The organism is Halomicrobium zhouii (assembly GCF_900114435.1).
Taxonomy (GTDB): domain Archaea; phylum Halobacteriota; class Halobacteria; order Halobacteriales; family Haloarculaceae; genus Halomicrobium; species Halomicrobium zhouii.
Genome location: NZ_FOZK01000002.1, coordinates 1,130,561 through 1,242,453 on the forward strand (window position 1 = coordinate 1,130,561; position 111,893 = coordinate 1,242,453).

At 67.5% G+C, this 111,893-nt stretch carries 111 protein-coding genes, 1 tRNA gene and 1 pseudogene (1 of these 113 cut by a window edge); 56 read left to right on the plus strand and 57 right to left on the minus strand.

Going from position 1 to position 111,893, the window contains the following annotated elements:
• Positions 1-57: 57 nt before the first annotated feature.
• The 6 genes from BM337_RS12750 to BM337_RS12780 all read left to right on the plus strand — a co-directional run bounded on the left by BM337_RS12750 (position 58) and on the right by BM337_RS12780 (position 7,151).
• Positions 58-612 (plus strand): hypothetical protein, encoded by a 555-nt coding sequence (locus BM337_RS12750; protein WP_089816973.1) that lies wholly within the window; start codon positions 58-60, stop codon positions 610-612.
• A 69-nt stretch (positions 613-681) separates the two neighbouring features.
• Positions 682-1,512, plus strand: coding sequence for a pantoate kinase (locus BM337_RS12755; RefSeq protein WP_089816974.1), 831 nt, complete (start codon positions 682-684; stop codon positions 1,510-1,512).
• Between the two features lie 241 nt (positions 1,513-1,753).
• Complete coding sequence (locus BM337_RS12765; RefSeq protein WP_089816976.1) at positions 1,754-2,500, plus strand: 4-phosphopantoate--beta-alanine ligase; 747 nt, start codon at positions 1,754-1,756, stop codon at positions 2,498-2,500.
• Complete coding sequence (locus tag BM337_RS12770; protein WP_089816977.1) at positions 2,497-5,085, plus strand: AAA family ATPase; 2,589 nt, start codon at positions 2,497-2,499, stop codon at positions 5,083-5,085. The genes BM337_RS12765 and BM337_RS12770 overlap by 4 nt, the downstream gene beginning before the upstream one ends.
• 305 nt (positions 5,086-5,390) lie before the next feature.
• Complete coding sequence (locus BM337_RS12775; protein ID WP_089816978.1) at positions 5,391-6,323, plus strand: sulfide-dependent adenosine diphosphate thiazole synthase; 933 nt, start codon at positions 5,391-5,393, stop codon at positions 6,321-6,323.
• Positions 6,324-6,449: 126 nt separating this feature from the next.
• Complete coding sequence (locus BM337_RS12780; protein ID WP_089816979.1) at positions 6,450-7,151, plus strand: hypothetical protein; 702 nt, start codon at positions 6,450-6,452, stop codon at positions 7,149-7,151.
• 51 nt (positions 7,152-7,202) lie between these two features.
• On the opposite strand, the gene BM337_RS12785 is transcribed toward BM337_RS12780, so the two are convergent.
• The gene (locus tag BM337_RS12785; protein WP_089816980.1) at positions 7,203-7,670 is read right to left on the minus strand and encodes a bifunctional nuclease family protein; all 468 of its coding nucleotides are present in this window, start codon (positions 7,668-7,670) and stop codon (positions 7,203-7,205) included.
• Positions 7,671-8,019: 349 nt separating this feature from the next.
• Between BM337_RS12785 and BM337_RS12790 the strand changes: the two genes are divergently transcribed.
• Both BM337_RS12790 and BM337_RS12795 read left to right on the plus strand, forming a co-directional pair.
• Positions 8,020-8,346 (plus strand): DUF8081 domain-containing protein, encoded by a 327-nt coding sequence (locus BM337_RS12790; protein ID WP_089816981.1) that lies wholly within the window; start codon positions 8,020-8,022, stop codon positions 8,344-8,346.
• Between the two features lie 85 nt (positions 8,347-8,431).
• Positions 8,432-9,529 (plus strand): ArsA family ATPase, encoded by a 1,098-nt coding sequence (locus tag BM337_RS12795; RefSeq protein ID WP_089816982.1) that lies wholly within the window; start codon positions 8,432-8,434, stop codon positions 9,527-9,529.
• 4 nt (positions 9,530-9,533) lie between these two features.
• On the opposite strand, the gene BM337_RS12800 is transcribed toward BM337_RS12795, so the two are convergent.
• The 5 genes from BM337_RS12800 to BM337_RS12820 form a co-directional block, all read right to left on the minus strand.
• Positions 9,534-10,151: a DJ-1/PfpI family protein gene (locus BM337_RS12800; RefSeq protein WP_089816983.1), complete on the minus strand. Its 618-nt coding sequence runs from the start codon at positions 10,149-10,151 to the stop codon at positions 9,534-9,536.
• A gap of 44 nt (positions 10,152-10,195) precedes the next feature.
• The gene (locus BM337_RS12805; protein WP_089816984.1) at positions 10,196-11,536 is read right to left on the minus strand and encodes a glycerate kinase type-2 family protein; all 1,341 of its coding nucleotides are present in this window, start codon (positions 11,534-11,536) and stop codon (positions 10,196-10,198) included.
• On the minus strand, positions 11,533-12,354 hold the full coding sequence (locus tag BM337_RS12810; RefSeq protein ID WP_089816985.1) for an SDR family oxidoreductase: 822 nt from the start codon (positions 12,352-12,354) through the stop codon (positions 11,533-11,535). The genes BM337_RS12805 and BM337_RS12810 overlap by 4 nt, the downstream gene beginning before the upstream one ends.
• Positions 12,355-12,462: 108 nt before the next feature.
• On the minus strand, positions 12,463-13,272 hold the full coding sequence (locus BM337_RS12815; RefSeq protein ID WP_089816986.1) for an endonuclease V: 810 nt from the start codon (positions 13,270-13,272) through the stop codon (positions 12,463-12,465).
• A 3-nt stretch (positions 13,273-13,275) separates the two neighbouring features.
• Positions 13,276-14,205: a rhomboid family intramembrane serine protease gene (locus tag BM337_RS12820; protein ID WP_089816987.1), complete on the minus strand. Its 930-nt coding sequence runs from the start codon at positions 14,203-14,205 to the stop codon at positions 13,276-13,278.
• A 531-nt stretch (positions 14,206-14,736) separates the two neighbouring features.
• Here BM337_RS12820 and BM337_RS12825 point away from each other — a divergent pair.
• From BM337_RS12825 to BM337_RS12835, 3 genes are read left to right on the plus strand one after another with little or no spacing between them, the layout of a single operon-like run.
• Entirely contained in the window at positions 14,737-15,189 is a 453-nt protein-coding gene (locus BM337_RS12825) for a DUF5788 family protein (RefSeq protein ID WP_089816988.1), read from the plus strand.
• Between the two features lie 40 nt (positions 15,190-15,229).
• Positions 15,230-16,978, plus strand: a complete 1,749-nt coding sequence (gene polX, locus BM337_RS12830; RefSeq protein WP_089816989.1) for a DNA polymerase/3'-5' exonuclease PolX — start codon at positions 15,230-15,232, stop codon at positions 16,976-16,978.
• Positions 16,979-16,996: 18 nt separating this feature from the next.
• Positions 16,997-17,473, plus strand: coding sequence for a Mut7-C RNAse domain-containing protein (locus BM337_RS12835; RefSeq protein ID WP_089816990.1), 477 nt, complete (start codon positions 16,997-16,999; stop codon positions 17,471-17,473).
• 102 nt (positions 17,474-17,575) lie between these two features.
• Here BM337_RS12835 and BM337_RS12840 read toward each other — a convergent pair whose 3' ends face one another.
• Entirely contained in the window at positions 17,576-18,646 is a 1,071-nt protein-coding gene (locus BM337_RS12840; protein WP_089816991.1) for a hypothetical protein, read from the minus strand.
• Between the two features lie 99 nt (positions 18,647-18,745).
• Here BM337_RS12840 and BM337_RS12845 point away from each other — a divergent pair, with 99 nt between their 5' ends.
• The 3 genes from BM337_RS12845 to BM337_RS12855 are packed head-to-tail and all read left to right on the plus strand — an operon-like array spanning position 18,746 to position 21,209.
• The gene (locus BM337_RS12845; RefSeq protein WP_089816992.1) at positions 18,746-19,450 is read left to right on the plus strand and encodes an ABC transporter ATP-binding protein; all 705 of its coding nucleotides are present in this window, start codon (positions 18,746-18,748) and stop codon (positions 19,448-19,450) included.
• A complete protein-coding gene (locus BM337_RS12850) occupies positions 19,447-20,682 on the plus strand; it encodes an ABC transporter permease (protein WP_089816993.1) in 1,236 nt (411 codons plus the stop codon). The genes BM337_RS12845 and BM337_RS12850 overlap by 4 nt, the downstream gene beginning before the upstream one ends.
• Positions 20,683-20,732: 50 nt before the next feature.
• On the plus strand, positions 20,733-21,209 hold the full coding sequence (locus BM337_RS12855) for a DUF5797 family protein (protein WP_089816994.1): 477 nt from the start codon (positions 20,733-20,735) through the stop codon (positions 21,207-21,209).
• Here BM337_RS12855 and BM337_RS12860 read toward each other — a convergent pair whose 3' ends face one another.
• On the minus strand, positions 21,210-22,253 hold the full coding sequence (locus BM337_RS12860; protein ID WP_089817198.1) for a DUF5787 family protein: 1,044 nt from the start codon (positions 22,251-22,253) through the stop codon (positions 21,210-21,212).
• Positions 22,254-22,302: 49 nt separating this feature from the next.
• Positions 22,303-22,905 (minus strand): DUF4013 domain-containing protein, encoded by a 603-nt coding sequence (locus BM337_RS12865; protein WP_089816995.1) that lies wholly within the window; start codon positions 22,903-22,905, stop codon positions 22,303-22,305.
• 136 nt (positions 22,906-23,041) lie between these two features.
• Here BM337_RS12865 and BM337_RS12870 point away from each other — a divergent pair, with 136 nt between their 5' ends.
• Positions 23,042-24,292, plus strand: a complete 1,251-nt coding sequence (locus BM337_RS12870) for an RNA-guided endonuclease InsQ/TnpB family protein (protein WP_089816996.1) — start codon at positions 23,042-23,044, stop codon at positions 24,290-24,292.
• Between the two features lie 59 nt (positions 24,293-24,351).
• On the opposite strand, the pseudogene BM337_RS21970 reads toward BM337_RS12870, so the two are convergent.
• Positions 24,352-24,444, minus strand: a pseudogene (locus BM337_RS21970) (DUF4013 domain-containing protein); the annotation flags it as partial.
• A 213-nt stretch (positions 24,445-24,657) separates the two neighbouring features.
• Complete coding sequence (locus BM337_RS12875; RefSeq protein ID WP_089816997.1) at positions 24,658-25,092, minus strand: bis(5'-nucleosyl)-tetraphosphatase; 435 nt, start codon at positions 25,090-25,092, stop codon at positions 24,658-24,660.
• Positions 25,093-25,247: 155 nt separating this feature from the next.
• On the opposite strand from BM337_RS12875, the gene BM337_RS12880 reads away from it, so the two are divergent.
• Both BM337_RS12880 and BM337_RS12885 read left to right on the plus strand, forming a co-directional pair.
• Complete coding sequence (locus tag BM337_RS12880; RefSeq protein ID WP_089816998.1) at positions 25,248-25,574, plus strand: uS10/mL48 family ribosomal protein; 327 nt, start codon at positions 25,248-25,250, stop codon at positions 25,572-25,574.
• Positions 25,575-25,732: 158 nt separating this feature from the next.
• Positions 25,733-27,022 carry an amidohydrolase gene (locus tag BM337_RS12885; RefSeq protein ID WP_089816999.1) on the plus strand — a complete coding sequence of 430 codons (1,290 nt, stop codon included), beginning with the start codon at positions 25,733-25,735 and terminating at the stop codon, positions 27,020-27,022.
• A gap of 372 nt (positions 27,023-27,394) precedes the next feature.
• On the opposite strand, the gene BM337_RS12890 is transcribed toward BM337_RS12885, so the two are convergent.
• A complete protein-coding gene (locus BM337_RS12890; RefSeq protein ID WP_089817000.1) occupies positions 27,395-28,813 on the minus strand; it encodes a geranylgeranyl reductase family protein in 1,419 nt (472 codons plus the stop codon).
• 126 nt (positions 28,814-28,939) lie between these two features.
• On the opposite strand from BM337_RS12890, the gene BM337_RS12895 reads away from it, so the two are divergent.
• From BM337_RS12895 to BM337_RS12945, 11 genes are all read left to right on the plus strand, one after another.
• Positions 28,940-29,275, plus strand: a complete 336-nt coding sequence (locus BM337_RS12895) for a 2Fe-2S iron-sulfur cluster-binding protein (protein WP_089817001.1) — start codon at positions 28,940-28,942, stop codon at positions 29,273-29,275.
• 205 nt (positions 29,276-29,480) lie between these two features.
• Complete coding sequence (locus BM337_RS12900) at positions 29,481-30,077, plus strand: DUF7110 family protein (protein WP_089817002.1); 597 nt, start codon at positions 29,481-29,483, stop codon at positions 30,075-30,077.
• A 113-nt stretch (positions 30,078-30,190) separates the two neighbouring features.
• Positions 30,191-30,463 (plus strand): GntR family transcriptional regulator, encoded by a 273-nt coding sequence (locus BM337_RS12905; protein WP_089817003.1) that lies wholly within the window; start codon positions 30,191-30,193, stop codon positions 30,461-30,463.
• Positions 30,464-30,653: 190 nt separating this feature from the next.
• Entirely contained in the window at positions 30,654-31,631 is a 978-nt protein-coding gene (locus tag BM337_RS12910) for a phosphoadenosine phosphosulfate reductase family protein (RefSeq protein ID WP_089817004.1), read from the plus strand.
• Positions 31,632-31,721: 90 nt separating this feature from the next.
• Entirely contained in the window at positions 31,722-32,300 is a 579-nt protein-coding gene (locus BM337_RS12915) for a PH domain-containing protein (RefSeq protein ID WP_089817005.1), read from the plus strand.
• Complete coding sequence (locus BM337_RS12920) at positions 32,297-32,881, plus strand: PH domain-containing protein (protein WP_089817006.1); 585 nt, start codon at positions 32,297-32,299, stop codon at positions 32,879-32,881. The genes BM337_RS12915 and BM337_RS12920 overlap by 4 nt, the downstream gene beginning before the upstream one ends.
• Positions 32,882-32,968: 87 nt before the next feature.
• Positions 32,969-34,150 carry a vWA domain-containing protein gene (locus tag BM337_RS12925; protein ID WP_089817007.1) on the plus strand — a complete coding sequence of 394 codons (1,182 nt, stop codon included), beginning with the start codon at positions 32,969-32,971 and terminating at the stop codon, positions 34,148-34,150.
• 34 nt (positions 34,151-34,184) lie between these two features.
• On the plus strand, positions 34,185-35,417 hold the full coding sequence (locus BM337_RS12930; protein ID WP_089817008.1) for a serine/threonine protein kinase: 1,233 nt from the start codon (positions 34,185-34,187) through the stop codon (positions 35,415-35,417).
• A 3-nt stretch (positions 35,418-35,420) separates the two neighbouring features.
• Positions 35,421-36,533, plus strand: coding sequence for a PP2C family protein-serine/threonine phosphatase (locus BM337_RS12935; RefSeq protein WP_089817009.1), 1,113 nt, complete (start codon positions 35,421-35,423; stop codon positions 36,531-36,533).
• Between the two features lie 133 nt (positions 36,534-36,666).
• Positions 36,667-37,782, plus strand: a complete 1,116-nt coding sequence (locus BM337_RS12940; protein WP_089817010.1) for a double zinc ribbon domain-containing protein — start codon at positions 36,667-36,669, stop codon at positions 37,780-37,782.
• A gap of 98 nt (positions 37,783-37,880) precedes the next feature.
• Positions 37,881-39,083, plus strand: coding sequence for a hypothetical protein (locus tag BM337_RS12945; RefSeq protein ID WP_089817011.1), 1,203 nt, complete (start codon positions 37,881-37,883; stop codon positions 39,081-39,083).
• Between the two features lie 30 nt (positions 39,084-39,113).
• Here BM337_RS12945 and BM337_RS12950 read toward each other — a convergent pair whose 3' ends face one another.
• The 5 genes from BM337_RS12950 to BM337_RS21200 form a co-directional block, all read right to left on the minus strand.
• The gene (locus tag BM337_RS12950; RefSeq protein WP_089817012.1) at positions 39,114-39,968 is read right to left on the minus strand and encodes a UbiA family prenyltransferase; all 855 of its coding nucleotides are present in this window, start codon (positions 39,966-39,968) and stop codon (positions 39,114-39,116) included.
• A 64-nt stretch (positions 39,969-40,032) separates the two neighbouring features.
• Positions 40,033-40,404: a hypothetical protein gene (locus tag BM337_RS12955; RefSeq protein WP_089817013.1), complete on the minus strand. Its 372-nt coding sequence runs from the start codon at positions 40,402-40,404 to the stop codon at positions 40,033-40,035.
• Between the two features lie 174 nt (positions 40,405-40,578).
• Positions 40,579-41,703 carry a pyridoxal phosphate-dependent aminotransferase gene (locus BM337_RS12960; protein WP_089817014.1) on the minus strand — a complete coding sequence of 375 codons (1,125 nt, stop codon included), beginning with the start codon at positions 41,701-41,703 and terminating at the stop codon, positions 40,579-40,581.
• Between the two features lie 97 nt (positions 41,704-41,800).
• Positions 41,801-44,527 (minus strand): integrin alpha, encoded by a 2,727-nt coding sequence (locus BM337_RS12965; protein ID WP_177227473.1) that lies wholly within the window; start codon positions 44,525-44,527, stop codon positions 41,801-41,803.
• A 477-nt stretch (positions 44,528-45,004) separates the two neighbouring features.
• Positions 45,005-45,154, minus strand: a complete 150-nt coding sequence (locus BM337_RS21200; protein WP_177227475.1) for a hypothetical protein — start codon at positions 45,152-45,154, stop codon at positions 45,005-45,007.
• 125 nt (positions 45,155-45,279) lie between these two features.
• On the opposite strand from BM337_RS21200, the gene BM337_RS12970 reads away from it, so the two are divergent.
• Positions 45,280-45,960 (plus strand): metallophosphoesterase, encoded by a 681-nt coding sequence (locus BM337_RS12970; protein WP_089817016.1) that lies wholly within the window; start codon positions 45,280-45,282, stop codon positions 45,958-45,960.
• 87 nt (positions 45,961-46,047) lie between these two features.
• Positions 46,048-46,200: a hypothetical protein gene (locus BM337_RS21205; RefSeq protein ID WP_177227478.1), complete on the plus strand. Its 153-nt coding sequence runs from the start codon at positions 46,048-46,050 to the stop codon at positions 46,198-46,200.
• Between the two features lie 55 nt (positions 46,201-46,255).
• On the opposite strand, the gene BM337_RS12975 is transcribed toward BM337_RS21205, so the two are convergent.
• Entirely contained in the window at positions 46,256-47,524 is a 1,269-nt protein-coding gene (locus tag BM337_RS12975; protein ID WP_089817017.1) for an NAD(P)/FAD-dependent oxidoreductase, read from the minus strand.
• Positions 47,525-47,658: 134 nt separating this feature from the next.
• On the opposite strand from BM337_RS12975, the gene BM337_RS12980 reads away from it, so the two are divergent.
• Positions 47,659-48,846 carry a threonine synthase gene (locus tag BM337_RS12980; RefSeq protein WP_089817018.1) on the plus strand — a complete coding sequence of 396 codons (1,188 nt, stop codon included), beginning with the start codon at positions 47,659-47,661 and terminating at the stop codon, positions 48,844-48,846.
• 36 nt (positions 48,847-48,882) lie between these two features.
• Here the strand turns inward: BM337_RS12980 and BM337_RS12985 are convergent, their stop codons facing one another.
• The 7 genes from BM337_RS12985 to BM337_RS13015 all read right to left on the minus strand — a co-directional run bounded on the left by BM337_RS12985 (position 48,883) and on the right by BM337_RS13015 (position 52,101).
• Positions 48,883-49,488: a J domain-containing protein gene (locus BM337_RS12985; protein WP_089817019.1), complete on the minus strand. Its 606-nt coding sequence runs from the start codon at positions 49,486-49,488 to the stop codon at positions 48,883-48,885.
• A 66-nt stretch (positions 49,489-49,554) separates the two neighbouring features.
• Entirely contained in the window at positions 49,555-50,310 is a 756-nt protein-coding gene (locus BM337_RS12990) for a proteasome assembly chaperone family protein (RefSeq protein ID WP_089817020.1), read from the minus strand.
• Between the two features lie 4 nt (positions 50,311-50,314).
• Positions 50,315-50,497, minus strand: coding sequence for an RNA-protein complex protein Nop10 (locus BM337_RS12995; RefSeq protein ID WP_089817021.1), 183 nt, complete (start codon positions 50,495-50,497; stop codon positions 50,315-50,317).
• A 20-nt stretch (positions 50,498-50,517) separates the two neighbouring features.
• On the minus strand, positions 50,518-51,321 hold the full coding sequence (locus BM337_RS13000; RefSeq protein ID WP_089817022.1) for a translation initiation factor IF-2 subunit alpha: 804 nt from the start codon (positions 51,319-51,321) through the stop codon (positions 50,518-50,520).
• Entirely contained in the window at positions 51,318-51,491 is a 174-nt protein-coding gene (locus tag BM337_RS13005) for a 30S ribosomal protein S27e (RefSeq protein WP_089817023.1), read from the minus strand. The genes BM337_RS13000 and BM337_RS13005 overlap by 4 nt, the downstream gene beginning before the upstream one ends.
• A 3-nt stretch (positions 51,492-51,494) precedes the next feature.
• Positions 51,495-51,773 (minus strand): 50S ribosomal protein L44e, encoded by a 279-nt coding sequence (locus tag BM337_RS13010; RefSeq protein WP_089817024.1) that lies wholly within the window; start codon positions 51,771-51,773, stop codon positions 51,495-51,497.
• Between the two features lie 100 nt (positions 51,774-51,873).
• Positions 51,874-52,101, minus strand: a complete 228-nt coding sequence (locus tag BM337_RS13015; RefSeq protein WP_089817025.1) for a hypothetical protein — start codon at positions 52,099-52,101, stop codon at positions 51,874-51,876.
• 128 nt (positions 52,102-52,229) lie between these two features.
• On the opposite strand from BM337_RS13015, the gene BM337_RS13020 reads away from it, so the two are divergent.
• A complete protein-coding gene (locus BM337_RS13020; RefSeq protein WP_089817026.1) occupies positions 52,230-52,490 on the plus strand; it encodes an HAH_0734 family protein in 261 nt (86 codons plus the stop codon).
• A 23-nt stretch (positions 52,491-52,513) separates the two neighbouring features.
• Here BM337_RS13020 and BM337_RS13025 read toward each other — a convergent pair whose 3' ends face one another.
• A complete protein-coding gene (locus tag BM337_RS13025; protein ID WP_089817027.1) occupies positions 52,514-54,922 on the minus strand; it encodes a DUF2298 domain-containing protein in 2,409 nt (802 codons plus the stop codon).
• A gap of 150 nt (positions 54,923-55,072) precedes the next feature.
• Here BM337_RS13025 and BM337_RS13030 point away from each other — a divergent pair, with 150 nt between their 5' ends.
• From BM337_RS13030 to BM337_RS13045, 4 genes are all read left to right on the plus strand, one after another.
• A complete protein-coding gene (locus BM337_RS13030) occupies positions 55,073-55,840 on the plus strand; it encodes a glycosyltransferase (RefSeq protein WP_089817028.1) in 768 nt (255 codons plus the stop codon).
• Entirely contained in the window at positions 55,833-56,291 is a 459-nt protein-coding gene (locus BM337_RS13035; RefSeq protein WP_089817029.1) for a GtrA family protein, read from the plus strand. The genes BM337_RS13030 and BM337_RS13035 overlap by 8 nt, the downstream gene beginning before the upstream one ends.
• Before the next feature lie 72 nt (positions 56,292-56,363).
• Positions 56,364-56,438: transfer RNA gene (locus BM337_RS13040), tRNA-Met, on the plus strand.
• A 426-nt stretch (positions 56,439-56,864) separates the two neighbouring features.
• A complete protein-coding gene (locus tag BM337_RS13045; protein WP_089817030.1) occupies positions 56,865-57,464 on the plus strand; it encodes a hypothetical protein in 600 nt (199 codons plus the stop codon).
• A gap of 102 nt (positions 57,465-57,566) precedes the next feature.
• Here the strand turns inward: BM337_RS13045 and hpt are convergent, their stop codons facing one another.
• The 16 genes from hpt to coaBC all read right to left on the minus strand — a co-directional run bounded on the left by hpt (position 57,567) and on the right by coaBC (position 72,135).
• A complete protein-coding gene (gene hpt / locus BM337_RS13050; RefSeq protein ID WP_089817031.1) occupies positions 57,567-58,136 on the minus strand; it encodes a hypoxanthine/guanine phosphoribosyltransferase in 570 nt (189 codons plus the stop codon).
• A gap of 145 nt (positions 58,137-58,281) precedes the next feature.
• On the minus strand, positions 58,282-60,261 hold the full coding sequence (locus tag BM337_RS13055; RefSeq protein ID WP_177227480.1) for a hypothetical protein: 1,980 nt from the start codon (positions 60,259-60,261) through the stop codon (positions 58,282-58,284).
• On the minus strand, positions 60,258-60,746 hold the full coding sequence (locus tag BM337_RS13060) for a hypothetical protein (RefSeq protein WP_089817032.1): 489 nt from the start codon (positions 60,744-60,746) through the stop codon (positions 60,258-60,260). Before BM337_RS13060 ends, BM337_RS13055 begins: the two co-directional genes overlap by 4 nt.
• Before the next feature lie 162 nt (positions 60,747-60,908).
• Positions 60,909-61,484: a DUF7344 domain-containing protein gene (locus BM337_RS13065; protein WP_089817199.1), complete on the minus strand. Its 576-nt coding sequence runs from the start codon at positions 61,482-61,484 to the stop codon at positions 60,909-60,911.
• A gap of 159 nt (positions 61,485-61,643) precedes the next feature.
• On the minus strand, positions 61,644-62,087 hold the full coding sequence (locus BM337_RS13070) for a type IV pilin domain-containing protein (RefSeq protein ID WP_089817033.1): 444 nt from the start codon (positions 62,085-62,087) through the stop codon (positions 61,644-61,646).
• 7 nt (positions 62,088-62,094) lie between these two features.
• Positions 62,095-62,532 (minus strand): type IV pilin domain-containing protein, encoded by a 438-nt coding sequence (locus tag BM337_RS13075; RefSeq protein WP_089817034.1) that lies wholly within the window; start codon positions 62,530-62,532, stop codon positions 62,095-62,097.
• A 282-nt stretch (positions 62,533-62,814) separates the two neighbouring features.
• Entirely contained in the window at positions 62,815-64,623 is a 1,809-nt protein-coding gene (locus BM337_RS13080; protein WP_089817035.1) for a Na(+)/H(+) antiporter subunit D, read from the minus strand.
• A complete protein-coding gene (locus BM337_RS13085) occupies positions 64,623-66,356 on the minus strand; it encodes a proton-conducting transporter transmembrane domain-containing protein (RefSeq protein ID WP_089817036.1) in 1,734 nt (577 codons plus the stop codon). The genes BM337_RS13080 and BM337_RS13085 overlap by 1 nt, the downstream gene beginning before the upstream one ends.
• Complete coding sequence (locus BM337_RS13090) at positions 66,353-67,867, minus strand: monovalent cation/H+ antiporter subunit D family protein (protein ID WP_089817037.1); 1,515 nt, start codon at positions 67,865-67,867, stop codon at positions 66,353-66,355. Before BM337_RS13090 ends, BM337_RS13085 begins: the two co-directional genes overlap by 4 nt.
• Complete coding sequence (locus BM337_RS13095; RefSeq protein WP_089817200.1) at positions 67,860-68,216, minus strand: cation:proton antiporter subunit C; 357 nt, start codon at positions 68,214-68,216, stop codon at positions 67,860-67,862. Before BM337_RS13095 ends, BM337_RS13090 begins: the two co-directional genes overlap by 8 nt.
• 2 nt (positions 68,217-68,218) lie before the next feature.
• Complete coding sequence (locus BM337_RS13100; protein ID WP_089817038.1) at positions 68,219-68,686, minus strand: MnhB domain-containing protein; 468 nt, start codon at positions 68,684-68,686, stop codon at positions 68,219-68,221.
• Positions 68,683-69,222, minus strand: a complete 540-nt coding sequence (locus tag BM337_RS13105) for a DUF4040 domain-containing protein (protein ID WP_089817039.1) — start codon at positions 69,220-69,222, stop codon at positions 68,683-68,685. The genes BM337_RS13100 and BM337_RS13105 overlap by 4 nt, the downstream gene beginning before the upstream one ends.
• Positions 69,219-69,551, minus strand: a complete 333-nt coding sequence (mnhG, locus tag BM337_RS13110) for a monovalent cation/H(+) antiporter subunit G (protein WP_089817040.1) — start codon at positions 69,549-69,551, stop codon at positions 69,219-69,221. Before mnhG ends, BM337_RS13105 begins: the two co-directional genes overlap by 4 nt.
• A complete protein-coding gene (locus BM337_RS13115) occupies positions 69,551-69,826 on the minus strand; it encodes a cation:proton antiporter (RefSeq protein WP_089817041.1) in 276 nt (91 codons plus the stop codon). The genes mnhG and BM337_RS13115 overlap by 1 nt, the downstream gene beginning before the upstream one ends.
• Positions 69,819-70,856 carry a monovalent cation/H+ antiporter subunit E gene (locus BM337_RS13120; protein WP_089817042.1) on the minus strand — a complete coding sequence of 346 codons (1,038 nt, stop codon included), beginning with the start codon at positions 70,854-70,856 and terminating at the stop codon, positions 69,819-69,821. The genes BM337_RS13115 and BM337_RS13120 overlap by 8 nt, the downstream gene beginning before the upstream one ends.
• 121 nt (positions 70,857-70,977) lie before the next feature.
• Positions 70,978-72,135: a bifunctional phosphopantothenoylcysteine decarboxylase/phosphopantothenate--cysteine ligase CoaBC gene (coaBC, locus tag BM337_RS13125; protein WP_089817043.1), complete on the minus strand. Its 1,158-nt coding sequence runs from the start codon at positions 72,133-72,135 to the stop codon at positions 70,978-70,980.
• Between the two features lie 207 nt (positions 72,136-72,342).
• Here coaBC and BM337_RS13130 point away from each other — a divergent pair, with 207 nt between their 5' ends.
• Both BM337_RS13130 and BM337_RS13135 read left to right on the plus strand, forming a co-directional pair.
• Positions 72,343-73,443 carry a GNAT family N-acetyltransferase gene (locus BM337_RS13130; RefSeq protein WP_218155556.1) on the plus strand — a complete coding sequence of 367 codons (1,101 nt, stop codon included), beginning with the start codon at positions 72,343-72,345 and terminating at the stop codon, positions 73,441-73,443.
• A gap of 63 nt (positions 73,444-73,506) precedes the next feature.
• Positions 73,507-74,604, plus strand: coding sequence for a GNAT family N-acetyltransferase (locus BM337_RS13135; RefSeq protein WP_089817045.1), 1,098 nt, complete (start codon positions 73,507-73,509; stop codon positions 74,602-74,604).
• A gap of 33 nt (positions 74,605-74,637) precedes the next feature.
• On the opposite strand, the gene BM337_RS13140 is transcribed toward BM337_RS13135, so the two are convergent.
• The 3 genes from BM337_RS13140 to trpB form a co-directional block, all read right to left on the minus strand.
• Positions 74,638-75,444, minus strand: a complete 807-nt coding sequence (locus BM337_RS13140) for an FAD-dependent oxidoreductase (RefSeq protein WP_089817046.1) — start codon at positions 75,442-75,444, stop codon at positions 74,638-74,640.
• 60 nt (positions 75,445-75,504) lie between these two features.
• On the minus strand, positions 75,505-75,978 hold the full coding sequence (locus BM337_RS13145; RefSeq protein WP_089817047.1) for a hypothetical protein: 474 nt from the start codon (positions 75,976-75,978) through the stop codon (positions 75,505-75,507).
• Between the two features lie 93 nt (positions 75,979-76,071).
• Positions 76,072-77,244: a tryptophan synthase subunit beta gene (gene trpB, locus BM337_RS13150; protein ID WP_089817048.1), complete on the minus strand. Its 1,173-nt coding sequence runs from the start codon at positions 77,242-77,244 to the stop codon at positions 76,072-76,074.
• A 122-nt stretch (positions 77,245-77,366) separates the two neighbouring features.
• Between trpB and BM337_RS13155 the strand changes: the two genes are divergently transcribed.
• A complete protein-coding gene (locus BM337_RS13155; RefSeq protein ID WP_089817049.1) occupies positions 77,367-77,897 on the plus strand; it encodes a type II toxin-antitoxin system RatA family toxin in 531 nt (176 codons plus the stop codon).
• A gap of 37 nt (positions 77,898-77,934) precedes the next feature.
• Here BM337_RS13155 and BM337_RS13160 read toward each other — a convergent pair whose 3' ends face one another.
• Positions 77,935-78,603, minus strand: a complete 669-nt coding sequence (locus BM337_RS13160; protein WP_089817050.1) for a halocyanin domain-containing protein — start codon at positions 78,601-78,603, stop codon at positions 77,935-77,937.
• A 322-nt stretch (positions 78,604-78,925) separates the two neighbouring features.
• Between BM337_RS13160 and BM337_RS13165 the strand changes: the two genes are divergently transcribed.
• From BM337_RS13165 to BM337_RS13175, 3 genes are all read left to right on the plus strand, one after another.
• Positions 78,926-79,762 carry an aldo/keto reductase gene (locus BM337_RS13165; RefSeq protein WP_394327767.1) on the plus strand — a complete coding sequence of 279 codons (837 nt, stop codon included), beginning with the start codon at positions 78,926-78,928 and terminating at the stop codon, positions 79,760-79,762.
• Positions 79,763-79,883: 121 nt separating this feature from the next.
• Positions 79,884-80,627: a hypothetical protein gene (locus tag BM337_RS13170; protein ID WP_089817051.1), complete on the plus strand. Its 744-nt coding sequence runs from the start codon at positions 79,884-79,886 to the stop codon at positions 80,625-80,627.
• Positions 80,628-80,665: 38 nt separating this feature from the next.
• The gene (locus BM337_RS13175; RefSeq protein ID WP_089817052.1) at positions 80,666-80,857 is read left to right on the plus strand and encodes a DUF7333 family protein; all 192 of its coding nucleotides are present in this window, start codon (positions 80,666-80,668) and stop codon (positions 80,855-80,857) included.
• An 83-nt stretch (positions 80,858-80,940) separates the two neighbouring features.
• Here BM337_RS13175 and BM337_RS13180 read toward each other — a convergent pair whose 3' ends face one another.
• Positions 80,941-81,693: a class I adenylate-forming enzyme family protein gene (locus BM337_RS13180; protein ID WP_089817053.1), complete on the minus strand. Its 753-nt coding sequence runs from the start codon at positions 81,691-81,693 to the stop codon at positions 80,941-80,943.
• A 168-nt stretch (positions 81,694-81,861) separates the two neighbouring features.
• On the opposite strand from BM337_RS13180, the gene BM337_RS13185 reads away from it, so the two are divergent.
• Positions 81,862-82,914 carry an NAD(P)-dependent alcohol dehydrogenase gene (locus BM337_RS13185; protein ID WP_089817054.1) on the plus strand — a complete coding sequence of 351 codons (1,053 nt, stop codon included), beginning with the start codon at positions 81,862-81,864 and terminating at the stop codon, positions 82,912-82,914.
• A 96-nt stretch (positions 82,915-83,010) separates the two neighbouring features.
• The gene (locus BM337_RS13190) at positions 83,011-83,316 is read left to right on the plus strand and encodes a MazG nucleotide pyrophosphohydrolase domain-containing protein (protein ID WP_089817055.1); all 306 of its coding nucleotides are present in this window, start codon (positions 83,011-83,013) and stop codon (positions 83,314-83,316) included.
• On the opposite strand, the gene dnaJ is transcribed toward BM337_RS13190, so the two are convergent.
• The gene (gene dnaJ / locus BM337_RS13195) at positions 83,317-84,456 is read right to left on the minus strand and encodes a molecular chaperone DnaJ (RefSeq protein ID WP_089817056.1); all 1,140 of its coding nucleotides are present in this window, start codon (positions 84,454-84,456) and stop codon (positions 83,317-83,319) included. It lies immediately after the preceding gene.
• A gap of 286 nt (positions 84,457-84,742) precedes the next feature.
• Here dnaJ and BM337_RS13200 point away from each other — a divergent pair, with 286 nt between their 5' ends.
• The 3 genes from BM337_RS13200 to BM337_RS13210 all read left to right on the plus strand — a co-directional run bounded on the left by BM337_RS13200 (position 84,743) and on the right by BM337_RS13210 (position 89,173).
• Entirely contained in the window at positions 84,743-86,626 is a 1,884-nt protein-coding gene (locus BM337_RS13200) for an outer membrane protein assembly factor BamB family protein (RefSeq protein WP_177227482.1), read from the plus strand.
• A gap of 166 nt (positions 86,627-86,792) precedes the next feature.
• Positions 86,793-87,347 (plus strand): hypothetical protein, encoded by a 555-nt coding sequence (locus BM337_RS13205; RefSeq protein WP_245778663.1) that lies wholly within the window; start codon positions 86,793-86,795, stop codon positions 87,345-87,347.
• Positions 87,348-87,433: 86 nt separating this feature from the next.
• Positions 87,434-89,173, plus strand: coding sequence for a Rieske (2Fe-2S) protein (locus BM337_RS13210; RefSeq protein WP_089817202.1), 1,740 nt, complete (start codon positions 87,434-87,436; stop codon positions 89,171-89,173).
• Positions 89,174-89,183: 10 nt separating this feature from the next.
• Here the strand turns inward: BM337_RS13210 and BM337_RS13215 are convergent, their stop codons facing one another.
• Positions 89,184-89,990 (minus strand): aldo/keto reductase, encoded by an 807-nt coding sequence (locus BM337_RS13215; protein WP_089817059.1) that lies wholly within the window; start codon positions 89,988-89,990, stop codon positions 89,184-89,186.
• 154 nt (positions 89,991-90,144) lie between these two features.
• Here BM337_RS13215 and BM337_RS13220 point away from each other — a divergent pair, with 154 nt between their 5' ends.
• On the plus strand, positions 90,145-91,167 hold the full coding sequence (locus BM337_RS13220; protein WP_089817060.1) for an AI-2E family transporter: 1,023 nt from the start codon (positions 90,145-90,147) through the stop codon (positions 91,165-91,167).
• An 81-nt stretch (positions 91,168-91,248) separates the two neighbouring features.
• Here BM337_RS13220 and BM337_RS13225 read toward each other — a convergent pair whose 3' ends face one another.
• From BM337_RS13225 to BM337_RS13235, 3 genes are all read right to left on the minus strand, one after another.
• Entirely contained in the window at positions 91,249-91,902 is a 654-nt protein-coding gene (locus tag BM337_RS13225; protein WP_143117723.1) for a twin-arginine translocation signal domain-containing protein, read from the minus strand.
• A gap of 723 nt (positions 91,903-92,625) precedes the next feature.
• Positions 92,626-94,542, minus strand: coding sequence for a molecular chaperone DnaK (gene dnaK / locus BM337_RS13230; protein ID WP_089817061.1), 1,917 nt, complete (start codon positions 94,540-94,542; stop codon positions 92,626-92,628).
• A gap of 153 nt (positions 94,543-94,695) precedes the next feature.
• The gene (locus BM337_RS13235; RefSeq protein WP_177227485.1) at positions 94,696-95,448 is read right to left on the minus strand and encodes an endonuclease/exonuclease/phosphatase family protein; all 753 of its coding nucleotides are present in this window, start codon (positions 95,446-95,448) and stop codon (positions 94,696-94,698) included.
• A gap of 153 nt (positions 95,449-95,601) precedes the next feature.
• On the opposite strand from BM337_RS13235, the gene BM337_RS13240 reads away from it, so the two are divergent.
• Positions 95,602-96,285, plus strand: a complete 684-nt coding sequence (locus tag BM337_RS13240; RefSeq protein WP_089817062.1) for an RraA family protein — start codon at positions 95,602-95,604, stop codon at positions 96,283-96,285.
• 442 nt (positions 96,286-96,727) lie between these two features.
• Here BM337_RS13240 and BM337_RS13250 read toward each other — a convergent pair whose 3' ends face one another.
• The gene (locus BM337_RS13250) at positions 96,728-97,441 is read right to left on the minus strand and encodes a nucleotide exchange factor GrpE (RefSeq protein ID WP_089817064.1); all 714 of its coding nucleotides are present in this window, start codon (positions 97,439-97,441) and stop codon (positions 96,728-96,730) included.
• Between the two features lie 197 nt (positions 97,442-97,638).
• Between BM337_RS13250 and BM337_RS13255 the strand changes: the two genes are divergently transcribed.
• Both BM337_RS13255 and BM337_RS13260 read left to right on the plus strand, forming a co-directional pair.
• The gene (locus BM337_RS13255) at positions 97,639-99,381 is read left to right on the plus strand and encodes a YndJ family protein (protein WP_218155557.1); all 1,743 of its coding nucleotides are present in this window, start codon (positions 97,639-97,641) and stop codon (positions 99,379-99,381) included.
• Positions 99,382-99,406: 25 nt separating this feature from the next.
• Positions 99,407-100,798 carry a DEAD/DEAH box helicase family protein gene (locus BM337_RS13260; protein ID WP_089817065.1) on the plus strand — a complete coding sequence of 464 codons (1,392 nt, stop codon included), beginning with the start codon at positions 99,407-99,409 and terminating at the stop codon, positions 100,796-100,798.
• 68 nt (positions 100,799-100,866) lie between these two features.
• On the opposite strand, the gene BM337_RS13265 is transcribed toward BM337_RS13260, so the two are convergent.
• Positions 100,867-102,570, minus strand: a complete 1,704-nt coding sequence (locus BM337_RS13265; protein ID WP_089817066.1) for a sensor histidine kinase — start codon at positions 102,568-102,570, stop codon at positions 100,867-100,869.
• A 79-nt stretch (positions 102,571-102,649) separates the two neighbouring features.
• The gene (locus BM337_RS13270) at positions 102,650-103,306 is read right to left on the minus strand and encodes a polysaccharide deacetylase family protein (RefSeq protein ID WP_089817067.1); all 657 of its coding nucleotides are present in this window, start codon (positions 103,304-103,306) and stop codon (positions 102,650-102,652) included.
• Positions 103,307-103,497: 191 nt separating this feature from the next.
• On the opposite strand from BM337_RS13270, the gene BM337_RS13275 reads away from it, so the two are divergent.
• Complete coding sequence (locus BM337_RS13275; RefSeq protein WP_089817068.1) at positions 103,498-103,887, plus strand: pyridoxamine 5'-phosphate oxidase family protein; 390 nt, start codon at positions 103,498-103,500, stop codon at positions 103,885-103,887.
• An 82-nt stretch (positions 103,888-103,969) separates the two neighbouring features.
• A complete protein-coding gene (locus tag BM337_RS13280; protein WP_089817069.1) occupies positions 103,970-105,481 on the plus strand; it encodes a DUF790 family protein in 1,512 nt (503 codons plus the stop codon).
• Between the two features lie 240 nt (positions 105,482-105,721).
• Here BM337_RS13280 and BM337_RS13285 read toward each other — a convergent pair whose 3' ends face one another.
• Positions 105,722-107,749, minus strand: coding sequence for an ATP-binding protein (locus tag BM337_RS13285; protein WP_089817070.1), 2,028 nt, complete (start codon positions 107,747-107,749; stop codon positions 105,722-105,724).
• Between the two features lie 183 nt (positions 107,750-107,932).
• Here BM337_RS13285 and BM337_RS13290 point away from each other — a divergent pair, with 183 nt between their 5' ends.
• Positions 107,933-108,550, plus strand: coding sequence for a class I SAM-dependent methyltransferase (locus BM337_RS13290; protein ID WP_089817071.1), 618 nt, complete (start codon positions 107,933-107,935; stop codon positions 108,548-108,550).
• Positions 108,551-108,590: 40 nt separating this feature from the next.
• On the opposite strand, the gene BM337_RS13295 is transcribed toward BM337_RS13290, so the two are convergent.
• Positions 108,591-109,934, minus strand: a complete 1,344-nt coding sequence (locus BM337_RS13295; RefSeq protein ID WP_089817072.1) for an RNase J family beta-CASP ribonuclease — start codon at positions 109,932-109,934, stop codon at positions 108,591-108,593.
• 307 nt (positions 109,935-110,241) lie between these two features.
• On the opposite strand from BM337_RS13295, the gene BM337_RS13300 reads away from it, so the two are divergent.
• Positions 110,242-111,012, plus strand: coding sequence for an SDR family NAD(P)-dependent oxidoreductase (locus BM337_RS13300; RefSeq protein WP_089817073.1), 771 nt, complete (start codon positions 110,242-110,244; stop codon positions 111,010-111,012).
• 318 nt (positions 111,013-111,330) lie between these two features.
• Positions 111,331-111,893, plus strand: the 5' end (the start) of a protein-coding gene (locus tag BM337_RS13305) for a beta-CASP ribonuclease aCPSF1 (RefSeq protein ID WP_089817074.1). It continues 1,360 nt past the right edge of the window; 563 of the gene's 1,923 nt are visible here — the first part of the coding sequence; it begins with the start codon at positions 111,331-111,333; its stop codon lies beyond the right edge, outside the window.

A 111,893-nucleotide genomic window follows, 5' to 3' on the forward strand; every position in this document is an offset into this window, starting at 1 on the left:
GTGACCTGGACGCCCGGTAGAGGGTTTATCTGGTCGGCGAACCAACAGGAACCACCGATGGAACTCGACCCCGAGGCACTCGACACGGCGGAGGAGCGCGGCCAGTACTTGCTCGCGAAGGAGTTGCTGACGTTCATCGAGGAGTACGACGACGAGGTCGAGCGGGGCGTTCACGTCGAACGGCTGGAGGCCTACGCGGACGCGCTCGACGAACGGGGCGTCCAGTCGGTCGACGCCGAGCAGATGGACGAACTCCTCGAGGCCGACCGAACGGACGCGGAGACCTGGGTCGATTCGGACGCCATCTACGACGTCGGCGACGGGTTCAGCGCGTTCCCGGCGCGGTGGCACGACGAGCTACGGGGGGAGGAGGACGTCCTGCGGTTCGTCGACGCGATCGACGCCGACCTGGCGGGCGGCGAGAAGGAGACAGCGACGGGGGCCACCGGCGACGGCGTCCCCCAGGACCTCCTGCTGGACGCGGTGAGCGCGCTCGGGCCCTATAGCCGCGACGGCGCGAAGTCGGAAGTCGAACGAATCCGCGAGGAGGGGTACGTCGAAGAACTCGCCGACCAGCACCCGCAGGCGCGGATCCGTCCGACCCACGAGTGACGACCGGGCCTCGCTTCCTGGCGGCGTAACTGCCAAGGATTTTACCGCGGCCACACCGACTGGTGGCCAATGACCGACGTTGCGACGGCGTTCGTGCCCGGCCACGTCACCGGCTTCTTCACCACCGAGCGGGACGACGACCCGACGAAGGCGGGCTCCCGCGGCGGTGGCATCGCTCTGGACGACGGCGTCGAAGTGACGGTCCGGCCCGCCGACGAGACCGCGATTTCGCTCGACGGCGTCGACCTGGAGATGGGCGCGGTCGAGCGAGTGCTCGACGCGCTGGAGGCGACGGCGACCGTCAGCGGGGAGACCGACCTCCCGCTGGGGGCCGGATTCGGCGTCTCCGGCGCGATGGCGCTCGGCACCGCCCTCGCCACGAGCGAGGCCTTCGACCGACCACTCTCCGAGAACGAACTCGTCACGATCGCCCACGGTGCCGAGGTTCAGGCCGGGACCGGGCTCGGCGACGTGGTAGGACAGGCTCGGGGTGGGATGCCCCTCCGCCTGGAACCCGGCGGGCCACAGCACAACTACATCGACGCTATCCCCGAACGCACGCGCGTGGAGTACTACGTCATCGACGAACTCTCGACGGAAGACGTCCTCTCCGGCGACACCCACACGCTCTCGACCGCCGGGCAGCGTGCCCTCTCCCGGGTCGTCGGCGAACCCACCCTGTCGAGTTTCATGCGCGCCTCGCGCCAGTTCGCCCGCGAGGCCGAACTGCTCACGCCCGACGTCCGCGAGGTCGTGATGGACGTGGCCGACGCCGGCGGCGAGGCGTCGATGGCGATGCTCGGCGAGACGGTGTTCGCCCCCGGCAGGGGGCTGACCGACGCCGGCTACGACGCCCAGGTGACGAGCGTCCATCCGGGTGGGGCGACGCTGCTGGAGTGAATTGACGGGATGGTAGACGAGCGGAGTGCTCTCCGCCCCATCCGTGGACTCGTGCTTGCGAGCAGGCGACGCTTCCCGACCGCGAAGCGGGGCGTCGCGCTCCCGCGGACCGCTTCGCGGCGACTCGTCAGGGCATCGGCGGGCCTGGCCCTCCGATCCGGTATAAAGCTGTGTACCGACCAGGACCTCCGGTCCTCGTCCGAGGCGATGCCTTTTCTACAGTCGACGGTGAGCTAATTCTATGACCGACGTCGACGTCCCCGAGAGCCACCCCCGGTACGAGTCCCTCCTCACACGCCATCGCATCGAGGCGGGCGTGGAGAAGGGGATCACCTCGAAGCAGGGTCTCATCGCGCAAGGGCGTGGCGAGGCCTACGACTACCTGCTCGGCGAGCGGACCATCCCGACCGCCGACGCCGCTGCCCGGGCCGCAGCCGCGCATCTCCTCCGGGCCGACCACGCCGTCCTCTCGATCAACGGCAACGTCGCCGCGCTCGTCCCGGGCGAGATGGTCGAACTGGCCGAGGCGACCGGCGCGGACCTCGAAGTGAACCTGTTCAACCGGACTGAAGCGCGGATGGAAGCCATCGCCGACCACCTCCGCGAGCACGGCGCCGAGGACGTCAAAGGACTCACCGCTGACGGACGCATCTCCGGCCTCGACCACGAGCGGGCGAAGGTCGACGCCGACGGCATCGGCGACGCCGACGTCGTCCTCGTCCCGCTGGAGGACGGCGACCGCGCCGAGGCGCTCGCCGAGATGGGCAAGACCGAACTCGTCGTCGACCTGAACCCCCTCTCCCGGTCGGCCCAGACGGCGACGGTCCCCATCGTGGACAACATCATCCGGGCGATTCCGAACGTGACCGAGCACGCCCGCGACCTGGAAGGCGACCCCGAAGCCCAGCAGCAAGCCATCGACGAGTTCGACGCCGAGGCGGCGCTCGACGCCGCCGAGCGGGCCATCCGCGGAGGTGACATCGAATGAGCCTCCCGACGTACGTCTACGCGGACCGGCGGGTGCCCGACGAGGACCGCGTCCGGGAGAGCCTCGAGTCGGAGACCCTCACGAAGTTCGGCGACGACGAACGGCTCGAACGGCTCCACCGCGTGTTCTACCCGGCGTTCCGCGTCGAGTACCAGTACGAAACCGGGAAGGGGAAGCTGTTCGGGACGGAGACGAAGCGGGCCGTCGCCCTGCTCGACGGCCTTTGGGACGACAACGACCGCGCGCTCTCCCAGTACGCCGACGGGACCGACGATCTCGTCCGTCGCGCGACGAACGACTACGACTTCGGCGCCGACGTCCCCGGCCTCGGCCGGTCCGTCCTCCTCCAGTTCCAGGTGACCAACGACCGGGCGGAGTCGCTACTGCACAGCCGCGTCACGGAGTATCGCGAACACGACCGCGACGGCCGTGCGGAGACGGCGAACGTCTTCCTGCGGAAGCTCCGGGAGGCCTACGGGCTACCGGGCGACTTCGACCCCGACGGGTTCGAGGAAGTCCTCGGTATCGATCGGATCTACCTCCCGTTCTGGCTCGCCGAGTTCCACTCGCCCCACAGCGACGACGTCGTGATGGTGAGCTTCCGGGACCCAGCAGAGTCGGTCGACGAGATGCGCCGCGACGCCTGGCTCTCGGAGTACGTCAGCGAGGACCCTCGCCGGCTCGCGACCTACGGCTACGAAGTCGACAGGGACCGGCTCGAACGGAACATCCGTGAGCGAACGAACCAGGACGGGCAGGACGGGCAGGACGGCGAACGGACCGGTTCGCCGGGCGAGGAACGGCGGACGGAAGCGACGAACCGGCGGGAGGACGACGGCGCCCCGACGATCAACCGGGAGTCGCCCGACCCCGTCGAGGAGCGCGAGGTGGTCCAGCCCGACGGCGTCGAGCTGCAGGCCGACCAGCTGGTCGAGCTCGACCCGGACCGGAGCTTCGCCGACGTCGGCGGGATGGCAGGGCTGAAGCAGACGCTCAACCACAAGGTCGTCCGGCCGCTCGAGGACCCCGAGGCGTTCGAGGAGTACGGCATCGGCGTCGTCAACGGCGTCCTCCTGCACGGCCCGCCGGGCTGCGGGAAGACCTACGTCGCGGGCGCGCTAGCCGGCGAGGTCGACCACGCGTTCGTCGAGGTGTCGCCCGCCGACGTGACGAGCAAGTACATGGGCGAGCCCGCACAGAAAGTCCAGGAGCTGTTCGCCGTCGCCCGCGCGAACGCGCCCTGTATCCTCTTCATCGACGAGATCGACGGCATCGCCGGCTCTCGCGACGGGGACAGCAACATGAACTCCAGCGAGCAACAGCTCGTCAATCAGCTGCTGACCGAGCTAGAGGGCATCGCCGACGAGGACGTCGTGGTCGTCGGCGCCACGAACCTCGTCGAGGACGTCGACGGCGCCATCCGCCGGTCCGGTCGCTTCGACGAGCGCGTCGAGGTGCCCCATCCCGGCGCCGCGGCCCGCCGCGAGATACTCAAGATCCACCTCGCCGGCCGCCCGACCGCCGCGGACCTGGACCTCGAACCGACCGTCGAGGAGACGGCCGGCTTCGCCGCGAGCGACCTGGAACTGCTCGCCGAGGACGCCGCCCGGCAGGCGCTCCGCGAGGACGCGCCTATCGGCACCGACCACCTCCGCTCGGCCGCCGAGGAGGCAGAGACGAGCATCGCCGAGTGGGTCGACCCCGCGGCGGTCGCCGAGGACGGCGTCGTCCAGCCCGACGGCGTCGACCTGCAGGCAAGTTCCCTCGTCGACGCCGACCCCGACCGGACGTTCGCGGACGTCGGCGGAATGGGCGAGCTAAAGGACCGCCTCGAAGAGACCGTCCTCGACCCGCTGGAAAACGCCGACGAGTACGAGGAGTACGGCATCGACGTACTCTCGGGGCTGCTCCTCTACGGCCCGCCGGGCTGCGGGAAGACGTACCTCGCAGGCGCACTCGCCGGCGAACTCGACCACAGCTTCGTCGAGGTGTCGCCCGCAGACGTGACGAGCAAGTGGATGGGCGAACCCGCCCAGAACGTCGCCGACCTGTTCGAGGTCGCGCGGGCGAACGCCCCCTGTGTGCTGTTCATCGACGAGATCGACGGCATCGCCGGCTCGCGCCGCGGCGGGATGAACACGAGCGAACAGCAACTGGTCAATCAGTTGCTGACCGAACTCGAGGGCGCGGCCGCGGACGACGTCGTCGTCGTGGGCGCGACGAACTTCGTCGACGACGTCGACACCGCGCTGCGGCGCTCGGGACGGTTCGACGAACGCGTCGAGGTGCCACCGCCGGACGCCGACGCCCGCCGCGAGATACTCCGGATCCACCTCCGGGACCGCCCGGTCGCCGAGGACGTCGACTGGGACCCGGTAATCGAACCGACCGAGGGGTACGCGGCGAGCGACCTCGAACTGCTCGCGGAGGACGCCGCCCGCCACGCGCTCAGAGACGACTCGCCCGTCGCGCAGGAACACCTCGAGATCGCCGTCTGGGAGACCCACTCCAGCATCGCCGACTGGGGCGGCCGCGACCGGTACCAGGACGCAGAGGGAACGACCGATCTGGGTTTCTCGGGGTAACTCTCTTCGTATCACTGCTGCCAGCGTCGATTGCGCGTGGTGAGCTGACTGGTTGCTCGTACGTACGCTGTTCTCCTGACTGGTGCTGACAGGCCCGTCGTCCGCTGGTTAGCAGCCGAGCGACCGGCACCTGGTTCTTCCCCGACATCGGGTGTATCACCGCTCTCGTGGTTCGAACGCCTGTTTCTTTCCGACGCCTGGCCAGAATCCAGCATCGCTCCGTCGCCCGGACAGAACACAGACATCACTCCGGCGCCCGGCCAAACGGAAGGACTATGGTTTCGGCGGTGGTACCACTGGGTGGTATGACTGAGTTCGATCAGTTTAGCGACGTCGGCGAAGCGGAGGTAACGCGCGCCATCGGGCAGGAGTGGACCGAGGAGTTCATGGACTTCTCGGACTCGGACGTCATCATCGTCGGTGGCGGCCCCTCCGGGCTGATGGCGGCCAAGGAACTCTCGGAACGGGGCGTCCAGACGATGGTCGTCGAGAAGAACAACTACCTCGGCGGCGGGTTCTGGCTCGGCGGGTTCCTGATGAACAAGGTGACCGTCCGCTCGCCCGCCCAGGAAGTCCTCGAGGACCTGGACGTCGACTACAAGCAGTCCCAGGACAGCGAGGGCCTGTTCGTGGCCAACGGCCCGGAGGCCTGTTCCGGCCTCATCAAGGCCGCGTGCGACGCCGGGGCCAAGATGCAGAACATGACGGAGTTCACCGACATCGTCATCCGCGAGGACCACCGCGTCGGCGGCATCGTCATGAACTGGACGCCGGTCCACGCGCTGCCCCGGGAGATCACCTGCGTCGACCCCATCGCCGTCGAGGCGGACCTGGTCATCGACGCCACCGGCCACGACGCGATGGCCGTCAAGAAACTCGACGAGCGCGGCGTCCTGAACGCGCCCGGCATCGAGGACTCGAAGACCAACGCCGGCATGGACCAGACCGGCGACGACTCCTACGGCGCCCCCGGTCACGACTCGCCCGGCCACGACTCGATGTGGGTCGGCGAGTCCGAGGACGCCGTCGTCGAACACACCGGCCTCGCCCACGACGGCCTCGTCGTCACCGGCATGGCCACCGCGACGACCTACGGCCTTCCCCGGATGGGCCCCACCTTCGGCGCCATGCTCGTCTCCGGCAAGCGCGCCGCCCAGGTCGCCCTCGACGAACTCGACGTCGACGCTCCCGACGTCGAACTGACCTCTCGCGACGTCGCGACGCCCGCCGACGACTAGCTTCCAGACCGACGGAAGTCGCCTCTGACATCTTCTTCCGTTTCTGCCCGTCCCGAGCGGCGGCGCCGTTTCGTTCCCGCCGGCCCGGATAGAATGTATTACGGGGCTGCACGGAGAGAACCGTCTATGCTTCGGGAGGCAGGGTGGTACTCGTCCGCGATCGAATCGGGTGATCCCGCGTTGGTGGGGGCGGCGCTCCGGGCCGTCCGCATGACCTGGCCGAGCGACCGGGCCCGTCTCGTCGAGGAGAACGTCGACTGGTGCCGGGAACGCTACGGCGACGGCGACCCGTGCCAGCGTCGGGCTGTCGTCCGGTTCCTGCGGGAACTCGCCCGGGCGACGGCGGGTCTCGACAGGGCGGACCGGCCGCGGCCGCGGTCGGCCGCCGACACGTGGTGGGTCGTCGAAGAGATCCTCCTGGCGGCAGTTCGGGACGACGACCCGTCGGTCCGGCGGACGGCCGTCCGCGCGGCGGCGGCCCTGGCGGCGGCCTACGAGCGTTCGCTCGACGACCGGTCGATCGAGCGTCTCACCGGCCGCCTCAACACGCTGGCGACGGCCGATAGCGACGGCGACACCGCAGTTGCGGTCCTCGCGGCATTGCGGACTATCCGCGAGGAAACCGGCCGCGACGTCGCGACCGACGGACTCGCCTGTCCCCGGTGTGGCGACCACGTCGAGCGATACGAACTTCAGGGGAGCCAGTCGCTGTCCTGTGTCGGCTGTGGCTACATGGGCGTCCCCGTCGCGAGCCCGGACGAGCCGACGACGCGGGAGACCTGGCCCGAGGCCGTCCAGCGATTCCGTGAGCGAGCGGCGGCGGACTAGCGTCGGCACCGGACGACAGGCGATCCGGACCGCCAGTGCGGTGCCTGCGACTCAGAGTTTGAAGTCGTTCTCGTCGTCCTGCTCCTCCTCCGTCTGGAACTCCTCGGGTGACCGGCCGGCCGCGTCGACGACTTCGTCGGAGACGATGAGCGGGCAGTCTACCCGCAACGAGATGGCGATGCCGTCGGAGGGTCGGGCGTCGAACACCATCTCCTTGCGTCGGTCGTCGAGGTACTGTTCGGTGTCTATCTTCGCGTAGAAGGTGCCGTCGGCGAGGTCGTCGATCCGGACGCGGTCGATGGCCGCGCCGAACTCGGCGACCATCTCCACCATGAGGTCGTGGGTGAGCGGCCGCTCGAAGGGCTCGCCGTCGATCGCCAGTTGCATCGACTGGGCCTGGTCGGTGCTGACGAAGATGGGGACGACCTCGTCGCGCGCACGCAGGAGGACGACCGGTGCGCCCGACCCCTCGTCGCCCACCCCGATGCCGACGCCCTCGACGGTGGCCTCGTGTTCCATGTCAGTTGATTGGGAGTCGGGGTATGAAAAGCCTCGGCGTTTCGGAGGATCACGAACTGGGAACTGTCGAGATACCTCGGACAGCAACGGCTTGAAAGCCCCGAGCGTCTGAACTCGGGGAACTCGCTGTCGTTCGAAAGACGCGGAGCGTCTTTCGTGATGACGAGAGAGCGAAGCTCTCTCGAACCACGCTTCTCGGCTTCGCCCGCGGTGCTTACTTCGTTCGCCGTCGTTCAGACGCTCGCCCCTTTCAGTCCTACCCGGCGTCAGTTGGTCGGCGTGGCGACTACCCTGGAACGCTGAATGGTGGCCGACCCGTTTACGGTCCCCCGCACGAAACGGGAAGTCAGTGAGCGAGGCGAACGAGAAGAGCGATGCGGAGGACGACGACGCGGCCCACGACGGCTACGTGGTCGCGGTCAAGCCCTCGGCGCGGAAGTCCAACGCCGCGGTCGGACGGTGGGTCAACCGGAACGGCTCGACGCGGCGGTTCCCGTCGAAGGGCCACGCTCGCGAGTGGGCGCGCGACTGCGCCGGTCCGGGCGCCTTCGTCTGGATACAGGACGCCGTGCCGTGGGACGACGGCGAGACCGACGGCTATCTGGTCGGGGGATCCCGGTGGCCCACTCCGACGGAGACGCCACCCGGCGACCAGGCCACGCTGGAGGACCAGTAGGACCGAACCGGGCCGGCGGTCGGCGACGGTCCAGCGACGTGGTCGTTTCTAAAGGTACACAAGGCCGGGCGCAGAAGGAATCGCCATGAGCGACATCGACGTGGAGGCGGTCGAGGACATCGACGCGCCGGAGGGTGTCGAGGCGCCGGACTACGTGCTCTACGGGGGGAAAGGCGGCGTGGGCAAGACGACGATGGCCGCGGCGACGGCGCTGGCCAGCGCCCGCGACGGGACGGCGACGCTGGTCGTCTCGACAGACCCGGCCCACTCGCTGTCGGACACGCTGGAGACCGACGTGCCCGGCGAACCGACGCGGGTCCGCGATGACGTTCCCCTGTACGCCGCCGAAATCGACCCCGAGGCCGCGATGGACGAGGGCCCGTTCGGGATGGGCGGCGACATGGGTGGACTCGAACAGCTACTCGGTGGCGGTGGCCCGATGGGCGGTGAGGCCGGTCCGTTCGGCGGCGGCGACGACTCCGCCGCTGACGACGGGCCCCTCGGCGAGGACGCCAACCCGCTCAGTTCGATGCCGGGGTCCGACGAGGCCGCGGCCATCCGCCTCCTGCTGGAGTACATGGACGACCCCCGATTCGACCGCGTCGTGATCGACACCGCGCCGACGGGCCACACCCTCCGCCTGCTCGAACTTCCAGAGGCGATGGACTCCATGCTCGGGAAGATCCTGACCCTGCGCGAGCGCCTCTCGGGGATGCTCGACGGCCTCGGCGGGCTGTTCGGCGGCGGCGACGGGCCAGATACGGAGGAACAGATGCAGGACCTGGAGGAAGTACGCGAACAGATAGAGAAGCTCCGGGCCGTCCTCCGGGACCCGAACAAGACCGACTTCCGCATCGTACTGGTCCCCGAGGAACTCTCCGTCGTGGAGTCCGAGCGCCTCCTCTCCCGGCTGGAGGGGTTCGGCGTCCCCGTCGGCACCATCGTGGTGAATCGCGTGATGCAGGACCTCTCGGACGTCGTCGACGCCGACGTCGCCGATGCCTACGTGGGCCCGAACCTCGACGACTGTGAGTTCTGCGCCCGGCGGTGGCAGGTCCAGCAAGGGGCGCTCCAGCGCTCCCAGGACCTGTTCCGCGGCCACGACGTCAAGCGCGTGCCGCTACTGGCCGAGGAGGTCCGCGGTGAGAAACTGCTGCGCGTGGTCGCGGCCTGTCTGGACTGACCGCTCAGGCGCGTTGATACACGTCCCGTGTCCGCTCGTACTCGAGTTCGGTCGAGACGGCTGCGGCGACGTCTTCTCCCCACTCGCGCTCAACGAGCCACAGCGCCAGGTCGATGCCGGCGGTGACGCCGCCGCACGTCAACACGTCGCCGTCGTCGACGACGCGGGCGTCCACGACGGTCGCCTCTCCCTCACGGAGCTCGGCGAGTGCGCCGCCGTGGGTGACTGCTGGTCGACCGTCGAGCAGCCCCGCCCTGTCTAGGAGCATCCCGCCGGTACAGACCGACGTGACGGTCGTCCCCCGTTCGTGGCACGCGGCGATGCGGTCCGGCAGGACGCCACGCTCCGCCTCGGCCCAGGCGCCGGTCTCCGCACGGCTGTTCCACCCGCCGCCGGGGACGACGAGGTAGTCTGGTGCGTCCGCCACGGCGAGCACGCCGTCCGGTTCCACGCGGAGCCCCTTGCTCGCCGTGACCAGGTCGGCATCGTCGACGGCGAGCAGTTCGACGGCTATCGGGGCCCCTTCGCGGGCGGCGGTCTGGAGCACGTCGTAGGGGCCGACGGCGTCGAGTTCCTCGAACCCCGCGAAGACGACGACGCCGACGGTCGATTCTGCACGCATAGCCACACAGACGAAAGGCGCCGGCAAAGGGCTGCTGAATCGGGCTATTCCAGCACGAGCACGCGCAGGTCGTTGACGTTCGTCCCGGTCGGCCCGGTCCGAATCGTCGCGTCGCGCTCGTCGAGATAGCCCCCGGCGTCGTTGCGCGCCAGCGCGCCGCGGGCAGCGGCCCGGTCGTCGACCGTCGACGCGTCCACGATCGCGCCGGCCACCTCGGAGAACCCGTCGACGCCGTCGGTGTCGACGCAGGCCAGCACGGCCTCGGCTGGGAGTTCGAGGGCGGCGGCGAGCGCGAACTCCTGGTTGGGTCCGCCGGAGCCGTCGCCCTCGACGGTGACCGTGCACTCGCCGCCGGAGAGGACAACGGCGGGCGGTTCGACCGGATCGCCCCTCGACAGCGCTTCCTCCGCTATCGCGACGTGGGTGAGCGCGGCGTCGCTGGCCTCGCCGCGGACCGTCGAGGAGAGCACGAGCGGTCGGTAGTCGGCCTCGCGAGCGACTTCGCGGGCGGCGTCGATAGCGGTCCGCCCGCTTGCCAGGACGTAGTTCTCGACACGGTCGAACGCGGGGTCGTCGACGGCGGCGGTCTCGGGGAAGTCGCCGGCGTCGCCGTGTTCGAGGTGGAGCCGGACGTCCGGCGCCTCGACGTCGTACCGGTCGAGGACGGCCAGGGCGTCGGCGTAGGTCGACGCGTCCGGCGCCGTCGGGCCGCTGGCGACGACCGACAGGTCGTTCCCGACGACGTCGCTGAAGACGAGGCCGGCCACCGTCGCGGGGGCGGCCGTCGTCGCCAGCTGGCCACCCTTGATGCGCGAGCAGTGCTTGCGAACGGCGTTTATCTCGTCGATGGTGGCGCCGCATTCGAGCAGAAGTTCGGTGACCGTCCGGAGCGACGAGAGCCCGACGCCGGAGACGGGCGCGGGCAGGAGCGCGCTGGCGCCGCCGGTGATGACGGCGAGGACGAGGGTTCCCTCGTCGGCCGCGGCAGCGGCATCGAGAACCTGGCGAGCGCCTTCCAGGCCCCGTTCGCTGGGAACCGGGTGGTCGCCGACGACGACGTCGACGCCACCGGTCCTGGCGTCGGTGTCGGTCGCGCCTGCCGGCAGTTCGTCGGTGACGACGACGCCACCGCTGAGCCGGTCCCCGAGGACGGCTTCGAGCGCGGCGGCCACGCCGGTCCCGGCCTTGCCGCCACCGAGGACGACGACGTCGTCGAACCTCGTCAGGTCGTACTCGCCGTCGGCGACCCGCAGGACGTCGCCGTCGAGGGAGACGTGGTCTCGGAGCACCCGTTCGGGCGTCGCCGCCTCGATGCCGGCCTCCACGCACTCCAGCGCGAGGTCGTGGGCCGGCGTTCGCGCGAGGGAGGACCGCTCCTCTATCATACCAGCTTCTGCAGGAGCCGGAAGGCGAAGTCGCGGTACGTGCCGGGCAGGAACCTGGTCATGAGCGCGATCTTCGCGAACTCGCCGACGGGGTACCGGGGCTCGGGATCCGAGGCGTAGGCCGCGTCGCGGATCGTGAGGGCGACCGCCCGGGGCGGAATCGACAGCGTCCCGCCGCCGCCCACCAGCGACGCGTCGTCGTACATCTCGTAGAGCCAGTCGTACTCGGGCGTGTGGTCGACGTCTTCGAGTTCAGTCTCGAACCGGTCGTCGAAGCCGGTGTCGACCGGGCCGGGCTCGACCACCACGACGTCGACGCCGAAGCCGTCCACTTCCGCCCGGAGTGAATCGCTCATCGCCTCGAGGGCGAACTTCGACCCGCTGTAGGCGCCGTTGCCTGGCGTCGCGATGCGTCCGGAGACGCTGGAGACGTTGACGATGGTCCCGTCGCCGCGCTCGCGCATGTGCGGGAGCGCCTCGCGGACCAGCCGGTGGGGGCCGTAGACGTTGACGTCGAACTGGGCGTGGAGCTCCTCGACGGAGACGTCCTCCAGCGGGCCGAACTGGCCGTAGCCGGCGTTGTTGACCAGGCAGTCGATGCGGCCGTCGGTGTCGAGGACTCGATCGACGACGCGCTCGCAGTCGCGCGCGTTCGTCACGTCGAGTTCGGCCGTCTGGCACCCCTTGTCGGCCAGGTTGGCGACGTCGTCTTCGTCGCGCGCCGTCGCCCAGACGGACCACTCTTCGTCCAGGAACGCCAGCGCCGTCGCGCGACCGATCCCCGAGGAACAACCCGTAATCAGCACGGTCTTCGCCATACGCGGTGTGACGAAGCCCTGTCAGTTAAGGCTAGTAGATGCGCCGACTGATAGATCCGGATCGGGTTCGTTCTCCGGGATCCGTGGGCGTTACCCAGTCGCTCGCACTTACTCCCGGAGCTCGGCCTTCGCCTCGTCGGCATAGGAGTCTGCCAGCCGGGTCGGCTCGGGAAGCTTGTACCCCGCACAGCACCCCTCGACGACGTCGGCGGCCGTCGCTGCGCTGAAGCGGTGGCCCGGGCTGACGTACAGCGGGTTGACGTAGCGGTCTGCGTTCGCGTACTGGCGCGTCTGGAGCGCGTAGCCGATGACCGTCCCCGGGTCGGCCGTCTCGACCTTCGCGTCGGCCTCGATGGGGATACGCGTCCCCACCGCGAACTTCTCGTCCAGCGACCGCGCCGGCGTGCCACAGAGCAGGCTCTTGGCGACGCCGACCGCCGGCAGGTCGAACAGGAGGCCGACGTGGGTCGCCAGCCCGGCCTCGCGGAAGTGGATCCGGCCGCTGCCGTCGACCAGCGCGAGGTCGGGCTCGGATTCGAGGGCCTCGAATGCCGCGACGATGGCACCGCCTTCCCGGAAACTGAGCAGGCCCGGAATGTAGGGAATCTCCGTGTCGACGACCGCCGACACTCGCTCGACCACCTCGTCGCCGCACGAGACGACGACGGCCGACACGGCCCGGTCGTCGACGAACGCCTGGTCGACGCCGGCGACGAGCGGCGGTTCGGCTGAAGCGTCCGCGGACTCGGTCGACTCACCGAGTCGCTGCTGGTCGGCGTCGTCCTCGCAGACGAGTGCGGCGTCGAACGAGAAGTCGTCGAGAAAGGTCGCCTGGTCGGCGATGTCGCGCTGGAGGGCCTCCATCTCCTCGCGAGAGAGCGCGGGGTCGGGGAGGAACTCGGGGCGGACGACCTCCATCGCTCAGAACCGACCGCGGCCGGGCCCCCCAGGACCACCCGGTCCGCCGGGGCCGCGACCGCCGCCGCCGAACTGGAGTTGCTGTGGGACCCGTTGTTGGCCCTTCATCTTGACTCCGTAGAGCAGACCGATGATCAGGCCGGCGAGATGGCCCATGTTGGCGACGTTCCCGGTCAGGATGCTCGGTCCCGTTCCGAAGATGCCGCCGACGCTCAGCGCGAAGTAGCCGATGGTGATGACCCAGATCGGGACCGGGATCAGGAACCAGATGTAGACGCGGAGACTCGGGTTCAGGACGCTGAGGAAGGCCATGATAGCCAGGCCGGCACCGCTGGCCCCGAGAACTCCGTAGGGGGACCCCTGGAGCAGATTCAGCGCTATCTGCGAGAGTCCGGCGAGTGCACCTGAGACGATGAAGAGGGCAGTGAAGCGCTTCGAACCGAGGTACCGTTCGACGATCCGGCCGAAGAAGAAGATGATGATGCTGTTACCACCGATGTGCCAGAAGCCGCCCAGCGAGTGCGAGAAGATCGACGTGAACCAGGTCCAGACGTACTCGGGATGTTGTGGTGTCAGGACGAAAAGGGCCCTGTAAACGTCGGCTCCGGCGGTGAACGCGACAATATGCTGTAGCAGGAACGTGACCCACATCAGCCCGAGGAACACGTAGGTCATGTTCCCGCGGAAGTATCCGAACAGTCCACCGGGGCCGGTGTTCAGCGACAGCCGGTCGGCGAGCCCGCCCGACCCGCCGCGGTCCTCGACGCTGTCGTCGAACCCGCTGTCGAACACCCCGCCAGGATCGTTCCACTGGTCCAGCCCGGGACAGTCGTGCGCCTCGGGAAGCCGGTGTTCGGCGCAGAAGGTCCCGCCGCAGTGGTGACACTGGTACGGCATGTTCTCACTCTGGCCGCACACGTCGCAACTCGACATTGATGGGGGTTTAGCGAGGCCGGTGCAAAGGGATTGTGCTTCGACGGATCCAGCGGCGCCAACCTGGAGTGTGTAGGTCTCCGTGGAAGGGGATTCCCGTTCAGGTCCTGCGGTTTTCTGGTCCGGCTCCTGTTTTCGGCTGGTGGTCTTGTTCTCGGTCGTGTCCGCTTAGCTGGTGGTTAGCAAAGTGTCTGTAGTGAGCGACCAGGCGGATTCAAGACAGTGACGGAGTAGGAGACGACAACAACTCGGAAGCCCTCGGTACGCTCGACTCGCGCAGCAAGCCCCGGGATCCTCGTGAGCGAAGCGAACGAGGGCTCGAAAGACGAGCAAAGCGAGTCTTTCGGTGCCGGAGCACGCCGAGGGCTTTCGACGTCTTGCTGTTAGTGTTCGTTTCGACAGCTCGATCGTGAACCAACAGAGCGAATCACACCCCTCATGTACGACCGGACCGCCAAACCGAAAGATCATACAATCACGATTTCGAGGCGAGCGAAGCGAGTAAGGCCCCCCGAACCCAAGGAATCGCCAATGAAGGACTTCGAGCGCAAGCAGCTGCTCGAACGCCTGGACCGGGAGGGCGCGACCGTAGGGGCGTCAATCCCCGAGGAGATCGAGGTCCAGGGCGAGGACCTCGACCTGCAGTCGTTCGTCTTCGAGATCAAGCGACGGGACACGATTCCCAAGGGCGAACGGGACCGCGTGGAGACGGCGAAGAAGAACCTCCGACGGGAACGGTTGCAGCGGCGCCAGCTGATCGAGGACGGCGAGATCAGCTTCGAGGAGGGCGAACAGCTGGTCGAGGACGTCGTCGGGATCGACCGGGCGCTGAACGCGCTCGAACAGCTCGGACCGGCCAACATCGAGGGCGAGGCGCAGGCTCAGGAGATGGCCGACCGAAAGCGCTGGATGAAGTTCCTGAAGCAGGCGCTGGGTCACGAGGCGGCCGATTCGGGCACCGGACGAGCGAGCAGGGGCCGATGAGCCGGAGCGAGGAACGAACGATGACGGAGAGAGACAGACAATGAGCAGAAACGCCGAAATCGCCAGTCGACTCGAAGAGTTCGCCGACCTGCTGGAGGCGAAGGGCGTCGAGTACAAGCCGCGGGCCTACCGCCGGGCGGCAGAGAACGTCCGGGAGTACCCCGGCGCCATCGAGACCCTCGCGGCGGAGGGAGAGGACGCGCTCGACGACATCGAGGGCGTAGGCGACGCCATCGCGTCGAAGGTCGTCGAGTACTTCGAAACCGGAGAGATCGAGGAGCTGAACGACCTCCGGGACGAGTACCCGATGGACATCGCCGCCATCACGAGCGTCGAGGGCGTCGGGCCAAAGACCGCGGGCACGCTGTACGAGGAACTCGACGTCCGGACGCTGGACGACCTGGAGACGGTCGCCGAGGCCGGGGAGATCCAGGAGGTCTCGGGCTTCGGCGCCAAGACCGAGCAGAACATCCTCGACAACATCGAGTTCGCCCGCCAGACCCAGGAGCGCCAGTTGCTGGGGACGGCGCGTCCCTACGGCGAGAGCGTCGTGCACTTCCTCGAAGACGTCCCCGCCGTGGACGACGTCGCCCTCGGCGGGTCGCTCCGGCGCTGGAAGGCGACCATCGGCGACGTCGACGTGCTCGTCGGGAGCGAGGACGGCGAAGCAGTCGTCGAGGCCTTCACCGACTGGCCGGAGGCAGATTCGCTCATCGAGGCCGGCGAGACCAAGGCGAGCGTCCGCGCGGGCGGCGTCCGCGTCGACCTGCGCGTCGTCGTCCCCGTGGAGTTCGGTAGCGCACTGCAGTATTTCACCGGGAGCAAGGAGCACAACGTCGCCGTCCGGAACATCGCCATCGACGCCGGCCTGAAGATGAACGAGTACGGGATGTTCGACGTGAGCGACCTCGACCGCGACGAGGCAGAGGCCGACCAGCGGGCCGGTGAACGCGTCGCGGGCGACACCGAGGAGTCGATGTACGACGCGCTGGACATGCCCTTGATCCCACCGGAGATGCGGGAGAACCGCGGCGAAATCCAGGCGGCCGTCGACGGCGACCTCCCGGACCTGATCGAAGAGGGCGACGTCCGCGGGGACCTGCACACCCACACGGAGTGGTCCGACGGCGCGAACACTATCGCCGACCACGTCCAGGCCGCCGCGGACTTCGGCCACGACTACGTGGGAATCACCGACCACGCAACCGGTCCGGGGATGGTCGGCGGCGTCGGTCTCGACGACGAGGAACTCCGGGAGCAACTGAGCGAGATCAGGGCCGTCGCCGACGACGCCGCAATCGACGTGTTTGCGGGCGTCGAGGCGAACATCGACGCCGACGGGAACGTCTCCGTCGGCGACGACCTGCTCGCGGACCTGGACTGCGTCGTCGCCTCGCCCCACTCCGGGCTGGACGGCGACGGCACCGAGCGGCTCGTCGCCGCGGCCGAACACCCCGCCGTCGATATCATCGGCCACCCGTCGGGGCGGATGTTGAACCAGCGCGCTGGCCTCGACGTCGACGTCGAACGACTGGCGACGGCCGCCGCCGACCACGGCACAGCGCTCGAAATCAACGCCAATCCCTCGCGCCTTGACCTCTGGGGCGGGGCGGTCAAGACCGCCATCGAGGCGGGCGCGACCATCGCCATCGATACCGACGCCCACTCGCCGCCGGAGTTCGCCAACGTCCGCTACGGCGTCCACACCGCTCGCCGCGGCTGGGCCGAGGCCGCCGACGTGCTCAACGCCCGCGACGCCGACGGCGTCCGCGAGTTCCTCCACGACTGACCCGGGGCCGCTTCTTCCATGCCGGACCGCCTGCTCCTCGATACGATGTGCGGCAAGCTCGCAACCTACCTGCGAATGTGCGGGTACGACGCCGCGTACGCGCTGGACGCGGGCGAGGGGGAATCGATCGATAGTCGCGACGCCCCCGACGACGACGAGTTACTCGCCCGGGCCGACGCCGAGGACAGGACTATCCTCACGCGTGACCGTCGGCTCGCCGACCGGGCCGCCGACGCGGTACTGCTGACTGAGAGAGACGTCGCGGACCAGCTTCGGGAACTCGCCGACGTCGGGTTCAATCTCGACCTGCCGGACGAACCGTCGCGTTGTGGCAACTGCAACAGCACCCTCGAACCGGTGGACGCCACCGAGTCGACGCCGGAACACGCCCCCGACCCGGCCGAGACAGACGTCTGGCGCTGCGTCGACTGTGGTCAGTGCTTCTGGCAGGGCAGCCACTGGGATGACGTGGCCGAGACGTTGGCGGGCTTGTGAATTGGCCTCTGGAAATCACCACGGCGAGCCGTTTCTCGCTGAACTGTCGGTAAGAGTCCTCCCCGCCGTCCGAGGCGCGGCTGTGAGGAACGACCGACTCCGCTACGTCGACACCCGCTCTGCGATCTCGACGGCGCGCTCCGTCGACCCATCGACGATCACCACGGTTGTGACGTCGTCCTCGGTCCAGAAGACGGCGGAGCGGTCGCCGAAGTCCGTCACGGACGCGTTCTGCCCGGCGACCTGGACGGTCGAGGCGTTCGCCGCCTCCCCGCGGAAGCGGTCACTCGTGGTGGAGACGACGGTCACGTTCTCACCGTCGAGGTCGTAGCGCTGGGAGACGACGGTCTCGCCCTGCTGGACGGTGACCGTCGCCTCGGAGAAGGTACCTCCATCGAGGCTCGGGAGGTCGATGTCCGTGGCATTCTGGGCCGCTCCGAAATCGTCGTAGCGGTCGAACGACCACGCAGTCAGCCGGTCCTCGGGCGGCTGGAAGGTGCTCTCGTCGATGCTGACGTCGAAGAACGTCTCCGTGACGTCGACGGTCGTCGTGTTCGTCCCGTCGGTGGTTTCGGCCCTCAGGACGCGGTAGTCTTCCTGGGCGACCCAGAGCGTCGTGGCGGCGTCGGTGTCGTCATCGCTGGTAGGCCGGAGTTCGAGTTCGTATGCGGGGACGCCGTCGACCTCGGTGGTGCCGGCCAGGGTCGCGGAGACGTTGTCCAGCCCGTTCCCATCAGTCGGGACCGTCCACGCCAGCGCGTCGTCGTCACCGGGACCCAGACGCTGGTCGGACGGTGGCGCGCTGTCCGCGTCCCAGACGAACGCGCCTGCGGGTCCGACCGTCCACGTGACCGACCCGTTCGTCCCGGACCGGTACGTCTCGTCGCCGCGCTCGACGACGAGTCGCGAACTCTCCGGGTCGGCGACGGCGAAGGAGACGTTCGCCGTGGTCGTCTCAGACGCGTTGGTCGTGGTGAGGACCGCACGCCCGGCGATGGTGTCCGCACTCTCGTATCGCTGCTCGACGCGGTCGATGATCTCGTCGCCCGTCGGCTGCTGGCGCTGGTCGACGGCGCCGACGGCGCCTGTCGCGCCGGTCCCGATGCTACCGACGACCACGACCGCCAGGAGCAGGACGGCTGTTGTCCGAACGCTGTGGTGGCGTCGTTCCATCGGGTGATATTGGCTCGCGGCTGGAAAGTGGATTCTCGCCAGTTACGTGCCACTCGCCCTCGCCAATTCTGATACGGCTCGGCCGCGACGGATCGACCGATGGGCTCCGCCAGCGCCGCGCCCGTGGTCGAACTCGCCGACGTCCGGAAGACGTACGACGTCGGCGGCGTCGTCGAGGCGATGGCCGGCGTGTCGCTCTCGCTCGACGCCGGGTCCTACACGGCCGTGATGGGGCCGAGCGGGTCGGGCAAGAGCACCCTGCTCAACCTCGTCGGCGGCCTGGACACGCCAGACGAGGGCCGCGTCACCGTCGACGGGCGCGACCTCTCGACGGCCAGCGAGGACGAACTCGCGGCGGTCCGCGGCACAGATGTCGGCTTCGTCTTCCAGACGTTCAACCTGATGCCGCGGCTCACCGCCGTCGAGAACGTCGCCCTGCCGCTGGTCTTCGACGGCTGGGGCCGCGCCGACCGGACCGAGCGCGCCCGCGACCTGCTCGAAGACGTGGGGCTGGGCGACCGCCTCTCCCACCTCCCGTCCGAGTTGAGCGGCGGCCAGCGCCAGCGCGTGGCCATCGCGCGTGCGCTCGCGACGGATCCCGCCATCATCCTCGCCGACGAACCGACCGGCAACGTCGACACGGAGACCGGCGACCGGATCATGGCGCTCCTCGGCGAGTTGCACGCCGATGGCCACACTATCCTGCTCGTGACCCACGAGCGCCGCATCGCCGAGCACGCCGAACGTATCGTCCACGTTCGCGACGGAACTATCGAGCGGATAGAGGAACTCGGAGACCGATGAACCTGCGAGAAGCGGTCTCGATGGCGGTGCGGTCCATCGGGTCCCACAGGCTCCGGTCGATCCTGACCGTCCTGGGTATCGTCATCGGCATCGCCTCCGTCGTCACGTTCGCGACGTTCGGTGCCAGCGTCGAGGCGGAGGTCCTGGGGGACCTGGAGGGATCGGGCGCGAACAACGTCTACGTCTTCGCGTCCGCCGAGGACGGTGACGGCTTCGACCGGGCGCTCCAGCCGCTCTTTACGGCCTACGACGTGAACCAGATCCAGGACATCGACGGCGTCCAGGCCGTCGTCCCCCAGGGCATCGTCCAGGTGAGCGCCGTCACCCACGGGAACGAGACGGTCGCCAGGCAACAGGTGACGGCGACGGTTCCGGAGACGTTCTCGAACGGGACGACCGTGGCCGGTCGGCCGTTCGAACTGGGCGCCGCGGAAGCCGTGGTGAACGAAGAGGCTGCGACCGGGTTTCGCGATAACCTCTCTGTCGGCGACGAACTGACGCTGGAACTGTCCGACGGCGGGGCCCGGAACGTGACCGTCGTCGGTATCGTCAACGGGACGGCGGGCGAGTTACCCGTCGGCGGGTTCGGCCAGCAACCCCGGATCTACGTCCCGGCCGACCCGTTCTACCGGACCGTCGTCGAGAGCCCGACCGTCGGCGTCAACCAGCTCGCCTACCCACAGGTGACCGTCGTCGCCGACCCTGCCCGGACCGAGGCCGTCGAGCAGTCGGTCGCGGTGTACCTGGCGAACGAGTCGGACGCCGGCCAGCTGAAGAGCGACGACGTGGAGCTCGTCGCCCGGACCAGCGGCGACTTCGCCGAACAGATCGGCGACGTCATCGGCCAGATCACCCGCTTCGTCACCGGCATCGCCGTCATCGCGCTCGTCGTCGGGGCCATCGGTATCGCCAACATCATGCTCGTCAGCGTCACCGAGCGAACCCGCGAGATCGGGATCATGAAGGCCGTCGGCGCGCGCAACCGCGACGTCATGCAGCTGTTCCTGTTCGAGGCCGCGCTGCTGGGCCTGGCCGGCTCCGCGGTCGGCGTCCCGCTCGGCCTCGTCGTCGGGTGGGCCGCGACGCGATACGCCGAGGTGTCGTTCGCGCTCGCGCCGTTCTGGACGGTCCTCGCCGTCGCCGTGGGAGTGCTCGTCGGCGTCGTCTCGGGGCTCTACCCGGCGTGGCGCGCCGCCCGCGTCGACCCCATCGACGCGCTGCGCCACGAGTGACGGGGCTACTCCAGAACCACCTTATAGCCCCCTCGTCGTACCAACAGGCGATGGCACTCTCGGAGGAGGCACGGGAACGGCTCGTGGACGTCGTCGAACTCCAGCCCACGAAGAACGCCGATCTCCAGGACCGGTGGGACATGGAGAGCGGGAGCGAGGTCCACCAGTTCCTCGAGAACGAACTCAAGGAGTACTACTACCGCAACGAGGACAGCCTCATCTGCGCGACGCCGGAGGCGGTCGAACTGGTCGGCGGCCCCGACGCCGAAGGGCAGACGATCGCCGTCACTTCCCTCCAGTCGGCGATTCTGGAAGTGATCGCCGGTCCCGACGAAGACAGCCAGAGCGTCGTCTCGGTGCTCCACGACGTGCGCGAAACGGGCCACGACCCGACCGTCGACGAGGTCCGCTCGGCCCTGCGGAGCCTGGTCGACAAGGGCGTCGTCGAGACGGTCAAGAAGACGGTGCCGACGTTCCGGCTGGCCGTCGAACGCGACCAGCTCGACGTCGAGACGCTCGACGAGTAATTATTCCAGACCGGGTCGCTCACGCCGTCGCTGGTCGGCGAGCAGCCGTTTGATACCCTTGCCCGGCCCGCCCTCGATGGGCCAGCCGCGCGAGCGCCAGGCTGGTGGTTCGGGTTCGAACGACGGACAGGAGTGGCGACACTCGCTGGCGGTCGGCGTCCGCCCCTTCGCCGTGCAGTGGGGGACGAAGCCGGTCTCGTCGGCTCGCAACTCGAAGTGCCGGCAGTCTGGTCGCATGGTATCGGCGAAGGAGCGCCAGCCGCGCTCGTAGGCCCGCTCGGCGATTTCCAGGCGCTTCTGGGCCTTCCACTCGGGGTCGGCGTACTCGAACCGGCCCGCCGTCGTCGCGTGCTCGCTCGGGCCCGGATTCTCCAGGATCTGGGTCCCGGGCTCGCCGACGGCCAGCGTACGGGGATGCCACGAGGTCTCGGCACGGTCCGCGTCGACGTCGAGCGTCAGGACGCCGGCGTCGACCGGCAGGTCCTCCAGCAGGATCGGTTCGACCGTCTCGCCGGTGGCGGCTGTGGCGACCCACACCTCGTCGGCAAGTCCGAGGGCGACGTCGCGGTGGAGTTGCGGGGCCAGATCACGAGCGGCGCTGGCGTCGAGGTCCGGCTTGTTCTCGATGGCGACGATCCGTTCGACCCAGTCGGGGTAGTCGTACGTCCGGCGGATCTCGATCCGGTTGCCGTTCTTGCGGGTGTCGAGAATGCCCCGGTCCCCTGCCCTGTGTATCGCCTCGCGGACGTACTGCCAGGGGTAGCCCGGGTCCGGGAGGGCGTCCTGGTACCACTCCCACTCCGCGGGCGCGTATGGAACGATATCGAGGAGGTCCGAATCGAGGCGCTTCTCGCCGAACTTCGCTCGCTGGCGAAGCCCCGCTGGGTCGCACTCGACGACGATGGTGTCCCAGCGCCGGCGCTTGGTGCCGAGTTGCCTGGCGACGATGGTGGGTCCCTCGTGACCACCCGCCGGTGGCCAGTCGTCCTCTGCCCACTGGCAGACCCGCAGTTCGAACGCGAACTCGCTCGTGTGCGCCACTATAGGGTGGGAAACGGGAATGGCGGATAAAAAAGCTACAGTCGGCGCTCGCTCACGCCGAGGACTGGTCGACGGCTGCGACGGGACCGCCGCCCTTGCCACTGGTGTTGGCGAACGCGGTTCCGAACATCCTGAACACGGCCACCTGCCCGTAGAAGGAGACGAACGGGACGAGGACGAGTCCGACGACCGTCACCGCGAGTATCGATACGACGACGTTGAGGAGGATGCCGACTACGATGGGCATCAACACGGCGAGGAAGTACTCGGAGGTCAGGACGACGTCCCGCATGACGTCGACGTCGAAGGCTGCGCCGAGGTTCCCTTCGATAGCCATGTTCGCGAGTGCCGCGGGAACCAGGTAGTAGACGACGAACATCACCGGGATGAGCAACAGGAACGTCAGGATACCGACGCCCGCGAGGATACCGCCCCCCGTGTCGCCCGCTGCGCCCCCGAGCCCGAACATGGTGATACCCACGCCGAGGATGACGATCGTCGGGACGATGCTATACACGAACGCGACGACCGCGACCTTGATCCCGTCGACGATCAGTTCGCCCCAGTCGTCCCACTCCGGCGGTTCGTCCTCGCCCGCGACGGTCTGCCGGATCACTTCCAGCGTGTATCCGGAGATGGCCAGGCCGGGAACTATCTATCCGCGAGGAGAGAATCCCGCCCTTCAGGGCGGGAGTGAATTCGACACTTCCTCCACAATGTACCGGCGTTAGTAGGCCGGATATTCAACGCGTATCCACACCATTAAGCAGTATTGCCTACATAGGCTATGTATGGCGATCGAGGTCACGCGCACCTACATTGGTTCCATCCAGAACCACCGGCAGGTCTGCAATGGCCTCGATTCGCTCGGTGAGTCCGCCTCGAAAATCTGGAACGTCGCACGCTGGACAGTAGACCGGATCTGGGACGCAACCGGTACAATTCCAGATGAAGGCCCGCTGAAATCGTATATGAAGAACCAGTCGTGCTGGAAAGACTTGAACGCACAATCCAGTCAGAAAGTCATCGAAGAACTTTCCGACGCTTTCCAGTCGTGGTTCGACTTGCGACAGAACGACCCAGCGGCGAATCCGCCTGGCTACCGCAAACACGGCGATACCCGACCGCGTTCCACAGTCACGTTCAAAGCAGACGGGTTCAAACACGACCCCGAGAATAACCGCGTCCGACTCAGCAAAGGCTCGAACCTCAAAGAATCGTGGTCGGACTTCATCCTCTGCGAGTACCAGACCCGTCCAGGTGTCGATCTGGCCGGGGTCAACAAGGTGCAGAACGTTCGAGCTGTCTGGACGGGTGACGAGTGGGAACTACACTTCGTCTGTAACGTCGAACTCGAAACCACCGACTCCGCAGACGACGAAGTGGCAGGCATCGACCTCGGCATCACGAATATCGCCACGGTCGCGTTCCCCGATGAATACGTCCTGTACCCCGGGAACTCGCTCAAGCAGGACGAGCACTACTTCACCCGCGCAGAGTACGCAACGGAAGGCGAGAACGGCCCGTCGGCGAAGTCGATGTGGGCACGCGGGAAACTCGCTGACCGTGAAACGCACTTCTACCACACGCTTACGGACACCATCACCACCGAGTGTGTCGAACGGAGCGTGGGAACGCTCGTGGTGAGTTGGCCCGAAGACGTGCGTGAATCAAACTGGGGCAAAACAGGCAACAAGAAGTTACACTCGTGGGCGTTCGACCGCATCTACCAGTACCTCGAATACAAAGGCGAGATGCGCGGTGTTGAAGTGCTAAAGGAAAACGAGTGGAACACCAGTAAGACCTGTTCACGGTGTAGTGACGACACGAAATCGAACCGTGTCGAACGTGGCCTGTACGTCTGCTCGTCATGCGAGTTGGTGGCCAACGCGGATTGTAACGGGGCAGAGAACATGCGACAGAAGATAACTCCGAGTCCTCACGGAGAGGATAGGAGTAACGGCTGTGTGGCACAGCCATCGGTACACCTGTTCGACCGCGAGAGCGGGACGTTCAAAACGAGAGAACAGGTCGTGTCGTAGACCAGCAAATATCCCACCTGCGGTACGGGAAGCCTCGCCTTTTACGGCGAGGAGGATGTCACCAGAACCGACAGGAACCCGAGGATGCCACCGATAGCGACGCGTCCGATCCAGTCCCCCCGGAGGGGGTACGACAATCCATCTTCTAACATTGGTAATCTCTCGGACGTAAGGGATTATCTGTTGGGACATAAATGGAGGTGGTCATTCGGTCGTTTTTCGTCGGAATGGTGACTGGAATGGAGACTGAAATGGACGACTGTTTGACTAGAAGCGGGGAGGCCGCCCGTCGCAAGGCCGGACGCGTCGCTGGCCGCACTCGTCATCGGTCGGAACCGGCACCCTCACAGGTCAGGACCGGCGCGTTACTCCTCGGTCTCCTCGAGTTTCTCGTCGAGGAACTCGTGGGCCTCTTCGAGGATCTCGCGGGGGCCGTCCTGCGTGACCGTGTTGATGGCCTGTTCGTAGTCGCGCCACTGCAGGTCGCGGTGTTCGTTGGACAGTTCTGCCGACGCCTCGTACGATTTCGCGACGAACAGGTGGACCGTCTTGTGGATGGTCTTCCCGTTCGCCTCGAAGACGTAGTCGTAGTCTTTGCGAAAGCCGTCTAACAGCCGGAAATCGCCGATCCCGGCCTCCTCTTTCACTTCGCGTATGGCGGTCTGTTGTAGCTCCTCTTCGCCTTCGACCCCACCTTTGGGGAACTCCCAGTCGCCCGGGCGGCTCTTGAGCAGCAGGTACTCCCGCCGGCCACGCGTGTCGCGAAAGAGGATGGCTCCCGCGCTCGTGGCCTCTATCATTATCAACGGGTATACGACCGTAACTTAAGAGCATATCGGACGCCCGACGGCCAGACCGGGTGCAGCGACGCCCGCGTGGCCACTCGTGGCGGACGAGTGACATGCCGCCCGCGAAGAGGTGCGCTTTTCACTCTCGCATTCGGACGGATCGACAGATGCCGTTCGTCACCAAACTCACCCTGGAAAGCGGGGACCGGCACCGTCTCGACGACGTCGTCGACGACATCAAGCGCCGCGCCTCGCGCAAGGGCGTCGAGTTGAAGGGGCCCCACCCGAGCCCGCCCGAGCACCTCCGGGTGCCACAGTCGAAAACCCTCGGCCCCGGGAGTGCCCGCTTCGAGTCCTGGGAGTACACCGTCTACACGCGCACCATCGAGATCGTCGGGTACGAGGACTTCGCCCGCGACGTCGCCGGCAGCGAGTACCCCGAGGGAATCCACGTCGAGGCCGAAGTCGAACAGCGAACGCACGCCGGCAACTGATCCTAAGTTCTCCGGCAACTGATCCCCGGTTCTCAGGCAACTGATCCGGTCCTGCGGCAACTGATCCCGCCCTCCGGCAACTGATCCTAAGTTCTCCGGCAACTGATCCCCGGCCCTGTGGCAACTGATCCTAAGTTCTCCGGCGTCCTCGCTCGGGTATGGACGCCGACCGCTTCGACCGACTCGTCTCGCTCCGCCGCGAGCTACACCGTCACCCGGAGCCTGCGTGGTGCGAGTTCTACACGACCGCGCGAATCATCGACGAACTGGACCGCATCGGCGTCGACCGCCAGTACGTCGGTTCGGACCTCTACGCGTCCGAGGACCGTCTCGCCGTTCCCGACGACGACGAACTCGAACACTGGTACGACCGCGCACGCGATGCCGGCGCTGACTCCGACGTCCTCGAACGACTCCGAGGTGGCAACACCGGCGTCCTCGCCGTACTGGAGAAGGGAGACGGACCGACCGTCGGCCTGCGCGTCGACATCGATGGCCTGCCGCGCGAGGAATCGGACGACCCGGGTCACACTCCCGCGGACGAGGGGTTCCGCTCCGAAACCGGTGCGATGCACGCCTGCGGCCACGACGCCCACGTCGTCTTCGGCATCGGCGTGCTGGAGGCCATCGCCGAGGGCGACTTCGAGGGGACGCTGAAGGTGCTGTTCCAGCCAGCCGAAGAGGTCGTGGGTGGGGCGAAGCCCATTGCAGAAAGCGGCCACCTCGACGACGTCGACTCGTTCCTGGCCGTCCACGTCGGCCTCGACCACCCCACCGGCGAGGTCGTCGCCGGCATCACCGACTTCCTCGCGGTCAGCCAGTTCGAAGCGAACTTCACGGGCGACCCCGCCCACGCCGGCGGGCACCCGGCCAGGGGCCGCAACGCCGTCCAGGCGATGGCCGCCGCGGTCCAGAACCTCTACGCCATTCCCCGGAACGAGGGTGGGGCGACGCGGGTCAACGCCGGCGTCGTCGAGGGTGGCACCGCGACCAACATCGTTCCCGAACACGCCGCCATCGAGGGCGAGGTCCGCGGCGAGACGACGGACCTGATGGAGTACATGCGCGAGCGCGCGGACGACGTCCTCGACCACGCCGCCGGGATGCACCAGTGTGAGGTGTCAGTCGAGACGACGGGCGAGGCGCCCAGCGCCGACAACGACGACGGGATCGTGAATCTGGCTTACGACGTCGCGGGCGAGGTCCCCTCGGTCACGTCCCGTCTCCGGACGGACCCGCTGGGCGGGAGCGAGGACGCGACGTTCCTGATGCGCCGCGTCCAGGAGCAGGGTGGGAACGCGGCGTACGTCGCCGTCGGGACAGACCATCCGGGTGGCCACCACACCGCGACGTTCGACGTCGACGAGGACTCTATCGCCATCGGCGTCGACTGGCTCACAGACACTATCGCAGCGCTCGGACAGTCCGAACCGGCGTCGCGTCGATAGAGAGAAAGGAATCGGCTCTGCGCTCTGAATTATCGATTTAGATAACTGGAGTGCCACACACCTCGCATAGTGCGGCGTGACCGCTCGCCCGTACTCGGCCGTGACAGCCCGGAAGACGGCATTTCTCGCCGTCGATTTCTGATATGTATCGCTCGCCGACTTGCATGTTCGATACCAGAATCATTCCCGATATAGTATCTTTCGCTTCGGGACGGCTCCGAGTCGTGTTCGCACGCGCCCCTCGCTCGGGCCCGAATTGCCGTCCAGAGACGCTCGACGCAGTGGATCCCTGTGTCCGCTATCGCTACTGAAAACGGCGTGTTCGGAGAGATAACGCGCCCAGGCCGCGCTGGTCCTCACGGCGACCGAAAGTCAGTACTTCGCGTCGGCGCCCGTGACCGCGTAGATCTCGTCCATCAGGTCGTCGCGCTCGGACTGCCACTCGTCGAAGCCGTCGGGACTGGACGGGTAGGACTCGTAGTGCGCTTTCAGCTGGTCGGCGAGCCCCTTCGCCTTGTAGAGGTCGTAGATGGTGCCCCAGTGGCCGAAGCTCTTTACCGCGGTCTTGAGTTTGAGGCCCAGGCTGATCTCCGCAGACCCCGAGTACAGCGCGTCGGCGATCTTGTTCGCGGGAAGCGACGCGAGCAGCCCCATCAGGTCGTCGACCTCGACGGCGGTCGTGAAGATGTTGTAGACGTCCAGCGCGGCGTAGCGGGCGCCGAAGTGGTCCATGACGCGCTCGTTGTAGCGCCAGAGGGCCGCCTCCTGGTCGGTGGTGCCGTCCTCGATGGCTTCGATGGCCTGTTCGCCGGCGTACTGGCCGGCGTAGGCCGCGCCGGCGATGCCGCCGCCAGTGGTGGGGTTGACGTGTCCTGCCGCGTCGCCGACGGCCATGTAGCCCGGGGCGACTGCGGAGTCGTAGGGCCGGCGCGTCGGGAGCGCGGCGCCGAGCTTGTCCTTGACCTCGGCGTTGCGGAACTCCGGGCGCCCCTCCAGGTCCTCCTTGAGGTCGTCGACGAGTTCCATGGGCTCCTCGTTCATCTGGAAGCCGAGGCCGACGTTGATCTCCGTGTCCGTACGCGGGAAGTACCAGAGGTAGCCCGCGGCGCGGTCGGTCGGCTTGAACACGAGGGCGTCGTCCCAGGGGACTGGCTCTTCTGTCTCGACGATTTCGCGGTAGGCCGAGCAGAACTGCGAGTAGGTGACGTTCGTGTCGAACGTCGAATCGTCGAAGTCGACCTTGTCCTGGAGCAGGGAGAGGGATCCGGCGGCGTCGACGACGACGTCGGCCTCGTAGGTGACGGGGTCGCCCGCTCGCATCGCTTCCAGTCCGGTGACGACGCCGTCGTCGTCCTGGGTGACGTCTTTGACGACGGTGTCGTAGTGGAACTCGACGCCCGTCTTCGCGGCGCCCTCGATCAGGAGGCGGCCGTACTCCCAGCGGTCGATGACCGCCAGTTCGCCCGGCACGGGAATCTCGAGGACGGTGTCCTCCTGTGGAATCTCGAAGCGGCCGTGGTCGACCCCCGTGTTGGTGAAGGCGTCCTCGATCTGCGACTTCGGGATGGCATCGGGGAAGTTGCTCGCCCCCTTGAGCGCGTCCCCGCAGGCGATGTGACCCGCTTCGGACTCGTCTTTGCGCTCGACGACGACGACGTCGTAGCCCTCGCGGGCGAGCGTGGCCGCGGCGTAACAGCCGGAGGTCCCCGCGCCGACGACCGCGACGTCGACGGACTCGGTCCGGGGCGTCGCCGCGGTCCCGTCGGTGGAACCTGGCTTCGTAGTGGTCATGGCATGGTCTGCTGTCCCGAGGGAGAAAACTCTTTATTCACCTCGACGAAACCTGTCGCCTCGCTGGGGTCAGACGCCGATTAGCCAGTGGCAAACGTTTTGTCGGGCGGTTCCGAACCCCGGGGCATGACCGACTACACCGTGGAGTTCGTCGGGACGGGGGAGACGATCACCGTCTCCGACACGGAGACGATCCTGGGCCGGTGCATCGAGGAAGGGATCGCCCAGGAGTACTCCTGTCGCGTCGGGATGTGTCTCGCGTGTTCGGCAGAGATCGTCGAGGGCGAGGTCACCCAGCCCGCTGCCAGGGGACTCTCGGAGAAAGAACGGGAAGCCTACGCGCTGACGTGCATGGCCAGGCCAGCATCTGACCTCGTTCTCGACCGGGGGAAGTACCCACCGTCTATCGAAGGCGGCACATCCGCGGTCGCCGGCGACGACGCGGCGGCGGCCGACGACTGAGCAATTCCGGTTTCGAACCGGAATGCGAGAAACAAAGTATTATGTGGTCCTTTTGCCGGTAAACGGTCTGTTAACTCCGTCTGAGCGATTCTAGATCGCGGTTCGTGGAAGGACAGGTCATATATGGTAGTGGTGCGTATGGGGTAGTAGACACCTGCACCTTCGCCAGGGGACGGCTGTCGAAGACTGACACACGTTCACAACCATGACCAGCCGCGTATACAGACTTCACTCGACGCTCGAACTGCCACTGGAAGACACATACGACTTCTTCGAAGACGCGGACCTCCCCCCAGAGATCAACGACGTAGACATCACCCGCCGTAACAATACGCTCATCATCAGCGCGGTGTCGGACGACGAAGAGATCAGCAAGTACACGCCGACGGCTCAGCTGAAAGCCAGCGTCACCGAGAACCGCGTGTACGAGGAACTTCCCGAGGAGGAAGAGGACGGCCCCGGCCCGAGCAGCGGTCCAGGCGGCCCGCAGTGGGGCGCGCTGGAAGAGGAAGAGGAGGAGATTCCCTCGGAACTCGTCGAATACGCCTGTTTCAAGGGCGACCGGGAGACCGTGCTCCAGAACACGGCCCTGCAGTATCCGATGTTCCTGGTACTGTGTGAGGTCGCGCGGAACGCGGAGAAAGGGACCCTTACCGCCATCGCGTGCGTCGACGACGAGCTCGAGGCGGTCCGTATCGTCGACGGCGAGGACCGGCCCGCGACGATCAACGTCGTGGAGGAACCGCGCGAGGACGAAGCCGCCGAGGGCGTCAACTGGCGCGACAACAAGTTCATCTCGTAGTCCGTTGCCGAACTGTTCTTTCGCCGATCAGCGTTCGCAGAGTCACGACGCTGCCCTGCGCTCGGTAACCATCACCGGATACAATTAAGGCCGTACTTCGATAATCACTGCATATGCCCGAGCGCGGCCCGGAGGGGACGTTCAGATCGACGGTCACCACGGCCGACGTCGTCGAACTCTTCGACGTCGTCGACGGCCCGGTGCTGGGATCCGCCGACGTCGCAAATCACCTGGGATGCACGCGGGATACGGCCAGGCGGAAACTCGATTTGCTGGAGAAGCGCGGCCTGGTCGCCTCGCGGATGGTCGGATGCACCAAAGTGTTCTGGCGCGTCGACCGGTCCAGCGACCTCCGGGAGTGGCTCGACGAGGACGAGGATGCGTAGTCGATGCCGTTCCCGCCGTCTGTTCTCGCCATCTGTTCCTGCTACCCATCGGCGATGCCGACCGCCGCAGTTCGGCGGTTAGGAACTGTTTAGGCTTACGTTATCGCAGGTACGCGCGGCTAGGTGGCTACTAAGGGTGTCGGTTTTCCAAAAAGTACTTACAGCCTCTCCTAATTACATCTCATTACCGATGTCAGAGTCAGAGAGCTTCCCCGACTACCTCGACGTCGACTACGCCGACGGCGAGGGCGAGTCGCCCGAGGACTATCCCTCCGTCAACCACAAGATCGAGAAGGCGATCGAGGTCACGAAGAAGGGCCTCGAACAGTACGACAACCCGGTCATCATGTGGACCGGCGGCAAGGACTCGACACTGACGCTGTACTTCGTCAAGGAAGTGGCCGACCGTTTCGACCTCGAAGTGCCGCCGGTCGTCTTCATCGACCACTACCAGCACTTCGACGAACTCATCGACTTCTGCAAGCACTGGGCCGACGAGTGGGACCTCGACGTCATCTGGGCGCGCAACGAGGACATCGGGGACTACGTCGACGAACACGGCCTCGAACCGGGCGACGACATCCCGGTCGACGCGCTCTCGGAGCACAACCAGCACCACGTCCGGAACCTGCTGGAGTACGAGGAGGACACGTTCCCGTTCCTGCTCGACACCTACGTCGGCAACCACCTGCTGAAGACCGTCGCGCTCAACGACACCCTCGAGGAGTACGACGTCGACGCCGTCCTCTCGGGCGTCCGCTGGGACGAACAGGAGGCCCGCGCCGACGAGACGTTCTTCTCGCCGCGCCACGACCCCGACATCTACCCGCCCCACGACCGCGTCCAGCCCATCCTCCAGTTCGCCGAGGCCGACGTCTGGGAGGCCTTCTGGAACTTCGTCGTGCCGGACACCGTCGAGGGCTTCCCGGAGGAGGGCTACGTCCCGCAGGGGCAGGACGACCTCCCCGAGGGCATCGAGAAGGACGACGTCCCCGTCTCGCCGAAGTACTTCGCCGGCTTCCGTTCGCTCGGGAGCGAAGTGAGCACCGACAAGTCCGCCCAGGAGCCCGCGTGGCTCCAGGACATGGAGAACACCACCGAACGCGCCGGCCGGGCCCAGGACAAGGAGGACCTCATGGAGCGCCTCCGCGACCTGGGCTACATGTAACGCAGGCCGTTCGCATTCGAGCAGTTTTCTCCCGGACGCGATCGCTGACGCGACACAACACTCAACAGTCCACCCGTTGCAGGGTCAGTCATGAGTGAGGAGTACGACTGGCTGACGCTGGACGAGGACGAGGAGATACTCTGGGACGGGAAGATCTCCCAGAAGTCGATGATCGGGACGTACGTCGTCGGGGTGCCGCTGATCCTCCTGCTGGGGCTCGGGCTGTTGATCATCGTGCCCTCGTACCTCATCGTCAAGCACACCGACTACGTCATCACGAGCAAGGGCGTGTACAAGAAGACCGGCATCCTCAGCCGCTCTGTCACCGAGATCGAGTACGAGAAGATCCAGAACACGGCCTTCTCCGCGGGGCCGGTCGCCCGCTACTTCGGCTACGGCGACGTCGACATCAGCACGGCCGGGGGGTCGGGCGTCGAGATGAAGCTCCGGGCCGTCGAAGACCCCCAGGGTGTCCAGAAGCGCCTCTCCCGGCTCGTCAAGCGCGCCCAGGGCGCCCGTGGCGAGGAAGACACGGAGGGGAAGGCCGACGTGCTCGACGAGATCCTCGTCGAACTCCGGGCGATCCGCGAGTCGGTCGAAGCACGCGAGGGCGATGCCCGCGGGCAGACCGGGGGCGCGCGACAGCCCGACGGCCGCGGCGACCGATGACCCTGCCCGACTGGGCGCCGGCGTCGGCCGACGAGACCGCCGTCTGGCAGGGAAAGCCGCGCGCTCGCATCGTCCACTGGGGCGTCGTGACTGGCGTGCTGGTCGCGGTGACGGTCCTCGGCGTCGGTGGGTTCCTCTGGCGAAGCGGTGCCATCGGCCTCGCCCTCCTCGCCGCGTGCGCCGCGGTCGCTCTGGTGGGGTTCGCCATGCCGGCCGGGTCCGCCTATCTCTGGCGTACACACACTGACTACCTGCTCACGGACGCGGCGCTGTACCACCGCACCGGTGCCGTCTGGGTCACAGTGACGGAACTCGGCCTCGAGAAGGTCCAGAACTCCGCGTACTCCCAGGGCGTCTTCGGGACGATGTTCGACCACGGGACCGTCACGGTGGACACCGCGGGAAGTGAGGGCGCCGAACTCAGTCTGCGTGCCCTCGACGACCCGGACGACGTTCACCGTCTCGTCGCCGAGCGCGCGGGGGTGACCGGGAGCGATGAATCGATCCCTGGGACGATCGAACAGTGGCGAGCAGTGCTCGACGAGGTTCGCAAGCTACGGACAGTTCTCCGAACGGAGTGATCCTGGGGTAGGTCTGGTCGCCGATGGGACGATCACGGCCCGAAAGCGGCACAATATATTCATACGGTTGGCCACAGAGTCACAGATATGGCGACAATTTCGACCGACGTCAATCGCCCTTACTTGCCCTCCGACGGTGCGAAGATCACGGCCGAGATCGACGTCGAACCGGGCGAACAGGACGAGAGCGTACGACGACACGTGGCGCTGTGTATCGACACCAGCGGATCCATGGGCGGCGCGAAGATCCAGCAGGCCCGTGACGGGGCCGCGTGGGTGTTCGGACTGCTCGACGACGACGACTACGTCAGTCTCGTCGGCTTCGATACCGACGCGACGGTCCACATCCCCACGACGCGCTGGGGCCGACTGGAACGCGACGAGGCGATGGACGCCGTCGAGGACCTGACCGCAGGCGGTGGCACCGACATGTTCGGCGGGCTGGCGTCGGCCCGCGAGGAACTCGCGTCCTCTCGCGCCGGCCCAGACGCCGTCAAACGCCTCCTCCTGCTCTCGGACGGCAAGGACAACGAACACGAGCCCGACGACTTCGAGGAACTGGCCCGCGAAATCGACAACTCGGGCGTCCGCATCCAGTCCGCTGGCATCGGCGAGGACTACAACGAGGACACCATCCGGACGCTCGGAACGACCGCCCGCGGCACCTGGACCCACCTCGAAGCGCCGGGCGACATCGAGGAGTTCTTCGGCGACGCCGTCGAGCAGGCGGCCTCCGTCGTCGCGCCGGACGCACAGGTCGAACTCGACGTGGCCCCCGGCGTCGAGGTGAGCGAGGTGTACCGCGCGCTCCCGCAGGCCCAGGAGGTCGACGTCGAGTGGGAGGACAACGCCGCGGTCGTCAAACTCCCCGACCTGACCGAGCGCGAACACCAGCGCGTCGTCCTGAAGATCCACGCGCCCGCCCGTCGCGAACTGGAGGAAGTCACCCTCGCCGACGTGACCCTCTCCGCGCGCGGCGACACCGCCAGCGACGACGTCACCGTCGAGTACACCGACGACAACGAGAAGCTCGCAGAACACGACGAGTCGGTCTCGATCGACCACAAGCAGACCGTCATCCGGACGGAACTCGGCAAGGGCAACGTCGAGGCCGCCGAGACCCAGGTCGAGAAGATGACCGTCGTCCACGGCGAGGACACGGAGGCCGTCCAGGAGGCCGACCGCCAGACCCAGATCGTCAAGGAGGGCGGCCGCGCCGAACAGAGCCAGGCCACCCAGATCGTCGACGACGCCGACCGGCTCGGATGACCGGTCGACGGGACGATACGGGAGGTGCCCGCCGATGAGCGCTACCGCGCTCGCGAGCGGCGACCTCGTCGCCGACCGGTACCGCATCGAGAACGAGGCCGGCAGCGGCGGCTTCGCCATCGCGTACGAGGCCGTCGACACGCAGACCGGTGACACGGTCGCCGTGAAGGTCCCCAACACCGCCGGGTCGAGCAACGACGCGGCCGTCGTCGAGGAGTACTTCCTGAAGGAGGCCACCGCACTGGAGAGCATCCGCGACGCCGGCGGCCACCCGAACGTGATGAACCTCCTCGACCGCCACGAGGACGAAGACGGCCCGGTCCTCGTCGTGGAGTTCGTCGACGGGTACGAACTGGACGACGCCATCGACAAGACCGGGCCACTCGACCCCGCAGAGGTCCGCGAAGTGGGCGTCGGCCTCTGTGGCGCCATGTCCTTCCTCCACGAGAACGAGATCGTCTACCGCGACCTGAAGCCGGACAACGTCATGCTGACCGAACGAGACGGCCGCGTCACGCCGGTGCTCATCGACTTCAACACGGCGACCGGATTCGACGCTTCCGGCGAGGCCGAGGACTCCGGGACGACGATCCTGGGTCCGTACAAACCCCGCGAGGTCGCCGACGCGAGTCGGTCGGAGGCCCGCCAGGGGCCCTGGTCCGACGTCTACTCCATCGGGAAGATACTGCTCTTCCTGCTGAAGGGCACGGTTCCGAAGATGGACGGCGTCGACCCGCGGGACTTCGGCGTCGACTGCCCGCCCTACCTCGCCGAGATCGTCGAGCGGGCGACGGCGACGAGCTACGAGGACCGCTACCACAACGCCACCGCGATGGAGCACGTCCTCCGCGAGAAGGACCCGACGCCGCCGCCGCAGGCCTCGGTCCGGTATCTCCAGCAGGCGGACCGCTACACCATCCACGTCGGGGACACCATCGGCCGTGAGGACGCCGTCGGTCCTTCACCCGCCGTCGCCATCCAGGACGACGATGAGTACATCTCGACCGTCCAGGTCCAGTTCGACGTCGACGACCACGGCAACTGGGTGCTGCGCGACCGGAGCCTCAACGGGACGTACGTCCAGACCGGCGACGGCTGGCAGCGCGTTCTGGGCGAGGCGGGCCGCGAACGCCTGCGCGAGCAGGGCGAGGACCCGACGGACCGCCACGGCAACGTCCCGCCGACCACCTTCCGACTGCAGGACGGCGACCTCGTCGCGCTCGTCCACCCGAGCTACGGGGTCACCTTCGAGTTCCACCAGCACTGAACCATGGACTACGCTACCAACTACGACGTCGGGGACCGCAAGCGCGGCGGGGGTATCAACGAGGACAGCGTCGCGCTGTCCGTCTTCGAACAGGGCCACCGGTCGGGAGTGACCGCGGACGGAACCGACGGGAACGGAATCGGGAGGGACGGGGCCGGCGAACCCGACGAGAGCGAGGGCCCGCCCGCGAACCGCAGCGCCGCCGTGTTCGCGCTCGCGGACGGCGCGGGTGGCCACGACGCGGGCGACGTCGCCTCCTACCTGGCGACGACGGTCGTCTGCGAGGAACTGGCACCAGTCGTCGCAGAGGCGGCCCGTCGCGACCCCGGCGATTTCGCTGTCGATATCGACGAGTCCCTGTTGCCCGACCGACCGAGCGCGACCGACCTCCAGACGGCCGTCGCGGACGCTATCGTTGCCGCCCACCGCGCGGTCGTAGCGTACGCCGCCGAGAGCGGGACACAGGCCTACACCACGGTCGTCGCGGGCGTCGTCGTCGACGGCGAAGTCCACTACGGCTGGGTCGGTGACAGCCGCGCGTACCTCGTCAACGGTGCGCGCCAGTCCATCGAATTACTCACGAAGGACCACGGCGTCGTCCAGGAGCTACACGACCGGGGCGAAATCGACGACGTCGCGGCCCACGTCCACCCCAGGGGGAACGAGATAACGCGCGCACTCGGCGGCGCGGGCGACGGGGACCCGGAGACGGCGTCGGTCCCGGTCGAGACCAACTCCGTCCCGATCTTCGCCGAGGATGTCCTGCTCGTGACGAGTGACGGCCTGATCGACGCCCAGACCGACGCCCCCGCGCTGTACGAGCGCTACGTCGAGGCGGGCCGGAGCGACGAGGCCGCCGAGGTCGTGCGCGACGCCGTCGTCACGGACGAGGAGATCCGCGACCTGGTTCTCGGGTCGGACTCGCTGGTCGACGCCGCGTCGGGCCTGATCGACCTGTCGAACGACCGCGGCGGGAAGGACAACCTGTCGGTCGTCCTGGCCCGCGACTCCGCACTTCCGTCGACCCCCGGCGAGGACGAGGGGATGCCGGTCCGGGCCGTCGACCCGGACGACCCGGTCGAGGACCGGGAGACCGTGATCCTTCCCGGGGAGTGACTGTCACAGAAGCTTCCCGAGGAGTAGCTGGCCCCGAAGCGTGAGCGCCCCCGTCTCGGGCTCACTGGAGTGTATTTTTCCGGTTCGCTGACGGAAACTATTTTCACCACCTGGGTATAGTGTATTCCCAGGCATGTCCGAGAGTGACACGGCGTCGGTCGAATGCCCGCTCTGTGGCGAGGCGTTCGACCCGGCTGCCGCTGGGGGCTGGTGTACAAACTCCGACTGTGGCGAGTGGCAGTACGAAGCCGACGCCACGTCGGACGAGCAATCGGTGGGTGCGGACGATTCGACAGCCGACGGTGAGGACCCGCTCGCCGACGTCGCGGACGGCTCTGAGCCGACAGACCCGCCGTCGTGGATGCAGGAGGACGACGACGAGTCGGCCGACGCCGACGAGAGCGACGGTACGGACGACGCCGCACCGGACGAGGCAGCTGGTGCGGTCGACGACGACGCCGCACCGGACGAGGCGGCTGGTGCGGTCGACGACGACGGCGCGGACGACGACGTCGCAGACGACGCGGAGACAGAGGCCGATCTCGAAGCGGACGACGCGGTGTCCACGTCCGACGCGGACGATGGCGCGGCCGACGCGGACTCGTTCGACTGCCCAGGTTGTGGCACCGAGCTGGCGGCCGACGTCAACTTCTGTCCCGACTGCGGCTCGGACGTGAGCAGTTTCCCGGCCGACGACGGCGCGGACGACGAACTCGCCGCGTGTCCGTCCTGTGGCGGCGACGTCGACGCGGACGACAGCTTCTGTGCGCAGTGCGGTGAGGACCTCGACGCTCACCGCGGCGGCGCGAACGTCCTGACGGAGTGTCCCGACTGCGGAACCGACGTCGGTCCGGACGACAGTTTCTGTGCCGACTGTGGAACCGACCTCGACGCCGCCCGCTCGGGCGGCGCTGCGGGGGCCGGCGACGCGTCAGGCGACAGCGCGCCCAGCGCGCTCGCACTGACCGCCCACGGGAAGACCGTCGTGGCCGGGGACGGCGACATCGTCGGCCGCGAGATCAGGTCGCTCCTGACCGAGGCGGGCCGACCAGAGGACGAGGCGGTTCGCGTCCACCGCGAACACGTCCGGTTCGTCCGCGAAGACGGCCAGTTCTACGCGGTCGCGCTCGGCCAGAACCCGACCCGCGTGAACGGCACGTCGCTGACGAAAGGCGACCGGGAGGCGGTCGCGCCCGGCGACGAACTCGAACTCTCCGAGGTCGTCACCCTCGACGTCGAGGCGGCCTGACCACCGACATTTCTCCGTCTCGATCGCAGCGTACAACGCGGCGAGTCGAAGCTGTCGCGTAACAGCTTTCCCATCCGGCGAAAAACACCCTCCAAGCAATGTCCGGACGCCGACGGCGCGAACTCGCCGATTCGTTTCGCCTCGTCACTGGTGACGAGCAGTGGTGCCTCCGCGACCTGCTGGTCGGCGTCGTCGCGGCCGCCGTCTGGATCGGCGGGACGGGTGCGCTCGCCATCCAGGTTGCCGACGTACTCGGCGTTCCACTCGGACTCGGGGTCGGTGAGAGCCCGTCGCCGCTCGCGGTCGGCCTCTTCGCCGTCCTCTGGCTCGCCGTCCCGGCCGTCGCCGTCACGGTCCGAATCCGGCGACGGACGCTGAACCTCCGCGGCAACGTCGAACAGTACTACCGCTTCGAACATCCGGCCGCGTTACTCGCGCCGCCAGCGCTCCTCGTCGTCGTGGCTGTCGTGGTCGGAATGGCCCTCGGCGGGTTCCCGTCGTCCGTCTCCCTGGTGTTGCTCCCCGTCGGCCTGTTCGCCCTGATACGGACGCTCGCCTTCAGCTACCGGGTGTACTCCTTCTCTCACCCGCTGGTCGTCCATCTCTTCGTCGCCGTCTCGACCACGGTGGCACTCGCCAGCGCGCTGGCGGCAGTCGGGATGGCGACGGGGCAGGGCCAGTTCACAGAGCGGGTACTCCGCGCGGCGGGACTGCCGTCGTGGGTCCTCGGGACCGTCTCGGTCGAGGGCGTCGTCGTGTCGGGCGTCGCCGTGGTGGCGGCGCTTCCGGTCGGCCTGGCGCTGGCGTACGTGCTGGTCCAGACGGTGGTCTCGCTGGCCGTGCGGCTGGTCGAACCCGACGTCGACCGGTCCTCGATGCGGACTGGCCAGCGGTATCCGCCGTTCCTGGACTCGACCACGCCAGTCGGTACCTCCGTCGATTCGTCGGATTCCTCAGCCGGGTCGACTGGCACGGACACCGACGCCTCGACTGCAGACCGGGGGCCGACCGAATCGGACGGAGACGGGACGGACTCGGAAGATTCGGTGGAATCCGACGACGAGGGGGAGGACCTCGACGACGTCAGTAACACGCGCGTGTTCACGCCGCCCGCCGACGACGGTGACGGCGGATTCGGGTCCAGTACGGCCGGCGAGACGCGCTCGGTTCCGGGGACCGACGACGAAGTGACGTCCTCGACTGGCGGTGGTTCTCGCTGTGACGCCTGTGGCGAGACCTTCTCGATGGAGACGGACGTCCGGTTCTGTCCCAACTGTGGAACCGCGCTGGACGGCGAGTGATCGACTGCGGGTTTCGCGACTCCCGGGCCGTCAGGCCAGTGGCCGGAACCACACGGCCGCGAGCAACAGGGCGAGAAAGACGTAGGACCCCCGGATGAGGAGCATCGTCGCGAGTTCGGCGTCGGCGTTCCGCGAGAGCACGGCCACGATGCCGAACGCGAGGGCTGCGAGCGCGGCGCTCGGCGGAATCGAACTCATCGTGACCGCCATCGCGAGCACGGCGACCATCCCCAGGAACATCAGACCGTAGGCCAGCCGCCGCGCCCGGGTCCGCCCGAGGACGACGGCGACGGTTCGCTTGTCGATGGAGCGATCGTACTCGACGTCGGTCGAGTCGTCGATGACCTTGATTCCCGAGAGGACGACCAGGAAGACGACGGCCAGTGCGACGACGACGGGCGCAAGCCCGGCCGTCTGGACGTAGAACCCGCCGAGTAGCGCGAAGGCGATGCCGGTCGGGTAACCGATGCTCGCGGTGACCGGATGCATGTCGAGCCGGGGGGCGTGGTGGTAGCCGATGAGCCACCCCGGGAGCGTGATCAGGGCGGCCCAGACGTCGACGAGCGCGAACAGGCCGAGCGTGCAGGCGAAGAACCCGACGGAGGTGCCGGCCAGCGCGAGGCGACAGCCCCGTTCCGAGAGCGGGTGGTCGTCGTCCTCCCCGCGGCCGTAGAAGTCGACGTAGCCGTCTTTCACGTGGGCGGTGTAGAGGCCGAAGAAGACGGCGGCGAGGTGGACGCCGGCGAGCGGGAGGGAGAACTGGTCGGCCAGCAGTCCGCCGAACAGCGACGCCGAGAGCGGCGGGAGCATGAAGACGGGGTGGACCTGCGAGGCGAGCGCCCGAACGGCGGCCGCGACGCCGGATCCGTGCCGCGCGATTGCCATGTGCGGTCAAAGGGGCGCTCGTGTTAAAAATCCAATCAGAATATGGGGTGGTCGGCCCGCTCCCCTACCGCCAGTTCCCCCGGTCGAGGACGAATCCGGAGACGTGGGAGGCCAAGTCGCGGGCGTCGCGTTCGGTCGGCGCGTGGAGTTCGCCGGAGACTGACCCGGCCTCGCCGCCGACGCCTTCCGTCTCCGAGACCGGGTCAGTCCCGGTGGGGTAGGGCCGTCGCGAGCGGACGCGGTCGCGCAACGCCTGGAGCGCGGCCTGGGTCAGTTCGGCGTCGAGGTGCTGGAGGTCGTAGTGGACGACGTAGCCGCGCGCGGCGTCGCGGACGGCGAGCACTGGCTGGCCGCGGTCGGCACAGCGCTCCCAGAGAGCCCGCTGTTCGTCGACCGTCTCGTAGACGGGGACGTTCGAGGACGCCAGGTATTCCATCGGTGGGACTGTACGGTCTGGAACACTATTGGCCTGTCGTCGGGCCCGGTGACAGTTCGCCGGACGGCGTCGCGATCGCGGGACAGAAACTCGATACCGGATCGGTCACGTGCCGGGTGTCCTCGCGGACGGACCGCCTGAGCGGTGGTCAGTGTCGGACCGATTGAGCGGTGGTCAGTGTCGGACCGCCTGTGCGGCGTCGTCCATAATCTCGAGTGCCTCTTTCAGCGTCTCGACGTCGACGGCGTAGGAGATGCGCGCGTACCCCGCGCCGTGCTCGCCGAAGGCCTCGCCCGGGACGATGACGACGCCGCGGTCGATCACTTCGTCGACGAACCCTTCGGGGACCTTCGGCATCGCGTAGAAGGCGCCCTGGGGTGTGGGACAGTCGAGGCCGGCGTCGGCGAGGCCGTCGACGAGGACGTCGCGACGCTCCTCGAAGGCGGCGCTCATCTCCGCGACGGCGTCCTGGGGCCCGTTCAGCGCCGCTTCGGCGGCGTACTGCGAGGGCGCGGCGGCGCAGGCCTGGGCGTACTGGTGGACGCGCAGCATGCGCTCGACGCGCTCGTTCGACCCCGTCACCCAGCCGAGTCGCCACCCGGTCATCGAGTAGCTCTTCGAGCAGCCGTTGACGACGACGACGTTGCCGGTGTCGTCGAACTCCGCGGGCGAGCGGTGTTCACCGTCGAAGACGATGTGTTCGTACATCTCGTCGGAGATGCACAGCACGTCGTGGTCGCTGGCGATGCGGGCGAACTCTCGCATGTCCTCGGGCGACTGGACCGCGCCGGTCGGATTGGCGGGGCTGTTGACGACGAACGCCGCGGTGTCGTCGGTGATGGCGTCCTCCACCGTCGCGGGATCCATCGTCAGGTCCTCGCGTAGCGGGACGGGCCTCGGCGTCCCGCCGGCGAGTTTCGTCAGCGCGTCGTAGGAGACGAATCCCGGGTCGGGGAAGACGACCTCCTCGCCCGCGTCGACGTGGGCCTCGATGGCGACGTGGAGCGCCTCGCTCCCGCCAGCGGTCGCGATGATATCCCCGGGGTCGACGTCGAGGTCGTTGTCCCGCGCGTGCTTGTCCGCGATGGCCTCCCGCAGCGACTCGGTCCCCTTGTTCGACGTGTACGCGTCCACGTCGCCGGCCCGGATGGCGTCGATGGCGCCCTCCCTGGCGTGCTCGGGCGTCGGGAAGTCGGGCTGGCCGAGGCCGAGGTTGATGGCGTCCTCGCCGGCCGCTTCGAACACCTCGCGGATGCCGCTGATCGATATCGCCTCCACGCGCGCGGAGAAGTCGGTCATACTCTACGGGGTGTCGCGCTCGCCGATAACTGTTGGTGGTCCGCCGCGGTCGAAAAAACGAAGAAATCGACGTGGTTCGGCTGGTCCGACCGCTCCGTCAGTAGTTCCGTCGCCTGAAGGCCAGGACCGATGCGCCGGCGAACGCGAACGTCCCGGCTATCAGTCCGCCTGGTGCCGATCCGGGGACTATTCCACTACCGGCCGGGTTGCTCATCGACGCGGCGCCTGTTCCCTCACAGGACTCGACGTCCCCGCTGTCCGGGAGGTCTCCGGGGTCGCCGGGGAACGTGCAGGTCTCCCCGCCCGCTCCGACCACGGCGCCGGTGACGTCGTAGATCGTCGACGTCCACTGGGCCTCGACCGGCTCGTTCGGCTCCTTAAATGCCTCAGCTGTCATCGTCGTTCCCGCTTCGTCGCCTTCGGCAGTGAACGAACTACCGGTCCACTCCCACCTGACGAACGGTTCGCCCTCCGGACAGTCATCGGCTCCTGCTCCGCCTATCGTGGGTGCTCCCTCGTCAGTTGTGCAGAGCAGAACGTAGCTGATCGCCGCACGCTGATCTTCCGTCTCGGTATCGGTCTCAGTGTCCGTTTCCGTGTCGGTCTCAGTGTCCGTCTCGGTATCGGTCTCCGTGTCAGTCTCAGTGTCTGTCTCGGTGTCAGTCTCCGTGTCGGTCTCAGTGTCTGTTTCCGTGTCAGTCTCAGTGTCCGTCTCGGTGTCAGTCTCCGTGTCGGTCTCAGTGTCCGTCTCCGTGTCGGTCTCAGTGTCCGTTTCCGTGTCAGTCTCAGTGTCGGTCTCGGTATCGGTCTCCGTGTCGGTCTCAGTGTCCGTTTCCGTGTCGGTCTCAGTGTCCGTTTCCGTGTCGGTCTCAGTGTCGGTCTCGGTATCGGTTTCCGTGTCGGTCTCAGTGTCCGTTTCCGTGTCCGTCTCGGTGTCTGTCTCGGTGTCCGTCTCGGTATCGGTCTCAGTGTCCGTTTCCGTGTCCGTCTCGGTGTCCGTTTCCGTGTCGGTCTCAGTGTCAGTCTCGGTCTCAGTGTCTGTCTCCGTGTCCGTCTCGGTGTCAGTCTCGGTCTCAGTGTCTGTCTCCGTGTCCGTCTCGGTATCGGTCTCGGTGTCTGTCTCGGTGTCCGTTTCCGTGTCAGTCTCGGTGTCGGTCTTTGTTTCCGTCTCGGTGTCTGTCTCGGTGTCTGTCTCCGTGTCCGTCTCGGTGTCCGTTTCCGTGTCAGTCTCGGTGTCAGTCTTTGTTTCCGTCTCGGTGTCGGTCTCAGTGTCCGTTTCTGTGTCGGTCGGCCGATCGGTCTTCGTTTCGGTGTCGGTGTCCGTTTCCGCGTCAGTCGGCTTCTCTGTCTCGTTATCCGTCGTCACGTCGCCGCAGTCGCTGTTCAGGAGGTACGCGGCGCCGGCGTCGGTCTCTCCGTCGTTGTCGTTGTCCGGCGCGCCGACGAGGATAGCCTGTCCGCCGTCGTCGGTCACGTTGCCGGCGCCGGAGACGGCGTGGCCGGCGCGGTCGGTGGCGGCCTCGCCGTAGAACGTGGCGGCGGCGTCACCGAGCGACTGGAACGCCGGGGGCGACTGGGCTCCGGCGACTACGTAGGCGGCACCGGAGTCGTTTCCGTTCTCGTCGTGGCCGGGTGCGCCGACGAGCAGGTCGTCGATTCCGTCACAGGTGACGTCGGCCGGGCCGGCGTCGGAGACGGACCAGCCCGCCAGGTCGCCCTCACGGTCGCCGGTCAGCGTTCGGTCGGCATCGGCCAGGGAGCGCACTCCCTCGGCGTCGGCGCCGCCGTAGACGACGTAGGCCGCGCCGGTCGCGTCGACGGCGTCGGCGTCGTGGTACGGTGCGCCGACGACGACGTCCGCGACGCCGTCGTCGTTCACGTCACCGGCGCCCGAGACGGACCACCCGGCACGGTCGCGGTCCGAGGCGCCGGTGAGGATCAGGTCGGCCGATCCGAGGTCGACTGTCCCCGAGACGTCGGTGGAGACGACGTAGGCGCCGCCGGCGCTCGCCGTCTCGTTCGTCTCGCCGGACCAGTTCATCGCGCCCACGACGACGTCGGCCGTGCCGTCGTCGTCGACGTCACCGGCACCGGAGACGGACCAGCCCGCCTGGTGGCCGGCCGACTCGCCTTCCATCGTCGCCGCGGCTGCGTCGTCGAGCGCAGCGGTTCCGTTGGCGTCCGCGCCGGGGACCAGGTACGCGGCGCCCGCCTCGTCGTTCGCGTAGGGCGCTCCGACCAGGACCGCGTCGTCACCGTCTGCGTCGGTCGCGTTCGACACCGACCAGCCCGCGCGGGCGTCCGCGTCGGTGCCTTCCAGGGTAGCGTTCGCGTCGGCGAGGCTCATGTTCGCGGGGAGCGAGTCGCCGCCGTGGACGACGTAGGCCGCGCCGGTGTTCGACCCGGTCGAGTCGTGGTTCGGCGCACCGACGACGACGTCGTCGTAGCCGTCGTCGTTCACGTCACCCGCGTGCGAGACGGACCAGCCGGCCATGTCGTCGGCCGAGGCGCCGACGAGTTTGACGTCGGCGTCTTCCAGGTCGACCTCGCTCGCGTTCACGGGCCCGTAGACGATGTAGGCCGCGCCGGCGTCCTCGCCGCCGGTGTCGTTGTGCGGCGCGCCGATGATCAGGTCGTCGACGCCGTCGCCGTTGACGTCACCGGCGCTGGCGACCGATCGCCCCGCGGTATCGTTCATACCTTCACCGTGGAACTCCGTGTCCGCGTCCGAGAGGTTGGTCTCGCCGGAGAGCCCGTCCGGTTCGGCTTGCTGTGCGACCTGTGACTGACCACCGGTCGTGACGGCGCCGGCGGTAATCACCATCGTGCTCGCGACCACGAGGAATGTGATCGCGACGACTGTCCCATTCGACAACGCTGTCGTAGAGATTCGCTTTGGAAGCATTCCTTCGACGGTACCCGACCAGTCACCTTTGTTATAAATAGAGAAACGAGAGTAAGGGATATTACCGGTCGAAGCCGGGCGAGTAACTCGCGACGATCCGACCGACAACGTCCGCTTACAGGAGTACTGACGAGCGCGTCAGAACCGTTCTGTACCGAGTCGAAAAACACAACCTGATTCTGTCACATCCGTCGCGAGGCGGAGGGACGTTCGCCTCCGCCGTCGCTACGGTAGACTGATAGGACCAGGCGCGACCGAGTTAAGCCGACGCACTCCCCGGATAACGGTGGCTTTCGAAGCCCAGAGTAGACCGCTCGGATCCCGACGCCGCGAATCGCGCCCCTCCCTCCGCCGGCTGCGACGCTTCCGCACTGGTCGAGAGAAGCGAAGCGAGTATTACTCCTCGACTGCGTCACGGAGATCGTCGATGTGCGTTTCGAGGCGGCGGAGCGTCGCGTCCGCGTCGGTGTACCCGTTGTCGTACTCGCTGTAACAGTCGTCGGCGCTGGCCAGGAACTCCCGAACGGTCGCTTCGATGTCGTCCATACGTCGCGTTCGTCGCGCGACGGTTGAAACCTGGCGATTCCAGTCGGGGGGCTTCGGTGAGGACGCCGAGCGCACGAAACTGCGTGGCGTCAGGTTGATAGCCGGGCGGCACTGACCCGCCGCCCATGGAACTGGCCTACCGGGACCGGGCGCTCGTCCTCGACGACGTCCTCGTGCTCGCGGACCTCCACGTGGGGAAGGGGGAGACGGCGAACCTGGAGGTTCCGGTCGGCGACAGCGCGGACATGACCGGGCGCTTCGAGGCGCTCGTGAGCGAAGGCGACGTCTCGGCCGTCGTCGTCGCCGGCGACTTCCTCCACTCGTTCGGCACGATTCCCCGGACCGTCGAGGAGACGGTCCGGGAGGTCTTTCGCATCGGCGATGCGTACGACGTCGAGATCACCGTCACGCCGGGGAACCACGACCCGATGATCGAGTCGCTCTGGGACGGCGGGATTCGGGACGAGTACCGCGTCGGTGACACGGTGGTTCTCCACGGCCACGAGACGCCAGACGCCGACGCCGACCGGTACGTCGTCGGCCACGACCACCCGACCATCGTCATCGAGGGACAGCGCCGACCGTGTTACCTCTACGGCGAGGACGCCTATCGCGGTGCCGACGTCCTGATGCTCCCCTCGTTCAACCGCCTCGTCCGCGGCGTCAGGGTCAACGGGATGTACGCCGGTGACTTCATGTCACCCCTCGTCCGGAGCGCCGAGGCGTTCAGGCCAATCGTTCGCGACGAGGACGCCGGCGAGACCCTGGAGTTCCCGCCGCTGGGGGAGTTCCGACGGATGCTGTAGGTCGCGCCGGATGCTGTAGGGATGCGGCCTGCAGGAATCTGGATCGATCCCGGAAGCTATTTTGGCCGCGGCGGCCCTCGCTCGCACATGGCTACGACGCAAGTGGCGCTCGCGCTCATCGGAACGACGCTCTTCGGACTCACGCTCCTCTGCTGGGGAACGCTGTACTACGTCCCACGGATCCTGAACGGCGAAGATCACGCGGAGAACGCACACGCCGACGCCGGCCGGCCGAGCTGAGCCCGGCGTCGTCACCGCTTCGTCACCGCTCCGGTACCGCCCCGGAATCGCTCCGTCACCGCTCCAGTTCTTCGACGGCAGCCTCGGCAGCCACCCGTCCGCTCTCCAGCGCTCCCTGAATCGACGACCACCTGGTGTAGTCGCCGGCGAGGAACACCGGCCCGTCCGGGTCGTCGACGGTGGGCAGGCCGGCGCGGAACCCCGGGGGCTGGGCGAACTGGGCGAACGGGACGCGGTCGGTCGCGACCAGCTCCAGGTCCGCGAGGTTGGCCTCGGGGTACCACGACGCCATCGTCTCTCTGACCGACTCGAACAGCGTCTCGTCGCTCTCCTCGCGGTCTCCGAGGAACGTCGCGCTGTACAGCGTCGCGTCGCTCGGCGCGTACTCGGGCGCAACGGCCGACATCGGGGCCACCTGATTCGGGCCGGACTCCCCGGCGTTGAGAATCAGGCGCTTGCCCGTCGGGAGGCCGGTCCGGGACTGGCGCGCGACGGAGAGTGTGACGCAGCTCCGGGCCTCGGTCGGAATCGACCCGAGACCGGTGAGATCACGTGCAGCTGGCGGGTCCGCCGCCACGACGACGGCGTCGGCGACGACGGTCTCCCCGTCGACCGTGAGGACGGCCTCCGTCGAACTGGGATCGACCGACGACACCGCGGTCCCCGTCTCTATGGTCGCCCCTGCCATCTCCGCGCGCTTGGCTAGCTGGTCGGGAATCGCGCCCATGCCCGCGGCCGGCACGCCGATGCGCCCCTCCGAGAGCATCTTGAACGTGTACTCGAACACCATGCTGTCGGTCTCCAGGTCCCGGTCCAGCGTGATACCGCCGTAGAACGGCGCCGCGAAGTTCTCGACGAACTGCTTCGAGAACCCCACCCTTTCGAGGTACGCCCGGGTGCTCGTCCCGCCGCGGTCCAGGATAGCCTCGGGCGACCGACCGGCGAGTTCGCGCTGGAGCGTGAACAGCCGGAGCTTGTCGCCGAACGTGACGTCCCCGTTGAACAGCGTCTGCAGCGCGTTCGTCGGCGCGCGTCGCGGGTCGACGAGCACCGACCGCTCCCCGGGCCGGGCGATGGTCGCGCCCGGCGTGAAGTATCGCAGGTCGAGCGCGTCCAGATCCAGCTCCCGCTGGACGGCGGGATAGGCCGAGAACAGCACCTGGAACCCGCGGTCGTGCGTGTAGCCGTCCACCCGGTGGGACCGGACCCGGCCGCCGACCCGCGACTCTCGTTCGAACACCGTCACGTCCGCGCCCGACTCGGCGAGCCGGCGGGCCGCGACGAGTCCCGCGAGTCCGCCACCGACCACGACGACGTCGCTCATACCGGTCGGTTCGACCGTCTCCCGGAAAACCACACCGCCCCACTGGTCCGGTGTGGGGCGATGCGACGGGCGCGGCCAGCGCCCCGTCCGGCCGACATCGCACAGCACAAGGCACACGGCCGTGGACTCCCTGCATGGACGACCCAGCTGATCACTCGCTCCACTGCCTCGACTGTGGCGCCACGTTCGATCCGTCCGGGGCGGTCTACCGGTGCCCCGACTGCGACGGCCTGCTGGAGGTGGCCACGGACGACGAAGGACTCGGAGACGTCGACGCGGCGACGGTGCGGGGCCGCGACGACGACGGCCTCCACCGGTACGCCGAGTTCCTGCCGTTCACTCGCGACACCGCCGTCAGCATCGACGAGGGAGCGACCCCGAGCGTGTCGTGTCCCGACCTGGCCGACGATCTGGGCGTCGGAGCGCTACTGATCAAGGACGAAGGGCGGAATCCAACGGGCACAGTGGCCGACCGCGGCCTCTCGCTGGCCGTCACGGCCGCCGTTCGGCAGGGCGCCGCCGACGTCGCACTGCCGACGACCGGCAACGGCGGGCAGTCGGCCGCGGCATACGCCGGCCGCGCCGGCATCGACTCGCACTCGTTCGTCCCGACGCGCTGTCCGTTCGTCAACAAGGCGATGGTCAACGTCCACGGTGGCGACATGACGGTTGTCGAGGGACGCTACGCCGACGCGCTCGGCGCGTACGAGGACGCTGTGGCTGACGCCGAGGAGTGGACGCCCGTCGGCCCAGCGTCGCCGTATCGTCGGGCGGGCGCCAAGACCGTCTACTTCGAATTCGCCGAGGCGCTCGGCTGGGAAGCGCCCGACGCCGTCGTCGTGCCGGTCGGTCACGGGAACGTCATCGCGGGCATTCACGAAGCCGTCGACGACCTCGACGCAGCGGGTCTGGTCGAGGACGCCCCGCGCCTCTACGCCGTCCAGCCCGAGGGCTGTCCGCCGGTGTACGACCGCTGGGCCGAACAGGGGCAACTGGACTCGGTCGAGACGCCCGACACCATCGTCGGCCCCCTGGAGGTCGGCGACCCGGCCGCCGGGGCCCTGGCCGTCGACGCGGTCGACCGGACCGGCGGCCGGGCCGTGGTCGTCGACGACGACGCCATCCTGGAGGCCGGCGCCGACGCGGCGAGCGAGACCGGCGTCGAAGTCGGCGCGACCGGGGGCGTCGCCGTCGCCGGCGCCCGTGCGCTCGCGGCCGACGGCCACCTGGAGTCCGACGATACCGTCGCGCTCGTCAATCCGATCGCCGGGAGCAAGGAGGCCGACCTGCTGCGGAGCTACCTGATGAGCCAGGGGATGTAGGAACGTGATGGACCAGTGGAACGGCGCGTCACCGGGTCAGTCGGCGGCGTGTCGCTTGGCCGTCGTGTAGGCCTCGCGGACTCGTTTGAAGGCGTCCTCGTCGCCGCCGCGGTCGGGGTGGACCTCCTTGACGCGGCGTCGGTAGGCTCGCTTGACCTCTTCTAGCGTCGCGCCTGCTGGGAGGCCGAGTTCGCGGAACGCCGCCGTCGCGGGGTGGACCTGGTCCCGTTCGACCTGCGTCCCGAACTCGACTTCCGGCGTCTCGAAGGGCAGACGCGCGCCGAGCTGGACGCCGGGCATCTCGTGTTCGACGAGCACCGGCGTCGTCGGCGACCGCTCGATGCGGTAGAACGCGCGCGCGTCGAAGGTGATGGCGACGTCGCGTTCCGGCAGGTAGAAGGCGACGTGCTGACCCTCGACGAAGTGGTCCTCCGCGTAGGACTCGTCGATGGCCTGGAGGTACGCCCGTAGCTCGTCGCGGCGCCGTCCCTCCCCGTCGCCCCGGCCGTCGCTCGTCGCCGTCGGCGTCGGGTATAGCCGGTTCGCGACGAGGAAGAGGCCGGCGACGACGACGCTGCCGAGTACGCCCAGCAGCGTGCCGACGAGGAGCCACTCCGGAAACGGTCCCAGTTCCGCGAGCACGTGCCCGCCTTGGCGGCGAGCGATTAAGAAAGAATCGCCACGGCCTCGCTGGCCAACGGCCGGTTCCTAACCGATGTAGCGCAGGTCCTCGTCCGACGGCGTCGCGGGTCCCTGCTCCATCTCCTGAATCTTTCGGACGACTTCCTCCATCTCCTCGGCACGCTCCTCCAGCGAGGCGTAATCGACGTCGAAGCCGATCAGGTCCTGGAGTATCTCCAGGACGGCCTGGGCGCTCTTGGGGTCGACGAGGTAGCCCGACGTCTCGCCCATCAGGCAGGCCGCGGGGACGTCACGCCGTTCACTCAGACCGAGCAAGAGCCCGGAGACGCCGACGATGCCGCCGGCGGGCTCGTTGTCGCGGAACTCCACGCCGACGTCCTCGAGTTCGTCGGTCAACGACTCGACCGTGGCCGCCCCGAGGACGTCGTACTCCTCGATGAGTTCACCGGTGGGGACGCCCCCCAGCGCGTACACCGTCTCGACGCCGACCTCCTCGGCGACGTCGAGGAAGGCGTCGGTGAGGCCGTAGTGGCCCACGTTGTCCTGGGCCTGGTGGTCGCCCGAGAGCACGAGCACGTCCTGGCCCTCGTCGGGCGTGACCGCGTGGAACTCGGCGTTGGCCAGTTCGGCGTGTCCGTCCTCGACGCTGACCTGCGGCGGGAAGTGCTGGGAGTACACCCGCGCGAGGAGTTCGCTCTCGAGTTCCTCGAGGAGGTGCTCGGCGGCCAGTTTGCCGACGTGGCCGACGCCCGGGAGCCCCTCGACCAGTACCGGCGCGTCGAGATCGACGTCCGCGACCCACTCGATTTCGAACTCGTCCATGCGCCTAGTCGCGGCGTCGGCGCTTAAGAGACCGTCGATACTTGCCGTGTGGGTCCTCGGGGTTGAAGGGCGCAGGAGCGCTGTTGACGGCGTCTGCGCCGCATTCTGGACAGGCGTCCGCCAGCGTGTATACTGGACGGTCGTGGGCCGCGCGCCAGTCCGAGCAGACGTGGATGTCGGCGCGCATGGGTAGAAAGAACCGCTCGGTTACTCGTCTTCGACGTTACGCTCGCGGTGGAACCCGGTGGTCCCGCCGTGGCCGTCGACGACGGCACGGGCGCGGTCGGCGCTCTCTTCGAGCTGGGACTCGGCCTGCTTGTAGTCGGGGGCCTGCACGCGAATGCGGTACTCGGGCGAGCCGACGTAGGTCACTTCGAGGTCGACCTCCTCGGGCACCTCGCCGTTCCCCTCGGCGGCCTGCAGGGCCTCTTTGATGCACTCGACGCCGTCGCTCTCGGGACAGGTCAGGTCGACGTAGCCCGTGACCGTGACGTAGGGCACCGAGACGTTGTCCCGGGCGGTCTCGACGATGGCGTCGATCTCGTCCTCGTCGAGGTCCGTGTCCTCGAGGGCCTCGTGGCCGTGGATGGCGGCCTGCTCGAACCCGTCGTACAGCGAGCCGAACTCGGCCAGCAGCGCGTTGGCGATGGCGGAGTACTGCTCGTCGTCCATGTCCTCGCCGAAGGCCAGTTCCATCCAGTTGTCGGCCTTCTGGGCGTTCTTCCACTCCTGGATCTTCTCCTTGCGCTGGTGGTCGTTGACGTCCTTGATCGAGAGGTTGATCTGCCGCGAGGACTCGTTGACGTCGAGCACCTTCACGACGACGGTCTGACCCTCGCTGACGTGGTCGCGGACGTTCTTGATCCACCCGCTGGCGACCTCACTGATGTGGACGAAACCGCGCTTGTCCTCGTACTCGTCGAGGTCGACGTAGACGCCCCTGTCCTCGTTGACGTCGTCTACTTCGCCGACGGCGAGTTCGCCGGGTTCCGGCCAGCCACTGAACTTCATCGGTGTGCGACGGTTTCGAGGACCTCACCCTCGATGTCCGCCTCGCCGCCGGTGGGCCGCACGAGCGTGTGGCCACAGACGGCGCAGGCGACCTCGGAGGCAGCCTTGCTGAAGACGGTCTGTTCGTTCTCACAGTCCGGACACTCGACCTTGAGGAAGCTTCCTGGCATGATTTACTCCTGGAACGTCAGTCGGCCGGCGCGCCATCCCTCGCGGAGGTGGGCCTTGCCGCACTCGCTGCAGCGGTACTTCAGGTCCGTCTTCTTGGTGGGCTTGTCGCCACCGGGGACCTTCGAGAACTTGCCGTCGTTCCCGATGCCGGAGTTGCGCTTCTCCTGTCGGTCGATCCACTTCATCCCGGTCTGGCGGCCGGTACGGACCTTCTCGACCTCGTGTTCCTGGTGCTCGTTGCAGTGCGGACAGTACGTATTGAACCGGCGTGGCATCTCCATAGATATCTACCTTACGGCGAGTTTAGACACGGTTGCTTAAAACCCGTTTGGTTCGGGTCGGGCCCGGTACCCGGCGATTCGGCCGTTTCGTGGGTCCGTCTCACACGAACAGCTCGGCCAGCTGGAGCAACAGCCCCGGCAAGACGACGAGCGCGAGGCCGACGACTAGCAGCACTGCGGGGAGGACCAGCAGTCCGGCCTCGGTCAGCAGCCACAGGCCCAGGCCGGCCAGCACTACCAGGAGGCCCACGGCGCGGAGTGCCCAGACGAACGCTCCCTCGAACCCCGAGTCCGCCAGCAGTTCCGCGGCTTCGAGCGCTTCGTCCATGTTCGCCCCGACGTGACGCCCGCGCGACTGTTAAACCTGGTGGCGGGACGGTCCGTTCGCGCCGCGGACCAGTCCGCCGCTTCGCTCCCTTCGAAGTCACTAAGTAGAGCGTCCACAAACCCAGTCCCATGAAGAAGCTGATCATCCACGGGAACCCCGGCGTCAGGAAGGGCGGCGTCATCGAGTACGACGGGGAGGAGTGGAACGTGTTCGCCGTCAACGTCCAGGGCGAGTGGCACGGGCCCGAGGAACCACAGCTCTGGTGTACCATCGGCAAGGACGACGAGCACGAGACGTTCAAGTACCAGGACTACATCCCGATGCACCTGGAGACGGAGAACGTCGACGCCGAGGCAGTCGACGTGATCCGGCGGAAGGCAGAGGCCTGAGCGGCGCGCTGCCGCGTCATTTTCTATTCGGTTTCCCAGTGAGTCTCGACCCGGTAGAGCGTCACCTCGCCCCACGTCCGGTGGACGCTCACGCCGTCGACGTCGCCGACGGTGATCTCGCCGTAGTTGTTGCGCTCGGCGGGGCCGACGTAGACGTAGCGGACGTCGTACTCCGCGAGCAGTGCGGCCTGCTGATCCGGCTCGCCGGTGTAGATGGTCTCGACGTGGCCGAGTCGCTCGCGGTAGACCGTCTTGTTGCGGTACTGGGCCTCGTGGTGCCAGCCGAGCACGGTCGGGATGCCGGTCATGCTGGCGGGCGCGCTCGACCCTTCGCCGTCGGGGGGATACCAGCTGTATCCCGCTGGAGTGCCGGTGACGATCGTCGGTCGCCCCTCGACGTTCGAATCGAGCCACCGGATGGCCTGGGCCTCGTCGGGGTGGCTCTCGTTCATCCAGGCGCGCCCGTCCAGCGTGGGGCCGTCGCTCCCGGCGACGTCGTTGCCGGCGAAGTGCGAGGACAGCGCGAGGCCCGCGTACAGTGACGCCGAGACGATCAGGACCGCGGCGAAGACGCGGGCGGCGGCGGGCTTCCACGTCGGGACTGACTGGGACGGCCAGCCGTCGAGAAACCCGGCCAGCGCGACGCCGGCGGCGACGGCCCAGAGCACCCACACCTGCATGTAGGTCTTGAAGACGGTGTTCATCCGGCCGACGTTCTCGGCGACGAAGGCGAACTCGACGAGGGTGACCAGCCCGGCGCCCGCGACGATCAGGACCATCTCGAAGCCGACGGGGGAAGGCCCCAGTGCGCCGTTCCGTCCGACGCGGGCCTCGAGGGCCTCGGCGGCCTCGGTGGCCTCGCTGACCTGGCCGCCATCGGAACTCGTCGTCGGCGCTGCTCGCACCCCGTCGAGGTGGACGGCGCCGCGCCGGAGCACCCAGCCGCCCAGGATCAGCGGGAGGAACAGGCCGAGCGCGGCCAGGTCGACCGACGCGGCGAACGCGGCGACCCCGAATGCGACGAGGGCGACGATCTGGGCGGTGTCGCGGTCCGTCGCGTCCGCGGTCCGGGCGTAGAGGTACGGGACGAACGCCGCCAGGAAGACGCCGTGGACGAGGAGGAGTTCGACAAGCGACGAGCGGTCGGGGAGGAATGCCACCTCCCGGCCGCTGGCTGCGCCGAGCCAGAAGGGGAGCGACCAGAGGAGGCCGAGCGCGATCACGACGACGGCGGCCCCCAGTCCGAGCGCGAGGCGAGCCCCCTCGTCGCGAAGCCTGGTCTCGTCAGGCTGGCCGCCGGCACCAGCGGGGAGCAGGCTCCGGGGGTCGGCCGGAGCCAGAATGACTGTGAGCGCCACCAGGCCGCCGACCGACGGGAACGACCAGGTGTTGACGACGGCGATCAGCCCGGCCAGCGGCGGGAGACAGCCGAGGAGGAGCGCGCGCCGTCGACGGACCTCGGCCGCGGGCGTCTGGTAGTAGGCGAAACAGAGCGCCGCGGCGAGCAGGAGGAAGGACGTGCTCATCATGTGGGCGTGCAGGTCGCCGTTGAGCCACGAGAAGAAGGGGAACTCGTCGATGACGAAGGCGGCGCTGGGCTCGAAGCCGGCGAAGTCGGCGACGTCGTCCTCGATGACGCGGCTGGCGTCCCAGTAGCCGAACTCGGAGGGACCGCCGTCGGCCAGCCCCTCGACGGGGAGTCCGCTCGTCTCGGCGAGCCAGTTCGCGGGGCCGTCGGGCAGGAACCAGACGAGGAACTTCACGGGCGTCGAGAGGTTGCTCGCGATGCCGACGAAGAAGGCGCCGAACCCGCCCGCGGCGCGGCGGGAGATTCCCCGGTCGGCCGCGACGGAGCCCGCGAGCCCGTAGACTGCGGTGACGAGCGCGGCGTAGAACCCCGCCAGCGCGAGGTTGTAGGCGTAGTGGCCCGCGGTTCCGGTAATCTTCGTCAGGATGGCGGCGACGAGGTGGCCACCGTAGTAGTAGGCGACGGGCTCGCCGGCGAACCACATGTCCTCTGGGGGCAGGCTGTCGGCCCGGAGGAGCGACTTCAGCAGGCCGAAGTCGAGGAACTTCTCGCCGCCGATGGGGCGGATGCCCGGGTCGGCCGACCTGATGGCGACGAGGAAGAGGAACGCGACGGTGAACACCGCTGCGATCTCCAGGTAGAGCCCCCGGTCGACCGTCTCGCCGCGATAACCCGCGTAGGCCGCGAGGGCGACCAGGACGAGCACGCCGAGCCAGACGCCGGCGGTCAGCGACAGGCGGCCGACGAAGTAGGTGACCAGCCAGAGGACGGCGAGCGCCAGCGGCAACGCCACGCCCACGCCGCGGTCGGCGAAGCGGGGGAACAGCGCGGTTGCGAGCGTCGCGCCCGCGTAGAGGAGGGCCAGGTAGACCAGTAGCCACAGCGCGACGAGACCGAATTCCATTATCGGACACAGCGCAAGCCGGAACTATACGCTTTTTGAACGAACGTGCCCGTTCGACGCAACTGGGTCGGCCCCGGTCCAGCCACCCGGTTCGTGTGAGCGCGACGCATGTCGAACCGTTTTTACTCGCGCCCCGGGTGGACCAACGTAATGGCGCGGTCCGTCGGTATCGTGGTCCCCGCGTTCAGGCCCGACGTCGAACGCCTCCGCCGGTACGTGTACGCCCTCGACGAGGCACTGGACCCGGCCGCGATCCGCATCGAACTGGACGACCCGAAGGAAGCCGTCCCCGGGGAGCTTGCGGACCTGCCGGCGACGGTCAACGCCGTCCCGTATCGTCGCGGGAAGGGCGCGGCCGTCACCGCGGGTTTCGAGGCGCTGGAGACCGACGTCCTCGCTTTCGCCGACGCCGACGGGTCGACGCCCGCCGAGTGGTTCGCCGTTATCGTGGACCGCGTTCGCGACGGCGAGGCGGACCTGGCCGTCGGCTCGCGGCGCCACCCCGACGCGACGGTCCAGAGCCACCAGACGCTCGCCCGGCGATTCCTGGGCGACGGGTTCGCCTGGCTCGCCGGTCAGTTGCTCGACGAGGCGCTGTACGACTACCAGTGCGGCGCGAAGGCCATCGACGCCGCGGCCTGGGAGATGGTGCGCGAGCACCTCTACGACGCTGGTTTCGCCTGGGACGTCGAACTCGTCGCCATGACCGCCGCCCTCGACCTTCACATCGACGAGGTGCCCATCGAGTGGCAGGACCAGCCCGGGTCGACCGTCTCACCCGTCCGGACGTCGCTCCGGATGGCACGCGCGCTCGTGACCGCGCGCCATCGCGCGAAACAGGTCAGGAACAGTCGCCTCCACACTGCCATCGCCGCCAGACGCGAGGAGCCCACGGCCCTCGTGGAGAAAGATGAGTGACTCGACGCCGGCCGTCGGTGAACTCCTCTCTGGCGTTCGCTTCGGGAAGTTCGCCTCCGTCGGCGTCGTCGGCGCCATCAGCGACAACACCGTCCTGGCCGTCCTCACGCTGCTCGTGGGCGTTCAGGAGATGTGGTCGAAGGCCGCGGGCATCGAGACGGCCATCCTCGTGATGTTCCTGGTCAACGAGCACTGGACGTTCGCCGGTGCCGGCGAGGCCGGCCGTGGCCCGCTGCTCAAGCGCCTGGTGAAGTCCCACCTCGTCCGCTCCGGCGGCGTCGCCATCCAGCTCACCGTCTACTGGTTCCTGACCCAGCAGCTGGCCGTGGAACTGTGGGTTTTCGGCGTGGACCTGTGGTTCCTCGCCGCGAGCCCCATCGCCATCGGTATCGCCATGTTCGTCAACTACGTCTTCGAGAGCCTGTTCACCTGGCGAGTCCACGATACGTAACACCGCGGGAGGCGTTCCCGGACGGCAGTTGGATCACAACCCTTAATAAACCGACTCGGGTATGAATGTAGTAGCGGGATGGGATAGCCAGGAGATTCCGGCGGGCTCATAACCCGTAGATCGGTGGTTCAAATCCACCTCCCGCTATATTCTGTCGCGAACATATTCGTGAGCGACTGATATAGCACGTGGTGATTTGAACTCTGGAAGACGAGCGTCAGCGAGTCTTCCTCCGGTTCAAATCCACCTCCCGCTATTCTCGAAGCGACCAATGTGAACGAGGAGCGGAGTCGTTCGAAAGGCGCTCCGCGCCTTTCGTGATGACGAGAGAGCTTCGCTCTCTCGGATCACGACGAGTGAACCAGGTCGCTTCGGAATTGGTCACGGTGATTTGAACCCTGGCAGTCGCAGCGCCCGAACGGAGTGCGGGCGACCGTCTGCCTCCGGTTCGAATCCACCGCCACCCCGCTCGATGCTATCGCCGACCGACGTCGGGTCGCCGACTGCAAAGCCGAACGATTTTTAGTGGCACGAACTGAGTTGATTTTAACGAAGAGCCGAGGGGGTCACAAAATGGGGACACTCACAGTCGACGATCAGACGCTGTCGTTCGAACAGATCGCACGAGGGGAGGCGGACCAGAGGTTCGTCCTCGTCGTCGAGTACCGCGGCGCGACCGGCATCGAGTCGGCGACCGTCGATCTCGACGTCACGTCGCGGCGGGACGCTACCAGGGACGTTATCGAGGACGCCCTGACCGCGTGGTACGAGAGCCAGTCCGAGGTCACGGTCGAGTCGTTCGAAGTCGTCGAACGGATCGAGTGCCGGCGTGGAGACGCCCTCGACCGGGGCGAGGATCCGGCCGACGAGCCTGAAGTAGAACCCATCGACGGCCCCGAACCGGGCGTCGACGCGGATGCGCTCACCGAGGGCGACCGCGTCGCATACTACGTCGAAGGGCCACACAGCGCAGTCTACGGGTACATCGCCGAGGGGGTCGTCGAGAAGGTGCCGCCCTGGCACCGGGGCGTTCCGGGCCAGGGAGAACTGATCGCCGACAGGGCCGTGCTCGACGTCGGTGACCGGACGCGTGAGGTTCCCCTGGAGTGGATTATCGGGTCCACCGCCGACTCGACGGTCGCCGACGCGGTGGACCGGTCCTATCCCGCTTAGCTCGTCAGAAGGGGGCGTCACCCGGGCTATCCACACCGCTCGTCAGTACGGGTCAGTCGGTGTAGCAATTCCCACCCGCTCCCACACAGGCTCGGTCGCTCGCTAGTCGTCGCCGTGCTCGTCGACGATGACGACCTCGCCGTCGACGACGTCGACGTTGATGAGCGTCTTGGCCTCGTAGCCAGCGTCGGCGAGTTTGTTCTCGCCGTCGACCTTCTTGATGACGCTGACGATGTCGCGAACGTCGGCGCCGATCTCGTCCAGTGCGCCGGTGAGCGCCGCGAGCGTCCCGCCGGTCGAGAGCACGTCGTCGAGGAGGAGCACGCGGTCCCCCTCGTAGACGTCGTTGACGTACATCTCGTTCTCGGAGTAGCCCGTGACCTGTGAGAGTGCGACCTCGCCCTCGAGGCCGTACTGACGCTTCCGGACGACCACGAGCGGGATGTCGGTCATGAGTGAGACGGCAGTGGAGATGTGGATGCCCATCGCCGCCGGGGTGACGATCTTGTCGACGTCTTCGAGTTCGGCCTTCCGGATGATCTTGATGACGATCTCGCGGAGCAGTTCGGGTCGCAGCATCGGCACGCCGTCGCTGATCGGGTGGACGAAGTAGTGATACCCGTTCTTCTCGATGATCGGCGCATCGAGCAACGACTGCTTGAGCTGATCCATGCTGGCGGTACTGCGAGGCGGCACAAAAACCCACCGTCAGAACTTCGTTCTGACGAAGCTCGACTCACTGCGTTCGTCTCGCCACCGTCAACGCTCTGCTTTGTCGAGGTTCGAGTGTCGAGTCCGTCGTGGCGACGTCGGCGGACTAGACGAGGTCGACCAGCTCTGCGAGGACCCGTACCATCGGCAACGCGTGGCTGTCTCCGAGGGCGAAGTATTCGACCGTGACGAAAATGAGGAAGGTGGTCGCCGCCGCCGTCGCGAGCCCGATCGAGAGCGCGCCGAACTGGCCACACTTCCCGGCTGATCGGCCCGTGAGGGCCCAGGCTCCGACGGGTCCTGCCGTTCCGAGCGCCAGCAGGGCGTGGAACTGGAACGCCTCACCGCGGCCAGGCGCCAGGAAGACGAGTGCGACGAGGAGGAACTGGCTTCCGACCAGTAGCCCAGCGCTGTACGTCCAGGCGATCGTCCGCCAGTGTCGGTCCAGGATCGCGCCGACGGGCGGAAGCCGCACGAGCCCGTACACTGCGACCGGATAGAGCGGGAAGAGATAGCGGACTGTGACCTGTGCGTGCACCGGCAACCGCGAAATGTATACGAGCGAGTAACAGACCGCGAACACGACGACGAACCCGTCGACTGGCGGGACCCGGGGCCGTAGTCGAGACGCATCGACGCGCTCTCTCGCCGAGGCCAACGCGACCGGTATCACCGCGACGAGGCCAGCGACGACGGGCGCCGATTCGAGGAAGGAGAGGTTCGCACTGGGTGCGTCCTGTGCCCGCCTGGCGACGCGGTCGACGTAGCCGCTGCGGACGAACGAGTGGTAGACCTGTTCGGGACGCGTCGAGAGTTTCGACAGGCCCTGCGAGAGCAACTCGCCGAACGTCGCCAGCACCTCGACCGCCGACTCGGTCAGGGCGACGACCGGGAGCAGGACCGCTGGAATCGACCAGCCGGTGCGCCCGTCGCCGTCGCCGCCTTCGGTCGGAGTTCCGGCGCCTCCCTCCGAGACGCTCCCGATCTCGGTGGTCTCGCCACCAGTCTCGAGCGAGACGTCGCCGCCGTCGGCAGCTGGATTCGGGCCGGACGGACCGTCTATCGAGAGGTCCGCGTCGGGCGGTGCGTTCCGAAGCGCACGCGGGACGGTCAGCGGGTCGCCCGTGAGCGCGAAGTTCGTTGCCAGCATCGGGACGAGGGAGACGAGGAACGCCCCGCCGACGACGGCGAGCGAGCGGGCGTCGTTCGCGGGCGCCGAGGGGACGTCGACGACCGCGAGCGCGACTAGCACGACGAGTGCCTCCGGGGCGTGGACCCAGGCGAGCAACCCGACGAGGACGTACGCGAGCGCTCGGGACTCCGTCGCGTACGCCCGTTTCCCGTCTCGGCTTCGCGCGATGGCGAACGCGACGGCGAGCACGACGGCGGCCGTGAGGACGTGTCGTTTGGGAACCGCTGCCCAGAACGGGAGCGGCGTGCCGAGCGTGACGAGGACCGCCGCCAGCACGGCCCGCCGGCGGTCGTGAAGTTCCCGGACCAGCCGGTAGGCGAAGACGCCGACGAACGCCGCACCGACCATGTGGACGATCTGGAGGGCGATCAGGTGGTGCTGGACGGGGTCGAGGGGCGTCGCCAGCGCGACGTTCAGTGAAAAAAGGCCGAACACGGCGACGCTGCCAGCGTACGTCGCCGTTCGTCGACGGTCCAGGATCCGGCCGGCCAGTAGCGTCGCGGCAAGGAGGGTGAGACACCACGCGGCGACGAGGACGACGCGGAGGTCCGCGACGAGTTCGAGCGCCCGGAGCAGGTAGACCAGCGGCAGGGCGGCGAAGATGACGCCGTAGTTGCGCGAGTACAGCTCGCCGTCGTACCACTCCGCCCCCGGCGTCTCCAGGCCGGGCCCGTAGGCCGCGGTCGTCATGTCCAGGGACCCGTGTTCCAGTGCATACACGCCGTTCGCGATGGTGTAGCTATCGTTGATGAGGAACGCCGTCCGCCAGGTCAGCCCGAACAGGCAGAGGCTCAGGAGGAAGATCAGCAGGCCGACACGGTCGCCCCAGAGGAGCGAGAGTGTCTTCCGCCGGAGCGGGCTGGTCGAATCGTCCCACGCCGGCCGGACGCTCATCCAGTCACCTCGACCGTGACGTTCCGCTCGGCCAGCCGTCGCTCGGATTCGTTCGAGCGCAGGAACACCGTGACGGTCCCGTCGTAGCTCCGATTCTCCACGCGAGAGGGCTCGATAGCGTCCCGTTTGAGCGAGAGTTCGTACGTCCCCGTATCGGACGATGTCACGAAGTGGGTCGTCGAGCGCGAGTATCCCAGCGCGGGAATCGAGAACTGGTAGGCGAGCAACGGCGTTCCGGTGACGTTCGCCACCGTGAGTGTCGCGTCCGGGACGAGGACGTAGTACTCGCCCGATCCGAAGCGACCGGACGTAATTTCGGTACTCGATGGGAGAGAGACGTCACCCACCGTCGCGTTTCCGCTTCCGAACGACCGTTGCTCTGGCGCAGTAGTGAAGTCGACCGCTCCGACGAGCGGTCCCGAAACGAGCGTCGTCGCGAGCACGAGGCCGATAACCCCGTAGACGACGCCTCGTTCCGTATTCATCGTCCCAACGGAGAGTAACCCCGCAGATAAATCCATCGTGCCTGCGACGTCGGTGGTCTGGATACGCCGCTATCAGGGCTGACTCACAGCGGTACAAACGCGTCGTCCGTTCCGGAGTGAGGCATTCTCAACGGGGTGTCCGGGACACTGAAATCCGGCCGACTAGTCGTCGCTGGTACTCTCGTACTCCGAGAGCGTCATCTCGCGCCCGTGCAGGTTCTGGTACCCGGCCGAAATCGTGAGGACGATTGCGATAACCGTCGCCAGCACGAGCGGTGGAATCCTGGTGAACGGAAAGAGACCCACCCACAGCGTCGCGACGAGGGCCAGACTGACCGCGCCGACGGAGAGGTAGTACTCGCGCCAGGGGAACTCCCCGCCGGGGACGATCTCGAGGTACACCGTCAGGTCGTCGGTCTGGCACGTCGTGTCGATGACGCCGTCGTCGGAGTCGTACGCGACGATGCCCACGTCGGCCATGCGCGGGAGGTGCGTCTGCTGGAGCGTCGTGTAGACCCGCTTGCGCTGTTTCTTCGAGATGCCCTCGCACGACGTCTCGTACTCCCAGGCGGCAACCTGCGTCGCGAGGTCGCCCAGTTCCACCGGCCCGCCGTGCCGACGGAGGTACTGGAGGACGAATCGCCGTCGCTTGTTCTGCAACACGTCGAATATCTCCCCCTTCGAGAGGTCCTGGACACCCCTGCCCACGTTCGTGACTTGCTCTGTATGGTTACTCATGGTGACGTCAATCCCCTGCGTCGGCCCCATCGACGCCGTCGCGGCCGTCGTTCTACGTTCCCGCATGTGGTGGCCCACTATATAATCGCAGCGGTGGCTGGGAGAAGTGATTGTTACTCACGCTCGGACGAGACGACAGAAGAGAGTGCAGAAGGACGTTCAGGCGCTAGGGCCTTCCCAGGTGCCGAGCGTTGCGGAGGTACCGCCCTCGGAGGACTGGTAAACGACGCGGACGGTGTCGCCGTCATCTACTGACACCGTCACGCTGTCCCCTGCGCTTATCTTATCGCCGTCGCTGTAGGTAGTACTACCGCTGACCGTATCAGTTGCGCCATCTGACCACGATCCATCATCGTTTGTACCTCGTACGAACAACTCTTCAGCGTTGATCGAATCTCCACCATTGTGCGTGATGGTGAGATCACTGCCATCGTAATCGAAACTGAAACTCGCCTGCGGAGCGGTGTTGCTGACCTGGTCGCCCAGGCCGAGGACGAACGTCGCGATGACGGCTGCGAGAATCACGGTTATGGCGACCATCAGGATGACGCCGATGACTGGCGAAACAGCGTCGTCGTCAGAGAGTAGTGATTTGATATTCATTGTTTTATTAAGCGTTAGGCCCTTCCCAGGTGGTGAGCGTCGCAGAGCTACCGCCGTTAGGATCCTGGTAAACGACTCTCACTGTCTCACCGCTGTCGGCTCCGACGCCGACCGTGATACTATTCCCGGCCGAAACCATGTCGGAATCTGAATATGAGCTATCGATTGAAGGCCACTTACCAGTATCACTGACTCCGCTACTACCTCGAATATAGAGACTACCCGCACGGATGGAGTCACCTCCTTCGTGCGTGACAGTGAGATCACTACTTGAATAATCGGTGCTGAAACTTGCCTGCGGCGCGGTGTTGCTGACCTGGTCGCCCAGGCCGAGAACGAACGTCGCGATGACGGCCGCAAGGATCACGGTGATGGCGACCATCAGGATGACGCCTATCACGGGTGATACGGCGTCGTCGTCCGAAAGGAGTTCTTTGAGTTGCATGGTTTTGGTATGCGACACGCACCCAGTGGCCGGAGAATCGCCCGCCTGCACGGGGATTCCAGCGTGCCGTGAGTCGTGTGTGTTGGCAAGGAGGCAATAGCTGGTATAAAAAGTTCGCACCCGAGTATAACGAGTGATAACCACTCTGTTCGAATCGGGATACGGGGGTCGCAGGAGAGCCCTGGGTTGACTGCGCTCGCAGATGGAGAAACACCCACTCCGATCGAATCGAGGGCCTGTGAGGTAGCTCACAGTGACCACCGACGGCCACCGACGAAGTATCTACAGCGACAGAATGACGATGCCGAGCGTCGCGAAGAGCGCGAGGACGAGGATGCTCGTCCCGATTGAGGCCCGCAGTGGGTGCGCCGGGCGGTCCTCGGTGTCGACCCCGCCGCCGACTGTGCGCCGGCGGAGTTCGTCCGTGACCTCGGTAGGCGAGGTCACGGCGTAGGTGACGCCGTGGGCGACGCGGACGGCCAGGCGGTCCACCGCGGCGTAGATTTCGGTGACGCCGCGGACGAGGCCGCGCGTCGCGTAGAAGGTCAGGGGGTTGTACGCCGAGTCGACGTCTCGGACGCGGCCCAGTTTGGCGAGCGGCTTCTTCGTCGCGACGAAGACGACAAGGCCGGCGACGGCGAGCGCGACGCCCTCGACGACGTGGTCGACCGTGTACGTCTTGTAGACGTGGCCGACGACGGCGCCATCGGTGACGTCGAAGGGCAGGATGGCGAACAGTGCAGAGTCGAAGACGCCGTAGACGACGCACAGCACCGCGACGACGATCATGGCGACGCTCTGGCCGCGGTTGGCGTCCCGGACCTCGCCGTCGTGGTCGCCGTGGAAGAAGGCGTAGTAGCCGAACTTGATGAACGACGCGAACGTGCCGACACCGCCGATGAGGAGCATCCACTCGAGGCCGGTCTGGTTGGCGAACATGAACGCGTAGTCGAAGGTGTAGTGACTCGCCGAGATGACGATGCCCTTGCTGACGAAGCCGTTGAAGAAGGGGAAACCGGCGATGGAGAGCGCGGCGACGGTGAACGTCGTCGCCGTGATGGGCATCTCGCGGGCGAGGCCGCCGAGTTTCTTCAGGTCCTCCTCGCCGGTGCGGTAGATGACGACGCCGGCGGTCATGAACAGCAGGCTCTTGTAGAGGATGTGGTTGAAGACGTGGGCGAAGGCGCCGGCCTGGGCCAGCGCGGTGCCGATGCCGACGCCGGCGATCATGTAGCCGACCTGGGACTGGATGTGATAGGAGAGCAGCCGGCGCATGTCGTTCTGGAGTAGGGCGTAGAAGACGCCGAAGACCGCCATCGCGCCGCCCATGTAGGCGATCCAGACGTTGCCGTCCGGGAACGCGCGGTACATCCCGTAGACGCCGGTCTTCGTCGTGAACACGCAGAGGAAGACGCTGGCCGCGATGTGGGGTCGCGGATAGGTGTCGGGCAACCAGGCGTGCAGGCCGACGAAGCCGACGTTGACGCCGATACCGACGGCGGCCATGGCTGGCGGGAGACCTGCCAGTGCGCCCGAAGCGGTCGCGATGCCCGTGCCGTCGAAGACGAACGTGTCCGTGATGGTGTAGTGCCAGACGATGGCGCCCATCAGCAGGCTGCCACCGATGCCGTGGAAGACGGCGTAGCGGAAGCCGGCGCGGACCGCCTGCCCGCCGTAGTGCCAGACGAGCAGCGTGCTCGTGACGGCCATCAGCTCCCAGAAGAACAGCAGCGTGAGCCAGTCGCCCGCCGTCACCGCGCCGATGCTCGTGGCGACGTAGGACAGCGCGAAGGCCGTCTGGCGGCTGTCGGCCTGCGAGGCGTAGGAGTACAGCACTGCGACGGCGCCGATGAGCCCGAAGATGAGCGCCATCAGCCGGCTGAACGCGTCGACGTGGAGCAGTGCGGTCTGAAAGCCGAGGAACTGGAGGTCGGTGAGGTACGTCCCCGCGGGAACGACGACGGCCCATGCGGCAGTCGCGGCCGTCGCCAGTATCCCGAGCGCGTGTCCGATACGGCGGGGGAGCACTGCGACGGCGACTGCCACGGCCAGCAGCACGACCGCCGGCGGAATTGCGGTGAGCGCGGACATCAGAGCCCCACCCCCGGGAGGTCGCGGACGATGCGCTGGACGATCTGCAGGAAGACGGCGGCGTGGGGGACGACGCCGAGCAGGAATGCACCGGTCGCCGCCGCGAGGATGGGACCGAGCATGAACCAGGTGCTCTCGCCGCCGCGCCAGTTACGCTTCTCCCAGCCGCCGGCGGGCGGCCCGGAGTAGTGGCCCTCGTGAGCGCCCTGGCTCTCGCCGAGCATCTCGTCGACGTCGACGTCCGGGTCGGCCGCAGCGGCCGCCTCGGCCTCTTCGAGGTCGATGTCCTCGTCGACGTCCTCGTCACCGTCGACGTTTTCACGTGCTCGACCGTCGCCGTCGGCCCGGACGATCCCGCGGCCGCCGTAGGGCCCCTCGATAAGGGGCTTATCGTCGTGGTCCTCGGGGGACTCGAAGTACGCCTGGTAGACGATGGGCCAGAAGTACGCGATGTTGAGGACGCCCGAGACGAGCAGCGCGCCGGCGAAGATGACCTGTTCGGCCTGGATGGCGCCGATCAGCAGGTACCACTTGCTGACGAAGCCGGCCACGAGTGGGATACCGGCCATCCCGGCCGCCGCGAGCGCGAAAGCGGCCATAGTCAGGGGCATCCGCTTTCCGATGCCGGCCATGTTGGAGATGTCGTCGGTGTGGGTCTCGACGTGGATGATCCCGGCACAGAAGAACAGGGTGAGCTTCATGAACGCGTGGGCGGGGATGTGCAACAATCCGCCGACGAGCGCGTCCCCGCTGAGCAGGCCGAGCCCGAGGACGATGTAGGAGAGCTGGCTCACCGTCGAGTAGGCCAGTCTGCGCTTGAGGTTGTCCTGCCGGAGCGCGATGACGCTCGCCGTGAGCAGGGTGATGGCTGCGACTGCCGCCAGCGGAACGCCGCCGCCGATCTGCTCGACGGTCCCGGGCCCGAACACGTCGAGGACGACGCGGGCCAGGCCGAAGACGCCGCTCTTGACGACGGCGACGGCGTGGAGCAGCCCCGAGACGGGCGTGGGGGCGACCATCGCGTCGGGGAGCCAGGAGTGCATCGGCATGAGTGCGGCCTTGACGCCGAAGCCGGCGACGAGCAGCCCGAAGGCGGCTCGCGCCAGCATCGGGTCCGCCGTCGCGAGCGCGGCGATGCCGCCGGGCGTGAACCCGGTCGTCCCAGTCATCCAGAACACGAGTACGGTGCCGGCGAGCACGGCGACGCCGCCGCCGAAGGTATAGGCGAGGTACTTCCGACCCGCGCTCCGGGCTTCGGGCGTCTCGTCGTGGGTGACCAGCGGGTACGTCGCCACCGTCAGGAGTTCGTAGAAGACGAACAGCGTCAGGAGGTTACCGGCGAAGGCGACGCCGATGGCGGCGGCGAGACTCGCGGCGAACGACGCGAAGTAGCGCGTCTGGGCGTGTTCGTCCAGTCCGCGCATGTAGCCGATACTGTAGAAGCTGGTGACGATCCACAGCAGGCTCGCCAGCAGGCCGAACAGGAGCCCCAGCGGGTCCACCCGAAGGACGAGTTCGATACCGGTCGCGAACGTCCCGAGCTGGACCTCGTAGCGCTCGCCGGCGAGCACGCCCGGGACCATACTGGCCACGATCAGGAACTTGGTGACCGCCGCGGCGACGGTGACGGCCTCCCGCCGGTTCGGCCGGCCGCGAGTCGCGTAGATCAGCGGGATCGCCACGGCGGAGGCGAGCACTGCGAGCAGCGGTCGGAGTGGAGCGAGATCAGTCATGGGAGGAATGGAAGCGAGCGTTCGAGCGTCTGTTCTACGCCGGGGAACGCGAGGCCGAGCGCCACCGCGAGCACCGCCGCGGCGACGGCGACGGCGACCATCCCCGTCGACACGGCGGCGTCACCGCCGTCCGGGACGGCCGCGCCGGCCGCCTCCGGTTCGGCGACGGCCTCGGCCTCCGAGACGGTCGGCGCGTCCGTGAAGTACATCGACTCGACGAGGCGGGCGAAGTACGCGAGCGTGAGCACCGTGCTCAGCAGCAAGACGGCGACGAGCGCCCACGCGCCCACCTCGACGGCGCCGAGGACGATGTACCACTTGCCGACGAACCCGACGGCCGGCGGGACGCCGACCATCGAGAACGCGAGGACGGCGAAGGCGCCGGCGGCGACGGGCGCGCGGTCGGTGAGCCCGGCGTACTCCTCGATCGTCCGGGCGCCGGTCTTCCGCTCGATGATCCCCGCGGTGGCGAACAGGCCGCCCTTCATGACGGCGTGGCCGACGAGGTGGATTATCGCGCCGACGACTGCCGTCGAGGACGCCACCGCGAAGCCGGCTATCACGAGACCGAACTGCGAGACGGAGGAGTACGCGAGCATCCGTTTGACGTCGCGCTGTGAGACGGCAAGGGCGGAGCCGACGACGACGCTTATCGCGGCGACGGCGAACAGCGCGTCCTGGGCCAGGGGTACCGCGACGAAGAAATCCACGGTGAACACGGAGAAGACGATTCGCGCGAGTGAGTACGCGGCGACGGTCGACACCAGCGCCGAAATGAGCGTGCTGACCGAATCCGGCGCGTTGGAATACGCGTCGGGCTGCCAGGTGTGGACGGGGAACAGCGCCACCTTCACCGCGAGTCCGGCGGTCACGAGGCCGAACGCAGCGAGTACGAGGGTCGACGTGTAGCCGCCGTCGACCTGCGGAATCTTCGTCGCGAGGTCAGCCATGTTGAGCGTCCCCGTCGCGACGAGGAGGTAGCCCACGCCGAGCAGGTACAGCGACGCGCCGAACGTCCCGATGATCAGGTATCGCAGCGCCGCGACGGCGGCCGCGTCCCGGTCACCGCTGGCGACCAGGGCGTAGGCGGCGAGCCCGGTTATCTCCAGGAAGACGTAGAGGTTGAACACGTCACCGGTGATGCTCATCCCGGAGAGTCCGGCGACGAGCAGCAGGTAGAGGCTGTAGAAGCTGTTCGTGTGCGGGCCCGCGCGGCGCGCGTACGCGAGTACGCCGACGGAGACGACCGAGACGAGCCCGACGACGGCCGCGGAGAGGCCGTCGACGACGAGTTCGATGCCGTACGGTGCCGCGAAGCCGCCCACCTCGTAGACGACTGGCTGGCCGCCGGCGACGGTGGCGACGAGCCAGGCCGCGAGTGCGGCGTGGACGCCGAGAGTCAGCGTCGCAAGCGACCACCCGGCGCGGTCGGTGAACAGTCCGGCGAGCAGCGGCAGCGCACCCCCAACGATGGGGAGGACGACCAGCAGGACGGGCACGTGTTCAATCATGGTAGAGTTCTCGCAACACCTCCTCGTCGAGCGTCCCGTACTCGTCGTAGATGCGGACGACGAGCGCGAGTGCCACCGCGGTCAGCGCCACGCCGACGACGATCGCCGTCAGGATGAGCACGTGGGGGAGCGGGCTGACGTACGGCCCACCCCCCTCGCCGACGACGGGTGCGGACCCCCCTTCGACGTACGCCGCAGTGATGAAGAAGAGGAAGATGCCGGTCTGGAAGACGTTCATCCCAATGATCTTCTTGATCAGGTTCGTCGACTCGACCAGCATGTACACGCCGATGCCGAGCAACAGGACGACGGCGTAGTAGTTGTAGTGGGTCAGGAGGGCGTCTATCACGCTCACGCCTCCTCACCCCCGTCGGCGTGGCCGAACCCGGCCGAGAGGACGAAAAAGAGGCCGACGACGACGCCGGCCACGATGCCCCCGATGGCGAGTTCGACCAGCTCGATACCGTACTTGCTGGCGTGCGAGATGTAGGGCGCGTAGACGTCGTACTGCAGGAACGCGCCGTCCAGCACCATCGAACCGAGGCCGATGCCGGCGAAGGTCAACACGCCGAGGGACGTCAACCCGACGATGGCGCGGGCGTCGACCCACTCCCGGGTCGCGTCGATGCCGAAGGCGAAGGCCGTCATCATGACGACCGACCCGGCGATGACGCCGCCCTGGAACCCGCCACCGGGGGAGTCGGCCCCGTGGAGCATGATGAACAGGCCGAACGTGAGCACGAAGGGCGCGACGACCCTGACGGTAGTCATGATGATGGGGCTCTCGACGTACAGCGGCGCCTGGTCGCGTCCGCTCATGCGAACGCCTCCGTGCGAAGCACCGTCAGCGTCGCCACGCCGGCGACGAAGACGACCACTGCTTCACCGAGCGTGTCGAACCCGCGGTAGGCCGCGAGCACGGCGGTGACGGCGTTGTGCACCTCTGTCTCCTCGTAGGCGTTCTCGAGGTAGTAGTCGGTCACCTCGCCGGAGCCGACGGGCGAGTCGGTCGCCCCGACCGCCGGGAGCGCGGGGACCGTCGCCCCCATGACGAGGACGAACGCGCCGACGGCCAGTACCGTCCGGGGCCGGACCCGCTCGAAGAGCTGGTCTTCCGACGGCCGCACGGTGTTGGCCAGCGCGATGAGGAGGAGGATGGTCATCACGCCGGCGCCGACTGCGGCCTCGGTCAGGCCGACGTCTGGCGCCTGGAGCAGCACCCAGATGATGGAGATGCCCAGGCTGTAGGCGGCGAAGGCCATCACCGCAGCGAGTGTGTCTTTCAGCAGGGCCGCGCCCAGCGCGCTCGTGAGGACGAACGCGAGCAGGACGACTTCGAGGACGGACGGGGTCACGGTTCACCTCCGGCGTCGGCGTCGGCGTCGTCGGTCGTCCACGGGTCGATGCCCTGGTCACGGGCTGCGCGGGCGATGGCGTGCGCCGCGGTGGGGTTGGTCAGGAACATGAATACGAGGAGGAAGACGGCCTTGACCGTCGCGAGGCGGGCGTCGATGACGAGCGCGACGCCGCCCAGCGCGAGCACCGCGCCGAGCGTGTCGCTCTTCGAGGCCGCGTGGGTCCGGGTGTAGACGTCCGGTAGTCGCACCAGTCCGACGGCGGCGACGAGGCCGAAGAACGCGCCGCCCGCGACGAGCGCGACGGCGGCGTACTCGGAGATGGCCATCAGAGCACCCCTCCGTGTTCGACGCTGAACTTCGAGATAGCGATGCTCAGCAGGAAGTTGAGCAGGGCGTACACGAGCGCGATGTCGAGGAAGACGGGCGCGTCGTAAGCACCGGCGACTAGCGCGATGGCGATGACGGTGTTCGTCCCGACGACGTTGACCGCGACGACGCGGTCGTGCATCGTCGGCCCCTGGAGTATCCGGTAGAGACCGACGATCGCGAAGGCGACGAACGCGCCGGCGCCGAGGAGCAGCGCGGCTTCCACGTCAACCATCGTCGCCCTCCTCCCCGCGTTCACGCGGGCTCGGTATCCTGGCCGCCGCGCGGCCCCAGAAGACGAAGCGGACCGCCCGTTCGAGACTCCCCTCGAAGAGGCCGTCACGCGTCGCTTCGGTCAGCGAGTGGACGACGAAGGACTGCTCGGTCACGTCGACGGTCAGGGTGCCGGGAGTCAGCGTAATGGAGTTGGCCAGCGTCGTCACCGGCGTGTCGCCCCAGACGGCGGCGTCGAACTCGACCATCTCCGGGTCGATGGGGAGCGAGGGGTGGAGCACGACGTAGGCGATCTGGAGGTTCGCCTTCGCGATCTCCCAGAGCAGGTAGGGGGCGTAGACGGCCAGCCGGACGGTCTGGACGGCCAGGCGAGTCAGAGAGGGCTGGTGACCGAACACGATGGGCGCGAGCAGCGCGGCGACGAGGCCGGCGGTGAGGCCGCCGGTCACGAGGTCGAACGTCGTCCACGCGCCCAGCGCCTGGTAGAAGAGGTACGAGGCGCCGAAGATGGCGACGTACTTGCGCGCGGTGCCGGTGCGACCGAGGACGGTCTGTCGGCGCGGCCGCTCGACGGGAGCCTCCTCGACGTCGAGGTCGCGACGCTGTAGTTCCGTCTCCAGTGGCCAGAGCATCGGTGCGCCCGACCCGGGGTCGTACTCCGGGTCGAGGACGACCCGGTCGACGTCGTGAGCGACTGCGTAGTCTGCCAGCGCGTCGGCGTACTGGTCCGGGCTGAACAGGTAGCGGTCGGCGCCGACGACGGCCAGTTCGACCTCGACGGACGCTTCCTGACCGGCGCGGTCCTCGTCGGCCCACACCGAGACGCGGTCGAGGAGTTCGCGGTCCTCGCCCAGGTCCGCTGGGCCGGTCGGGTCGACGGCGCGGGCGCTCTCGAAGACGACGAAGTGGATCGTCGCGGGCGCCCCGTCCGACGCGGCGGCCGCCTCCTCGACGGCGTAGGCGACCGTGTTTCGCAACGTCACGGAGTCGGCCACTGGCACGAGCAAACGACGGGCCTCTTTCGATGTCACAGTCGTGGGAAATCTCGCTGCAGCGCTGTCTGGCGAGCGATTCAGTTGTCGTCCGACATTCACCCTACCACAAGGATAACTATTTCGTAAACGGTCGACCAGCGGGGTCCGAACGCCCGGATCAGATCAGTTCGGCGACGAGTTCGTCGGCGATCCGGGCACCGAGTCCGTCCTTCGATCCCTCGTACTCGCGCGCGTCCTCGCCGTCGACAATCAGTGCCCGGGTCCCGTCCTCCCCCATGACGGTCGCGGCGTTCGCGACGACGAACGCGAGGCCCGCTCGCTCCTGTATCTCACGGGCACGCTCGACGAGCTGGTCGTCGTCCGCGTCGGTCTCGACCTTGAACCCGACGATGGGGAGGTCGGGGTGGGCCTCCCGGACAGCGTCGATGAGCTTGGGCGTTGGTTCGAGCTCGAGCGTCAGCCGCTCCTGCCCGGAGGGAATCTTCCCGGGTTCGCCGTCCATCGTGTAGTCGGAGATTGCGGCGGCCGACACCAGCGCGTCCGCCTCCTGGCCCAGGTCAGTCACCACGTCGGTCATCTCCGCGGCCGACTCGACGTCGCGCACGCCCGCGTACGGCACGTCTGGCCCATCGTGAACGAGCGTGACGTCGGCCCCACGAACGTAGCACGCGCGGGCGACGGCCTGACCGGTCTTGCCCGACGCGCGGTTCGAGAGGGTCCGAACCGGGTCGATGGGCTCCGTGGTCGCCCCGCTGGTCACGACGACGTGGCGGCCCTCGAGGGGCGAGTCGGTCGCGGCGCGTGCGACGTCGGTGACGATGGCCTCCTCGGTGGCGATCTTCGCCTTTCCTTCCTCGATCCGGGGGTCGACGAAGTCGACGCCCCACTCCTCGACGCGGTCGATGGCCTCGAGCACGCCCGGGTGGTCGTACATCGGTTCGTGCATCGCGGGCGCGACGACGACCGGCACGCCGGCCCCGAGCGCCGTCGTCGCACACGTCGTCACGGGCGTGTCGTCGACTGCGGCGGCGATCTTGCCGACCGTGTTCGCGGTCGCGGGCGCGACGAGTAACACGTCGGCCCAGCCGTCGACGCCGCACAGTTCGACGTGTTCGACGCGCCCCGTCAGCTCCGTCACCACGTCGTGACCGGTGGCGTACTCCAGCGACCAGGGGTGGACGATTCCCTGGGCGCTCCCCGTCATCACCGCCCTGACCGTCGCACCGCGGCGCCGGAGTTCGTGGGCCAGCTCCACGGTCTTGACGGCCGCGATCGACCCCGTGACGCCCAGCGCGACGTTCGCTCCCTGCAACATTGCCCGTAGATTGTCCTGCCTGTCATTTAAGCCCCGCCACTCAAACAGACGTGTTCGATGTGATCTGTCACCCGAGAGCGGATTTTAGGCGGTCGGTAACGTCGCGAACGTCGTCCGCGTTCCCGCTCACGGGCGACCCTGAGTGATTACGAGGGGGATAAGTATAGTCCGCCTGCGCGTCTACACACGACGATGGGCCAGCTTTCGGTGCGGCAGTCCGAATACACTATTCGGCCGTACGAGGCCAGCGACTTCGACGGATTTCTCGACCTCTACGCGCAGGTTTTCGACACCGACCGCGACCGGGAGTGGTTCGACTGGAAGTACGGCGACAACCCCTACGTCGACCACGTTCCGATACTCGTCGCGGAACGGGACGGCGACCTGGTGGGTGCCCGGCCCTTCTTCGCGCTCGACGTGTCGGTCGGCGGCGAGCGCCGCCTGGCACTCCAGCCGGCCGACGCGATGGTCCACCCCGACCACCGGCGTCAGGGCCTGTTCACCCGGATGACCGAGGCAGCGATCGAGACGTACGGCGACGGCGAGCCGTCCTTCTTCTTCAACTTCCCTAACCACCGGTCGACGCCGGGGAACCTGAAACTGGGCTGGAAGCGAGTGACGGATCGGTCGACGTACTACCGTGTTCAGGATCCGTCCGCCCTCGCGTCGGGGCTGTCGGCCCCGTGGAGCACAGTCGCGGCGCTCGCCCTGCGGCCAGTGGTCGGGTGTCACAACTGGCTGTCCGACCGTCGGACGGAGACCGCCGACCGCGTGACGGTAGAGCGTCGCGAGACGGTTCCGTCGGCGACGCTCGCGTCGCTGGCCGTGCCGGAGGACCGGAACGGGATCCGGGCGTGGCGGGACGCGCAGTTCTACGACTGGCGGTTCGGCAATCCCGCCTGGACGTACGACACCTACGTCGCGGTGGACGGCAGTGACGCGGTCGCCGCGATGGTCACCGGGACGGGGGTCAGCGCTGGCATCGTCCAGACGAAGATCGTGGACGTCCTGCCACTGCCAGACGACGGTGTCGGTGGCGGTCGCACCGCGGACTGTCTCGACGCGTTGCTCGCGCGAGCGGTGCGGGACAACGCCGAGTCGGACGTCCTGATCGCACCGGCGACGCTACCGCGTTCGGTCGCCGTCGGGCGGGGGTTCAGGCGCGACGACAGACCGCCGCTTTCGCGCGTCGCGAATCCGACGACGCACGTCGTGCGGTCGCTGACCGGGGAGTGGCGCGTCGACGGGCTCGACGTGACTGACCCGGCGAACTGGCGTCTCACCTTCGCCGAGAAGGACTCGAACTAGCGCCGCGCCCGATACGGCGGTAGCGATCGTATTACTATCCGATTCATCTGCCTGTGAGTACGCATGAGCCGTCAGGAGCCTGTCCAGCGGGAGTACGCCGTCCGGAAGTTCGAGTCGAGCGACCTCCCGGCGTTCCTCGACCTGCACTCGGAGGCGTTCGATCCGAACTACGGTCCCGAGTGGTTCGCGTGGAAGTACGAAGACAACCCCTACGTCGACCACGTCCCAATCTTCGTCGCGGAACGGGACGGTGACCTGGTGGGTGCCCGGCCCTTCTTCGCGCTCGACGTGGCGGTCGGCGGCGAGCGAGCGCTGGCGCTCCAGCCCGGGGACACGATGGTCCACCCCGACCACCGGCGTCAGGGCCTGTTCACCCGGATGACCGAGGCTGCGATCGAGACGTACAGTGACGGGAAGCCGGCCTTCTTCTTCAACTTCCCCAACCACCGCTCCGGGCCGGGCTACCTGAAACTCGGCTGGCAGTCGGTCGGCGAAGAGACGACGTACTACCGGATACAGAACACGAACGCGTTCGGACTCGACGAGTCGCCGGCGTGGAAGTCGGTGACCGGCGCCGCCGGACTCGCACTCGGCGGCTACAACCGGCTGTCGGACCTGCGGACCCGGTCCCCCGACGGCGTGACCGTGCGGCGCTACGAGTCGGTCCCGGTCGAGACCATGGCGGATCTGGCGGCCAGCGAGTCGTCGAGCGGCATCCACGTCTGGCGGGACGAACGGTTCTACGACTGGCGCTTCGACACCCCCGCCTGGGACTACGCGACGTACGTCGCCGAGCGGGACGGCGAGCCAGTCGCCGGGATGGTCGTCGGCACCGCCGTCGAGTCCGGGCTCCGCACGACGAAGGTGACCGACGTCGTTCCGACGCCGGACGGGGAGGCGACCGACGCGCAGGACGCGCTCCTCCACCGGCTGGTTCGCGACTACGCAGAATCCGACGTCCTGGCCGCGCCGTCGGCGCTGTCGCGGTCAGCGCTCGGGCGTGCGGGGTTCCGGAGCGACGACCGGCCGCCGCTGGGCAGCGTCGCGAACCCGACGACGCACGTCGTCCGGTCGCTGACCGGCGACTGGACCCACAACGGCGTCGACATCACCGACGCGTCGAACTGGCGGCTCACCTTCTCCGAACAGGATACGAGCTAGCGGAGGCGCGATGGCCCGGGTCACGCCGACTTCCTATTCGTCGTGGTCCACGGACGGGTGCATCGTCGGCGGTTCGACGGCAGGGTCCTCGAAGTATTCCCGCATCGTCTCCGCCGATCGTTCGGCCCGTCGCTGCCACTCCGCCTCGTCGATCTCCTCGCAGCCGGGCGGGACCTCGCGCCCGCGGCCGGTGAAGTACCCCTCCGGTGCGACCCAGTCGTTGTAGAACGGCACGTCCGAGTCCTCGACGACGGTTCGGCCGACCGTCGCGCCGTGGCCAGCGGCGACGATGGCCTGGTGGTACGTGCCAGCGAGGCGGCCGGCGGCGTAGATGCCGTCGACGGCCGACCGGCCGAACTCGTCGACGTCGACGTAGCGCTTGCTCCCGCGGTCGATCAGGCCCAGGTCCAGGTCGTCCAGGTAGGCGGCGTCGGACCACGAGGCCGCGACGACGCTGTCGGCGGACAGTTCCCGCCCGTCTTCCAGCGAGACGGTGAAGGCAGTACCGTCGTCACCGTTGGACCCGCCATCGCCGTCGGGTCGCATCTCGTCCTCGGAGTCGTCGTCGACCGGAGTGACGTCCACGGCGGTCCCGTCGACGAACGCCGCGCCCGCCGCCTCGACCTGGTCGCGGGTCATCTCCAGCAGCAGTCGCGCGTTGATGCCCGCGGGGAAGCCGGGGTAGTTCTCCAGGTGGGCGTTGCGCGCGAGGATCGGTTCGCCGGCCGAGACGACGCGGGTCGGGAGTCCCGCTCGCGCCGTGAACAGCGCCGCCGAGAGGCCGGCGACGCCGCCGCCGACGACGACGGTCCGTGGTGGGTCCGCTGGGTCGGAAGCCATGCCAGTGGCTCGGACGGGACCGCTTACCAACCTGCCGGATCCGTCGATACCACGGCGTCGTTACCCGGCTCTCGCCGCGATAACGAGCCCGGCACCGACCATGGCGATTCCGGCCAGGAGCGTCCCGCTGGCGACGAGGGCCGTGGCCTCCACCAGCCCTGCCAGCGCAACGCCGCCGAAGAGGGCGCCGACCGTGCCCGTGACGGCAACAGCGCCCGCGGCGGCGAATCGCCAGGTTCCGAGCGCGCTCGTGTCGTAGCGCGCGCGGACCAGCGACGCGGTCCCGGCAGTGACCAGTCCCAGCGCGAGGACGAACGCGACGACGTGGACTATCCCCGGCCCGTGGGGCGCTTCGGTTTCGCCACCGGTCACGACGTAGACGCCCAACAGCGGGAAGTAGAGGAGGTATCCCGGATAGCTGAGGAACTCCGGGCCGATATCCAGGACGACCGGTCCCAGGAGGACGGCGGAGGCGACTGCGGCCAGGAGCGCGTCGCGGAGGAAGACCGGGATGGCGCGGTCGTGGGCCGACATGGTGGGGTGTGATCACGCGTCTGACATACGTCTTCTCGTCGATTCGACGCGACAGAAGTCGCCGGCGGTCACCGAAGGATACCCGCTCTGTGGTCAGTCGAGGTCGAACTGGGCCGCCGCGGTCTCCATGTCCTTGTCGCCGCGCCCGCTCAGGTTGACGAGCAGCGTGTCGTGTTCGCCCTCCTCGGCGAGTTGCTTCGCCAGCGCGATGCCGTGGGCCGACTCCAGCGCGGGGATGATCCCCTCGGCTTCGCTCAGTTCCCGGAAGGCCGCCAGGGCCTCGTCATCGGTGATACCACGGTACTCACAGCGGCCGACTTCGCGGAACATCGCGTGTTCGGGGCCGACACCGGGGTAGTCCAGGCCCGCGGAGACGGAGTGGACCTCGACGTCGTCGTCGATGACGCGCGTCTTCATCCCGTGGAGGACGTCCTCCGTCCCGGTGTCCAGCGGCGCGGCGTGGCGCTTCGAGTCCGCGCCCTCGCCGCCGCCCTCCCCGCCGTAGAAGTCGACGTCGTCGTCGTCGCGGAACGCGTGGAACAGTCCCATCGCGTTCGAGCCGCCGCCGACGCAGGCCACGGCGGCGTCCGGGAGCTCCCCGGTCCGCTCCAGGAACTGCTCGCGGGCCTCCTCGCCGATGACGGACTGGAAATCCCGAACCATCCGCGGGAATGGGTCCGGGCCGACGACGCTGCCGACGAGGTAGTGGGTGTCCTCGACGTTGCCGGCGAAGTCCTCCAGGGCGGCGTCGACGGCGTCGGCCAGCCCCTCGTCCCCGCGAGTAACCTCGTTGACCTCCGCGCCCATCAGGCGCATGCGGAAGACGTTCATCGTCTGGCGCTCGACGTCCTTCTTCCCCATGTAGATCTCCGTGTCCAGGTCGAACAGCGCGCCGACCATCGCCGTCGCCGTGCCGTGCTGTCCGGCGCCGGTCTCGGCGATGAGCCGCGACTTGCCCGCCTTCTTCGCCAGCAGGGCCTGGCCGACGCAGTTGTTGATCTTGTGGGCGCCGCCGTGGAGCAGGTCCTCGCGCTTGAGGTAGACGTCCGTCCCCCACGCTTCCGAGAGGTTCTCGGCGTGGAACAGCGGCGTCGGCCGGCCGGCGTAGTCCCGGAGGACTGCGCGGAACTCCGCCTGGAACTCGTCTGTGGACGTGACGTCCTCGAACGCGGCAGCCAGGTGCGCCAGTGGTTCTTTCATCACGTCTGGCACGTGTCGCCCGCCGAACTGTCCGAACTCGCCCGAGCGCTCCTCGTCGTTACTCATACGTCACACCGTATGCCGGGTTGCCTACAAAGCTCTATGGACCGAGCGCTCCCCGCCCGCGGCGCGACGTGACAGTTCGCCGAAGGACGAACGCTCAAGGCGGAGCGTACCGATGGACCCACGTGGACAACGTCGAGGTCAGTACCGTCGTCTACCTGCCGCCCGCTGAGGTCTACGAGTTCCTCCTGGACTTCCCGGGCTACGCGAAGTACTCGAAGTACCTCGAATCGGTGCGCCAGGACGGCGACGGCGCTCCCGGGACCCGGTACGACCTGCACCTCGCGTGGTGGAAACTCTCCTACACGGCCCGGTCGGAAGTGACCGCCGTCGACCCGCCGGAACAGATCGACTGGAAACTCGTCAAGGACATCCACGCCCACGGGCACTGGCGAGTCGACCCGGTACCAGAGGCCGCACCTGCCGGCGAGGACCACGCCTCCCGCGTCACCCTCTCGATCCGGTTCGACCCCGACACGGCCGATTCGGGCACACTCGACATGCCGCGACTCGTCTCGCTCGACTGGGTCATCGGCAAGGTGAAACCGCTCGTGCAGGACGAGGCCGAACGGATCGTCGAGCGCATCGTCGCCGACCTCGAGGGTGAACCCCGCGAGGTCGACCTGGAGATACACACGACGCCGGACTCGGTGTGATACGCGGGAAGAAACGGACTCGGAACGGTCGTCGTCGCTACGCGTCGGGCTGTTCGTAGTCGCCGCCGAACTTCATGAAGAAGTACGCCAGGCCGAGCGTCGCCGCCATCACGAACGACGCCGCCACGCCGAGTGATTTGGCGCTGTCGGGGAGCGTGGGCCCGCCGCCACCCTCGCCGCCAGTCGGGACAGTGGCGTAGTCGGAGCCGACGACGACGGCGCCTTTCATCCCCTGGCCTTCGTGGGGTTCACAGACGTACTGGTAGATGCCGTCTTCCTCGATGGCGACCTCGTAGTTGACGCCCGCTTCGGCGACCGGGTCGCCCGAGTCGATGGTGCCGTCGCTGCTGACGGCGTTGTGCGCGCCGCCTTCGCCGGTCCATTCGAACAGCAGCGTGGCGCCGGGGTCGACGTGGACGGCTGGCGGGTCGAACGCGAACGCGCCGCCGTTGCCCTCCGCACCGACGGTGATGGTGACTTCGTCCTGGCCAGTGGCGTCGGCGGTCGACCCGTCGAAGTTGTCGACGTTGCTGAACCACGTCCCGTAGTCCGGTTCGCCACCACCGCCACCGCCGCCACCTGACTCGTTTCCGCCGCTCTCGTTCTCCTGGGCGGCGCCGGCTCCCGACGCGGCACCGATAGCCGCGGCGCCCGAGGCAGCGTGCAGGAACGTTCGGCGCGACACGTCCGCTGTACCGTCGCTCATGTGCTGGCGTTGGGAACCGCCCGTAGTGAATCCACCGTTTCGCAACGACCTTTTTTCGTGGGGGGAATCGCGCTCGCCTCCGGCGAGCGCTCAACCCCCCACAAAAAACGTCGATGAAAAAAGCCGCTCACTCACTGCGTTCGTTCGCGGTGTCCAACGGAGTGCAACGACGTTGGGCTCGTCAGAGCTACGCTCTGACGGTGAACCGGCTCGCTTCGCTCGCCGGATGCTCTACCGCGACAATGGCAGCAAAAAACAATTCTCTGACGCTATTCCACTGCTTCCGCAATCCCTTTTCGTCGCCTTCCCTTCGGTTCTGGTGATGGCTACCGAACAGACCCCCGAGAGCGCACCGCTCGCACAGGAGATGCCGATGCTGGGACTCGGCACCTGGCAGAACGAAAATCCGGAGCAGTGCGCGGAGAGCGTCAGGACGGCCCTGGAGATGGGATACCGTCACGTCGACACGGCACAGATATACGGCAACGAGGCCGCCGTCGGCGACGGCATCGCCGCGGCGGACGTCCCCAGGGAGGACGTCTTCCTCGCGACGAAGGTGTGGAACGACAACCACGCCCACGACGACGTGATTTCGAGCACCGAGGAGAGCCTCGACAAACTCGGCGTCGACTCCGTGGACCTCCTGTACGTCCACTGGCCGTCGGCGAACTACGACCCCGAGGACACCCTGTCGGCGTTCGCCGAACTGAAAGACAGGGGGCTGATCGACCGCATCGGCGTCTCGAACTTCGAGCCCCACCACCTCGACGCCGCGCGCGACGCCGTCGACGAACCCATCTTCGCCAACCAGGTGGAGATGCACCCGCTGCTTCCACAGGAGGAGCTCCGCGAGTACGCCGCGGGGACCGACGTCGAACTCGTCGGCTACTCCCCACTCGCCCGCGGGCAGGTGCTCGACGTGCCGGAGATCCAGGACGTCGCGGCGAAACACGGCGTCAGCGAGGCCCAGGTCAGCCTCGCCTGGCTCCGCGAGAAGGGCGTCACCGCCATTCCGAAAGCGACCAGCCGGGACCACGTCGCCGACAACTGGGCCAGCCTGGGCCTGGAGCTCGACGACGAGGACGTCGCCGCTATCGACGGCATCGACCGCACCGACCGGCAGGTGAACCCCGGTTTCGGGCCCGATAGCTGGGACTGACCGATATCGGACGCGCCGGCCGCCCGCCGACGGCCGTTTCTATCCCGCCGCCGTCTCCCTTTTTGTCACTCAGAGTGCCCGTGCGAGAAGAGTTAAAGGCCGGGCTGTCGAACGAATCCGTATGTCCGTCGGGAACGAGCCGGGTATCGTCGGGGGGATACAGATCGACCTGCAACGGCTCCACGAGACGTGGATGGAGATCGTCTGGCCGCGCCAGCGCGGCGCGAACGACACCGTCCTGGGCAAGTGGACGCCGAACACGCAGGGCCAGATGCTCCTCTACCGCGCCTGGTCGGCCCTCGGTGTCCCGGTCATCGCGATAGTCTACCCGCTCGTCCTGCTCGGCGCGGTCGTCCGCTTCCAGACGCGGCGCATCGACGGGACGGCGACTCGCCTCGGCCTCGTCGGCGTCGTCCTCCTCTCGCTGGTCGTCTGGGGCGCGCTGACGGCGCTCGCACAGTTTCAACTCGACGTGGCGGCCGGCGGCGTCGTCGCCATCGCGGCCGCCGGCGGCGTGGCGACCGTCTCCGCGGCGCTCGCTCTCGCGACCCGCCGCGTCGGCGGCCGGGGAACGACGGTGCTCCTGTCCTACCCGTTCGCGATGACGGCCATCTTCCTGCCGCCCGTCGTCGCGGCGCTGTTCTCTCCCGCGATCGGTGACGTCATCCTCCCCGGGAGCCGCGACTTCGCGAACGTCCTGCTCGACAACGTCGCCCGACCGCTCGGCCTCTACGAGTTCTTCGTCGGTAACTTCTCCATCGAGGGCGTCGGCTACGCGCTGATGTGGCTCGGCATCTCCGTCCCGCTGGGTTGGATTCTCGGCCTGCTGGTGACGCTCGCCGACGCCGTCCGCCCGACTGAGTAACTGGTACGTTTTTCACGCATCGTCGCTAACTCGCCCCTATGGAGTTCAACACGACCGTCACGGGCGCGGTGTTCGTCGTCCTGTTCGCAATCCTGGCCGGCGGCACGCTCACGAGCGGGATGCCGACCCCGATCACGATGATGATACTGCCCGGTCTACTGGTGTTCATGCTCCTGACGCTGTTGCTCGGCGTCAAGCACGGCGAGTACCGCGCGCGCGGCTCGCAGTGATTTTCGGGTACTGAGCAATTTTCGGGTACTGAGCAGGCCCAACCGCCGACCGCCGGCTGACCTACGGTGCGCCGTCGGCCGGGCTACGGTGCGGCGTCGTCCGGCGAAATAACTCGTTCTTCGGGGACCTCCTCGTCGTCGGCAGCGACTGCGACCGTGCCTGTTTCTCCCTCCCCGAGGAGAACTGTCGCGCCCGCGCGCATGGGCGCGAGCAACCCCGCAACGATGGCTCCGGGCTGGGTGACCGGCGCCCTGAGCGCGACCCTGTCCTCGGCCGTCAGGTCGAACTCCGAGACGACGCGGTGGCTCGCGGCGAGCAGGTCGCCGTGGGTGTAGGTCCTGTCCGCGGCGAGCACCGCGTTTTCGGGCCCGAACTCGCCCGGGGGCTGGAGCGGGTTCTCGCTCCAGGCCTCGCGTTCGAGGTGGGCGATCCGGGGATCCTCCGGCGGACCACCGTAGGCGATCGGTTTGGTGCCCGGTCCCGCCTGGTAGTCGTCCATCCAGTCGCTCGGGGCGATCAGGACCTTCGAATCGACGGCGCCCGGCGGATCCACGTCGACGACGGCGCCGTCGAGGGCCGCGCCGAGGAACGCCTGGAACGCGTCGGGGGACTCGCGGATCCAGCCCGGTTCGTCCCCGGCCGTGGGCGCCTTCGGCCCAGCGACGATGGCGACGCGCGCGCCCTCCCGGACGCCGTAGTGGCGGAGGAGGTTCCCGACCTTCCACGCGTTCGTACAGAAGTCCCGGTAGCTGAAGGGGGTGGCTCGCTCGGCGGGCTCGAACAGCGCGCCCTCGCGCTCGCGTCCCTCGGCGACGAGATCCACGATCGTCTGCATGGCCGGAGATTCGCCGTCGGGGGAGATAGTGGCGACGATCGGTCTCGCCCGTTCGTCCGCGACTGGTGGCAACTTTCGTACCTCCCACTCGCGACACACGCTGCGTGTACTCGGCAAACCCTGTTACTCTTTTGACAGTTGCGGTCGAACGCTCGATCGATCTGTGCTATGCAAGCGTTCGTCATGCGTTCGATCGGCGAGACCGGTATCGTGGAGAAAGACCGTCCGACCCCCGGACCGAACGACGCCATCGTCAAACCGACGAAGGGGTTGATCTGTACGTCGGACTGCCACACGGTCCACGGAGCGATCGGCGACCGGGAGGACCTGACGCTCGGTCACGAGATCGTCGGGGTGGTCGACGAAGTGGGAGACGAGGTCTCCGAGTTCGAGGCGGGGGACCGCGTCGCGGTCGGAGCCATCACGCCGGACTGGAACTCGCTTGCGGCCCAGGACGGACACCCCTCTCAGTCCAACGAGGCGCTGGGCGGCTGGAAGTTTGCCAACGTCAAGGACGGGACGTTCGCCGAGTACGCACACGTCAACGACGCGGACGGGAACATGGCTCACGTACCCGACGGCGTGACCGACCACGAGGCGACCTACGTCGCGGACATGCTCTCGACCGGCTTCGCCGGCGCGGAGAACGCGGCCGTCCCGATGGGCGGCACGGTCGCCGTCTTCGCCCAGGGACCCGTCGGCCTGATGGCGACGAAGGGCGCCGCGCTCCTGGGCGCCGGTGAGATCATCGCCGTCGAGACGATGGACAACCGCAAGGAACTCGCCAGGGAGTACGGCGCCGACCACGTCGTCGACTTCGCCGACGTCGACCCCGTCGAAGCGATCATGGACCTCACCGACGGCGAGGGCGTCGACGGCGCTATCGAGGCGCTCGGGGCCGACGAGACCCTCCAGGACTGTATCGAGGTCACCAAACCCGGCGGAACGATATCGAACGTCGGCTACCACGGCGAGGGCGAATTTCGTCACATCCCGCGGGTCGAGTGGGGCGTCGGCATGGCCGAGAAGGACATCGTCACGGACCTCTGTCCCGGCGGTCGCCTGCGGATCAGTCGAATGCTCCGGCTGATCGAGACCGACCGCGTCGACCCCACGAAGCTGACGACCCACGAGTTCGACTTCGAGGAGATAGAGACCGCCTTCGACATGATGGACACGAAGGAAGACGGAATGATCAAGCCGCTCATCCACTTCGAGTGATCCGGTTGGGGAGCGAGCGCCGTTCCACGGGTGCGGCCGTCGCGTGCATCACCCGCGGTCCGCAACGTAAAAGCGGGCGGCGCTGGTCGAGCCTGCATGGATGCACAGGACCGCGTTTCCGCGTTTCTGGACGAACACGACCTCGAATCGCCGATAGCGTACCGCCTCCTCGACCTGACGTCGGAACTGGGCGAACTGGCGAAGGAGGCCAACGAGTCCACGGGCTACGGCGAGGAACCGGCCGACGTCGAGCTATCGGCCGACGAACTCGGCGACGCGCTGTTCTCCTTGCTGGCGCTCTGTGAACAGGCCGACGTCGACGCCGAGGACGCGCTGGCGGGTGCGATAGGAAAGTACGAACGGCGGCTGACAACGACCGGGTCGGCGGGCAGCGGCGAGTAACTACAGCGAGTTCTTGATCTTCTCGAAGAAGCCCTCCTCGACCTCCACCTCTTCGCCACCGGCCTCGGCGAATGCCTCGAGGGCCTCGCGCTGTTCCTCGTTCAGGCTGTCGGGCGTGACGACCTGGACCTGGACGTAGAGGTCGCCGTGGCCGCGCCGGCGGAGGTGGGGCATCCCCTTGCCGCCGAGGCGGAACACCTCGCCGCTCTGGGTGCCGGCGGGGACCTCGAACTCCGCCTTGCCGTCCAGCGTCGGCACTTCGACGGTGTCGCCGAAGACGGCCTGCGGGAAGGAGACGGCGTGGTTGTGGCGCAGGTCGTCGCCGTCACGCTCGAAGTCGGGGTGGTCGCGGACGCTGACCTCGATGAGGAGGTCGCCGTTGCGCGCGCCGCGGTCGCCCGGCGCACCCTCGCCGTCCATCCGCAGCGTCTGCCCGTCGCGGATGCCGGCGGGGATCTCGACGGAGAGGGTCGCCTCGTTGCGGACGGTGCCCTCGCCGCGACAGGTCGAACACGTCTCGTCGTACAGCGTGCCCTCGCCCTCGCAGCGGCGGCAGGTCTGGGTCTGCTGGACGCGCCCCATCGGCGTCTGCTGGACGCGAGTCTGCTGGCCCTGGCCGTTACACTGCGGACAGGTCCGCGAGTCGGCGTCCGCCGGGTGACCGCGGCCGTCGCAGTCGGGACAGGTCTCCGGTCGGCGGACCGACAGTTCCTGCTCGACGCCGTCGTAGGCGTCCTCGAGGTCGATGGTCAGCGTCGTTCGCAGGTCCTGGCCCTGCTGTGGGCCGCTCCGGCCGCGACCGCCGCCGCCGAAGAACTGGTCGAAGATGTCCTGCATCCCACCCATGCCGCCGGCGCCGCCGAACGGGTCGCCACCTCCGCGGCCGCCGCCTCCGCCGACGCCCCCGTGTTTCTCGGCCTGCTCGAAGCGCTCGTGGCCGACCTGGTCGTACATCTGGCGCTTCTCCTCGTCGGTGAGGACCTCCTTGGCCTTCTGTACCTTCTTGAACTTCTCCTCGGCGTTCTCCTCGTCGGAGACGTCCGGGTGGTACTGCTGTGCCTTCTTTCGATACGCGTCCTTGATCTCGTCTTCGCTGGCGTCGCGTGAAACCCCCAGCACCTCGTAGAAGTCCTCGCTCATTCGTTGTCCCACTGTAATTCGTTGAAACACTTCAAAAGAACGGGTCGCGGCCGGTGCGATACGTCCAGGTTCGCTCACGCCGTTCGACGACGTGCCGCGGCAACTGGTCGGCTGATAATAACGGCGTATTAACCGCGGGACGGGGACGAACAACGGCGCGCTCCGGCCGTTCCCTCCCGTGTTCTCACGAGAAACGGCGGCGCGTGGGCGTCGTGTGAACGAGGAGTCTCCATCCGTAGCTTAGATGTCAGATAGTAATCCCGGGGGACGCGCTATCTCGCTTCGTATGGTCGACCTCCACAGGCGAGCGTATCTGAGAGCCGTTACAGCAGCAGTCGGCGGCGCGACCGCCGCCACTGGAATCCAGTCGGGGGCGCTCGAACGAGTTGCCGCCCAGACCGACGCAGACGGACAGTCCGGCAGCGACGGCTTTTCGCAGGCCGCGCCGTGGTCCCAGGGCGGGGCCGGCGCAGCGAACACCGGCGCTGCCCCGACGAGCGGTCCCCGGACCGATCTCCAGGTCGAGTGGAGCTACACGGACGTCGACGCCTGGGGGCTGGCCTCGTCCCCGGCACTGGTCGACGGCGTCCTCTACTTCGCGTCGCTCGATTCGGACATCGGAGACAGCGGTCGCGTTCACGCGGTCGACGCCAGCGACGGCTCCGCGCGCTGGCAGTTCGAGACCGACATGCGCCACGAGACGACCCCCGCCGTGCACGAGGGTCGCGTGTTCGTCGGCGACGGAGAACTGCTGGCGCTGGACACGGAGGACGGCACGGAGCTGTGGCGGAGCGAGGCGGTCGTCCGTGGGTCGGTGAGAGCAGCGAACGGGACGGTGTACGCCGCGACCGACGACAACGTGATCACCGCTTTCGACGCCGCGGACGGGACGGAACAGTGGCGCTTCGACCCGGCGACTGATTCGGTGGACTGGTCGGCGTACACGGCGCCGGCAGTGGCCGGAGGAACCGTTTACGCAAGCGCGCGCGTGAACCCCGGCGACGGCGATCTCCGGTCGGTCGGGTTCGCGCTCGACGCCGAGACCGGTGACCGGCAGTGGGCGACCGAGTTCCCCGCGGCGCGTTCGGGCGGCGCTCCGGCCCCCGCAGTGTCCGACGGATCGGTCTACGTCGACGTCGGGGACCTCTTCGCGCTCGACGCGGCGACGGGCGACGTGCAGTGGTCGGCGTCGGACGTCGACTCCCCCGTCGTTCAGGACGGAGCGGTCTACGCGTTGCGAGACGGGGGCGCCTTCGTGGCCCTGGACGCCGCGACTGGCGAACAGCAGTGGCAAACTGTCTGGGAAACCGAGCGCGACCCGGGGGGCCGAACCGAACTCGTGGCGACCGAGGACACGCTGTACGTGGGAACGTTCATCGGCGGCGTCTTCGCGTTCGACGCCGAGTCCGGCGAGCAACTGGGCCAGGCCCCGGACGGGGGCTTCAGCGACGGCCGCTGCCCGCCCACTGTCGCGGGCGGTACGGCGTTCCTCGGCGTGTGGAACGCGGACTCCGGCCTCTACGCGATCACCGAAGGGGACGGTTCGTCAGGGTCGACCGAACCGCCGGCACCCGAGGTCGAACTCCGCACTGGACCGGACCAGTCCTACTGCGTCGGAAGTCAGATAACGTTCATCCGGGAAGCCTCCGGGCCCGGTTCGACGAACGACTTCGGCCAGGACGACTACACCTGGAAGATGGACTTCGACACGGGCGACGGCGAGTCCGGGGCCTCCGAGCCGATGACCGAAACTGCCGGCGAACTCGTCCGGCACACGTACGACGAACCCGGCACGTACGAGGTCGCAGTCGTCGGGGAAGGCCCCGACGGCCGGACCGCGCGGGACACAGTCACCGTCGACATCGCCGAGTGTGCGGGACCGACTGCTCGCATCGCGACGGACCCCGCCGACGCCGAGCGCAGGGACTTCGCCCTGATGGACGAGGTGACGTTCAGTGCCGAGCCATCGGAAGCCGATGCCGGCGTCGAGCGCTACGAGTGGGACCTCGACGGCGACGGCGAGTTCGAGAAACGCGGCGACGCCGAGACGGTCGTTCTCGGCGAGGAATGCAGGGAGGAGACGCTGACGGTGTCGCTGCGCGTCGTCGACACGCAGGGGGCGACCGACACTGCGTCGGTGAGCGTCTCGACGATGGCCGACGACGCCTGATAGTGGTGGTTGTAAGCCCGTACCGGGGTTCGGCCGAACGCCGGTAAAAAGTTACAGCCACCACTATGAGCGGATCCGACTGGAACGGCTGGCCCGCCTCGACAGTCGAACGTTCGGTCGTCGCGTCCGGCGCCCGGCGGTCTGCGGTCGAACAACGAGGCTTTACGTGCCAGCCGCGAGTCAGGTCGACGTGATGCGGGCGAGTCTCTCCGACGACGTACGTGGTGCGGTCGGCGCCGAGCGCGTGGCCGCCTGGTTCCTGGTACTCCTCGCAACCGGCTTCGCCGTCGCCATCGTCCTCCAGCCCGGGCTGATCGCGGCGTCACCGCCCGACGCGACGTTTTCGGGTTCCTACGACGAAACGACTGGGACGCTGACGCTCCAGCACGCTGGCGGTGACGCAATCGAGGACGGCCCGACGTCGTCACTCGTCGTGGTCGTCACCGACGCCGACGGCGAGAGCGCGCAGAACGTGACCTGGGTCGCAGACGGCGGCGACGCCGTCGCGGCCTACCCCGTCGAATCCGGCGACAGTATCGCCGTCGACGACCCCTCGGTCGACAGCGACGACGACGGCAACGCCTTCGACGGGGACGCCACGGTCGGCTTCGAACTGGACGACGGCGACACCGCCGCCGTGGTCTGGCGGGGCCGACCGCTCGGTGCGCCCGGCGAGGTGACGACGACGCTGGACACGGTGACGGTGTCTGCGGGGTCGTGAGCGGTCGACACCGCCCCTGGTGACAGATTTCTTACTAAATCGGCGTTCAGGGAACGCTCTTGGGCGTCCCAGACGTCTGTGAACACATGGCAACGGAGTACGTTCCGGTCGCCGATGCAGACGAGTTGCGCGAGGCGGGCCGCGACGTCGTCTCGGCGGGCGGGCACGCGGTCGCACTGTTCCACCACGAAGGCGAGGTGTACGCCGTCGACAACCGCTGTCCCCACATGGGATTCCCCCTCTCGAAAGGGACCGTCGACGACGGGCTACTGACGTGTCACTGGCACCACGCCCGCTTCGAACTGGCCTGCGGCGACACCTTCGACGTCTGGGCCGACGACGTCCAGACGTTCCCCACCGACGTACGAGACGGCCAGGTGTACCTCGACCCGGACCCCGAACCGGACGTCCCGCCTGTCACGCGCTGGCGCAATCGACTCGTCGACGGCATGGGCGAGAACCTCGGCCTCGTCGTCGCGAAGAGCGTCATCAATCTGGATTCGCTCGGCGAGGGGTTCGTGATACCGCTGGAGACGGCCGTCACCTTCGGGACGAAGTACCGGTCCTCCGGCTGGGGCCGCGGGCTGACGACGCTCGCCGCGATGGCGAACCTCTACGACGACGTCGCCCACGCCGAGAAACTGCGGGCGCTGTACGTCGGCATCGGCTCGGTGGCGGACGACTGCGCCGGCGAGCCGCCGCGGTTTGCCCAGTACGAACTCGGCAACGCGGGTCTGTCGAAGGCGCGCCTGAAGTCCTGGTTCCGCGAGACGTGCGAAGTCAGGGACGAGGACGGCGCCGAGCGCTGCATCAGGACGGCGGCGAATATCCTCCCGCCCGAGGACGTCGCCGAGATCGTCGTCGCCGCCGTGACGGACCACCTGTACGTCAACGCCGGCCACACGCTCGACTTCGCCAACAAGGCCTTCGAGACGCTGGAACACCTCGGCTGGGACCACGCCGAGGACGTGCTCGCGTCGGTCGTGCCGCAGATCACCGACGCGAACCGGGCCGAGGAGACGTCGGCCTGGCGACAGCCGATCGACGTCGCCGCACTCTGCTTCGACGCGTTCGAGTCGCTCGACGACCTTGTCGCCGCGGGCGAGGGCGCTGTCTGGGAACGCCCCGACGGCTTCGTCGACGCGCTCCTCGACGACGATCCGGAGGCCATCGTCGACGCACTCCAGGACGCGATTCGGGACGGCGCGACGAGCGAACAGCTCTCCCGGACAGTCGCGCTCGCGGCGACCCGGCGGGTCGCCCAGTTCGCCACGAGCAACGAGTTCTCGGACTGGGACACCGTCCACCACACGTTCACCTACGCCAACGCCGTCTACCAGCTCTCCCGGCGCACCGACGCCGTCGAGGTGTACCGGGCCTGCTTCGATGGCGCGATGGCGGTGTACCTCGACCGGTTCCTCAACCAGCCCGCCGCGCCGATTCCCGACGTCGGCGACGGCGGCGGAGAGAACGACCCCGAGTCGATTCGCGAACAGTTGCTCGCGACGTTCGACGAACAGGGGCAGGTCGAGGAGGCCGCACGGCTCGTCGACGGCCACTTCGAGGCCGGTGGCGACGCGACCGATCTGAAACAGACGCTCGGCGAGGGGCTCCTGCGCGAGGACGCGGGCTTTCACACGCTCCAGAACGTCGAGGCGGCCTTCCGGCTGTTCGACGCCGCCGAGACCGAGCGCGAACGTCGACTACCGCTGGTAGCGACGGCGCGGTACCTGTCTGCGCACTCCCCGACCCGCCGCGAGCGAGAACAGACGTTCACCATCGCCAGACGGCTCCACCGGGGCGAGTCGATCCACGGAGAGTCGTAGCACGCGGACACTACCGATTCCAGGGGGCCTCGTCGTACTCGACGTGGCGGTCTTCGCGTTCGATGCCGTCGATGGCAGTGAGGTCCTCCTCGTCGAGTCGCAGGTTCTGGCTGGCCCAGTTGTCGGCGACGTGGTCCTCGGTCGTCGCCTTCGGAATCGCGACGACGTTCTCCTTCGACCGCAGCCACGCGAGACTGACCTGGGCTTCGCTGACGCCGTGTTTCGCCGCGACGTCCTGTACCTCTGGGACGTCGAACACGTCGCCGCGAGCCAGGGGCGAGTACGCCACCAGATAGTAGTCGTGCTCCTGTGCGTGACTCACCAGGTCGTCCTGCTGGAGCAGCGGGTGCATCTCGACCTGGTTCGCGAACAGCGGTTCGTCCAGGACGTCCATCGCCGTCTCCACCTGCCGTGGCTCGAAGTTCGACACGCCGACGTGGCGGGTTACCCCCTCCGCCACCAGGTCGTCGAAGGCCGACAGCGTGTCCTCGGGGTCGTAGTTCCCCAGCGGCCAGTGGACGTACAGCAGGTCGACGTAATCGACGCCCAGGCGTTCCAGGCTCGCTCGGGCCGTCTCGGTCACGTCGTCGTACCCCAGCCCCGTCGATTCGTGGTGAACCTTCGTCGCAAGGAACACCTCTTCGCGGTCGATGCCTGTCCGTGCGATACCCTCGCCGACGTGTTCTTCGTTGCCGTAGGCCTCGGCCGTGTCGACGTGGCGATACCCGATCTCCAGGGCCGTCCTGACGCTCTCGGCGCACTCCTCCGGGCCCGTGTTCTCCCAGGTCCCGATGCCGACAGGTGGTAGCTGCGTCATACGTACGGGGTCCATCCGAAGAACAATGGGTGTTGTTATCTATCCGATCCCCGTACTGATCCGATTGCCTGAACCGGTCTGTGCTCCCGTCTCCGGCCGCGCCGAAGCTGTCAACAGTCACGGCGGTTTTCCCCGTCTGGTCCCAATAACAGGCATGGGGTCACTGCTGACCGGCCGCCAGGAACGAGCGGCCTGGGTCGTCGTCGGCCTGACGATCGCGGGCTTCGTCGGATTCGTCCTGTACGCCTTCTTCGGCGCCCTCGTCGTCGGGCTGTTCCTCTACTACGCGATGCGGCCCGTCCACCGCCGCCTCGAGGACCGGTTCGACCACCCCGACGTCGCGGCGACGGCGACGGTGTTGCTCGTGGGCGTTCCGGTCCTCCTCGTCGTCGGATACGCGGCAGTGGTGGGCGTCCGGCAGTTCGACCAGTTCCTCGCCGCTGCGAACCTCCAGCAACTCCGTGTCGCGGTCGAACCGTACGTGAGCTCGCTGACCGCGGCGGACGGCGGCGTCTTCGGGCTCCTCCGGAACAACGTCTCGCGCGTCACGGAACTCACGACTGCCCTGGTCAACTGGGCCCTTCGCCTGTTCGTCATCGTCACCGTTGCCTTCTACCTGCTCCGCGACGACAGGAAGATCGCCGGCTGGTTCCGGGCGACGTTCGCCGACCACGAGACAGCCGTCCGGTTCGTGGAACACGTCGACGACCACCTGACCACGATATACACCGGCAACCTCGTCACCATCGGGGCGACGGGACTGATCGCCATAACGGTGTTCTACGGCCTCGACCTGCTCGCCCCGGCCGGCACCGGCGTCGCCTTCCCGGTCCTGCTCGGTCTCCTGGTCGGCGTCGCCACTATCGTCCCCGCTGTGGGGATCAAGGCCGTCTACTTCCCCTACACCGCCTTCCTCGTCTGGCGCAGCCAGACGACGGCGACGACCCCGCTGTGGTTTCCGGTCACGTTCTTCCTCGTCGCGGCCGTCGCCCTCGACTGGTTCCCCGACTTCATCGTCCGCTCGTACCTCTCGAAGGGCGAACTGAACATGGGCCTCGTGCTGTTGACGTACGTCCTCGGCGCTGTCGCGTTCGGTTGGTATGGCGTGTTCTTCGGGCCGGTCGTCCTCGTCTTCTTCACCACGTTCGCGCGCGAGATACTCCCCGAACTGACCTGAGGGGTCCGATGACGCCCGGAACTCACCTGGGCCCGATAAAAAGTAGAGTCGACGCCACGCCGCTTCGTCCCGGTCCGGCGCTCAGGACCCGTTCGTCCCGTTCGTCCCGTTCGTTCCGTTCGTTCCGTTCGTCCCGGTTCCGGTCGGCGATCCGGGCGTCTCGGTCCCGCCGCCGGTCTGCCCGTCACCGTCAGTCTGCCACCAGTCCTCGGTCTCGAGGATCTGGTCCTCTTCGTCCTCGCCGACCGGACTGACGTTCACCGTGACGAGCCGTTCGTTGTCGCCGAACGGCGTCCACTCGCGGTTCATCTCGAACAGCTGTGGCTGGTTCTGGTCGTCGTCCGCGTCGGTCACGAACCCGAGATCGTCGTCGTACTCGCCGACCTCCGCGTCGTGGGCGACGAACAGCGGGACGACCTCGTCGGTGTTGAGCCACCGGATCATCCGCGTGTTGTACTCGGAGAACCAGCTGTCCGTCACGTCGCCGTAGTTCGGCGTCCACTCGACGACGCCGGAGACGAACGTGAACCGGGCGTTGGGGTGGAAGTTGTCGACGAACACGAGCCCCTTCCAGTTGTCGTCCAGGTCGCCGAAGTCGTCGTCGCCACCGTCCTGTGCGCTCGCGGCGCCGGAGGCGGCGGCGAGGCCGGCCGTCGCGACCGCGCTTTTCTTGAGGAACGATCGGCGCGTCTCGTCGCCGACGATACTGTCGACTAGTGACTCGTTCTCTGTCATAGTATCCCTCTCGGGACCTGTAGATAGGTCCCTGAGACTGGAAAAGGACCGAGACCGTTCGTCCGTCGCGGCTTCGCTAGCTGGAGCGTAGGCGCTCCTCGCGGCCGTTACCCGATCGTTATCTCGTCCTGTGTTCCGTCGCCTCACGCGCTAGGACTCCCGCTCCACTGATAGCGCGGCGTTATCGCTGGCCAGTTTTCTCCGAACTTGTGGCCAATCGCCAGCCCGACAGCAAACCCCCTGCCGCGACGAGCCGTTCGGTAGCTCGGCTCGAATTCGATGACGAACGTAACTGCAAACGCTCGCTTCGTTCGGCTATCGAGCCGACGGTAACTACAAAAGCTCCCAACGGTCGTCTATCGAGCCGACGAGAGTGACTCGTCCTTTCAGTCCTCGTCCTCCAATTCGAAAAGGCTCGCTTCGCTTGCTTTTCGAGACTCCGCCAGAGCTCCGCTCTGACGGGCCTGCGCTCACTGCGTTCGCGCAGACACCGGAAGACGTGCTCGCTACGCTGTCGTCCGAGAGAGCGGAGCTCTCTCGTGATGACGAAAGGTGCGTTGCACCTTTCGAACCACGCGCGACTTCCGAGCCGCGGAAAGCTCCTCAGACTCGTTTCACTCGTCTTCGTCAAAAATCGAAAACCTCACTGCGTTCGGTTTTCGAGACACCGATAGACTCGCTACCGCTCGTCTATCGAGCCGACGAGAGTGACTCGTCCTCGCTTCACTCGTCCTCGTCACTCTCGTCGACGTCTTCGAAGTCGGCGTCCACGTACTCCTCGCCCTGGCCGGCAGCCCCACCGGCGCCTGCCGCGCCGCCGGGTCCGGCGCCGCCCATGCCGCCCATGCCGCCGGCACCGGCCGCCCCGCCAGCAGCGCCCGCGGCGCCTTCGGCGGCCTGCTCCTGGTACATCTGCTTGCCGATCTCCTGGAGCTGTTCGGTTAGGTTCTCGGTGACTTCCTCGTAGTCCTCCGTGTCGGCGTCCTCGTCCTCGAGGGTCTCCTGGACCTCGTCGATGGCGTCCTCGATGTCGGCGACGAGGTCGTCGTCGACGTTCTCCTCGTTCTCCTCGATGAGGGTCTCGGCGCGGCGGATGGAGGCCTCGGCCTCGTTGCGGGCCTCGATGCGCTCGCGGCGTTCCTCGTCCTCTTCGGCGTGCTGCTCGGCCTCCTCCTGCATCTCCTCGATCTGTTCGTCCGAGAGGCCGGCGCCGCCCTCGATGGTGATCTCCTCGGAGTTCCCCGAGCCCTTGTCCTCGGCGGAGACGTTGACGATGCCGTTCTCGTCGATGTTGAACGACACCTCGATCTGCGGGGTGCCGGCGGGGGCCGGCGGGATACCGCTCAGCGCGAACTCGCCGAGCAGTTCGTTCTCCTCGGCGATCTCTCGTTCGCCCTGGAAGACGCGGATCTGGACCTGCGTCTGGTTCGCGGCGGCGGTGGTGAATATCTTCGACTCCTCGGTCGGGATGGTGGTGTTCTTCTCGATGAGTCGCTCGAAGAGGCCGCCCTTGACCTCGACGCCGAGCGAGAGTGGGGTGACGTCGAGCAGGACGATGTCGTCGACGTCGCCGGAGAGGACGCCGCCCTGGATGGCCGCACCCAGCGCGACGGCCTCGTCGGGGTTGACGTTCTTCTTGGGCTCCTGACCGGTCAGGTCCTCGACCTGGTCCTGGACCTGGGGCATCCGCGTCGAGCCGCCGACCAGGATCACTTCGTCGATGTCGCCCTTGTCGTAGCCGGCGTCTTCGAGGGCCTGCTCCGTCGGGCCGACGGTGCGCTCCGTGAGGTCCTCGGTGATGGACTCGAACGTGGCGCGCGTGACCTTGGTCTCCAGGTCGAGCGGGCCGTCGTCCGTCGTCGCGATGAACGGGAGGTTGACGCGGGTCTCCTTGCGCGAGGAGAGTTCGATCTTCGCCTCCTCGGCGGCGTCCTTCAGGCGCTGGAGGGCCTGCCGGTCGTCGCGGAGGTCGATGCCGTGTTCCTCCTCGAACTCGTCGGCGAGGTAGTCGATGAGGGCCTCGTCCCAGTCGTCGCCACCGAGGTCGTTGTCCCCGTTGGTCGCGACGACCTCGTAGACGCCGCCGCCCAGGTCGAGGATGGAGACGTCGAAGGTACCCCCACCGAGGTCGTACACGAGGACGGTCTGGTCGGAGTCGTCGTCGAGGCCGTAGGCCATCGCGGCCGCGGTCGGCTCGTTGACGATGCGCTCGACCTCGAAGCCGGCGATCTCGCCGGCGTCCTTCGTGGCCTGGCGCTGGCGGTCGTTGAAGTACGCCGGCACCGTGATCACGGCCTTTTCGACGTCGTCGCCGAGGTACTCCTCGGCGTCGTGTTTGATCTTCTGGAGGATCATCGCCGAGACCTGCTCGGGCGTGTACTCCTCGCCCTCCAGTTCGACCGAGTAGTCGTCCTCGCCCATGTGGCGCTTGATGGACTGGATCGTCTGGTCGGGGTTCTTGACTGCCTGGTTCTTCGCGGGCTTGCCGACGAGGCGCTCCCCGTCGTCGAACGCGACGACGGACGCGGTCGTGCGGTCACCCTCGCTGTTGACGATAATCTCGGGGTCGCCCCCCTCCATGACCGCGAACGCGCTGTTCGTGGTCCCGAGGTCGATTCCGAGAATCTTGTTGCTCGCCATCTTGTCTGCCTATATCCAGTTGTGCCGGTTAAAAGTTGCTAGACGCGACGAACGCGAACGAGCCGGAGGGGGTCGCCTCCGTGCGGTTTGGCGGTTCTCTGACCTGTGTGACCGGTGGGTATATACAGCCCCGCAAACCAACCGTTCTCGAGTTCAGGCGGGGGGCTCGAACCGGGCGACGACCGGCCAGTGATCGGAGGGCGATCGCCAGTTGGCCGCGCGGTCCGTGAGGACGGCGTGCGTCGTCGCCGACAGCGACCTGCTGGCGAAGACGTAGTCGATTCGCTTTGCCTTCTCGCGGTCGTAGCCGTGGTACGTCTCGTAGGGGCCGTACGGTCGCTCGACGTGCTCGCGAACGTCGTCGAGACCGTCCGCGAGTATCTCGTAGGCCCGAGAGCCCGGCCGGCAGTTGCAATCGCCGGTGAGGATCACTGGCCCGTCGTGGTCGGCGAATCGCTCGCGGAGGATCTTCGCGCTCTCGTTGCGGGCACGCTCACCGTCGACGTCGAGGTGGACGTTGTAGTGGTCGAGCCGCTGGCCGGTCGATTTCGTCTCGACCGTGACGTGGGTCGCGAGTCGCGGCAGCGTCGCGTCCCAGGCCGGTCGGCGGTCGGTCGGGTCTGGCGCAAGCCAGAACGTCTCGGTATCGACGATGGTCGTCCGGTCGCGATGGACCCCGATTGGGGTGTGCTCGCCGATGTCGCGGTCCTCGCCGAACCACTCGTACTCGGGTAGTAACTCTCGCACGTCGTCGGTTTGGCCGAGCCAGCACTCCTGGAGGCCGACGAGGGTCGGTTCGTGGTACCTGATCAATCCGGCGACGTCGGCGACCCGGTCCGGCCACTCGACGGCGACGTCTTCCAGCCCCTCGTAGAGGACGTTGAAAGTGAGGGCCGAGATGGTCACGGCGCACAGTACGGCCGCGTCGCGTATTCCTCTTGCGTCGACTGCCGCCGAGAGAGTATCTTCCGCCGTGCCAGGGACGACGACTGGTCCGGGTTCGACGCCGGTGGCCGGACCCACCTTTATGTAGCCCCTCGGGCTTGACTTACGGGAGCAATGACGATCACAGCTGACCAGCGCGAGCGCCTCGAACGCCTCCACAGCGCACTGGTGAACGACGTCACCGACGAGATGGGGATCCGCGACAACGTCATCCCTGGCACACGCATCCGCCCGGTCTGGTCGCGCGAGCCGACCGTCGGAACGGCCCATCCCGCACAGCGCGTGGAGATCGGATACGACGAGGGCGAGGACGACGAGGAGGACGTGGCCGCCGAGGACATCGACTTCTTCCAGTACCTCGAGGCCGTCGAGGAGGGCGACTTCGTCGTGATGGCCGCGCCGAAGGACACCGAGGTCGGCCTCTGGGGCGAGCTCCTGAGCAGCATCGTCCAGGAGAACGGCGCGACCGGTGCGCTCATCGACGGCCCCACGCGGGACTCCCGACTCATCGAGGAACACGAGTTCCCGGTGTGGTCCGACGGTCACAGCTCCATCGAGTCCTTCGGGCGCGTCAGCTTCCGGGAGTGGGACGTCCCCGTCCAGATTCACGGCGTCACGATCGAACCGGGCGACGTCGTCTTCGCCGACTACGAGTCCATCGTCGTCCTCGACCCGGACGTCGTCGACGAGGTCATCGAACGGGGCGAGGAAGAACTGGAGACGGAGAATCAGGTCCGCTCGGACATCCGCGACGGTGACAGCGTCTACGAGGTCTGGGACCGATACGGAACGCTGTGAGAGGGCGCTTTGTCGGAGTCCTCACCACGTATCGCGTCGGCTCCGATCACTCTGCCGCGGGACGGTTGTCGGCCGAGCCAGGACGAAACGTCCGGACAAATTGGATGCAAGCAGCAAGCGCAACGAACCCACCAGCAGCGCCCGCATAGATCCAGAGTCCCACGTCCTGGTGATTCGTGAGGACGTAGCCCATATTCGCAATAGCAACCACTCCGACTCCGAGCAGGAACGTACCTAGCAACATCCAGCGTCGGAGTGAACGTAGCAGCGCCGTTGTCTCGGAGGGCATGGAACGTGGATTTGGAGCGACGAGTAACAATGTATCGATACTACTGGGTGCTAGTCTATTCGCACACCTTTCGACTGGCTGTTTCAGCCGACCAGATACCTGAAGAAGCGGATTCCGACAGAGCCCGAGACGGCGGTCTGCGTCGAACCAGCGCTACTCCTCGCCGCTGCCGTCGCTGACGGTGACCTGCGCTTCGCGCAGCACCGAGTCGGCCATGACGTAGCCGGGCCGGTGAACCTCGGCGATGGTGCCCTCGGGCTGGTCGGAGTCGACGCGGACCAGTACCTCGTGGCGGTGGGGGTCGACGTCCTCGCCGGGTTCCGGTTCGACGACGTCGACGTTCTCCTGGGCGAGTTCGTCGTCGAACTGCCGGAGCGTGGACTCGACGCCGCCGCGGATGTCGGTCCCCTCGTCCTGGTCGAGCGCGCGCTTGAGGTTGTCGCGGACGTCGAGCAGCCGGGTCACCAGGTCTGCCGTCGCGCGCTGCTGTTCGTCCTCGCGGCGCTTCTCCATGCGCTTCTTGTAGTTCTGGAAGTCCGCCTGCTTGCGCTTGAGTTTCTCCGTGAGGTCCTCGTTCTCCGATTCCTTGGCCTCGAGTTCCCCTTCGAGCCCGTCGATGCGCGTGCGGAGCGAGGCAAGTTCGCGGGCGACGTCCGCCGGGTCGGATTCCGCGACGCGCTCGACGAGGGCCTCGTCGACTTCGCCGTCGAACTCGTCGGCGGCGTCGGTCGCCGCTTCTCCGGTAGCCCCGTCGGTCCGCGACCCGGCGTCACCGTCCACCGGTGTCGCTTCGCTCCCGTCTCCGGCGCCAGCCGACTCCCCCTCGACAGTCGCGTCGCCGCCGCCTGACTCGTCCTGGTCGCTCATACACGGGACAGGGGCACGAGCGGATAAAAGAATTCAGAAATCCGCCTCGGTGGCACGTCGGCGGTCGGGGGACTGTCCACGATGCGAGACGGAACTCGGTGATCGGGTGTGTTCGACTCGAGCGCCGGTACGGGCTCACAACCGGCACTATAAGTGGCCACGCTCGAAATCGACGCGCAATCGTGACTCGCGAGTGGTTGAGACGTGTTTCCGACGCGAGCGCGGTCGCCGGGGGCGTCGCGTGGGTGGGCCTCGCCGTCACCGAAGTCCTGGGCCCGGTCGACGCGATACTCGCGTTCGCGATGCTCGTGCTGGTCCCCCTCGGCGTCGGACTCGCCGATGCGCCGCGGCGGGACGGGTCGCGCACGCGATGGTACCACGGGGCCGTCGCGTTCCAGCCAGCCGCGGCGATTTCTGGCGTGGCGTCCCTCGTGGTTGCTCAGGGAATCACCGCGACGCTCCTCGCAGTTCCCTGGTTCGTCCTGACTGCGCTGGTGGCCGGATTCGGCCTGTGGCGACTGCTCCAGCGCGGCCCGTGGCCCCTCTCGGAACTGACGCTCGACGCCGGCCTCGTCTACGTCGCCGTCGGGGGCGGCGCGCTCCTGCTGGATCGGGCCGGTGTCTCGCTGTTCTTCGAACCGATCCTGATCACCCTTACCGCGGTCCACTTCCACTACGCGGGATTCGCCCTCCCCGTCGTGGCGGGGCTCGCGGGCCGGGCGGCGGCCGGGGACCACCTCGGACGTACCCGGCGAGTGACGACCGGGATTATCGCCGTCGGGCCGGGAATCATCGCCACGGGCATCACCGCCGCGGCGCTCCAGATCCCGTTCGCGGGCCCCGTCGAGTTCACGTCGGTCGCCTTCTTCACGACCGCGGTCGCGCTGTTCTCTATCGCCGTCCTCGTCGACGTGCTTCCCGGTCGCGAATCCCGACTCCAGCAACTGTTCGTCGGAACGGCGTCGCTGGCGGTGACGGCGTCGATGGGATTCGCCGTCTGCTACGGCCTGGCGCGGTGGACCGGCGGGACGTACTTCGGCATCCACGCGCAGGCGTTCACGCCGATGGTCCGCTACCACGGTCAGCTCAACGCGTTCGGGTTCGCGCTGCTCGCGCTTGTCGGCTGGCGGCTCGCGCCGCCGGTATCGACCGCTCGCGCACCAGGCATCCCGTTCAGCCGACTCGCGGGCGGTCGCCGGATCGGACGCGACTTCCTCGACCGGCGAGGGCACGCGACCGACGCGCCCGCATCGGGAATGATGGCGAGCGTCGACGACTACGCCTGGGACGCGTTCGACCCTGACGACGTGGCGCCGTTGGTCCGGCGCTTCTACGAACACTCGGGGGAGTACCTGCTCTCTGTCGAACCGGACTGGAATCGTCCGTGGGGGTCGCTCGTCCCGGTCTACCGCCTCTTCGCCACGCGGATGGAACAGCTTACGTTGCCACTCTCGACCGTGGCATCGGAGGCGGCGCTCAGGGGAACGGTCGCCGGCGTCGACGGTCCGGACGACCACGCCGGCTCGCGGGCCTGGATCCGGTCGAACGCGCACGCGACGGACGGCGACGACCGAATGACCTACGTCGCCACGTATGGCCGGTACGTCGCCGACGGCACGGCCTACCTCCGGGCGACGTTCCCGCTCCCGGGCGCCAACCTCACCGGGTTGCTCCGGGTCGAGAACACGGATTCGGACGCTGGTGGCCTCCGGCTCTCCTCCTACGCCGCCCCCGGAAACGCAGACGACGCCGGGCTCTACCTCGTCGTCGGAGGATTCGGCGTCCGGCTCCCGCTCGACGAGACGCTCGTCGTCGAGCCGGTGGTATCCGGACGCGGCGACGCGAGCGCTGTCACCGCCGTCCACGAGATCAGGTTACTCGGCCACCGCGTCGTCACCCTGGACTACAACGTCGAACTGGCGCCCGAGCACAGCGGTTAAGCGCTGCCGCCTCCGAACCACGCCCGTGTCGCTCGCGCTCACCTACGAGGAGGGAACGATACGGCTTGCCGGCGACGTGCCCGAGGGGCTGCCCGGGGTCGAGCGGGACGACCGCTCGAAGACTGGGCGGGCGCCCGCCTACCGGTACGCGGCCCTCCGTGACGCTCTCGCCGAGCGCGACGTTTCGGTCGACGACGCGGTGCTCGACCTCCCCCCTCTCTCCCTCGAATCCAGCTACGAGCTCCGGGAGTACCAGCAGACGGCTCTGGACGCCTGGCGCGACGCGGGCGAGCGTGGCGTCCTGGAACTCCCCACCGGCAGCGGCAAGACGGTCATCGGCATCGCGGCGATGGCGGCCCTGGACACGCCGACGCTCGTGGTCGTCCCGACGATCGACCTGCTGGAGCAGTGGCAGCGGGAACTCGAGACTGAGTTCGACCGGCCAATCGGCCGACTCGGCGGCGGCGAGCAGCGCGTCGAAGACGTCACCGTGTCCACGTACGACTCGGCGTACCTCCGGGCCGACGAACTGGGCGACCGGTTCGGTCTCGTCGTCTTCGACGAGGTCCACCACCTCGGCGGCGAGGGGTACCGTGACGTCGCCCGACTCCTGGCCGCCCCGGCCCGCCTCGGACTGACGGCCACGTTCGAGCGGCCGGACGACGCCCACGAGGCGGTCGCCGACCTGATCGGACCGGTCGTCCATCGCCTCTCCGTCGACGACCTGGCCGGCGAGCACCTCGCCGACTACGACGTCAAGCGGATCGAAGTTTCACTCACGGACGAAGAGCGCGAGGTGTACGAGGAACACCAGTCGACGTTCACCGACTACCTCGCGAGATCCGGCATCAGGATGCGCTCGGGGAGCGACTACCAGGAACTGGTCAAGCGCTCCGGGAGCGATCCCGAGGCGCGGGCGGCGCTGCTGGCCAAGCAACGCGCACGCGAAGTGATGATGAATGCCGACCGAAAGGTCGAGACGCTCGCGGACATCCTGAACCGGCACTCGGAGGACCGGATCATCGTCTTCACCGCCCACACCGACCTCGTGTATCGTCTCTCCGAGCGATTCCTGATCCCCGCCATAACGAACGAAACGGGGACAAGCGAACGACGTGCGATACTCGAGAAGTTCCGTGACGGGTCGTACTCCCGAGTCGTCACGGCGAACGTACTCGACGAAGGCGTCGACGTGCCGGACGCGAACGTCGCCGTCGTGCTGTCGGGCAGCGGATCCGAGCGCGAGTTCACCCAGCGGCTGGGCCGCGTCCTCCGACCGAAGGAGGACGGTGTCTCCGAGTCGGGAGACTCGGTGGCTCGAGGGACGACGGCGTCGTCCCTCGGTGGACGAGCGATTCTCTACGAACTCGTGAGCGAGGAGACGGCCGAAGAGAACGTCGCGGCGCGACGGCGGTAGCCTGGCGACGGGTGTCACGAGGCTCGCCATCGAAACGGACCGCGGCCAGATCCGGACCGGGAGACCGCTCAGCCGTCGTTTCTCGGCAGGGTGAACCTGAACGTCGACCCCGCTCCCGGCTCGGAGTCGACCCAGATGTCGCCGCCGACGGACTCGCACTGCTCGTCCGTCGAACCCGTCCTCGTGCCGCTCGATCGGACGCCATCGGACTCGCCGCGCTCGTCCGTCGAGCCCACGCTCGCTTCCTTCGCGTCGACGCCGAGTGACTCACTCTGCTCGTCCGTCGAGCCCGGCCTCGCTGCGCTCGTCCGGACGCCGTGGCGCTCGACAATCCGTTCACACAGTGCCAGCCCGATGCCAGTCCCAGCGTGGTCGTCGGGCGCGTGGAGGCGCTGGAACACCTCGAAGACGCGCTCGCTGTCCGATCCCGGAATCCCGATCCCCTCGTCTCGGACAGAGAAGACGTACTCCGCGCCGTCCCGCTCGACGGAGACGTCGATACGGGGCGGTTCGTCGCCGCTGTACTCGATGGCGTTGTCCAGCAGGTTCTGGAACAGCTGGCGCAACTGGCCCCTGTCCCCCTGGACGCGTGGCAGGTCGTCGACCGTTATCTCGGCGTCACTCTCGTCGATGCGCACCTGCAGGTCGTCGCAGACGTCGTCGAAGACCGCGTTCAGGTCCACAGGTTCGAACGGGTCGCCCCGGGTGTCGACCCGGGAGTACTGGAGCAACCCGTCGATCATGTCGCGCATGCGGTCGGCGCCGTCGGCGGCGTAGTCGATGAACTCCCGCCCGTCGTCGTCGAGTTCGTCGGCGTAGCGCTGCTCGATCAGCTGGAGGTAACTCGACACCATCCGCAGCGGTTCCTGGAGGTCGTGCGACGCGGCGTAGGCGAACTGTTCGAGGCGCTCGTTGGACTCCTCCAGGCGGTCGACGAGTTCCTCGAGGCGCTGCTCGCGGTCGACCCGCCCGGTGACGTCGCGACCGATTCCGGCCAGTACCGTCTCGCCCCAGGGGTCCTCGAGCGTGGTGGCGGCGAACTCGAAGGGGATCCGCTCGCCGTCACTGGTCCGGAAGTCGAGCTGGACCTCGACGGAACCCGTCTCGAAGGCCGTCTGGACCGCGGCCCGGATAGTGTCCCGATCGTCCTCGCCGAAGAAGTCCGTCGCGTGCATCGAGGCGATCTCGTCGGACGAGTAACCGGTCACTTCCCGCAGACTCTCGTTCCAGCGCCTGAGGTTCCCCGACTCGTCGAGGACGTAGAACACGTCGTCGATGGCGTCCAGCACGTCGTCCGTGTACCGCCGGTGGCGTTCGAGTCGTTCGTTCGCCGTCGCCAGTTCGTCGACCGTTACCTCGAGTTCGTGGGCCCGTGTTCTGGACTGGCCGTTGTGGATTCCAGCCGCGAGCCCCGCGACGCTCGCGAGCGCGGTCAGAATCAACACGCTCCCCAGGCCGTCTACGCTCTCGCCCGGCTGGAGGCTGTAGAATCCGAGGAGGCCGAGCATCAGGACCAGTGCGCCGAGACTCCAGCCGGCGACGGTCGGTTCGAACTCGTCGCGGATGTCGAAGTGCGGCAACCGGTACCCGGTGTACAGGACGACGAGGCCGGGGCCGGCTATCAACGCGAAGACGATGAACTCGCCGATAGAGACGGCTTCGCCCGCCGACACGACCGTCCACCAGACCGCCAGCGCGACGTACAGTCCACCGAGGGCGAGGATGGCGCGTCGGCCACCGACCAGGGAGAGAACGCGGTACCAGGCGGCCATTGATCGAACTGAGGCGGACGATTCGTATCAACCTAGCGTTGCATGGCGGACGAACGGGCCTGCCTGGGGGTGGACGTTGTCAGTTCACCAGGTCGAGGGGGTCCCCGAACTCGACGTCCCGCTCGGCGAGCAGTTCGAGGAACGCTTCGAACAGCGCGGGCGTGTTCCCGCCGTCGTGGAAGAGGACGACGTCGTCCCCCGGCTGGTCGAACCGGTCGTCGACCGCCGCCACGTGGTCGCGGAGTTCGGCCCGTGAATCGGCTTCCCAGTCCTCGACGCTGACCGTCCAGTACCAGTCGCGGTCGCCGTCCCGGTTCTCGTCGTCCCAGTCGTACTCGATCCGTGAGGGGTCTGGCGGCGTGAACTCCTCGGCTTCGAGCACCTCCTGGAAGCGATCCGCACGCTCGCCGCCCTTGTCCCCGTAGGGGAACCGGAACAGTCGCGCGGGGCGAGTCACCCCAGCGTCGGCGTACACGTCCTCGACGAGTGCTTCGGTCTTCGCGACCTCTTCCCGGACGTCGTCGACCGAGAGCTCCGAGGCGTGCTGGTGCGAATAGGCGTGATTGCCGATGTGGTAGCCGGCCTCGACGGCCTGACGCGCGTGGTCGGGATACTCGGCCAGGCGACGTCCCTCGCAGAAGAACAGCGCAGGAACGTCGTGGTCCTCGAGGATCGCGAGTTTCTCGGGCAAGGTCTCGGTCGGCGCGTCGTCGACGGTGAGATACGACGTCGTCATCGCGTGGACATCTCTCCCAGAACGCTATCAAACTATGGCCGCCCCCGCTGGTGGTTACGTTCGTTCCCCAGGTGACATCCGGTGGATTCCCATCCGACGGCTCCAGTCGAGCGTCGTCCGAAAATTCCCGGTCTCCACCTGGCAACCACATCGGGTGGACGCTTTTCCCCCTCGTCGGGGTACCGGGACACATGGAATCCGGAGTGCCGCCGGCGGTCGAGGCGTTACTGACGGGTGACCGCGTCGTCGCACACCTGGCGACCTCGACCGAGGACAGACCGCACGTCGCGCCGGTCTGGTACCGCTACGAGGACGGGACGGTGGAGGTCGTGACGACCGGCCGAAAGCTGGCGAACGTTCGCGAGAACCCCCGCGTCGCGCTCTCCGTCCAGCACGACGCCGACGGCCATCCGGAGTGGGCGGTGACGCTCCGCGGGACGGCGACGGTCGTCGAGGACGAGGCGGCGAACCGCGAGGCGAACTGGCGGATCAACGAGAAGTACGGCGCCGACCCCGACGACTGGTCGGAGAATACCCTGGTACGAATCGACGTCGGGTCCGCCGATCTCCAGCGATACTGATCCCGCCCCGGATTCGCGGCTGGCAGCCGTCGGAACCGCCGAGTGCGGAGCACATTAGTAGCGACGCTACTGATCTGATGACGTGCTGACGAAGGACCTGCTTCGCGTCTCCCGGGCCGGCGGGGGCTACCAGCCCCGCTTCGCGAGCGAGGCCGACGAGACCCTCGCCGCGAGCGTCCTCGGCGTCTACCAGGGCCACGTCGGCGAACCGCGCGCACACCTCCAGCAGGCCCTGGCCGACCTCGAAACCGAGGCCGACGACTTCAAACTCGTTCGGGGGTTCGCCAAACTTGTCGACCGCGAGGCGACCTTCGAGACGAAAGCGCCGATTCCGCCCGAGCGCGTCCGGCGGACGGTGTTCTCGGCCGCCCAAGCGGCGGGCGGCGTCGTCACGAGCGACGACCGGGACGCGGCGCTGGCCGCCGCGGCGGCCCAGCTGGGCAGTGAACCGGACGCGCTGGAGCGGTCGCTCTACGCCGACCGCGAGCGCGCGCAGGTGCTCACCGCCGTCGACCCGCGATGGGGGCCGGTCGATCTGGTCCGTCAATACAACCACTCGCTGGCGCAGACGGCGCTCTTCGACGCGACCGAGGTCCGCGTCAGGAGTTCCGATCCGAAGGCGCTCGTCTCGGCCGTGAAGCGACTCAGACTGATGTACGAGATTCGCAAGCAGGAGGACGGGCGGCGAGAGGTCGTCGTCACCGGTCCCGACTCGCTCTTTCGGACGACGCGACGCTATGGGACCCGCTTTGCCCGACTCCTCCGGACTGTCGTGAAGGCCGACGAGTGGGAACTGGAGGCGACCATCGACGACAGGGGCACCGAGCGGACGATGCGACTGTCCGACGACGACCCGGTTCAGGTCCCCGACGCCGAACCCGTCGCGGAGGTGAGCTTCGACAGCGGCATCGAGTCCGACTTCGCCGCCCGCTTCGAGGCCCTCGATCTCGACTGGGACCTGGTCCGCGAACCCGAGCCGCTGGAAGCGGGACGTCGAGTGATGATCCCCGACTTCGCGTTCGACTACCAGTTCGCCGACTTCCGGATCTTTTTCGAGATTATGGGGTTCTGGACGCCCGAGTACGTCGAGAAGAAGCTGGACCAGCTCGACACGCTCGAAGACGTGGAGATGCTCGTCGCCGTCGACGACAGCCTCGGTGTGGGTGAACAGATCGAAGCCCGAGACCACCGGGCGATTCCCTACACTGGGTCGGTCCGGATCAAGGACGTCCGGGACGCGCTGCGACGGTACGAGGCCGAACTCGTCGCCGAGAGCGCCGCCTCGATTCCCGACGAACTCCGACCCGAGGCGGACGTCGTATCGCTCGACGAGGTCGCCGCTGAGCACGGGACGAGTGAGCAGGCACTCGAGGACGTCCGCTTCCCCGACCACGAGCGGGTCGGACAGACGCTCGTCCGGGAACGCGTCCTCGATGAACTCGCGGCGGAGCTGGAGTCCGGGCTCTCACTGTCCGACGTGGAAAACCTGTTCGACGCGCACGGTCTCGAGGAGGACAGCGCGCTCCTCTCGGCGCTGGGCTACCGGGTCGAGTGGGACGGCCTCAGTGGCGGAACGATCCGGTCGAAGCAGTAGCGGCTTCACGGCCGGATCGAACTGATCTCCCGCCGGAGACCGCCAGAAACGTCGCCGACTCGCAACCGTACCCTACTAGTCAGCCCATCCCCACTTGTGTCCCACTCCCCGAGGACGAGTGCCGGATGGTGAGCGTACTGTCCCGGCACCCCCTCAACACGGACCGCACGGTGGTTCACTAGTCCCCTGGCAGGGCCCTCGCGGTCCGATTTTCACGGACGAGACGCGTCGACTGCGTCCTCACTCGACGACGAGTTCGGTGACGGTGACGCTGTCGTAGACGGCCTCGCTCGTCTCCGCCTCGGAGTGGCTACAGACGGCGAGGCCGACGGCGAGCGAGTCGTCGAGGTCTATCCGGTGCTGGTCGAGCGCCTGCCACTCGTCGCCGTCTCTGGAGAACGAGAGGGTCACCTCGTCACCGACGACGTCGATGCGGTACCACTGGTAGACGTCGTACGGTTCCTCGAACTGGTCGCTCGCGGCGTCTTCGCCGCGGTGAGCGCGCCACAGCGTCTCGGTCCCGTGGCTCTCGGTCGCACCGACGAAGCCGAACGCCGCGTCGTCGTCCAGTCCGTCCCGTACCATCAGGCCGGCTTTGCTGTACTCCTGTACCCCCTCGAAGGCGTCGAGACGGCCTTCGACTCTGACGGGATTCGACGCGTCGCCGTAGACGAAGTGGAACTCGTCGATGTCCTGCCAGATGTCCCGGCCGTTCCCGACGACCGTCCAGCGGTCCGCTGTCTCGTCGTACGTGGCCCGACCGGGGACCGACACGTCGCCGACGTCGACGCGCTCGGAGAGTTCGATGACGCCACCGGGGGTGGCGGTTACTGGCGTGACGACGGGACAATCGGTCACCTCGAACCGGGCGCCGGAACCGCGCTCGCTGTCGGTGACCATCAGTTCCCAGTTCTGCTGGTTCACCGTCTCGGTGACGATGGCCAGTCCCGTTCCAGTCCCCTTCTCGGAGGTCGTGTAGCCTTTCTCGAGCACCTTCTGGCGGTTCGGCGGGGATATTCCGGGGCCGTCGTCCTCGACGTAGAAGCCCCGGTCGAGCGTTCCGACGCGGACGGTGACGCCGGGACCGCCGTGGTCGATGGCGTTCTTGAGCAGGTTCTCGACGAGTGGCCGGAGCGTCTCCGTGCCGGTGACGACTTCGGTTCCCTCGGGGACGTCGACCTCGAGGGTCGCGTCGCCGGTCTCGTTGACTCGCCAGACGCTCTCGACGACGTCGACCAGATCCACCGACGCGACGCCGACCTCGAGGACGTCGAGGACTTCCTCGGAGAGCGTCCCGTCCGAGCGGTCCCCCTTCGACAGTGCGTTGAGGTCGTCGATGATCTCCTTGATCCGTTCGTTGGCGCGTTCTATCCTGTCGAGGGCTTTCTCGTCTCCGTCCCGGGCCAGTTCGAGCGCACCGAGCGACACCTGCAACGGCGTCCGGAGGTCGTGGGAGACGTAGCTGGCGAACTCGTCGAATCGGCGGCGCTGTTTCTCCAGTTTCCGCTCGGCCTGTATCTGCCCCGTGGTCTCTATCGCGAACCCGACCAGGCCCTGTACGTTCCCATCGCTGTCTCGCCAGGGGATCTTGGTCGACTCCGACCAGTACTCGCCGCCCTGCTGGCTGAAGTTCTCGCGTTTGCCCCTGATGGGCTCGCCCGTCTCCACGACTGCCAGGTCGTCCTCGGTGGCCGCCGCGGCGACTGCCGGGTTGTGGTCGAACACCTCGACGTCCGTCTTCCCGCGGACTTCGTCTGGGTCCGGCGTGTACGGGACGTCCGCCATCCGGACGTATCGCCCCTGGTCGTCCTTGGCGAACATCGAGAGGCCTCCCTCGTCCAGGAGCGTCCCGAACATGGCGCTGTCTGCGGCGGCCTGTCGTCGCTCCTCGTAGGTCTCCATCGCGCCGTCCACGGCGTCCCGGAGGGCGGCGTCGTCGGCGGAACGTGGGAGGAATCGCCGCCCGGTACGTGCCACAGTGGTCGCCACTTCCGGGTCGTCGTCGACGTACGCGAGTACCGGCAGGTGCTCGCTGACGGCGCTGACCGCGTCGTCGAGGTCGAGGAACGCCGCTTCGTCTCCGTCGAGCGCGACGACGCAGCCCACGTCGTCCCGTGCCGTGAGGGTCGTCCTCGCCTCGTCGACGTCCGCAGCGTCGAGGACGGCCGTGGCGGCCCCGCCACGGACCGCTGAACGGATCTGCTCCCGATCAGTGTCCGTCCCGCCGACTGCGAGCACGGCGGTCGGCTTCGCGAGAAGAGAGTTCATTACGATTGTTACAGACCCCATGCTATACAGGTAAATAAGAACTGGGGCTCGGGCCGTTACAGGGAGTTTACAGGTCGATACGTACGCTTTCGTGGTATCCAGCGAATCTCCTCGACGACCGATCCCGGTCCACCCGCGTCGAATTCCGCGGAGTATAAACTCCCCAGGTCCCTGTCGGCGTGTATGCAGCCGGACGACGTCCGCGAGGACTGGGCCGAACGGTCGGGACAGTTCTCGCCGGCGTACTACGCCGAAATCGGACAGAACGAGGTGAGCGAGACGCTCGCCGACGTGCTCGGTCACTACGTCGGCGACGACGCCGCGATCCTCGAGGTCGGCTGTGGCTCCGGGCGCCACCTCGCACACCTGCGAGACCACGGGTTCGAGAATCTCTCCGGGGTCGACATCAACGACGACTCCTTCGACGTGATGGCCGACCACTACCCGGGGCTTGCCGAGACCGGGAGCTTCCACACCGGCGCGCTCGAAGACCTCCTGCCCGAGTTCGACGAGGACGCCTTCGACGTCGTCTACACCGTCGAGACGCTCCAGCACGTCCATCCCGACGACGCCTGGGTGTTCGACGAGTTCGCCCGCCTCACGACGGACCTGTTGATCACCGCGGAGAACGAGGGTAACAGCCCGAACCGGGGCCGCGACGACGCCGACGTGAGTTACGTGAACGACGAGTTCCCGCTGTTCCACCGCGACTGGAAGGACGTCTTCTCCGGGCGCGGGTTCGCCCAGCTCATTCGCGAGCCGACCGCACGGGACACGATTCGCGTGTTCCGCGTGGTCTGACCCGCAGCGGGCTGCCAACTGACAGTTTTCACCGCCGGAATCAGACGATCTGGATGGTGTTGCCGTTCTGGGTCACGTGGAGGTCACGACCGAGTTCGTAGCCCTGGCTGCTGGCCAGGTCGACGTAGCCCGAGAACCCTTTCATGTCCTGGTGGGCCGGGATGACGTGCTGGGGCTGGAGTGCGTCGAGCATCTCGTAGTGGCCCTCCTGGCGCAGGTGGCCCGAGACGTGAACGTCGTCGTAGATGCGGGCCCCCTGCATCCGCAGGAGTGTCTCGGACTGGTAGCGCTGGCCCTCGTTGGTCGGCTCGGGGATGACGCCCGCCGAGAAGACGACCTTGTCGCCCTCGTCGAGTTCGTACGTCGTCTCGCCCCGGCCCATCCGGGTGAGCATCGCGCGGGGTTCGCCCTGGTGGCCCGTGACGACGGGGAGGAAGTTCTCCTTCCCCTCGCTCATGATGCGCTCGAAGGCCCGGTCGACGGACTTCCGGTGGCCGTACATCCCGAGGTCGTCGGGCAGGTCGACGGCGCCGATGCGGTCCGCGGTCCCGGAGTACTGCTCCATCGACCGGCCGAGCAGGACCGGTTCGCGCCCGATCTCGTCGGCGAACTCGACGAGCGAGGAGACGCGGGCGATGTGCGAGGAGAAGGTCGTGGCGACGATGCCGCCGTCGTAGTCCTCCAGGCTCCGCATCACGTCGTGGAGTTGCTCCCGGGCGACGGCCTCGGAGGGCGTGCGACCTTTCCTGTTCGCGTTGGTACAGTCCTCGATGTAACAGAGGACGCCCTCGCCCTCGCGACCGATTTCGCGGAAGCGCTTCATGTCGATGGGGTCGCCGATGACCGGCGTGTGGTCCATACGCTTGTCCAGGCCGTAGACGACGGCGCCTTCGGGCGTGTGGAGCACCGGGTTGATCGCGTCGATGATCGAGTGCGTGACGTTGACGAACTCCAGTTCGCAGCGTTCGCCGATCGACATCGTCTCGCCGGCTTCCATCTCGACGAGGTCGTTCTGGACGTGGAACTTGTTCTCGTCGTCTATCTCTTCCTCGACGAGCGCGAGCGTGAACGGCGTCGCGACGATGGGCGCGTCGTAGCGGTGGGCCAGTTTCGAGATGGCGCCGATGTGGTCCAGGTGGCCGTGTGTCGGCACGATCGCCTTCACCGTGCCGTCGAGTTCGGACATGACGCGGTCGTCCGGGATCGCCCCCATGTCGATGAGGTCGAGCGAGTGCATCCCCTCGACGCGGAGGTTGTCGTGAATCAGTACCTTCGAGAGATTGAGCCCCATGTCGAAGACGACGACGTCGTCTCCGGCACGGACTGCGGTCATCTGGCGACCGACTTCCTCGTAGCCGCCGATAGTTGCGATTTCGATTTCCATAGCTAGGTCCGATCAGGGCGATCCCAGAACTCGGTGAGGAATCCGCCGGAAGCCGGAGAGCAGGGACGAAGTGAATCGAGCGAGACGCCGGCGTTCGCGTCGGCGCGTCGCCGATCCACCCCTGCCCGGGGACAGCACGTGTTTCGGTTAGCGAAGAGTCGGACGCGCTGACGTAAATACCCCGTGGAACGAACACTCCGTGGATCGTGACGTTCGTTCGCGCGAGGTCCCGGGACGGTACCCCCCGACCTCGACACATCGCCAGAGGCATTACGACGTGCTTCGAGAGTCCGAGCGAACGATTTCCATGACAGCCACGAACGACTGTGAAGTGACGGTCGAGGGGAAGAACGCGGTAGTCATCGGCGGGACGCGCGGCATCGGTCGCGCTATCGCGCTCGCGTTCGCGCGTGACGGCGCCGACGTCGTCTCGACGAGCCGATCGGAAGACGCCGTCGCCGAAGCCGCCGCGGAGCTGCGCGACCTGGGTGCGGAGACGACGGCAGTCACCTGTGACGTCCGGGACCGCGAGTCCATCGAGACCCTCCAGCGGGAGGCCGAGGACGCGCTCGGCGAGATCGATATCCTCGTGAACTCCGCCGGCGTCGTCGCCCAGGCCTCCATCACCGAGATGACCGACGAGCAGTGGGAGACGGACATCGACGTCTGCCTCTCCGGCGTGTTTCGGGCGACCCAGATCTTCGCCCGGGAGATGTCCGACGGGAGTATCATCAACATCTCCTCGATGTCGGCCGACCAGGCCCGCGAGGAGCGCGTCGCCTACTGCGCCGCCAAGAGCGGCGTCAACGGCATCACTCGCGCGACGGCCGCCGACCTGGCCCCGGACATCCGCGTCAACGCCATCGCGCCGGGGTTCATCAAGACGGAGATGGCCGGCCCGAAACTCGACGACGACGCCGAGTTCCGCGCGCACGTCGACGAGCGGACGCCGATGGAGCGCGTCGCCACGCCGGACGAGGTCAGCGGGCTCGCGGTCTACCTCGCCAGCGACGCCGCCTCGTTCACGACCGGCGAAGTCGTCACCGTCGACGGCGGCTTCAACCCGAGTTCGGTCTGATAGTGGTGGCGGTAGTGGTTGTAACTTTGTACCGGCGTTCGCCGGCACCGACCACGTCGAACGTCAGCAAGGGCTTACAACCAGCACTATGAGCTGGTCTGGCCACTCGACGAGCCTGTCCGACCACTCGAGGAGCCGGTTTGTCGTCCGAAGACGGTCCTATCGCGGAATCCCGATCGCCACTGAAATCGGCCTCCGCCGCGTTCGAGAGGAAAGGTTCATAACTGCCCTCACGCTGAGTCTATGTAACGTGCCCGAGAGCTATCGGGTTTTTCGACGGTTCTCGCGAGATCGACCGACCATGCCAATACACGACCGATGACGACAGCAGACGAAGCACTCGACGACATCCACGAACAGGTAGAGGCGGAGACGCCGGACGACATCACCATCTCGCGCGTCCAGTTCGAGGGGGCGGAACTGGTGATCTACACGCCGGACGTCAAGGCCTTCGCGGCACGGGACCGACTGGTCCCCAACCTCGCCCAGACGTTCCAGAAGCGGATCACCGTCCGCCCGACGCCGGACGCACTGGTGCCCCAGGATAAAGCGACACCGGAGATCCGGGAGATAATTCCCGACGACGCCGGCGTCCAGTCCATCGACTTCGACTCCGACACCGGGGAAGTGCTCATCGAGGCCGAGAAGCCAGGACTGGTCATCGGCCGCCGGGGAAACACGCTCGACGAGATCCGGACGGCGGTCGGCTGGACCCCCGAGGTCGTCCGGACGCCGCCCATCGAGTCCTCCACCGTCTCGAACGTCCGTAACTTCCTCAAGCAGGAGCGCCAGGATCGACGGGAGATCCTGGAGCGGGTCGGCCGCCAGATCCATCGTCCCACCACGAGCGAGGAGGACTGGGTCCGAATCACGACGCTCGG

What these genes read in the sequence shown, in the direction of transcription:
- BM337_RS13115 (WP_089817041.1), bottom strand. Translation starts at nt 69,826, where the DNA reads ATGGTTGACGTGGAAGCCGCGCTGCTCCTCGGCGCCGGCGCGTTCGTC.
- BM337_RS13175 (WP_089817052.1), top strand. Translation starts at nt 80,666, where the DNA reads ATGGAGTTCAACACGACCGTCACGGGCGCGGTGTTCGTCGTCCTGTTC.
- BM337_RS13250 (WP_089817064.1), bottom strand. Translation starts at nt 97,441, where the DNA reads ATGAGCGACCAGGACGAGTCAGGCGGCGGCGACGCGACTGTCGAGGGG.
- BM337_RS12925 (WP_089817007.1), top strand. Translation starts at nt 32,969, where the DNA reads ATGGCGACAATTTCGACCGACGTCAATCGCCCTTACTTGCCCTCCGAC.
- BM337_RS13200 (WP_177227482.1), top strand. Translation starts at nt 84,743, where the DNA reads ATGGTCGACCTCCACAGGCGAGCGTATCTGAGAGCCGTTACAGCAGCA.
- BM337_RS12900 (WP_089817002.1), top strand. Translation starts at nt 29,481, where the DNA reads ATGACCAGCCGCGTATACAGACTTCACTCGACGCTCGAACTGCCACTG.
- BM337_RS13005 (WP_089817023.1), bottom strand. Translation starts at nt 51,491, where the DNA reads ATGCCAGGAAGCTTCCTCAAGGTCGAGTGTCCGGACTGTGAGAACGAA.
- BM337_RS13190 (WP_089817055.1), top strand. Translation starts at nt 83,011, where the DNA reads ATGGATGCACAGGACCGCGTTTCCGCGTTTCTGGACGAACACGACCTC.
- BM337_RS13145 (WP_089817047.1), bottom strand. Translation starts at nt 75,978, where the DNA reads ATGTCGGCCCACGACCGCGCCATCCCGGTCTTCCTCCGCGACGCGCTC.
- BM337_RS12910 (WP_089817004.1), top strand. Translation starts at nt 30,654, where the DNA reads ATGTCAGAGTCAGAGAGCTTCCCCGACTACCTCGACGTCGACTACGCC.
- BM337_RS12755 (WP_089816974.1), top strand. Translation starts at nt 682, where the DNA reads ATGACCGACGTTGCGACGGCGTTCGTGCCCGGCCACGTCACCGGCTTC.
- BM337_RS12855 (WP_089816994.1), top strand. Translation starts at nt 20,733, where the DNA reads ATGGCACTCTCGGAGGAGGCACGGGAACGGCTCGTGGACGTCGTCGAA.
- BM337_RS12795 (WP_089816982.1), top strand. Translation starts at nt 8,432, where the DNA reads ATGAGCGACATCGACGTGGAGGCGGTCGAGGACATCGACGCGCCGGAG.
- BM337_RS12955 (WP_089817013.1), bottom strand. Translation starts at nt 40,404, where the DNA reads ATGGAATACCTGGCGTCCTCGAACGTCCCCGTCTACGAGACGGTCGAC.
- BM337_RS13290 (WP_089817071.1), top strand. Translation starts at nt 107,933, where the DNA reads ATGCAGCCGGACGACGTCCGCGAGGACTGGGCCGAACGGTCGGGACAG.
- BM337_RS12875 (WP_089816997.1), bottom strand. Translation starts at nt 25,092, where the DNA reads ATGATAGAGGCCACGAGCGCGGGAGCCATCCTCTTTCGCGACACGCGT.
- BM337_RS13035 (WP_089817029.1), top strand. Translation starts at nt 55,833, where the DNA reads ATGAGTGACTCGACGCCGGCCGTCGGTGAACTCCTCTCTGGCGTTCGC.
- dnaJ (WP_089817056.1), bottom strand. Translation starts at nt 84,456, where the DNA reads ATGAGCGAGGACTTCTACGAGGTGCTGGGGGTTTCACGCGACGCCAGC.
- BM337_RS12970 (WP_089817016.1), top strand. Translation starts at nt 45,280, where the DNA reads ATGGAACTGGCCTACCGGGACCGGGCGCTCGTCCTCGACGACGTCCTC.
- BM337_RS12770 (WP_089816977.1), top strand. Translation starts at nt 2,497, where the DNA reads ATGAGCCTCCCGACGTACGTCTACGCGGACCGGCGGGTGCCCGACGAG.
- BM337_RS12995 (WP_089817021.1), bottom strand. Translation starts at nt 50,497, where the DNA reads ATGCGCGCCGACATCCACGTCTGCTCGGACTGGCGCGCGGCCCACGAC.
- BM337_RS13075 (WP_089817034.1), bottom strand. Translation starts at nt 62,532, where the DNA reads ATGCAACTCAAAGAACTCCTTTCGGACGACGACGCCGTATCACCCGTG.
- BM337_RS12935 (WP_089817009.1), top strand. Translation starts at nt 35,421, where the DNA reads ATGGACTACGCTACCAACTACGACGTCGGGGACCGCAAGCGCGGCGGG.
- BM337_RS12825 (WP_089816988.1), top strand. Translation starts at nt 14,737, where the DNA reads ATGAAGGACTTCGAGCGCAAGCAGCTGCTCGAACGCCTGGACCGGGAG.
- BM337_RS13160 (WP_089817050.1), bottom strand. Translation starts at nt 78,603, where the DNA reads ATGAGCGACGGTACAGCGGACGTGTCGCGCCGAACGTTCCTGCACGCT.
- BM337_RS13275 (WP_089817068.1), top strand. Translation starts at nt 103,498, where the DNA reads ATGGAATCCGGAGTGCCGCCGGCGGTCGAGGCGTTACTGACGGGTGAC.
- BM337_RS12915 (WP_089817005.1), top strand. Translation starts at nt 31,722, where the DNA reads ATGAGTGAGGAGTACGACTGGCTGACGCTGGACGAGGACGAGGAGATA.
- BM337_RS13285 (WP_089817070.1), bottom strand. Translation starts at nt 107,749, where the DNA reads ATGAACTCTCTTCTCGCGAAGCCGACCGCCGTGCTCGCAGTCGGCGGG.
- BM337_RS12945 (WP_089817011.1), top strand. Translation starts at nt 37,881, where the DNA reads ATGTCCGGACGCCGACGGCGCGAACTCGCCGATTCGTTTCGCCTCGTC.
- BM337_RS12990 (WP_089817020.1), bottom strand. Translation starts at nt 50,310, where the DNA reads ATGGACGAGTTCGAAATCGAGTGGGTCGCGGACGTCGATCTCGACGCG.
- BM337_RS13135 (WP_089817045.1), top strand. Translation starts at nt 73,507, where the DNA reads ATGAGCCGTCAGGAGCCTGTCCAGCGGGAGTACGCCGTCCGGAAGTTC.
- BM337_RS12895 (WP_089817001.1), top strand. Translation starts at nt 28,940, where the DNA reads ATGACCGACTACACCGTGGAGTTCGTCGGGACGGGGGAGACGATCACC.
- BM337_RS13140 (WP_089817046.1), bottom strand. Translation starts at nt 75,444, where the DNA reads ATGGCTTCCGACCCAGCGGACCCACCACGGACCGTCGTCGTCGGCGGC.
- BM337_RS13090 (WP_089817037.1), bottom strand. Translation starts at nt 67,867, where the DNA reads ATGATTGAACACGTGCCCGTCCTGCTGGTCGTCCTCCCCATCGTTGGG.
- BM337_RS12780 (WP_089816979.1), top strand. Translation starts at nt 6,450, where the DNA reads ATGCTTCGGGAGGCAGGGTGGTACTCGTCCGCGATCGAATCGGGTGAT.
- BM337_RS13165 (WP_394327767.1), top strand. Translation starts at nt 78,926, where the DNA reads ATGGCTACCGAACAGACCCCCGAGAGCGCACCGCTCGCACAGGAGATG.
- BM337_RS12840 (WP_089816991.1), bottom strand. Translation starts at nt 18,646, where the DNA reads ATGGAACGACGCCACCACAGCGTTCGGACAACAGCCGTCCTGCTCCTG.
- BM337_RS13070 (WP_089817033.1), bottom strand. Translation starts at nt 62,087, where the DNA reads ATGAATATCAAATCACTACTCTCTGACGACGACGCTGTTTCGCCAGTC.
- BM337_RS13265 (WP_089817066.1), bottom strand. Translation starts at nt 102,570, where the DNA reads ATGGCCGCCTGGTACCGCGTTCTCTCCCTGGTCGGTGGCCGACGCGCC.
- BM337_RS13085 (WP_089817036.1), bottom strand. Translation starts at nt 66,356, where the DNA reads ATGACTGATCTCGCTCCACTCCGACCGCTGCTCGCAGTGCTCGCCTCC.
- dnaK (WP_089817061.1), bottom strand. Translation starts at nt 94,542, where the DNA reads ATGGCGAGCAACAAGATTCTCGGAATCGACCTCGGGACCACGAACAGC.
- BM337_RS13060 (WP_089817032.1), bottom strand. Translation starts at nt 60,746, where the DNA reads ATGAATACGGAACGAGGCGTCGTCTACGGGGTTATCGGCCTCGTGCTC.
- BM337_RS21205 (WP_177227478.1), top strand. Translation starts at nt 46,048, where the DNA reads ATGGCTACGACGCAAGTGGCGCTCGCGCTCATCGGAACGACGCTCTTC.
- trpB (WP_089817048.1), bottom strand. Translation starts at nt 77,244, where the DNA reads ATGAGTAACGACGAGGAGCGCTCGGGCGAGTTCGGACAGTTCGGCGGG.
- BM337_RS13215 (WP_089817059.1), bottom strand. Translation starts at nt 89,990, where the DNA reads ATGACGCAGCTACCACCTGTCGGCATCGGGACCTGGGAGAACACGGGC.
- BM337_RS12805 (WP_089816984.1), bottom strand. Translation starts at nt 11,536, where the DNA reads ATGATAGAGGAGCGGTCCTCCCTCGCGCGAACGCCGGCCCACGACCTC.
- BM337_RS13100 (WP_089817038.1), bottom strand. Translation starts at nt 68,686, where the DNA reads ATGAGCGGACGCGACCAGGCGCCGCTGTACGTCGAGAGCCCCATCATC.
- BM337_RS13220 (WP_089817060.1), top strand. Translation starts at nt 90,145, where the DNA reads ATGGGGTCACTGCTGACCGGCCGCCAGGAACGAGCGGCCTGGGTCGTC.
- BM337_RS12920 (WP_089817006.1), top strand. Translation starts at nt 32,297, where the DNA reads ATGACCCTGCCCGACTGGGCGCCGGCGTCGGCCGACGAGACCGCCGTC.
- BM337_RS12930 (WP_089817008.1), top strand. Translation starts at nt 34,185, where the DNA reads ATGAGCGCTACCGCGCTCGCGAGCGGCGACCTCGTCGCCGACCGGTAC.
- BM337_RS13295 (WP_089817072.1), bottom strand. Translation starts at nt 109,934, where the DNA reads ATGGAAATCGAAATCGCAACTATCGGCGGCTACGAGGAAGTCGGTCGC.
- BM337_RS13010 (WP_089817024.1), bottom strand. Translation starts at nt 51,773, where the DNA reads ATGGAGATGCCACGCCGGTTCAATACGTACTGTCCGCACTGCAACGAG.
- BM337_RS12950 (WP_089817012.1), bottom strand. Translation starts at nt 39,968, where the DNA reads ATGGCAATCGCGCGGCACGGATCCGGCGTCGCGGCCGCCGTTCGGGCG.
- BM337_RS12940 (WP_089817010.1), top strand. Translation starts at nt 36,667, where the DNA reads ATGTCCGAGAGTGACACGGCGTCGGTCGAATGCCCGCTCTGTGGCGAG.
- BM337_RS12750 (WP_089816973.1), top strand. Translation starts at nt 58, where the DNA reads ATGGAACTCGACCCCGAGGCACTCGACACGGCGGAGGAGCGCGGCCAG.
- BM337_RS13000 (WP_089817022.1), bottom strand. Translation starts at nt 51,321, where the DNA reads ATGAAGTTCAGTGGCTGGCCGGAACCCGGCGAACTCGCCGTCGGCGAA.
- hpt (WP_089817031.1), bottom strand. Translation starts at nt 58,136, where the DNA reads ATGGATCAGCTCAAGCAGTCGTTGCTCGATGCGCCGATCATCGAGAAG.
- polX (WP_089816989.1), top strand. Translation starts at nt 15,230, where the DNA reads ATGAGCAGAAACGCCGAAATCGCCAGTCGACTCGAAGAGTTCGCCGAC.
- coaBC (WP_089817043.1), bottom strand. Translation starts at nt 72,135, where the DNA reads ATGTTGCAGGGAGCGAACGTCGCGCTGGGCGTCACGGGGTCGATCGCG.
- BM337_RS13055 (WP_177227480.1), bottom strand. Translation starts at nt 60,261, where the DNA reads ATGAGCGTCCGGCCGGCGTGGGACGATTCGACCAGCCCGCTCCGGCGG.
- BM337_RS13015 (WP_089817025.1), bottom strand. Translation starts at nt 52,101, where the DNA reads ATGGACGAAGCGCTCGAAGCCGCGGAACTGCTGGCGGACTCGGGGTTC.
- BM337_RS12835 (WP_089816990.1), top strand. Translation starts at nt 16,997, where the DNA reads ATGCCGGACCGCCTGCTCCTCGATACGATGTGCGGCAAGCTCGCAACC.
- BM337_RS13210 (WP_089817202.1), top strand. Translation starts at nt 87,434, where the DNA reads ATGGCAACGGAGTACGTTCCGGTCGCCGATGCAGACGAGTTGCGCGAG.
- BM337_RS13185 (WP_089817054.1), top strand. Translation starts at nt 81,862, where the DNA reads ATGCAAGCGTTCGTCATGCGTTCGATCGGCGAGACCGGTATCGTGGAG.
- BM337_RS12815 (WP_089816986.1), bottom strand. Translation starts at nt 13,272, where the DNA reads ATGGAGGTCGTCCGCCCCGAGTTCCTCCCCGACCCCGCGCTCTCTCGC.
- BM337_RS12890 (WP_089817000.1), bottom strand. Translation starts at nt 28,813, where the DNA reads ATGACCACTACGAAGCCAGGTTCCACCGACGGGACCGCGGCGACGCCC.
- BM337_RS12975 (WP_089817017.1), bottom strand. Translation starts at nt 47,524, where the DNA reads ATGAGCGACGTCGTCGTGGTCGGTGGCGGACTCGCGGGACTCGTCGCG.
- BM337_RS13045 (WP_089817030.1), top strand. Translation starts at nt 56,865, where the DNA reads ATGGGGACACTCACAGTCGACGATCAGACGCTGTCGTTCGAACAGATC.
- BM337_RS13065 (WP_089817199.1), bottom strand. Translation starts at nt 61,484, where the DNA reads ATGAGTAACCATACAGAGCAAGTCACGAACGTGGGCAGGGGTGTCCAG.
- BM337_RS13240 (WP_089817062.1), top strand. Translation starts at nt 95,602, where the DNA reads ATGACGATCACAGCTGACCAGCGCGAGCGCCTCGAACGCCTCCACAGC.
- BM337_RS12785 (WP_089816980.1), bottom strand. Translation starts at nt 7,670, where the DNA reads ATGGAACACGAGGCCACCGTCGAGGGCGTCGGCATCGGGGTGGGCGAC.
- BM337_RS12765 (WP_089816976.1), top strand. Translation starts at nt 1,754, where the DNA reads ATGACCGACGTCGACGTCCCCGAGAGCCACCCCCGGTACGAGTCCCTC.
- BM337_RS21200 (WP_177227475.1), bottom strand. Translation starts at nt 45,154, where the DNA reads ATGGACGACATCGAAGCGACCGTTCGGGAGTTCCTGGCCAGCGCCGAC.
- BM337_RS13180 (WP_089817053.1), bottom strand. Translation starts at nt 81,693, where the DNA reads ATGCAGACGATCGTGGATCTCGTCGCCGAGGGACGCGAGCGCGAGGGC.
- BM337_RS13225 (WP_143117723.1), bottom strand. Translation starts at nt 91,902, where the DNA reads ATGACAGAGAACGAGTCACTAGTCGACAGTATCGTCGGCGACGAGACG.
- BM337_RS12850 (WP_089816993.1), top strand. Translation starts at nt 19,447, where the DNA reads ATGAACCTGCGAGAAGCGGTCTCGATGGCGGTGCGGTCCATCGGGTCC.
- mnhG (WP_089817040.1), bottom strand. Translation starts at nt 69,551, where the DNA reads ATGGCCATCTCCGAGTACGCCGCCGTCGCGCTCGTCGCGGGCGGCGCG.
- BM337_RS12965 (WP_177227473.1), bottom strand. Translation starts at nt 44,527, where the DNA reads ATGGTGATTACCGCCGGCGCCGTCACGACCGGTGGTCAGTCACAGGTC.
- BM337_RS12870 (WP_089816996.1), top strand. Translation starts at nt 23,042, where the DNA reads ATGGCGATCGAGGTCACGCGCACCTACATTGGTTCCATCCAGAACCAC.
- BM337_RS13080 (WP_089817035.1), bottom strand. Translation starts at nt 64,623, where the DNA reads ATGTCCGCGCTCACCGCAATTCCGCCGGCGGTCGTGCTGCTGGCCGTG.
- BM337_RS13025 (WP_089817027.1), bottom strand. Translation starts at nt 54,922, where the DNA reads ATGGAATTCGGTCTCGTCGCGCTGTGGCTACTGGTCTACCTGGCCCTC.
- BM337_RS12820 (WP_089816987.1), bottom strand. Translation starts at nt 14,205, where the DNA reads ATGTCGAGTTGCGACGTGTGCGGCCAGAGTGAGAACATGCCGTACCAG.
- BM337_RS12810 (WP_089816985.1), bottom strand. Translation starts at nt 12,354, where the DNA reads ATGGCGAAGACCGTGCTGATTACGGGTTGTTCCTCGGGGATCGGTCGC.
- BM337_RS13300 (WP_089817073.1), top strand. Translation starts at nt 110,242, where the DNA reads ATGACAGCCACGAACGACTGTGAAGTGACGGTCGAGGGGAAGAACGCG.
- BM337_RS12885 (WP_089816999.1), top strand. Translation starts at nt 25,733, where the DNA reads ATGGACGCCGACCGCTTCGACCGACTCGTCTCGCTCCGCCGCGAGCTA.
- BM337_RS12775 (WP_089816978.1), top strand. Translation starts at nt 5,391, where the DNA reads ATGACTGAGTTCGATCAGTTTAGCGACGTCGGCGAAGCGGAGGTAACG.
- BM337_RS13270 (WP_089817067.1), bottom strand. Translation starts at nt 103,306, where the DNA reads ATGACGACGTCGTATCTCACCGTCGACGACGCGCCGACCGAGACCTTG.
- BM337_RS12880 (WP_089816998.1), top strand. Translation starts at nt 25,248, where the DNA reads ATGCCGTTCGTCACCAAACTCACCCTGGAAAGCGGGGACCGGCACCGT.
- BM337_RS12845 (WP_089816992.1), top strand. Translation starts at nt 18,746, where the DNA reads ATGGGCTCCGCCAGCGCCGCGCCCGTGGTCGAACTCGCCGACGTCCGG.
- BM337_RS12960 (WP_089817014.1), bottom strand. Translation starts at nt 41,703, where the DNA reads ATGACCGACTTCTCCGCGCGCGTGGAGGCGATATCGATCAGCGGCATC.
- BM337_RS13030 (WP_089817028.1), top strand. Translation starts at nt 55,073, where the DNA reads ATGGCGCGGTCCGTCGGTATCGTGGTCCCCGCGTTCAGGCCCGACGTC.
- BM337_RS12800 (WP_089816983.1), bottom strand. Translation starts at nt 10,151, where the DNA reads ATGCGTGCAGAATCGACCGTCGGCGTCGTCGTCTTCGCGGGGTTCGAG.
- BM337_RS12905 (WP_089817003.1), top strand. Translation starts at nt 30,191, where the DNA reads ATGCCCGAGCGCGGCCCGGAGGGGACGTTCAGATCGACGGTCACCACG.
- BM337_RS13020 (WP_089817026.1), top strand. Translation starts at nt 52,230, where the DNA reads ATGAAGAAGCTGATCATCCACGGGAACCCCGGCGTCAGGAAGGGCGGC.
- BM337_RS13170 (WP_089817051.1), top strand. Translation starts at nt 79,884, where the DNA reads ATGTCCGTCGGGAACGAGCCGGGTATCGTCGGGGGGATACAGATCGAC.
- BM337_RS12980 (WP_089817018.1), top strand. Translation starts at nt 47,659, where the DNA reads ATGGACGACCCAGCTGATCACTCGCTCCACTGCCTCGACTGTGGCGCC.